This window comes from Streptomyces sp. NPDC033178 (genome assembly GCF_055577685.1).
The window spans coordinates 308-115,650 of the sequence record NZ_JBVIPT010000028.1 but is presented as its reverse complement, the minus strand read 5'-3'; the positions used below and the strand labels follow the sequence as shown (position 1 = coordinate 115,650).

Below are 115,343 nucleotides of genomic sequence, written 5' to 3'. Positions count from 1 at the left end.
CGAACGGGCCCGGCGACTGCGGCCCTTCCGCCGTACACGTCACGGTGATGAATCCGAAGATCACCATCTGCAGGGAGCCGCCGTTCGCCTCCAGGCTGTCGCCGGGCGCCACGGTGCCGGTCAGCGGGCCGACCGAGACGCCGTCACCCGCGTCCATCGCGGGGTTCCTGGTGCCCGTGAAGGCGGTCGTGCCACCGCTCGCCTTCACCATGGTGAGTGTGGAGACGATCGAGTCCGCGTCGAGGGCGAGCGGGGAAGTGATCTCGGAGGAGCTGAGAGTGATGGTGGCGGAGGTGCCGGTCTGGGTGGCCGTGAGGGTGGCCTCACCGCCGCCGTAGGAGCCGCAGTCGGCGATGATCGTGGCGGTCTGGGGGACGACGGCCGCGGCACCCGGAGCGAGGGCCAGGCCGGCGGCGAGGGTGCCGGCGGCTAACGCCGCACCGATTCCGAGTCGCTTGCATCTCATTGGGGGATTCCCTTCCCTTGTACGGGAATTGCCATGTGGGGACGTTCGACGGGCGCGCCGTCGTGCGGGCACGCGTGCTTGCCACCGGTGCCTGTTCGCGGCCGGCGACGGTGCGGGGATTCACGTGCGCACGGACCAGTCACCGCGAGCGGTGTGCGGGCACGCTGCGCGGCGACGAATCTGACGGTCCGTCGGAAGAGCTGTCGTCCATTGAGACGCGAGCGGCTCGGGATTGCAAGAGAAGCGGTGGGGAATCTTCCGCCGGCCGGAGATGTGGCCGAAGTCGACCGGTGGGGTTTTCGGGGGCCGGCCCCCGAACCCCCGCTCCTCAAACGCCGGAGGGGCTGATTTTCAGCGGGGGCCGGGGGCGGCAGCCCCCAGTTTCGGGAAGGGGTGGGGCTGGGGAAAGGAAACCGCCCGGGCCTCAGCCCGCAGCCACCCGCACCCGAACCTCCCCGTCGAGCCCGGCGACCAGCACAGCGGTCCCCGGCCCACCAAGATCCCGCACAGCCGCCAGATCGCCGTCCGCCAAGGACTCCGCCGCGGTCACCACGGCCCCCGCCTCCAACGCCTTCGCCCCGGAAGCCACGGCCATGGCCACCGCGGTCCGCAGCGCACTCAGCCGCAGAGAAGGCAGGTCAACGGTCCCCGCAACATACGTACGGCCGGTTTCGTCACGCACGGCCGCCCCCTCGGGCACACCATTACGAGCCCGTACGGAACGGGCCAGGGTGACGATCTTGCGGTCCTCGGGATCGAGCGCGGTGCTGTCGGTCATGCCCAGAGCATACGAAGCCCGACCGGCCCCCCGCACGGCGGTACGCGACACCGCCCAGCCGTAGACCCGGCACATCTGCAAAGCCCGCACACTCATCCCGGCAGCCCCGGGCCTTCGTCGGCCCCCGCCAACCCGGCCACCCCGCTACCCGGCAACCGGATACATCGTCCCGCGCCGCCCCTCCGCACAGGCCAGCCACTCCAGCTTCGTCGAGGTGTTCGCCTCGGGCAGCGGCGTGTGCAGCACGATCGTGAGGTCGGGCCGCGCCGGCACCTTCATCGCGGTCGCTTCCAGAACCAGCACCCCGACCAGCGGATGGTCGAGCAGTCTCGCCACAGGCCTGGTGACCTCCACCCAGCAGGTCGGCCTCACCATCGGCATCCCCCTCCTCGGCATCCTGGCAACCACATCCCCGAACCTCCTCTCCGGCGTCCACACGGTGGTGGCACTGGACGCGGCGATCGTGCTGGGGGCGGCGATGCTGGTCGCGGTCGGACTCGGGCGACGGACGTCAGGGGCGGTCGAGTCGCAGCCGCTCGGCCTTCGGTAGACCGGCGACCACCAGGTCGTACGAGTCCTCGATGAGCTCCCTGACCAGCCGGTCGGGGAGTTCTCCGTCGGCCGTCACCGTGTTCCAGTGGCGCTTGTTCATGTGGTAGCCGGGGATGATCAGGCCCTCGTACTCGCCGCGCAGGCGCACCGCGTCGTCGGGGTCGCACTTCAGGTTCACCGTGAGCGGCCGGGCGTCCAGACGGGTCAGGGCGAACAGCTTTCCCAGCACCTTGAAGACCGAGAACTCGGGGGTGAAGGGGAAGTCCTCGACGGTCGCGTTGAAGGACAGGCAGAACGTGCGCAGCTCCTGCGGGGTCACTCCGGCTTCTCCTCCTCGGGGGAACCGGCCGGGCCGACGGGCTCGACCAGCACCGTGACGATCTTGTTGCGGCGGCCGGCCGAGGCCTCCGCCGTCAGCCGCAGCTCGCGCCCGTCGGGCAGTTCGACCACCGACGAGGCACTGGCGATGGGCACGCGCCCGAGTGCCTTCGCGAGGAGGCCGCCCACCGTCTCGACGTCCTCGTCGTCGTACGCCTCGAAGCCGTACAGCTCGCCGAGGTCGCCGATGTCGAGCCGTGCGGTCACCCGGTAGCGGTCGTCGCCGAGGTCCTCCACGGGCGGCAGCTCACGGTCGTACTCGTCGGTGATCTCGCCGACGATCTCCTCAAGGATGTCCTCGATGGTGACGATGCCGGCCGTGCCGCCGTACTCGTCGATGACGACGGCCACGTGGTTGCGGTCCTGCTGCATCTCACGCAGCAGATCGCCGGCGTTCTTCGTGTCCGGGACGAAGGCCGCCGGCCTCATCGCCGTCGACACGAGCTCGCTCTCGGCGTCCCGGCTGATGTGCGTCTTTCTGGCCAGGTCCTTCAGATACACGATCCCGACGACGTCGTCCTCGCTCTCCCCGGTGACGGGGACGCGGGAGAAACCGGACCGCAGGGCCAGCGTCAGCGCCTGCCGGATCGTCTTGTAGCGCTCGATGACCACCAGGTCCGTACGCGGGACCATGACCTCCCGTACGAGCGTGTCGCCCAGCTCGAAGACGGAGTGCACCATGCGGCGCTCCTCGTCCTCGATGAGCGACTCCTTCTCCGCGAGGTCGACCATCGCCCGCAGCTCGGCCTCGGAGGCGAACGGACCGCGCCTGAAGCCCTTGCCGGGCGTGAGGGCGTTGCCGATGAGGATCAGGAGCGGCGGGATCGGGCCCATGATCCTGGCGAGCGGAAGCAGTACGTACGCGGCCGCCGTGGCCGTGTTCAGCGGGTGCTGGCGGCCGATGGTGCGCGGGGAGACGCCGACCGCCACGTACGAGACGAGGACCATCACGCCGATGGCGACGGCCAGCGCCTCCCACGTCTCGGCGAACTCCTGCAGACAGGCGTACGTGATGAGCGCGGCGGACGCCATCTCGCAGGCGACGCGCACCAGCAGCGCCACGTTCAGATAGCGGGTCGGGTCGGCGGCGACCTGGGCGAGCTTGGCGCTGCCGCGGCGGCCGGACCTGACGGCCTCCTCGGCGCGGAAGCTGGAGACGCGGGCGAGACCGGCCTCCGCGCAGGCGGCGAGCCAGGCGATCACGACAAGGGTGATGGCGCCTACGACGAGTTGCGGGCTCATGAGACGGTCGGGGCCGGGGACGGGCCGGTCAGGCCCTTCTCCGCACGCCAGCCGTCCACGATGGCCGCCTGGAGGCCGAACATCTCGGCCTTCTCGTCCGGCTCCTCGTGGTCGTAGCCGAGCAGATGCAGCACTCCATGGACGGTGAGGAGCTGGAGCTCCTCGTCCATGGAGTGCTGCGTGTCGGCTTCCTTGCCCTGCCGCTCGGCGACCTCGGGGCAGAGCACGATGTCACCGAGCAGTCCCTGGGGCGGCTGCTCGTCGTCGTCCTTCGACGGCGGCCGCAGCTCGTCCATCGGGAACGACATGACATCCGTCGGACCTGGCAGGTCCATCCACTGAATGTGCAGCTGCTCCATGGCGTCGGCGTCCACGACGATCACCGAGAGCTCGGAGAGCGGGTGGATCCGCATCCGCGCGAGGGCATAGCGGGCGATGTCGAGGATCGCCTGCTCGTCGACCTCGGTTCCGGACTCGTTGTTGACGTCGATCGACATGGTCGCGCTGGTCTACTTCCGCTTGTTACGGGCGCCCTTGTGGGTGCCGTTCTCCGTACCATTCTGGCTGTCGTACTTCTCGTACGCGTCGACGATACGGCCGACCAGCTTGTGCCGTACGACGTCGTGGGACGTGAGGCGGGAGAAGTGGACGTCGTCGAGGCCCTCCAGGATGTCCTGGACCTGACGCAGACCGGACTTCGTGCCGCTCGGCAGGTCGACCTGGGTCACGTCACCCGTGATCACGATCTTCGACTCGAAGCCGAGACGGGTGAGGAACATCTTCATCTGTTCGGGGCTCGTGTTCTGGGCCTCGTCCAGGATGATGAAGGCGTCGTTGAGCGTACGACCACGCATGTACGCCAGCGGGGCCACCTCGATGGTCCCGGCCGCCATCAGCCGGGGGATCGAGTCCGGGTCGAGCATGTCGTGCAGCGCGTCGTACAGCGGGCGCAGGTAGGGGTCGATCTTCTCGTAGAGCGTGCCGGGCAGGAAGCCGAGCCGCTCTCCCGCCTCCACCGCGGGGCGGGTGAGGATGATGCGGTTGACCTGCTTGGACTGCAGCGCCTGCACGGCCTTGGCCATGGCGAGGTAGGTCTTGCCCGTACCGGCGGGGCCGATGCCGAAGACGATGGTGTGCTTGTCGATGGCGTCGACGTACCGCTTCTGGTTGAGCGTCTTGGGGCGGATGGTGCGGCCGCGCGAGGACAGGATGTTCTGTGTGAGCACTTCGGCCGGGGTCTCCTGGCCGTCGCCCTCCCCGTTCTCGCTCGCCCTCAGCATGGCGATCGAGCGTTCCACTGCGTCCTCCGTCATCGGCTGTCCGGTGCGGAGCACCAGCATCATCTCGTCGAACAGGCGCTGGACGAGGGCCACTTCACGGGCATCGCCGACGGCGCTGATCTCATTGCCCCGGACATGGATGTCGGCCGCCGGGAAGGCCTTCTCGATCACGCGCAGAAGGGCGTCTCCCGATCCCAGCACGGTCACCATGGGGTGTTTGGCCGGGACGGTGAACTGCGCTCGTGACTGCCCCTGCGCGGGGGTGTGAGCTGTGGGTGTCTGCGTCATGGGCCGGCTCTGTAGGCCTGCTCATCCTCCTCGGTGAGGCACGCTTGCCGGTACGGCAGCCTTGTGCTTCCAAGAGTACGACGGGGCACCGACAACGCCGTAGGACTTTTCGCCCGCACCGGTGGCCTCACGTGAATCCGCCCGTGCCCACGGGCGAATCCGCCGGTGCCCCCGCACGGATCCACACCCGACCGCACCCGGATCCACCTGCGGCCTCACCCGGATCCGCCGACGGCGTCACGCCGATCTGCCGAATCCGATCGTCGGTACCGCCCGTCGCAGTGGCCACGCCCGGCTCGGCTCCGGAAGGAGGGGTTCCAGGAAGGCGTACCGGCCGAGCGCCGCCGGATCCTGGTGGTCGTACGACTGCACACGCCGCCACCACCCGGCGATCTCCGACCAGCCGGGGGCGGACAGGGACCCCCCGAACTCCTGGACCGACAGGGCGGCGGTGAGGCCCGCGAAGGCGAGCCGGTCGGCCAGCGGCCACCCGGCCAGCGTGCCCATGACGAAACCGGCCACGAACACGTCCCCCGCGCCGGTGGGATCCATGGCCTCGACCTCGATGGCCGGAACCTCGGCGGTCTCGCCGGTCCGTCCGTCCACGGCGTACGCGCCCTCGGCACCGAGAGTGACGACGGCGAGCGGCACGTGCTCGGTGAGCGCGTGGGCGGCGGCGCGGGGGCACGAGGCGCCCGTGTACCGCATGGCCTCCTGGGCGTTGGGCAGGAACGCCTCGCAGTGCGCCAGGTCGGGGAGCCCCGCGAGGTCCCAGCGGCCCGTGTCGTCCCAGCCGACGTCGGCGAAGATCCTGGTCCCCTTGCCCGCGGCCCCGGCGATCCAGGGGGCGCGGATGCCGGGCGTGAGCGAGGCGACGGCCGCGCGTGCGCGGGGCGGGCAGTCCGGGGCGGGCTCCTCCGGGGGCGGCTCGTGTCCGTGGCTGACCATCGTCCGCTCGCCCTCGTACGCCATCGAGACGGTCACCGGGGAGTGCCAGCCCGGTACCGTGCGTGACGTCGAGAGGTCGATGCGCTCGCCCTGCTCCAGGGCGTCCCAGCAGTACTCGCCGTAGTGGTCGTCGCCGAAGGCCGCCGCCAGGGACGTCCTCAGGCCGAGCCGGGCCAGTGCGGTCGCCATGTTCGCGACGCCGCCGGGGCTCGAACCCATGCCGCGGGCCCAGGACTCGGTGCCGCGGACCGGGGCGGAGTCGAGTCCGGTGAAGATGATGTCGAGGAAGACCGTGCCGGTGAGGTAGACGTCCCAGGGCGGGTCGTCGTGAGCGCGCAGCCCTGCGAGGGGGTCGACCTGTGCGGCCCGGCTGTGCGGTCCCTCTCCGTTGGACGCGGTCACGGTGCGCTCCCATGAGGTGGTGCGGATTCAGGCCAGTGTGCACCAATCACTCCACTGACCGTGGAGTGTCACGCCGGGCCCGAACGGTTTTCGCCCCCGCCGCCCCTACCCATTCCCGTCTCTACTCGGGGGCCAGCCCCCGAACCCCCGCTCCTCAAACGCCGGAGAGGCTGAAGATTTCGCGGCCCGGGCCGACACACCCAGCCCGTCCGGCGTTTGAGGACGAGCGCGGCAGCGCGATACGGGGGTCTGGGGGCGGCAGCCCCCAGGGACGGGACGGGCAGGGGCGGCGGGGGCGAAGAAGCGTCCTGGTCCCCTACGGGAACTCGTACGCCTCCACCTCCGCGAGGTACCGCGCCCGCCGCGCCTCGTCGTGGTCGAGGAAGGACGCCACGAACGAGTTGCGGGCGAGGTCGCGCAAACGGTCGGAGGACAGCCCCAACGCCTCGCGGACGGCAAGGAAGTTGTCCCCGACGTACCCACCGAAGTACGCGGGATCATCGGAGTTGACCGTGCACAAAAGCCCCGCGTCGAGCATCGCGGGCAGCGGATGCTCCTCCAGAACATCCACGGCCCGGAGCCGCACGTTGGACAGCGGACACAACGTCAACGGCACCCGCTCCCGCACCAGCCGCGCCACCAGCTCAGGATCCTCCACACACCGCAGCCCGTGATCGATCCGCTCGACCCCGAGCACGTCGAGCGCCTCGGTGATGTAGGAGGGCGGCCCCTCCTCCCCCGCGTGGGCGACCCGTCGCAGCCCGAGCGCGGCAGCGGCCTCGTACACCTCACGGAACTTCACGGGCGGATGCCCGACCTCCGCGGAGTCGAGCCCGACACCGACGATCCGGCCGAGGTACGGCTTCGCGGCCTGGAGGGTCTCCATCGCGGACTCGGCGGACTCGTCCCGCAGGAAGCACATGATCAGCTGGGTGGAGACCCCGTGCACGGCCTCGCTCCGGTCGAGCGCCCGCCCGAGCCCCTCCACCACGGTCCCGATCCCGACGCCCCGGGAGATGTGCGCCTGCGGATCGAAGAAGATCTCCGCGTGCCGGACCCCCTGCGCGGCGGCCCGGGCGAGATACGCGTCGGCGAGGTCCGCGAAGTCGTCCTCGGTCCGGAGCACGGCCATGAGCTCGTAGTACAGGTTCAGGAACGACTGCAGGTCCGAGAACTGATACGCCTTGCGGAGATCGTCGGTGTCCGCGTACGGGAGCGGGACACCGTTGCGCGCGGCGAGCGCGAAGGCCAGCTCGGGCTCCAGTGTGCCTTCGATGTGGAGGTGCAGTTCGGCTTTGGGGATGGGCATCAAGGCATCGTACGGCCGTTTCATCTGCGCTTCGGTACCGGCACCCGCAGCAGATCGTGCGCCACCGTCAGCTCCCCCTCGAAGCCGGCGGCCCGCGCCTGCCGCTCGAACTCGTCGGGATCGTCGTACCGCTGGCTGAAGTGCGTGAGCACGAGATGCCGTACGCCCGCGTCCCGGGCCACCGCCCCGGCCTGACCTGCCGTCAGGTGCCCGTGGTCGACGGCGAGTTGGATGTCCCCGTCGAGGAACGTCGACTCGATGACGAGCATGTCGCACCCCTCCGCGAGCGCGTACACCCCGTCGCACAGCCGGGTGTCCATGACGAAGGCGAACCGCTGCCCGCGCCGCACCTCGCTGACCTCGTCCAGCGACACGTCCCCCAGCACGCCCTCCCGCTGGATCCGCCCCACGTCCGCACCCTTGATCCCGTAGGAGGCGAGCCGCTCGGGCAGCATCCGCCGCCCGTCCGGCTCGACGAGCCGGTAGCCGTACGACTCGACGGGGTGGGAGAGCTTGCGGGCCTCCAGCACGTACGACTTCGTGGACGCGAGTACGCCGTCGGAGTCGACCGGCGCCTCGGTGAGCGGGACCGTCTCGCGGTAGGCGGTCGAGTACCGCAGCCGGTCGTAGAACCGCTGCCCGGAGCGCGGGAAGTGGGCGGTGACCTCGTGCGGCACCCGGTCGAGGTTGATCCGCTGGATCACGCCGGCAAGGCCGAGGGAGTGGTCGCCGTGGAAGTGCGTGACGCAGATCCGATGGAGGTCGTGCGCGGCGACCCGGGCGCGCAGCATCTGCCGCTGTGTGCCCTCGCCCGGGTCGAAGAGGATGCCCTCGCCGTCCCAGCGCAGCAGATAGCCGTTGTGGTTGCGGTGCCGGGTGGGCACCTGACTGGCGGTGCCGAGGACCACCAATTCGCGTACGGACACGTCGAGTTACCCGAGTTTCCCGAGCGCCGCGGCTAGCCCGGCGGCCACTGCATGCCGCGGCCGCCCAGCACATGGGCGTGCGCGTGGAAGACGGTCTGCCCGGCGCCACTCCCGGTGTTGAAGACGATGCGGTAGCTGTCGAGCTTCTCCTCGGCGGCGACCTCACCGGCCTCGCGCACGACGTCGGCCAGGATCGCCGGCTCGGCGATCGCGAGGGAGGAGGCGTCCGGGTGGTGGACCTTCGGGATCACCAGGACGTGGATGGGTGCCTGCGGGTTGATGTCCCGGAAGGCGACGGTCGTTTCGGTCTCTCGGACGACGGTCGCCGGGATCTTCCCACCGACGATCTTGCAGAACAGACAGTCGTCCTGCGCTTCCCCTGCCATGCGCGGCCTCCTCACGCTGGATGATCGATGCCCGGGCATGGTACCGAGCCCGGGCCTCGCAAGGGGCGCGGGGAACTGCGCGACCAGCCCCCACGCACCGCACCCGACGAACCCAAGTGCCCTAGGAACCCGAGTGCCCTGCGAACCCGAGTGCCTACGAACCCGGCAACAGCGGAGCGGCCTTCGCCGGGTTCTCCGTGAGCGCCGCCAGGGCGATACGGATCGCCTCGTCGAGCTGCACGTCACGCCCGGCCGCGTAGTCCTGCGGGGCCTGGACCACTTCGACGTCCGGGTCGACGCCGTGGTTCTCCACGCCCCACTCGTACCCCTCCAGCCAGAACGCGTACTTGGGCTGGGTGACGAGCGTTCCGTCGACGAGGCGGTAGCGGCTGTCGATCCCGACGACGCCACCCCACGTACGCGTACCGACGACGGGCCCGATACCGAGGGCCTTGATCGCGGCGTTGACGATGTCGCCGTCCGAGCCGGAGAACTCGTTGGCGACGGCGACGACGGGCCCGCGCGGCGCGTCCTCCGGATAGCTGGTGGGCCGCATGCCGCGCGCGAGGTCCCAGCCGACGATGCGCCGGGCGAGCTTCTCGACGACCAGCTGGGAGGTGTGGCCGCCGCGGTTCTCGCGGACGTCCACGACGAGGCCCTCGCGTGCGACCTCGATCCGCAGGTCGCGGTGGATCTGGGCCCAGCCGGGCGCCTGCATGTCGGGCACGTGCAGATAGCCGAGCCGGCCGCCGGACTTCTCGTGGACGTAGGCGCGCCGGTCGGCGACCCACGCGTGGTAGCGCAGCGGTTCCTCGTCGGAGATCGGCACGACGACGGCGTGCCGCGGATCGCCGCCGCCCGCCGGGGACACGGTGAGTTCGACGGCCTTGCCCGCCGTGCCGACGAGCAGCGGTCCGGGTCCGGTCACCGGGTCGACGGGCCGCCCGGAGACGGCCACGATCGCGTCCCCGGCGCGCACGGCGACCCCGGGCGCGGCGAGCGGCGACTGCGCGTCCGGGTCGGAGGTCTCCGACGGCAGGATGCGGTCGATACGCCACTGCGGCGAACCCTGGGGGCCGTCCTCGTGGCGGGAGATGTCGGCGCCGAGCAGCCCCTGCCGCTCGCCGCTGCCGTATCCGCCGCGCGGCATGACGTACGCGTGCGAGGTGCCGAGTTCGCCCTGCACCTCCCACAGCAGGTCGACGAGGTCGTCGTGGGTGGCGACCCGTTCGAGCACGGGCCGGTACCGGTCCAGTACGCCGTCCCAGTCGGTGCCGCCCAGGTCGGGGCGCCAGAAGTTGTCGCGCATGAGGCGGCCGGTCTCGTCGTACATCTGCCGCCACTCGGCGGCCGGGTCGACGGTCTGGCGGATGCGCGACAGGTCGACGGTGATGTTGGTGTCGCTCTCGTCGTCGTTCGAGGCGCGCCGGTCGCTCGGTACGACCTTGAGCTTGCTGTCGGTCCACAGCAGGATCCGCTTGCCGTCGCCGGTGACCATGAAGCCGTCGGCGTCCGAGGCGAGGTGCTCCATGCGCTGCTGGACGAGGTCGTAGCGCTCCAGGTCGGTCTTCGGGTCCGGGTCGTCCGGGGTGGCGCGGGAGGCGCCGAGCACGCCCCGCACGGGGTGCCGCAGCCACAGCAGCCCGTCCTTGGCGGCCTTCAGCCCGGAGTAGCGGGCGGCTTCGACGGGGAACGGCACGATGCGGTCGCCGAGTCCGTCGAGGTCGATCCGGGTCGCCGGGGAGCCCTCGCTGTCGGGCGTCTCGTCCTTGTCCGGCGCCTCGAAGGGCCGGCCGTGCCGCTGCGGCCCGAACGGCGAGGGGGTGGTCGCGGCGAGGGTGATGAGATGCGGCCGCGCGCCGCCGACGAAGGCCAGGTCGAAGACGTGCTCGTCGTAGACGGGGTCGAAGGACCGCGCCGACAGGAAGGCCAGATGCTTCCCGTCGAGGGTGAACGCGGGCGCGTAGTCCCGGAATCGGAGCGGCGTCGCCTCGGTCACGGAGAGATCCGCGGTGTTGGCGAGCTTGAGCTGGCGCAGCGGGCGCGGGCCGGGGTGCGACCAGGCAAGCCAGGCCGAGTCGGGAGAGAAGGCGAGCCCGGAGACCTCGCCGTCCTCGCTGCGGTCGACCTCCCGTACCTCGCCGGTCTCCCGCTCGACGAGCAGTACGCGTCCGTCGTGCGAGGCGACCGCGGCACGGCTGCCGTCGGGCGCCACCGCGAGCCCGAGCACCCGCCCGAGCTGTCCGGCGGCGAGGCGTCGCGGGGTGGCTCCGGGCGCGACACCGGTGGCGGGCGCGAACTCGAGAGCGTCATCGCCCTCGGCGTCCGTCACCCACACCACGTGCTCCTCGCCGTCCGCGCGGAAGGTGCGCGGCAGCCGGGCCCGTACGCCCTGTTCGGCGGCGAGCGCGCGGGTCGGACCCGAACGGTGGGTGACCCAGTGGACGGCTCCGCGCACGGCGACGGCACTGCCGCGTCCGGTGTGGTCGGGCGCGGCGGCACCGAACCAGCGGGCCGCGCTCACGGGATGCGGCTGCAGATCGACGCGCTGTCCGCCGAGCCGGATGTCGAGCCGTCGCGGCTCGGCCCCGTCGAGGTCGTCGAGGATCCACAGCTCACCGGCGGAGGCGTAGACGACACGCGTGCCGTCGGTGGAGGCATGCCGGGCGTAGAACCCCTCAACTCCCGTGTGCCGCCGCAGATCCGACCCGTCGGCGAGGGAGGAGTACACGGCCCCCACACCTTCGTGATCGGACAGAAAGACGACCCGCTCCCCGACCCACGAGGGGTACTCCAGATTCCCGTCCAGGTCGGCATGCAGCCGTACGAACTCCCCGGCCTCCCCGTCGCCCTCCCGGTCGATCCACAGCTTCCCGGCCGTGCCGCCCCGGTACCGCTTCCACCAGGCGGCCTCACGGCCCATGGGCGCGGACAGCAGGAGCGTGCCCGGGCCGCCCCGGGCCACATCGCCGACAGGCCCGTACGGGAGGGTGGTTGCCGGGCCGCCGTCGAGCGGGACGGCCCGGGCCCAGCTGCGGCGCAGGCTCGCCTGGCCCTGCGTGCTGAGCGCGAGCACCTCGCCGTCCGGGGTCCAGCCGCGCACCTGGGTCTTCCAACTCCCCCAGTGCGTAAGGCGTTTGGTGGAACCACCGTCGACGGAGGCGATGTGCACCTCGGGTGCCCCGTCGCGGGTGGAGGTCCAGGCGACGGTCGTTCCGTCCGGGGAGATACGGGGATGGTTCACCGGGACGTTGTCGGCGCTGACCCGCCAGGCACGGCCGCCGTCGAGGGGCGCGACCCAGACGTCGTCCTCGGCGGTGAAGGCGATCAACTCGCCGTGCAGATGCGGGTACCGGAGATACGGGGCAGATGCGGCGGATGCGGTCTGTGTCACCCGATCACCCTATGCAGCGGTCCTGTCCTCGACCAGAGCTTTCGATCACTTGCCCTGGAAGCACGAGCAGGTGGGGTGCGGGTACTCGGTGACGGTCCTGGTGACGGTGATGGTCGCCCCGGGCCGCTCGGGCGGCGGGGTGGTCCTGTGGTCGACGGGCGGTGTCCATGGGTTGACGGTGCTCGGCGTACCCGCCCTGCAGTTCCCGAGCACGTCCACCCGGAACCACTCCTTGCCGCCCACCCTGGCGGTCAGGTCGCCCCGTACGCAGGTCCCGTTGATCTCCTGCGTCACCTTTCCCTTGATGGTGATCTCCCGCCCGTCCTTCTCCTCCCCGACACAGTCGACGGTCGCGACACTCCGCGCGCTGGGCGAACTCCCGGCGGTCGCCCCCTTGTCCCCGTACGAGGCGGTACAACTCAGCCACTGGACGTCGACGCCCTGCTTCTCCAGCTCGCGGGTTCCTGTCTGGTCGGTCGTGATCGCCACCGCCGCGGCGCTGATTCCATCACCGGGTTCACACGCCACCACACCGAACACGGCCACGACGGCGAGCCCGGCCACGACCGGCCCCCGCCGCCCGCCCGTACGACGCCGTATACGCCTCAATGCCCCCATAGACGGCAGCGTGCCACCCCCGAGCGAACCCGGATAGACCGCATACTGCCACGATTCCGCCCCCGCCGCCCCTACCCGTTCCCGTCACTTTTCAGGGGCTCCGCCCCCGAACCCCCGCTCCTCAAACGCCGGAGGGGCTGACTATTAGCCCGTCCGGCGTTTGAGGACGAGCGCGTTCAGCGCGATACGGGGGTCTGGGGGCGGAGCCCCCAGGGACGGGACGGGTAGGGGCGGCGGGGGCGAGGAACCGTTCGTCAGGACCAGCGGCCCGTGCGGGTCAGTAGCAGGGCCGTCGCGGCCGTGCCCGCGGTGGAGGTGCGCAGGACGGTGCGGCCCAGTCGGCAGGTCTTCGCGCCGGCCTGGGTGAAGGCCGCCAACTCCTCGGGGGACACGCCGCCTTCGGGGCCGACGACGAGCACGATCCGCCCGGAGGAGGGGAGTTCGGCGGAAGCCAGCGGCTCACTCCCGTACGCCCGGTCCTCGTGCAACACCACCCCGAGGTCCGCTTCGGCGAGAAACGCGGCAACCTGCTTGGTCGTCATCGCGTCCGCGACCCGAGGGAACCGCACCCGTCGCGACTGCTTGCCCGCCTCACGCGCGGTGGCCCGCCACTTCCCGAGCGCCTTGAGCCCCCGCTCGCCCTTCCACTGCGTGATGCAGCGGGACGCGGCCCACGGGACGATCTCGTCGACACCGGTCTCCGTCATGGTCTCGACGGCGAGTTCACCGCGGTCGCCCTTGGGCAGCGCCTGGACGACGGTGATACGGAGCGCCGGCTCGGGCTCCTCACGCACCTCGGCGATATCCGTGACCACGAGCCGGTCCTTGCCCTCGGCCGCCTTGACGACGCCCTCGGCCCAGCGCCCGAGCCCGTCGGTGAGGACGACGTCCTCGCCCGCCCGCAGCCGCTTCACGGACACGGCGTGCCGCCCCTCGGGGCCGTCGAGAACGAACTCGGGCCCGCCCGGCACCACGTCCACCACGAACACCGGCGCGGTCAACGGACCGGGCCCCCGCCCGAGTTGGAAGACAACGCTGTCTTGGCGGCGGCGAGTTCGGCCGTGAGCACCTCGACCAGCTGCCCGGCGGGCAGCTCGCGCGCGAGCCGGTGGCCCTGTCCCGCCCACAGCGCCATCCCCTGCGCGTCCCCCGCCTTGGCCGCCGCCTTGCGGAGCGCGGAGGTGAGGTGGTGGACATCCGGGTAGGCGGCGGGCGCGTACGGCCCGTGCTCGCGCATGAAGCGGTTCATCAGACCGCGCGCGGGCCTGCCGGAGAAGGCGCGCGTCAACTGCGTACGTACGAAGAGGGGGTTGGTCAGTGCCTGCTTGTGCACGGCGTTGGCGCCGGACTCGGGGGTGGCGAGGAACGCCGTGCCGAGCTGGGCGGCGCTCGCTCCCGCGGCGAGCGCGGCGGCGATCTGGCTGCCGCGCATGATGCCGCCGGCGGCGACGATCGGGATCTGCACGGTCTCGCGGACCTGCGCGATCAGCGAGAGCAGTCCTATGCCGGAGCCGTCGGTCTCCGGGTTGTCGCGGTGGGTGCCCTGGTGGCCGCCGGCCTCGACGCCCTGCACGATCACGGCGTCGGCGCCCGCCCACTGCACGGCCTGCGCCTCCTCGGCGGTGGTCGCCGTGACCAGGGTCAGCGTGCCGGCCCGGCTCAGCGAGTCCAGGACGTCACGCGTGGGGCAGCCGAAGTGGAAGGAGACGACCGGCACCGGGTTGTCGAGGAGTACGGCGAGCTTGGCGTCGTATCCGTCGTCGCGTCCGCTGTCGGGGTCGCCCAGTTCGGTCTCGTACCAGGAGGCCTCGCCGGCGAGCTGGTGGGCGTAGACCTCGACCGCGGCCGGGTCGGCGTACTCGGGCTGCGGCATGAACAGGTTCACGCCGAACGGGCGGCTCGTGGCGCCCCGCAACTGCTTGATCTCCTGGTACATGCCGTCGGCCGTTTTGTAGCCGGCGGCGAGGAAACCGAGCCCCCCGGCCTCGGACACGGCCGCTGCGAGCTGCGGCACGGAGACGCCGCCCGCCATGGGGGCCTGCACGATCGGGAGTGGGAAGAGATCGGTCAGCGCGGAGGACATGACGGCATGTTGTCACGTCCTCCGTACAAGTCCGAATCCGGCCTTCCCCCGGGCATAAGCCACGGGAATCACCCGGCGGGGCCGAGGAAAAAACCCTCAGCGACCGTTGAACGCGTCCTTCAGCCTGGAGAACAGCCCCTGCTGCCCGGGTTGAAACTGACCCGTGGGCCGCTCCTCCCCCCGAAGCTGCGCGAGTTCGCGCAGCAGCCGTTCCTGCTCGGGATCAAGCTTGGTCGGCGTCATGACCTCGACATGCACGATGAGATCACCACGCCCGCCACCGCGAAGGTGGGTGATCCCCCGCCCGTGCAACGGAATCGACTGCCCCGACTGCGTGCCCGGGCGGATGTCGACCTCCTCCATCCCGTCGAGCGTCTCCAGCGGCACCTTGGTGCCGAGAGAGGCCGCGGTCATCGGGATGGTGACCGTGCAGTGCAGGTCGTCGCCGCGCCGCTGGAAGGTGGAGTGCGCGACCTCGTGGATCTCGACGTACAGGTCACCGGCGGGACCGCCACCGGGTCCGACCTCACCCTCGCCCGCGAGCTGGATCCGCGTGCCGTTGTCGACACCGGCGGGAATCTTCACGGTCAGGGTCCGACGCGAGCGGACCCGCCCGTCACCGGCGCACTCGGGGCACGGCGTCGGAACGACCGTCCCGAACCCCTGGCACTGCGGACACGGCCTGGACGTCATGACCTGGCCCAGGAAGGACCGCGTGACCTGGGACACCTCGCCGCGCCCGCGGCACATGTCACAGGTCTGCGCGGAGGTACCGGGCGCGGCGCCCTCGCCACTGCATGTCGTACACACGACGGCCGTGTCGACCTGGATGTCCTTCGTCGTACCGAAGGCCGCCTCGTCGAGGTCGATCTCCAGCCGGATCATCGCGTCCTGGCCGCGCCGTGTGCGCGACCGGGGGCCCCGCTGCGACGCCGTACCGAAGAAGGCGTCCATGATGTCCGAGAAGTTCCCGAACCCGCCGGCGCCGAAGCCGCCCGCGCCCTGGCCGCCCGCCTGGGACAGCGGGTCACCGCCGAGGTCGTAGACCTGCTTCTTCTGCGGGTCCGACAACACCTCGTAAGCGGCGTTGATCTCCTTGAAGCGCTCTTGCGTCTTCGGATCGGGATTGACGTCCGGGTGCAGCTCGCGTGCGAGCCGCCGGAATGCCTTCTTGATCTCGTCCTGGGACGCGTCGCGGCGCACGCCGAGTACGGCGTAGTAGTCCGTGGCCACTTACGACTCCGCCAGGATCTGTCCTACGTACCGTGCCACCGCTCGTACCGCTCCCATCGTTCCGGGGTAATCCATGCGCGTCGGTCCGACCACGCCAAGTTTCGCTACTGCCTCGACGCCCGAACCGTAGCCGACGGAGACGACGGACGTGGAGTTGAGTCCCTCATGGGCGTTCTCGTGACCGATCCGTACGGCCATGCCCGAATCATTGACCTCACCAAGGAGTTTGAGGAGAACGACCTGCTCCTCAAGGGCCTCCAGAACCGGACGGATGGTGAGGGGAAAGTCATGTCCGAAGCGGGTGAGATTGGCGGTGCCGCCGATCATCAGCCGCTCCTCGGTCTCCTCGACGAGGGTCTCCATGAGGGTGGAGAGCACGGTCGCGACCGTACCCCGGTCGTCCGACTCGAAGGCGTCGGGGAGATCCTGCACCAGCTGCGGGACGTCCGCGAAACGGCGGCCCGCGATCCGGCTGTTGAGCCGCGCGCGTAGATCCGCCACGGAGGCCTCCCCGAAGGGCGCCGGGCAGTCCACCATGCGCTGCTCGACCCGGCCGGTGTCCGTGATCAGTACGAGCATGACGCGGGCCGGGGCCAGCGCCAGCAGCTCCACATGACGCACGGTCGAGCGGGTCAGCGACGGGTACTGCACGACGGCGACCTGCCGGGTGAGCTGCGCGAGGAGCCGGACGGTCCGCCCCACGACGTCGTCGAGGTCGACGGCGTTGTCGAGGAAGCTGTGGATCGCCCGTCGCTCCGGCGCGGTCATCGGCTTGACGCCCGCGAGCCTGTCGACGAAGAGGCGGTAGCCCTTGTCCGTGGGGATGCGGCCGGCGCTGGTGTGCGGCTGGGCGATGTAGCCCTCGTCCTCAAGGACCGCCATGTCGTTACGGACGGTCGCCGGGGAGACGCCCAACCGGTGGCGCTCCGTGAGCGCCTTGGAACCGACCGGCTCCTCGGTGCCCACGTAGTCCTGGACGATGGCGCGCAGCACTTCGAGCCTGCGTTCACTGAGCATCGCGCACACCTCCAGCTGGTCTTCCCCGCGGTCTTCGATGCGGTCCTCGATCATCCTCGATCGCCTTGCCTGGCACTCAGCCCGCGCGAGTGCCAGCATCCCCGGGCCAAGTGTACGGCCGGTAGGCACGACCCGGGCAAGGCAGCCCTGCGATGTCACGACGACGTGTACGGGGCTGTCCTGCTCTGTCCCGACTACTGTCTGCGCACTTCATGGGGCGTAGGGCTAGCGTCGGCGTATGAGGGTGACTTGGGAAGAGGCCGGGTGGGAGGAACTGGGGCCGCGTGTGGGGCGCTGTCGGCTTCCGGGGTGGGACTGCACGGTCGGGCTCGTGGTGGGCGAGGGTGCGGCGCTCATGATCGACGCGGGGTCGGGGCTGCGGGAGGGCGCGCGGCTGCGTACGGAGGCGCGGCGGTTGCTCGGGGGCGGGCGGGTCACCCATCTCGCGCTCACCCACCCGCATTTCGACCATGTTTTCGGCGCGGCGGCGTTCTCGGGTGTCGAGGTCTTCGGGGCGGTGGGCCTTGAGCGGGTGCTCGTCGACGGACGGGACGAGCTGCTGGCGGACGCCGTGCGCAACGGCGCCGATCCGGACGAGGCGGCCGAGGCGGCGGACCTCCTCGTCCGCCCCCGGCACCTCGTCTCCGGCGAGTGGACGCTCGACCTGGGCGGCGGCGTACAGGTCCTGCTGGCGAACATCGGCCCCGGCCACACGGCCCACGACCTGGCGGTTCTCATCCCTGGAAGCCCTGGAGCCCCCGGCGGCTCGGACAGCCTCGACAACTCCGTCGGTCCCGGCGGTCCCGACAGCCTCGACGGTCCCGGCGGTCCCGGCGGCTCCCGCGGCCCTGGCGGCTCCGGCGGCTCCGGCGATCCTGGCGGCTCCCGCGGCCCTGGCGGTCCCGGCGGCTCCGGCGGCTCCGGCAGTCCCGGCGGTCCCGACGGCTCCCGCGGCTCCCGCGGCTCCCGCGGCTCCCGCGGCTCCCGCGGCTCCCGCGGCTCCCGCGGCTCCCGCGGCTCCCGCGGCTCCCGCGGCTCCGGCGGCTCCGGCGGCGGCGGCTCCGGCAGTCTCGGCGGGCCCAGCCGCCCCTGGACAGGCTTGCCGGAGGTCGTCTTCTGTGGTGACCTCGTCGAGGAGTCCGGCGAACCCCAGGCGGGCCCGGACGCCGTCCCCTCCCGCTGGCCCGCGGCCCTGGACCGGCTGCTGGACCTCGGGGGCGAGGACGCGGTGTACGTGCCCGGCCACGGGGCGGCGGTCGACGCCGGGTTCGTACGGGCCCAACGGGACGCGCTGGCACAGCGTTTCGGCGTGTCGTAGGGGGGGCTCGGTGCGCCGGACGGGGACCTTCTCCTATCGTCATCCGAATGCGCCAGTACTCAGCGGACCTGACCCCTCCGTGGAAGAAGCCCAAGGCCGTGCCCGAGGTGGCGGCGGAGCCGGGGCTCGTGGTCGAGGAGCCCGGGACCGGGTTCTGCGGTGCCGTGATCCGTTGCGAGGCGGGGACGGTCACGCTGGAGGACCGCTTCGGCAAGCACCGGGTGTTTCCGCTGGAGCCCCGGGGGTTCCTGCTGGAGGGGCGTGTGGTGACGCTGGTGCGCCCGTCGTCCGCCCCCGTACGCCCCACTCGTACGGCTTCCGGTTCGGTTGCCGTGCCCGGGGCTCGGGCCCGGGTCGCCCGGGCGGGGCGCATCTACGTCGAGGGGCGGCACGACGCGGAACTGGTCGAACGGGTGTGGGGTGACGACCTCCGGATCGAGGGTGTCGTCGTCGAGTACCTGGAGGGCATCGACGATCTGCCCGCCATCGTCGACGAGTTCGGTCCCGGGGCGGATGCGCGGCTGGGGGTGCTGGTCGACCACCTCGTCCCCGGCACGAAGGAGTCGCGGATCGCGGAGGCCGTGACGAGCGAGTACGCGCTTGTCGTGGGGCATCCGTACATCGACGTCTGGGAGGCCGTGAAGCCGGCGGCCGTCGGCATTCCCGGGTGGCCCCGTGTGCCGCGCGGGCAGGACTGGAAGACGGGGGTCTGCCGCGCCCTGGGCTGGCCCGACAACACGGGTGCCGCGTGGCAGCGCATCCTCGGCTCGGTCCACTCCTACCGAGACCTGGAGCCGGAACTACTGGGCCGCGTGGAAGAACTGATCGACTTCGTCACGGCACCGGAGTGAGCACGCGGCGCCATGGAGCTTTTCCTCGCCCCCGCCGCCCCTACCCGTCCCATCCCTGGGGGCTGCGCCCCCAGACCCCCCTATCGGCCTGAACGGCCTCGTCCTCAAACGCCGGACGGGCTAAAGATCAGCCTCTCCGGCGTTTGAGGAGCGGGGGTTCGGGGGCGGAGCCCCCGAGTAAGGGACGGGAATGGGTAGGGGCGGCGGGGGCGAGAAAAGGGCTCTCAGTCCACCAGGTCGCGCACCACCCCGTCGGCGAGCAACCGCCCCCGCAGGGTGAGCACCGCGCTCCCGGACTCGTACGGCCCGGCCTGGAGGAGACCGTCCGCGAGGGCACGACGGGACGCCGCAAGCCCGTCCGCGTGGAGCAGCCCCAGCGGAACCCCCTCAAGGAGCCGCAGCTCCAGCAGAATCCGCTCCACCCGCCGGTCCTCCTCGGACAGGAGCTCCCGCCCCGCCCCGGGCGACCGCCCCGCCGCCAGGGCCCCCGCATACGCCCCGGGATGCTTTACGTTCCACCAGCGAACACCCCCCACATGGGAGTGCGCCCCGGGCCCCGCCCCCCACCAGTCGGCCCCCCGCCAGTACAGCTCGTTGTGAAGGCAACGCCCGGCGTCGGACGTGGCCCAGTTGGAGACCTCGTACCAGGAGAAGCCCGCCGCGGAGAGGCGGTCCTCCGCGATGAGGTACCGGTCCGCGTGCACGTCGTCGTCGGTCATGGGCACCTCCCCGCGCCGGATGCGCCGCGCGAGCTGTGTCCCCTCCTCGACGATCAGGGCGTAGGCGGACACATGGTCGGGCCCGGCACCGATCGCCGCGTCGAGCGAGGCCCGCCAGTCGTCGTCGCTCTCACCGGGCGTGCCGTAGATGAGGTCGAGGTTGACGTGGTCGAACCCGGCCGCACGGGCCTCGGCGACACAGGCCTCGGGCCGGCCGGGGGTGTGGGTGCGGTCCAGGACCTTGAGCACGTGCTGCCGCGCGCTCTGCATACCGAACGAGACGCGGTTGAACCCGCCCTCCCGGAGCGCGGCCAGATAGGCAGGGTCCACCGACTCCGGGTTCGCCTCCGTCGTGATCTCCGCGTCCGCCGCGAGCCCGAACTCGTCCCGGATCGCCCCCAGCATCCGTACGAGATCGTCGGCGGGCAGCAGTGTGGGCGTACCGCCGCCGACGAAGACCGTGCGGACGGGCCGCGGGTCGTCGCCGAGGACCTTGCGGGCCAGGCGGATCTCGTCGATCAGGGTCGAGGCGTAGTTGTCGCGGGAGGCGAGCACGCCCCCCGAGCCGCGCAGCTCCGTCGCCGTGTACGTGTTGAAGTCGCAGTAGCCGCAGCGCGTCGCGCAGTACGGGACGTGGAGGTAGAACCCGAGCGGACGGTCGGCCGCGCCGGCCAGGGCGTGCGCGGGCAGCACCCCGTCGTCGGGGACGGGCTCGCCGTCGGGAAGTGCGGAAGGCATGTACTCCATTGTCCAGCACTTTCAGCACTCCCCACCCGGCCCTCGCCCGACCCCCTCCGGACCGCCCGCTCCGCCCGCTCCGCCCACTCCCTCTACTCCGCCTGCAGCACCAGCAGCGCCAGGTCGTCCTCCGGCGGCTTGCCGCCGAACTCGTGGACCAGGCGGCGGATCCGCTCGGCGATCAGCTCGGCGCTCAGGCCCGCGCACCCGGCGAGCGCGGCGGCGAGGCCGTCGTCGTCGTCGAACTGCCGGTGCCCGCTGCGGCGCTCGGTCACGCCGTCCGTGACGCACAGGAGGCTGTCGCCCGGGCGCAGCTCGAAGGTCCCGCAGAGGTAGCCGGCGTCCTCGAAGACGCCGAGGAGGGTCTGTGGCTGGGCCACCTCACCGACCTCCCCGGACGGTTGCAACAGCAAAGGCAAAGGGTGTCCGGCGGAGGCGACCGTGCAGTGCACTCCGCCGTCGAAGGGCACCAGCTCGCCGTAGAGGAGGGAGAGGAAGCGGGTCTGCGGCCCCTCGTCCGCGAGCCCGGTGCCGCCCGCGGACACCAGGGCCCGGGCGGCCGCGTCGGACGCCTCGGTCGCGTCGTCGAGGAGCAGCTGGTTGAGGCGGTCGAGGACGTCGGGCACCTCGTACCCCTCCCGGGCGAGGAGCCGCAGCCACGGCCGGGCGAGACCGATCACCACGGCCGCCTCGGGCCCCTTGCCCTGTACGTCGCCGAGGGCGAAGCACCAGCGGCCGTCCCCGGCGGGGAAGAGATCGTAGAAGTCCCCGCTGGGTCCGCCCTTGTCGCACGGCTCGTAGACGAGTGCGCTGCGTACGCCGGGGATCTCGGCGACCGCCCCGGGCAGCAGTCCGCGCTGCAGCACGCGGCTGATGGTGGCCTGGCGTGCGTACTGCCGGGCCGCGCCGATGGCGAGCGCGACGCGGCGGCTGAGGTCCTCGACGAGCCCCGTGATCTCGTCGGGGAAGCGGGTCTGCCCGGCCCGGCCGATGACCAGCGTGCCGAGCGGTCTGCCGCCCGCGATCAGCCGGAACGCGAGTGCCGATCCGCCGGTCGCCCGCGCTCCGAGCGCCTCGGCGGGCCACGGGACGGGCACGGGCCCGGCGCGGTCCGACTCGGGCAGCTCGGGCGGGTCCTTCTCCAGGAGCCGGCGCAGTTCCTCGATGCGGTTCTCGCTGCCGTGCCAGACGCGGGCGAGCCGTGGCCCGCCGACGACACCCCCGTCGGAGCGGCCCGGGGCCTCGTCCTCCAGCCACACCGCGCACCAGTCGGCGAGCCGCGGGACGAGCAGCTGCCCGGTGAGCGCGGCGACCAGGTCCTCGTCGAGCTGCCCGGCGAGCAGGTCGGAGGCCTCGGCGAGGAAGGAGAGGACGCCGCGGCTGCGCCAGTCCTGGTCCTGCGTTCCGCGCCGCGGTGCGGGGGCGAGGATCTCGGCGGCCCGCTGCCCGCGCCGCAGCGCGTGTTCGCCGTCGTACGCCTCCGCCTCCTCCTCGACGATCGCGGTCCCGTCGACGGGCAGGCCTGCCCACACGGTCTTGACGCCGGTGCGGTAGGTGATGCCCCAGGCGTCGGAGAGCGCGGAGACGAGGCGCAGGCCCCGGCCGTACTCGACGGTGTCGTACGGCCGCTCGGCCCCGTCGTCGCGCACCACGCGCGCGGGGTGGTGGTCGGACACCTCAATGACGAGGACGCCGGAATCGGGACCGGGCCCCGCCTCGGAGTCATGGCCCGAACCGTCGCCCGAACCCTCGTGCGAGGTGGCCGCTCGTGCGGTTTCGGCGGCCGCCGGGCAGTCCTCCGAGCAGCGGCCGAGCCGGCACAGCAGCTCCACGTCCGTGCCGGCGTGCACCACCGCGTTCGTGACGAGTTCGCTGACCACCACCATGGCGTCGGCGACGAGCAGGTCGGTGATGAACTCGGCACCTGGCAGGGCGAGTTCGGTCCATTCGGCGAGCGCTGTGCGGACGAACCGACGGGCGGCGCCCGGCGCGAGAGGGTTGCCCGGTAAGGACGTACGTGCCACCGCCCGCAGGCGCTCTGGCGCCTCAGAAGCACGGGACATGGACTCCCGTTGCGTCGGTATGGGCCCCACTGTGCGGCTCCCGGAGCAGTTCGGACGAATACGCCTCAGGCGATGCGGACAGAGTGACAGACTGACCACGCCCATAAGCGCCGAGTTACCGAAGTTGGGCCACCATGAGTGAGAACAGTGCTACGCATGTGCTCGAAGACGGACAGATTCGGGCATCAGACCTGCGTCCCCTGCTCGCCGCCATGACCGCCGCCCGAGACGGCGACTTCAGCAAGGTGCCCGAATCCGGCCACGGGCTGGTGGCCGAGCTGGTCACCGTGTTCAACCAGATCCTGGACCGCAGCCTGCACTTCAACTCCGAGGTGCAGCGCGTCCGCCGGGAGCTCGTACGTCACGGCAGGCTCGACGAGCGGCTCTCCGCGAGCCCGGGCCAGGGCCACTGGACGACCCGGGTCAACGACGTGAACCAGCTGTTGGACGCGCTGGTGGCACCGGCCGCCAACGCGACACGTGTGCTCGACGCGGTGGCGGGCGGCGACCTGACCCAGCGCGTCGACCTGCACGACGGAAACCGTCAACTGCGGGGCGATCTGCGCCGGTTGGGCCGGACGGTCAACAGGATGGTCGATCAGCTGTCCCTCTTCACCGGCGAAGTGACCCGGGTGGCCCGCGAGGTCGGCACGGAGGGGCGGCTGGGTGGTCGCGCCAAGGTGACGGGCCTGTCGGGCAGTTGGCGGGACGTGACCGAGGCCGTCAACACGATGGCGTCCCGGCTGACCGCCCAGGTCCGTGACATCGCCCTGGTCACCACGGCGGTGGCGCGCGGAGACCTGACCCGCACGGTGACGGTCGAGGCGACCGGTGAGCTGCTCGAACTGAAGCTGACCGTGAACACGATGGTCGACCAGCTCTCCGCCTTCGCCGACGAGGTCACGCGGGTGGCCCGCGAAGTGGGTACGGAGGGCCAGTTGGGCGGCCGGGCCCAGGTGCGCGGCGTGTCCGGGGTCTGGAAGGACCTCACCGACAACGTCAACTTCATGGCCTCGAACCTGACTTCGCAGGTGCGCAACATCGCCCAGGTCACCACGGCCGTCGCCAACGGCGACCTGAGCCAGAAGATCACGGTCGACGCGCAGGGCGAGATCCTGGAGCTCAAGTCGACGATCAACACGATGGTCGACCAGCTCTCCGCCTTCGCCGACGAGGTCACCCGCGTCGCCCGCGAGGTGGGTACGGAAGGAAACCTGGGCGGGCGTGCGCAGGTCCGGGGTGTGTCCGGCGTCTGGAAGGACCTCACCGACAACGTCAACTTCATGGCGGACAACCTGACTTCGCAGGTGCGCAACATCGCGCTCGTCTCCACGGCCGTGGCCCAGGGCGACCTCGGCAAGAAGATCACGGTGGAGGCCAAGGGCGAGATCCTGGAGCTCAAGTCCACCATCAACACGATGGTCGACCAGCTCTCCGCCTTCGCCGACGAGGTCACCCGCGTCGCCCGCGAGGTCGGCACCGAAGGAAACCTCGGCGGGCAGGCTCAAGTGCGCGGTGTGTCCGGGGTCTGGAAGGACCTCACCGACAACGTCAACTTCATGGCCCTGAACCTGACTTCGCAGGTGCGGAACATCGCCCAGGTCACCACCGCCGTCGCCAACGGCAACCTCAGCAAGAAGATCACGGTCGACGCGCGCGGCGAGATCCTGGAACTGAAGGACACCGTCAACACGATGGTGGAGCAGCTGCGCGCCTTCGCCGACGAGGTGACCCGGGTGGCCCGCGAGGTCGGCACCGACGGACGGCTCGGTGGCCGCGCCCAGGTCCTCGGTGTGTCCGGTGTCTGGCGGGACCTGACGGACAACGTCAACTACATGGCGGACAACCTGACTTCACAGGTACGGAACATCGCCCAGGTCACCACGGCCGTGGCCAACGGCGACCTCTCCAAGAAGATCGACGTCGACGCGCGCGGCGAGATCCTGGAACTGAAGACGGCGATCAACACGATGGTCGACACGCTCTCCTCCTTCTCCTCCGAGGTCACCCGCGTGGCCCGCGAGGTCGGATCCGAGGGCCAACTCGGCGGCCAGGCGCGGGTGGAGGGTGTGTACGGCACCTGGAAGCGCCTGACGACGAACGTGAACGAGCTGGCGTCCAACCTCACCACCCAGGTCCGCGCGATCGCCGAGGTGGCGTCCGCGGTGGCCCAGGGCGACATGTCCCGCTCGATCACCGTGGAGACACAGGGCGAGGTCGCCGAGCTGAAGGACAACATCAACCTGATGGTGTCCAACCTCCGCGAGACCACCCGGGCGAAGGACTGGCTGGAGTCCAACCTGGCCCGGCTGGCGGCGCTGATGCAGGGCCACCGCGACCTGATGGAGGTCGCCGACCTGCTCCTGCGCGAGCTGACACCGCTGGTGAACGCCCAGTACGGCGCGTTCTTCCTGGCCGACCCGGACGAGGAGAGCGCCTCCCTGCGCACAACCGTGCCCACGAAGGGACTGGCGTTCATCGCCGGGTACGGCTCGGCACAGGGCGCCACGGTCGAGACGGGCGGTCTCCCGGTGCACGGTCTGGTCCAGCAGGCGGCCCGCGAGAAGAAGCGGATCCTCGTCGAGGAGGCCCCGCCGGACTACATCAAGATCAACAGCGGGCTCGGCGAGGCGGCCCCCGCCAGCGTGGTCATCATCCCGATCCTCTTCGAGGACAAGCTCCTCGGAGTGATCGAGCTGGCCTCCTTCTCCCGCTTCTCCGACGTGCACCTGGCGTTCTTCGACCAGTTCGTGAACACCATCGCCGTCGCGATCAACACCATCATCGCCAACTCCCGTACGGAGTCCCTGCTCGGCGAGTCGCAGCGCCTGGCCATGCAGCTCCAGGAACGCTCGGACGAACTCCAGATGCAGCAGGCCGAGTTGCAGCGCTCCAACGCCGAACTGGAGGAGAAGGCAGCACTGTTGGCCACCAGCTCCCAGTACAAGTCCGAGTTCCTGGCGAACATGTCGCACGAGCTGCGCACCCCCCTCAACTCGCTGCTGATCCTGGCCCGGCTGCTCTCCGACAACCCGGACGGCCATCTCTCGGACCAGGAGGTGCAGTTCGCGACGACGATCCACCGCTCGGGCTCCGACCTCCTCCAGCTGATCAACGACATCCTCGACCTGTCGAAGATCGAGGCCGGCCGGATGGACGTACGCCCGAAGAAGCTGCCGCTGATCAAGCTGCTCGACTACGTCCACGCCACGTTCCGGCCGCTCACGCTGGACCGGGGGCTCGCCTTCGAGGTGTCGGTCGGCGAGGACGTACCGCGCGAGATGTACTCGGACGAGCAGCGGCTCCAGCAGATCCTGCGCAACCTGCTCTCGAACGCGATCAAGTTCACCGCGACGGGCCGGGTCGAGCTGCGCGTCAACCGCGTCAAGGACCCCGAGCACCGCTACACCCGCGAGAAGAGCGACAACGTGATCGCCTTCGCGGTCGCCGACACCGGCATCGGCATCGCCCCCGAGAAACTCCCGGTGATCTTCGAGGCGTTCCAGCAGGCCGACGGCACGACGAACCGCAAGTACGGCGGCACGGGCCTCGGCCTGTCCATCAGCCGCGAGATCGCGGGCCTGCTGGGCGGCCGCATCATCGCCGAGAGCATGCCCGGCAGGGGTTCCACCTTCACGCTCTACGTGCCGGTCGTCAGCCCCGGCCACTCGGCGACCGAGCCGGGCACCGAGGAGCACGCCCTGCCCGTGCCCGAGCAGCTGTCCTCGGAGCCCTACACCGTCCACGACCAGGACGACAGCTGGCCGGCACCCACCAAACTGGAGGCGTGGAAGTCCGGGCGGGCGGGTCAAGTCCTGCCGGGACGACGGGTGTTGATCGTGGACGACGACATCCGTAACGTCTTCGCGCTCACCCACGTACTGGGCCGGGTCGGGATGCCCGTCCTGTACGCGGAGAACGGGCGCGAGGGCATCGAGACACTGGAGCGCAACCCCGACGTCCAACTCGTACTGATGGACATCATGATGCCGGAGATGGACGGCTACGAGACCATCTCCGCCATCCGCCGCACCCCGCGATGGGCCGGACTTCCCATCGTCGCCCTCACCGCCAAGGCGATGCCGGGCGACCGCGAGAAGTCCATCGCGCGCGGTGCGAACGACTACGTACCCAAGCCGGTGGACGTCGATCAGCTGCTGACCGTCGTCTGTGCGCTCCTGGACCCCGAGGGCACGGATGCCGAGGAGCAGGGCCTGTCCGTCGCGACCGGCGCGTCGTCGGAACCCGTCGGTTCCGGTGCGCCCGAACCCGTCGCACCCGAGGAGCCCACCGTCCCGCCGGCGACCCAATGAGGCAGGCAGTCAATCACCATGAGCATTGAGGCATCGACCGACGAGCGCGCCAGCATCCTCCTCGTGGACGACATGGAGGACAACCTGATCGCGCTGGAGGCCGTCCTGGGGTCCCTCAACGAACCGCTCGTACGCGCCCGTTCGGGCGAGGAGGCGATGAAGGCGCTGCTGCGCCAACGGTTCGCCGTCGTTCTGCTCGACATTCGGATGCCGGGCATGGACGGTTTCGAGACGGCCGCGAACATCAAGCGGCTCGACCAGACCAAGGACGTACCGATCATCTTCCTGACGGGCACGGACTCCGACGCGGGTTACGCGTTCCGCGGGTACGCGACCGGCGCCGCCGACTATCTCACCAAGCCGTTCGATCCCTGGGTGCTGCGTGCCAAGGTGACCGTCTTCCTCGATCTGCACCGAAAGAACCGGCAGTTGGAGCGGATGCTCGCCCGCGAGCAGGCACAGTTCGACGAACTCGCCGACCGCCTGCGCGCGATCGAGACCCACCTGGCGACCAGCGACCTCAAGGACGTGGTCGAACTGCGCCACCACATACGCCACTTGGAGGACCAGCTGCGTGAGATGCGAAAGGGGCGGGGTCTGTGACCCCGCCCCCGACAACGCTCCGAGACACCTGCGCCTCGCGGAGAACCCTCTGCGGGGCTAGGCCTCGCGTGACCCCGCGTACATCTCGTCGATCAAGTGCTTGTACTCCCGCTCCACCACCGGGCGCTTCAGCTTCAGGCTCGGTGTCAGTTCGCCGTGTTCGATGTCGAGGTCGCGCGGGAGGAGCTTGAACTTCTTGATGGTCTGCCAGCGCTGGAGGCCCTCGTTGAGCGTCTTGACGTGGCCGTCGATGAGCTCGACCGTCGCGGGGGCGGCGACGACCTCGGCGTACGACTTGCCCGACAGGCCGTTGTCCGCGGCCCAGCCGAGGATCGACGGCTCGTCGAGGGCGATGAGCGCGGTGCAGAAGTTCCGGTCGGCGCCGTGCACGAGGATGTTGGACACGTACGGGCAGACGGCCTTGAACTGGCCCTCGACCTCGGCGGGCGCGATGTACTTGCCGCCCGAGGTCTTGATGAGGTCCTTCTTGCGGTCCGTGATGCGCAGATAGCCGTCGGGGGACAGCTCGCCGATGTCACCGGTGTGGAACCAGCCGTCGGACTCCAGCACCTCGGCCGTCTTCTCCGGCAGCCCGTGGTAGCCCTCCATGATGCCGGGGCCTCGCAGCAGGATCTCGCCGTCGTCCGCGATCCGCACCTCGGTGCCGGGCAGCGGCTTGCCGACCGTGCCCGTGCGGTACGCCTCGCCGGGGTTCACGAAGGAGGCGGCGGACGACTCCGTGAGCCCGTACCCCTCCAGGATGTGGATGCCGGCGCCCGCGAAGAAGAAGCCGATCTCGGGCGCGAGGGCCGCCGACCCGGAGACGCAGGCGCGCAGGTTGCCGCCGAAGGCCTCGCGGATCTTGGCGTAGACGAGCGCGTCGGCGACCTTGTGTTTGGCCGAGAGGCCGAAGGGCGCGGAGGCGGTGCCTGTGCGGCGGAAGTTGTCCTGCGTGGCCTTCGCGTACTCGCGGGAGACGCCGGCGGCCCACTGGAAGATCTTGTACTTGGCGCCGCCGCCCGCACGGGCCTTCGCGGCGACCCCGTTGTAGACCTTCTCGAAGATACGGGGCACGGCCGCCATGTACGTCGGCTGCACGACCGGCAGGTTCTCGATGATCTTGTCGACGCGGCCGTCGACGGCGGTGACGTGCCCGACCTCGATCTGGCCGGACGTGAGCACCTTGCCGAAGACGTGCGCGAGCGGCAGCCACAGGTACTGGACGTCCTCCTGGCCGACCAGACCGGTCGCGGCGATGGCCTTCGCCATGTACGACCAGTTGTCGTGCGGCAGCCGGACGCCCTTGGGGCGGCCCGTGGTGCCGGAGGTGTAGATGAGGGTGGCCAGCTGCTCCTTGGTGATCGCCCCGACCTTCTCCTTGACCAGGTCGGGGTTCTTCTCCAGGTACGCGGCGCCGCGGGTCTCCAGCTCGGCGAGGGTGAGGACCCACTCGCTGGACTCCACGCCGGCCGGGTCGATCACGACGACATGGGTCAGCTCGGGCAGGTCATCGCGCTTCTCCTGGGCCTTGGCGAGCTGCGCCGCGTCCTCCGCGATCAGCACCCTGCTCTCGGAGTCGGCCAGGATGAAGGCCGACTCCTCGGCGTTCGTCTGCGGGTACACGGTCGTCGTCGCCGCGCCCGCGCACATGATGCCGAGGTCGGCGAGGATCCACTCGACGCGGGTCGAGGAGGCGAGCGCGACGCGCTGCTCCGGCTGGACACCCAGCTCGATCAGACCGGCCGCGATCGCGTAGACCCGGTCGGCCGCCTGCGCCCAGCTCAGGGACTTCCAGTCGTCCGGGCCCTCGCCCGAGGCCGACGGCACCGGGTAGCGGTACGCCTCCGCGTCCGGCGTCGCCGCCACGCGCTCCAGGAAGAGGGCCGCCACGGACGGCGGACGGTTCTCGATCAGGGTCTGTGTGTCGCTCACGACATCCTCCGGGGCCCGCGACAGTGCGTGTGGCTGGCTGATTGCGGTTGGCTCTGACAGTTGGCTCAGGGGCAGATTGGTGCTGGTGACTCACTGGCGACTGGCTCAGCGCACCCGTTGTTTAACTCACGAGTAACCAACGAGTGGTGATCAGAGTAAAGCCCGTCCGCCCGGTGCGTAAGGGGCGGCGTGCTGTCACTTCCTACAGAGCGTGGGCGGAACGCGGCAGTCCGTTGACGCGGCGGGCCCGCCGCGCGAAAGCGCGACGGGCCCGTGATTGCGCGGCCGTCGGACGACCGGGCCGGTGGCTACTTCTTGCCCTTGCCCGAGCCGGCCGCGTCGTCGCTGGACAGAACGGCGATGAAGGCCTCTTGCGGAACCTCCACAGAGCCCACCATCTTCATCCGCTTCTTGCCTTCCTTCTGCTTCTCCAGCAGCTTCCGCTTACGGGAGATGTCACCGCCGTAGCACTTGGCGAGGACATCCTTTCGGATGGCGCGGATGGTCTCGCGAGCGATGACCCGGGACCCGATGGCCGCCTGGATGGGGATCTCGAAGGCCTGGCGCGGGATGAGCTCGCGCAGCTTGGCGACGAGCCGCACTCCGTACGCGTACGCCGCGTCCTTGTGCGTGACGGCGGAGAAGGCGTCGACGCGGTCGCCGTGCAGCAGGATGTCGACCTTCACCAGCGAGGCGTCCTGCTCACCGGTGGGCTCGTAGTCCAGGGAGGCGTACCCGCGGGTCTTGGACTTCAGGTTGTCGAAGAAGTCGAAGACGATCTCGGCGAGGGGAAGCGTGTAGCGGATCTCGACGCGATCCTCCGACAGATAGTCCATGCCCAGGAGGGTGCCGCGGCGGGTCTGGCAGAGCTCCATGATCGAGCCGATGAACTCGCTGGGAGCGAGGATCGTGGCCCGGACGACCGGCTCGAAGACCTTGTCGATCTTGCCCTCGGGGAACTCGCTCGGGTTGGTGACCGTGTGCTCCTTCCCGTCCTCCATGATCACGCGGTAGACCACGTTGGGCGCGGTGGCGATGAGTTCGAGGTTGAACTCGCGCTCCAGGCGCTCACGGATGACGTCGAGGTGCAGCAGGCCGAGGAAGCCGACACGGAAGCCGAAGCCGAGAGCCGCGGAGGTCTCCGGCTCGTAGACCAGGGCGGCGTCGTTGAGCTGGAGCTTGTCCAGCGCCTCGCGCAGGTCCGGGTAATCGGAACCGTCCAGCGGATACAGACCCGAGAAGACCATCGGCTTGGGATCCTTGTACCCGCCGAGGGCCTCGGTGGCGCCCTTGTCCTTGCTGGTGATCGTGTCACCGACCTTGGACTGACGGACGTCCTTCACGCCGGTGATGATGTAACCCACCTCGCCGACGCCGATGCCGTCGGCCGGCGTCATCTCGGGGGAGGAGACGCCGATCTCAAGGAGCTCGTGAGTGGCGCCGGTCGACATCATCTTGATGCGCTCGCGCTTATTGAGCTGCCCGTCGATGACACGGACGTACGTGACCACACCCCGGTACGAGTCGTAGACGGAGTCGAAGATCATCGCGCGGGCCGGCGCATCGGCGACCCCGACCGGGGCCGGGACGTCACGGACGACCCGGTCAAGGAGCGCGTCCACACCGATGCCGGTCTTCGCCGAGACCCTGAGCACGTCTTCGGGCTGGCAGCCGATGAGGTTGGCGAGCTCCTCGGAGAACTTCTCCGGCTGGGCGGCCGGCAGGTCGATCTTGTTCAGTACGGGGATGATCTTGAGGTCGTTCTCCATCGCCAGGTAGAGGTTGGCGAGAGTCTGCGCCTCGATGCCCTGAGCCGCGTCGACGAGAAGCACGGTCCCCTCGCAGGCCGCGAGCGACCGGGACACCTCATACGTGAAGTCCACGTGCCCGGGGGTGTCGATCATGTTGAGGATGTGGGTGTTGCCCGGGTCGTCGGTGGGCGCCCAGGGCAGTCGCACCGCCTGGGACTTGATCGTGATGCCGCGCTCGCGCTCGATGTCCATCCGGTCGAGGTACTGAGCGCGCATCTGCCGCTGCTCGACCACCCCGGTCAGCTGGAGCATCCGGTCGGCGAGCGTGGACTTGCCGTGGTCGATGTGCGCGATGATGCAGAAATTGCGGATCAGAGCCGGGGCGGTGCGGCTCGGCTCGGGCACATTGTTAGGGATCGCGGGCACGCAGGGTCCTGTCTCTTGAGGCGCCTGTCGCCTCGGGTCGGATCGATACGTAGGCTCCATGGTCCCACGGGCGGGGGCGTGCGACCGGTTTGGGCCACTCGTGCGGTGACTGGTAGCCTGAACAGCTGTGTCTCATGCCCTCTCTGCAGGAGGCACATCCTCAAGAAACCAAACGGTGCATGAGGCGAGCGCGTGAGGCGTATTTCCGTTTCCCGATTCTCGTTTCTCGCGTGCCAGAACCTGAGAAGGCTCATTCGTGGCGAACATCAAGTCCCAGATCAAGCGGATCAAGACCAACGAGAAGGCTCGGCTGCGCAACAAGGCCGTCAAGTCTTCGCTGAAGACCGCGATCCGCAAGGCCCGTGAGGCTGCTGCCGCGGGTGACGTCGAGAAGGCCACGGAGGCCGCGCGCGAGGCTTCGCGCAAGCTGGACAAGGCTGTCTCGAAGGGCGTCATCCACAAGAACCAGGCCGCCAACAAGAAGTCGGCGCTTGCTTCCAAGGTCTCTTCCCTCAAGGGCTGAACTCACTTGATTTGACCGCCGGAAGGACCTGAGCGGGCCCTCTCTCATCCGCTCCCGACCGGCACCCCGACTCGTACGCGATCTGCGTTCGCCACGCGGGTACGAGTCCCCCGCACAACCCGAGGCCCCGACCACTCGCCCTTCCCCAGGACGAGTGCCGGGGCCTTTGGCGTGGGTGGGGCTGGAGGGCTGGAGGGCTGGAGGGCTGGAGGGCTGGAGGGCTGGAGGGCTGGAGGGCTGGAGGGCTGGAGGGAGTGTGACGCACTCGGCCCGTCCGGCGCTTTTCAGCCGGTCCGGCGTTTGAGGACGAGGCCGTTCAGGCCGACTTCCCACCCACCCCGGTCACCCCACCCACCCACGTCCGCCCCCACCCAGCCCGTCCGGCGCTTGAGGACGAGACCGTTCAGGCCGACTTCCCACCCACCCCGGTCACCCCACCCACCCACGTCCGCCCCCACCCAGCCCGTCCGGCGTTTGAGGACGAGCGCGTTCAGCGCGATACGGGGGTTCGGGGGCGGAGCCCCTGAGGAAGGGACGGGAATGGGTAGGGGCGGCGGGGGCGAAAAACGCCTGGCGGCAGCTATCCGCGGCGCGCGCGAGCCGCCCGCGCAATGGCGACGACGGCCTTCTCAAGGGCGTACTCGGGATCATCGCCCCCACCCTTCACCCCGGCATCGGCCTCCGCGACCGCCCGAAGCGCAACGGAAACCCCGTCCGGAGTCCACCCCCGCATCTGCTGCCGCACCCGATCGATCTTCCACGGCGGCATCCCCAGCTCCCGAGCAAGATCAGCAGGCCGCCCCCCACGAGCGGACGACAGCTTCCCGATGGCCCGCACCCCCTGCGCCAACGCACTCGTGATCATCACAGGCGCGACCCCGGTCGCCAGAGACCACCGCAGAGCCTCCAACGCCTCCGCGGCCCGCCCCTCGACCGCCCGATCCGCCACCGTGAAGCTGGAAGCCTCGGCCCGGCCCGTGTAGTACCGGCCAACGACGGCCTCGTCGATCGTCCCCTCGATGTCCGACACAAGCTGTGTCACGGCGGACGCCAGCTCCCGCAGATCGCTCCCGATGGAGTCGACAAGGGCCTGGCAGGCCTCAGGCGTGGCGGACCGCCCCAGCGACCGGAACTCACTCCGCACGAAGGCCAGCCGATCCGCCGGCTTCGTCATCTTGGGGCAGGCGACCTCCCGCGCCCCCGCCTTGCGTGCCGCATCGAGCAGCCCCTTGCCCTTGGCCGCGCCCGCGTGCAACAGCACGAGCGTGATCTCCTCGGCGGGGGCGCCCAGATACGCCTTCACGTCCTTGATCGTGTCGGCCGACAGATCCTGGGCGTTGCGCACCACTACGACCTTGCGCTCCGCGAAGAGCGACGGACTGGTCAGCTCGGCGAGCGTGCCCGGCTGCAACTGGTCCGACGTGAGGTCCCGTACATCCGTGTCCGCGTCGGCGGCCCGCGCGGCGACCACCACCTCCCGCACGGCGCGGTCGAGCAGGAGGTCCTCCTGCCCGACGGCGATCGTGACGGGGGCGAGCGGGTTGTCCTGTGCAGAGTTCCTGGCCATCGCGCCCAAGCATCCCACGCACCACTGACAACGGACTCCGCCCATGAACCGGGGGGCGACCCGGAGCCCGTAGGGGCACCGGCGGCTGGGCGGGCAAGCGACGGCGGTAGGAGGCACCAGCGCTTCGACAGGCGAGCGACGGCCGTCCGGTAGACCTACGGCCGCACGGAGAGCCACCGACCGCGCGGAGGGGCCACCAGCCACGCGAAGGGCCACCGACAGTACGGAAACCCACGAGCCATGCGAAGCGCCACCGACCGCGCGGAAAGCCACCACCCACGCGCAGGGCCACCGACCGCGCGGAGGGCCACCAGCCACGCGCAGGGCTATCGACCATGGGGCAAGCCAACGGTCATGCAGTGACCGACGCCCGCCGGGGACAAGCCAACGATCACGCGGTGACCGTCAGCCGTGGAACAGGCCGACCTTCACGAGTGGCCGACACCCACGCGGTGGGCCCACACCGCGCAAGTGGGCTTCACCCGCGACGACGGCCTACGGCTCCTCACGCCACCCGTCCCACTCCCCCGCGAACTCGTCCAGTTCCCCCGCATCGAGCCGCCCCTCCGAATCCCGCAGGACCAGCAGCCACTGCGCGTCCTCGGCGTCGTCCTCGCCGGCCAGGGCGTCCCGTACGAGCTGCGGCTCCTCGTCGAGTGCGAACCGCTCCCCGAGCGCCTCCGCCGCCTCGTGCGCGGCATCGCGGTCGGGCAGGACCAGTACATGTCTCACATCGCTCACCCGGCTATTTTCCGGTACTCGGGCAAGGCTCCGCCCCGAGGGCGGTCGATCAGCAGAACACCAGGTCAGGCCTGTCGGACGAGGCAGACCTGCCAGACAGGGCAGTTCCGTCAGCCCGTCAACCCCGCCGGCCCCGTCAACCCTTGGGCACGATCTGTACGTCCAGATCGACCGTGATGCTCGGGCCGACCACGGCGATCCCCCGGGCGAGCATCGTCTGCCAGCTCACCGTGAAGTCGTCGCGGCGCAGTTCGGTACTGGCCCTGCAGGCCGCCCGCACCTCGCCCTCCATGCCGTTGCCGACGCCGAGATACTCCGTGTCGAGCGTGACCGTCCGCGTCACCCCGTGCAGCGACAGCGCCCCGGTGACCGCCCACCGGCTGCCGCCCCGGTGCGCGAACCGATCACTGTAGAACTCCAGCGTCGGAAACCGGTCGACGTCAAGAAAGTCCGCGGACCTCAGATGGTCGTCCCGCATCTTCACGTTGGTGTCGATGGACGACGCGTCGATCACCACATGCATGGCCGACTGCTCGGCACGATCGGCCAGCCGTATCACCCCCGCGAAGGTGTTGAACCTGCCACGCACCTTGGCCAGCCCGATGTGCCGGGCGGTGAACCCGATCGTGGAGTGCGTCGGCTCGATCTCCCAGTCCCCCGGCCGGGGCAGTGCGGGTGGCCGGGCGACCTGCAACGTCACTTCGCCGAGCGAGGCCAGCGCGTTCTCCTCCACCGTGGCGTTCGCCCGGAACGGGGCGTACCCCTCGGCCGACACCGCGAGCCGGTACTCGCCCGCCGGCACCGTCACTGTGAACGACCCGAACGGATCCAGCCCCCCGCCGACCACTTTTCGCCCCGACGTGTCCGTGACCACGAACTCGGCATGCGGCACCGGCTGGTTGACCGGATCCAACACCCGGCAGCTCAGCACTCCGGCCCCGTCCGGCATCGGCACCGCGGCGACACGATCCGCCCGTTGCGTTCGGTTTGAACGGTTCGAACGGTTCCCCAGCCAGCTGCCGACCATCTGCGACCCACCCTCGCGCGACACGAACGTTGTGAAATCACCGTTGCCGAGGAGGTATTCGACCACTGATGCGACTTTCGAGGCAACAGACGACTACATCGCAGGAATCCAGCACATGTGCTGGTACTACGCACGAGTAGCCCGAATTAGCGGCCCCGTTCATGTTCTTCCCTCAGGATTAGCCATTCCTGACAACAGGGACGCGCTCCAGCTCGATCCCGAACCGCTCCCGATACGCCGTCAACACCTCCTCGTCCGTGGCCAGATCCGACCCTTCCTTCCCGCCGTCGGGGTCCGTGACCGTGAGCGTGCGTCCGCTGAGCGTGATGCGCCCGCCGTCCTCGGTGAGCCGCGAGCAGACGAGCGACTGAGTGAAGTGCGAGGCCGGCGAGGTGCTGTGCCACCAGGCTCCGGCCACGCAGTCCCCGAGCACCCGCGGCCGGGTCTCCAGCCGGTACTGCGACCTGCCGTCCCGCACGACGTCCAGGTCCCCGAACCGCCTGTCGTTCCCTCGCACCCCCGCCGGATCCGCCCCTGCCACGATCACCCGGAACGCGCCGCCCGGATCCGTCTGCTCGCCCCTCTCCCCGAACGCCAGCGGATAGTGGCTGTTCGCCCCGAAGCCGACGTCGACGAGCCAGTCGCCCCCGTCCACCGTCCGCACCCGCAGCGCGAGATGGTCGAACGGAACCCCCAGCCGCCCCTCCTCCCCGTACACGCGCGCCGCGAGCAATGTCACATCGAAGCCCAGCGCCCCGAGCAACATCCCGAACGCCCCGTTCAGTTCGTAACAGAAACCGCCCCTCCGGGAACCCACCAGTTTGTCCAGCAGCCGCTCCTCCTCCAGCACGATCTCCTCGCCGAGATGGATCGACAGGTTCTCGAACGGCACGGTCAACAGGTGCCGCAACTGGAGCTCACGCAGTACGTCGGCGGTGGGCCAGGCGGGGTGGGCGGCGCCGATACGGCGGAGGTAGGCATCAGCCTGTGCGGGTTTCATGCCCTCAGTCTCTCGCCACCAGCAGGCGCTCACCGCCTCCTGCCACGGCGACCGCCCCGTCCTCGTCCGTACGCAGCACCTCCGCACCCCCGGCCCGCAGCGCCGCCACCGTGCTCGGCGCCGGGTGCCCGTACGGGTTGTCGGCGCCGCAGGAGATCAGGGCGAGGCGCGGCGACACCCGGCGTATGAGGTCCGGGTCCTGGTAGGCCGACCCGTGGTGGGCGACCTTGAGCACGTCCACACTGCCCAGGCCGGCGCCCGCCGGTGATCTCAGCAGTGCCTGTTGTGCCGGTGGTTCGAGGTCTCCGAGCATCAACAGCGTCAGCCCCGCCGACCGTACGAGCAGGGTGACGCTCGCGTCGTTCGGCCCCTCGGGTCCCGGGGCGGCCCGCTCCGGTGGCGGCCACAGGACCTGCCAGTCGAGCCCACCCGTGCGACGCCGTTCCCCCGCCACCGCCCGCGTCACCGGGATCCGCCGGGCCGCCGCCTGCCGGTGGACGGACTCCGCCTGGTCCGGCGGCTCTTCGAAGCCCGTCGTCTCGATCGCGCCCACCGATCGCCCGCGCAGCACGCCCGGCAACCCGGCGACGTGGTCCGCGTGGAAGTGGGTCAGTACGACGAGCGGGATCCGTGTGATGCCGAGCGCGCGCAGGCACCGGTCGGCCAGCGTCGGGTCCGGTCCCGCGTCGACCACGACACCGCTGCCGTCGCCCGCCGCGAGCACCGTCGCGTCGCCCTGTCCCACATCACACATCGCGAACCGCCAGCCGGGCGGCGGCCACCCCGTGATCACTCTGGTGAGAGGAGGTGGCTGCACCATCACGAGCAGGAGCAGCACTCCACAGGCCGCGCTGAGCCAGGGGTGTCTCAGGAGCCTGCGGCCGACCAGCACCACAACGGCGATCACCAGGGCGAGCAGCAGCGCGCCCGTCCAACTGCCCGGCCAGTCCACGCCTCCGCCCGGCAACGCTGCCCCCGCGCGGGCGATGTCCGCGATCCACTCTGCGGGCCAACTCGCGCACCACGCCAACGCCTTGGCGACCGGCATCGCCCAGAGAGCCGTGGCCAGGGTCGCGAAGCCCAGCACCGTGGCCGGCGCGACCGCGAACTCGACCAGCAGATTGCACGGAACCGCGACCAGGCTCACCCGGGCCGAGAGAACGGCGACCACCGGCGCGCACACCGCCTGCGCGGCCCCCGCTGCCGCCAACGCCTCGGCCCACCGCGGTGGCACCCCACGTCTCCGCAGCGCGGAACTCCACCGCGGGGCCAGCGTGAGCAGGGCTCCGGTGGCGAGCACGGAGAGCAGGAAGCCGTAGCTGCGGGCGAGCCAGGGGTCGTACAGCACGAGCAGCAGAACCGCCGTGGCCAGCGCCGGGATCAGTGATCGGCGGCGGCCGGTCGCGATGGCCAGCAGTGCGATCGATCCGCAGGCCGCGGCTCGCAGCACACTCGGGTCCGGCCGGCACACGATGACGAAGCCGAGCGTGAGCGCCCCGCCGGCCAGGGCGGTCGCCCGCAGCGGGATGCCGAGCCTCGGTGCCAGCCCTCGGCGCTCCGCCTGCTGGGCACGACCTGGTGGCCCGATGAGCAGGGCGAGCAGGATCGTGAAGTTGGCGCCGCTCACCGCCAGGATGTGTGTGAGATCCGTCGCCTTGAACGCCTCGTCCAGCTCCGGCGTGATCCGTGAGGTGTCCCCCACCACCAGGCCCGGCAACAGCGCCCGTGCGTCCGGCTCCAGCTCGTCGGTCGCCGCCCTCAGCCCGCCTCGCAGTTCTCCGGCGAACCGCTGCGTGTCCGACGGCTGCCCGACGACTCGCGGCGGGCCACTGCCCCGTACGCGCAGCACCGCCGCGATCCGGTCACTGTCTCCGAGCGGGGGCACGACCCGCGCCGTCACACGCACCCTCGTGGAGGGCAGGAGGGAGAGCCAGGGCGAACCCTGTCGCTCACGGACCGCCCCCACACCCGCACCCGCACCCGCGTCCACGATCAGCAGCACCGGCGTTCGGGTTTCCGCCACCGTCCCGTCCGGCTTCTCGACCCGTCTGACCTCGGCGTTGAGCAGGATGGCGGTCGGAGCCGCGTGGTTGCCCTTGATCCGCGGGCGTGTCAGCCGTGGGTCCGAGGTGACCTCCGCCTCGGCGGTCACCTGGGCGTACTGTCGCGCCAGCTCCGGGACGGGTCCACGCCGCAGGTCCGCGCCGTGCAGACCGCCGGAGGCAGCCGCCGCCGCGACACAGAGCAACACGGCCGCGACAGAGACCTTCGGCCAGGAACGCCATCGGCCTCGCCGCATGCTGCCCCGCGGCCCACGCCCACCTCCTCGCTCCGGCTCCGGCTCCGGCTCCGGCTCCGGCTCCGGCTCCGGCTCCGGCTCCGGCTCCGGCTCCGGCTCCGGCTGATGATGCGGCTCCGGCCGATGATGCGGCCGCGGCTCACCGCTCGCGCGGCTTCGGCGGGTGGCCAACAACCCACCGGCCACGACCACGCAGACGATCACCACACCGATGACCCACCCCGGCGGCGCGTCCAGCGCCAACGCCGCCGTCGCCCACGCCGCCAGCGCCGGCGGCACCAACCGCAGATCCGTCGGCGCCTCTTGGCGAGGATGCGCGGCACCGAGCGGATTGCCGGACGTCGCGTGCACGCCCGGGCGGCGGTCGTCGGACCGCAGAGCGCCGTTGGGCACGCCGGGCGCCGGGGAGGCCTGCCGGGCGCCGGGCCCGGCCGGACCATGCCTCTCCGGGCCCCTCATGGCCGTACGAGATTCTGCAGATCGGCGAAACGGCGGTCACCGATTCCGTTCACCTCACGGAGTTCGTCGACCGAGCGGAAGCCGCCGTGCTGGGTGCGGTAGTCGATGATGTGCTGGGCCAGTACGGGGCCGACACCGGGCAAAGTGTCCAGCTGCTCCAGCGTGGCCGTGTTGAGGCCGATCGGAGCGGCGGCAGCCCCCGCGGCGGCTCCGCCGGAGCCCACGGCACCAGGACCGCCCGCCACACCGGGCCCGGCGACAGCCGGAGGTCCTCCGACCACCACCTGCTCACCGTCCACGAGCAGCCGCGCCCGGTTAAGTCCCTCGGTGTCCGTGCCGGGACGCACCCCGCCGGCCGCCCGGAGGGCATCGGCGACCCGGGAACCGGCAGGCAACCGCTGGATACCGGGCTCCCGCACCTTGCCACTGACGTCCACCACAACCACGGCACCGGCACCGGCAGCACCAGCCGTACCGGCCGCGCCTACCGGGTCCCGTGCGGCGGCGGACGACCCCGGCGCCGCCTCCTGCCCGCCCTTGCCCAGCCCCTCGTACGAACCCACCGCCCGTACCACTTCAGGTGCCCGCACCGGCTGGGTCCGCCCCGACCAGAAGTGCTGCGCGGCGAAGACAGCCGCGACCACGAGGACCACGGTGAGCGCGACCACGCTCCTCCGCTCCAGCCCGCACCTGGACTGCAGCCACAAGGGCATCCGCTCCCGGACGGCAAGCCCGGTCCGCTCCCGCCACACGGCCCCGGCCCCGGCTCGGGCCTCGGCACCCGCTCCAGCCCCAGTTTCAGCACCGCTCTCAACAGCAGTCTCAACACCGGTTTCAACATCGGTTTCAACACCGGCGACCACACCACCGCCGCCACGACTCCACCCCTCCCGCCCCGACACCACCGGCGGACCATGCCTCAACTCCCCGCGCACTCTCGTCCGTTCGGCGAAGAGTGTTTCCGCGCGCAGGCGCAGCGCCTCCGCGGAGGCTTCTCGGCGCCGGGACCTGCCGCGATGGCGGTGCCGACGGTGTCGCGTGCGACTGTCGGAGACCGGACCCCGGCCCGGCCCGCTGGTTACTGTCGCTGTCCGTGAAGATGATCGAAGTGCCATGCGACGAGAATCGGGCACAACCCCCGAACCGCGATGATCTTGCTCAATTCCCGGGGATTACCGCCCAGTTGTGGATAACTCCATCACCCACACGAGTCGGTCCGACCTCACGAGGAGATCGGCCCGACCTCACGGCGAGACCGGTCCAGCCTCACCGAGGAGAAACAACCGCCCCCAGCAACCCAGGCCCGGTGTGTGCCCCGATCACCGCCCCGACCTCGCTCACATGCAGATCGGACAGTCCCGGCACCCGAGCCCGCAACCGCTCCGCGAGCGCCGCAGCCCGCTCGGGCGCGGCGAGATGGTGGACCGCGATGTCGACCTGTGCGCTCCCCGCCCGTTCGGCCACGATCTCCTCCAGGCGGGCGATCGCCTTGCCGGCGGTCCGTACCTTCTCCAGGAGTTCGATGCGCCCGCCGTCCAGTTGCAGCAGGGGTTTCACGGCCAACGCCGACCCGAGCAGCGCCTGCGCCGCCCCGATCCGGCCGCCCCGCCGCAGATAGTCGAGGGTGTCCACGTAGAAGTACGCGTACGTACCCGCGGCCCGTTTCTCCGCCGCGGTGACCGCCTCGTCGACCGTGCCGCCCGCCTCGGCGGACTCGGCGGCGGCCAGCGCGCAGAAGCCGAGGGCCATGGCGACCATCCCGGTGTCCACCACCCGCACGGGCACCGGCGCCTCGCGCGCGGCGAGGACGGCGGCGTCGTACGTGCCCGAGAACTCCGAGGACAGATGCAGCGAGACGATGCCGGTCGCGCCGGACTCGGCGACCCTGCGATAGGTCTCGGCGAACACCTCGGGGCTGGGCCGGGAGGTGGTGACGGGCCGTCGTTTCTGCAGCGCCTGGGCCAGTGAACGGGCCGAGATCTCGGTGCCCTCTTCGAGTGCCTGGTCGCCGAGGACCACGGTCAGGGGCACCGCGGTGATGCCGTGGCGCTCCATCGTCCGTGGCGGCAGGTAGGCCGTTGAATCGGTGACGATCGCGACATGGCGGGACATGAGCTGGAGGTTACCTGTCAGTGGGCGTGGGCGGCAGTCCGCCCCCTCCCACCTGCGGTCGGGCAGACGGGATCAAGTCGTGCTCTCGGGGCGGGGCTTCTTCTCCCAAGGGTAGGCCTGTCGCTGCACGGGCGGGTCGATCGCGGCACGGGTGGGCTCCTCGGCCCTGCGCGATTCGGGGTTCTCCGGCCAGGTCTGCTGATCGGCGGGCACGGGCGGCGCCTCGGGCCACGGAGCCGGGGGCGGCGTCTGTGCCGCAGCCGGCTCCGGCGTCCGCGCAGAAGACGGACCAGGCATCCCTACGGACGGACCCGGCATGCCTGCGGACGGGCCCGGCGTCCCTGCAGAGGAACCGGGCGCCCCTGCGGACGGACCGGGCGAGCCCGCGGAAGACGGATCCGATGTCCCCGTGGAAGCCGGCTCCGTCGTCCAGTGCCGCAGCGCGCCCGCCTCCATGTCGATCTGGGTGCTCAGCGAGTCCAGGTCGTCGTTCCCGAAGCGCTGGGCACGGTCGCGGGCCGCCCAGCGCAGGGCGTCCGCCGACTTCGTTATCTGCTCAGTGCGCTCCCGCAGCGAGGGAAGGCGCTCGGTGAGGCGGGCCCTGTCCGGCTCGCGCTCCAGTCGCTTCAGGTCGCCGTCCAGCTCGTGGCCATGAGCGCTGAGCCGCTCGAAGAGTGCCAGGGACTCCTTCAGCGACTCGTCCTCGGTCACGCCCGCGTGCAGCGCGTCCTGGGTGGCACGCATCGACGTACGCAAGGAGAGGCGCAGTTGGGCGATCTCGCCCTGGGGTCCCGGCTGGGCGAAGGTCTTCGCCCTGAGCGTGGAGTCCTCCACCGTGCGGCGGGCCTGTGCGACGGTGCGGTCCACTCCGCGCTTGGCCGCGCCGACCACCTTCACCGTGGCATACGCGCCCAGTGCCACGAACAGCAAGAAGATCAGCGCCACGATTACGCCCACGGCTTCCATGACGATCCTCTCGCGTGCGGTCCAGTGCCGGCGGTGCCGGCCGGCTCTTCCACGGTAAACGGAAAAGGCAGGCCGAGGGTTCCAGCGGAACCCCCAACCTGCCCGTAGGGGACTACCCCGACCAGGGGAACTGCCCCACCCCTCTCGGGCCCTCCGTCCACCCGGAACCACCCGGGCACTACGCGGGCACTACGCGGGAACCGCGCGGAAGCTACGCGGGAACGATGTTCACCAGCTTCGGCGCCCGCACGATCACCTTGCGGATCCCCGCCCCGTCCAGCGCCGCGACCACCTTCTCGTCGCTCAGCGCCACCTTCTCCAGCTCCTCGTCCGAGATCGACGGGGAGACCTCCAGGCGCGCCTTGACCTTGCCCTTGATCTGCACGACGCAGGTCACGGTCTCGTCCACGACGTACGCCGGGTCGGCCACCGGGAAGTCCCGGTGCACGACGGAGTCCGTGTGGCCCAGCTTGCGCCACAGCTCCTCGGCGATGTGCGGGGCCAGCGGCGCGACCAGCAGCACCAGCGACTCGGCGACCGTGCGCGAGACCGGACCGCCCACCTTGGTCAGGTGGTTGTTCAGCTCGGTGACCTTGGCGATGGCGGTGTTGAAGCGCATGCCCTCCAGGTCCTGGCGTACGCCGTCGATGGCCTTGTGCAGGGCGCGCAGCGTCTGCTCGTCCGGCTCGGTGTCGACGACGGTGACCGCACCGGTCGCCTCGTCGACGACGTTGCGCCACAGCCGCTGCAGCAGCCGGAACTGGCCCACCACCGCGCGCGTGTCCCACGGCCGCGACACGTCCAGGGGGCCCATCGCCATCTCGTACAGACGCAGCGTGTCCGCCCCGTACTCGGCGCAGATCTCGTCCGGAGTGACCGCGTTCTTCAGGGACTTGCCCATCTTGCCCAGCAGCCGGGAGACCTTCTCGCCCTCGTAGAAGTAGGCGCCGTCGCGCTCCTCCACCTCGGCGGCCGGTACGGCGATGCCACGGCTGTCGCGGTACACGTAGGCCTGGATCATGCCCTGGTTGAACAGCTTGTGGAACGGCTCGACCGAGGAGACGTGCCCCAGGTCGAACAGCACCTTGGACCAGAAGCGCGCGTACAGCAGGTGCAGCACGGCGTGCTCGGCACCGCCGACGTACAGGTCGACGCCGCCGTGCGGCCGGCCCTCGCGCGGCCCCATCCAGTACTGCTCGATCTCCGGGTCGACCAGCTTCTCGGAGTTGTGCGGGTCCAGGTAGCGCAGCTCGTACCAGCAGGAACCGGCCCAGTTGGGCATGGTGTTGGTCTCGCGGCGGTACTTGCGCGGACCGCGGCCGTCGCCCAGGTCCAGCGTGACGTCGACCCAGGCCTCGTTGCGGGACAGCGGGGTCTCCGGGGACGTGTTCGCGTCGTCCGGGTCGAAGGTGCGCGGCGAGTAGTCCTCGACCTCGGGCAGTTCCAGGGGAAGCATCGACTCGGGCAGCGGGTGGGCGATGCCGTCCTCGTCGTAGACGATCGGGAAGGGCTCGCCCCAGTAGCGCTGGCGGCTGAACAGCCAGTCGCGCAGCCGGAAGTTGACGGTGCCGTGGCCGATGCCCTTGCGCTCCATCCACTCGGTGATGCGCGCCTTTGCGTCGGCAACGGCCATGCCGTCCAGCGAGAGGTCGTCGTTGGCGGAGTTGATGATCTTCGCGTCGTATGCCCCGAAGGCGTTCTCCCACGTGGACGTGTCGGTGCCGCGCCCGTCGGTCGGCTCGACGATGCAGTGGATCGGCAGCTCGAAGGCGCGCGCGAACTCGAAGTCGCGCTGGTCACCCGCCGGTACGGCCATGATCGCGCCGGTGCCGTAGCCCATCAGGACGTAGTCGGCGATGAAGACGGGGATCTGCTCGCCGTTGACCGGGTTGGTCGCGTACGCGCCGATGAAGACGCCGGTCTTGTCCTTGGCCTCGGCCTGCCGCTCCACGTCGGACTTGGAGGCGGCCTGCGCGCGGTAGGCGGCGACGGCCTCGGCGGGGGTGGCGTGCCCGCCCGTCCAGACGTCGTGGGTGCCCTCGGGCCAGGTGGCCGGGGTGAACTTCTCGACCAGCGGGTGTTCGGGCGCCAGGACCATGTAGCTGGCGCCGAACAGGGTGTCCGGGCGGGTGGTGAAGACCGTGATGGCCTCGCCGTCCACGGGGAAGTCGACGCGGGCGCCCTCGGAGCGGCCGATCCAGTTGCGCTGCTGCAGCTTGATGGCCTCGGGCCAGTCCAGTGCGTCCAGGTCGTCCAGCAGGCGGTCGGCGTAGGCGGTGATGCGCATGTTCCACTGGCGCAGTTTGGCCTTGAAGACGGGGAAGTTGCCGCGCTCGGAGCGGCCGTCGGCGGTGACCTCCTCGTTGGCCAGGACGGTGCCCAGGCCGGGACACCAGTTGACGGGCGCGTCGGAGGCGTAGGCCAGGCGGTACTCGCTCAGGATGTCGGCGCGCTCGACGTCGGTCAGCTCGCTCCAGGAACGTCCGCCGGGTACGGCGCGCTCACCGATCTGGAACTGTGCGACCAGGTCGGCGATCGGACGGGCCTTGTCCGCCTCGTCGTCGTACCAGGAGTTGAAGATCTGCAGGAAGATCCACTGGGTCCACTTGTAGTAGTCCGGGTCGATCGTCGCGAACGACCGGCGCCTGTCGTGCCCCAGGCCCAGCCGGCGCAGCTGGATCTTCATGTTCTCGATGTTGGCCTCGGTGGACACGCGCGGGTGCGTGCCGGTCTGCACGGCGTACTGCTCGGCGGGCAGGCCGAAGGCGTCGAAGCCCAGGGTGTGCAGGACGTTGTGGCCGGTCATGCGCTGATACCGGGCGAATACATCGGTGGCGATGTAGCCCAGGGGGTGACCGACGTGCAGGCCCGCACCGGAGGGGTACGGGAACATGTCCATGATGAACTTCTTGGGCTTGGCGACCAGCGAAGGCTCCCCGGCCAGGTCACCCTTCGGGTTGGGCGCCTCGTACGTGCCGTCGGCGTCCCAGAAGTCCTGCCAGCGTGCCTCGATCTGCTCGGCCATGGCGGCCGTGTAGCGGTGCGGCGCGGCCACCTCGGAGGCGGCAGCGTTGTTCGTCTCGCTCATGATCCTCAAAGCTCCATCGATCGTCTCTGCCAGCGGCTCAGGAAATGAAAAAACCCCTCGCACAGGAGGGGGCGCCGCGCCGATGCCGGTCGCGGTTTTCCGGCGACCGGGATTGATCAGCGCGGCTCGCTAAGCAGAAGGCGTACGGCACGCATGGCGTCAGGGTACCGCAGCGGCCGAGCGGACCGCGACGCGCTTTCGGCTACGCTGCGGCACTGCGTGTCACGTCCGCGCCAGGTCGGCAGAAGCTGAACGAAAGTCAAAAGTTACTTCGCGTAAGGGCCTCTAAGGGACATCACAACTCCCTCACTGCCCTTTGATAACAGCGCAATAACTCAAACCTCGTACCCCTCGGTATGGCTCGACCTAGAGTGCGGCAGCGGGACCGCTTTCCCGAACTGTTCGGAGTTGCCCCCATGAACTCTCGCCGCAACAACAGCACGCTCACCCAGCCGAGCCGATCGGTCCGGGGCGGAGTGACGGCTGCCGCTTTGCTGCTGATACCCCTCGTCGTCGTGCTCGGAGGTGACGGATTCCGCGACTTCCTCAACTTCGGCGCGGGCGTTCTGTCGCTCGTGTCCCTCACCCTCTCGGTGCTCTGGGGGCTCGTCGCGACCGACCGGGTCTTCCTCAACACGCGCCAGAGGCTGATAGCCCAGGCCGTGCACAGGAGCACGGCGGTGGCCTCGGTCGGCTTCCTGCTGCTGCACATCTCGGTCAAGCTCGTGCTCGACCACACCTCGGCGATCGCGGTCGTGATCCCCTTCGGCCTCGGTGTCACCGGCACCAACGGGCTCATCGGTTTCGGCACCCTGGCCGGTCTCCTGATGGTCGTCACGGCCCTCACCGGCGCGCTGCGCAGCGCCTTCTCGTCCCCCGTGCAGGTCGCCGGTCGCTGGCGCGCGGTGCACATGCTGGCCTACCCCGCCTGGTGCTCGGCCCTGATCCACGGCCTCTTCGCCGGGCGCGAGGCGCAGCCGATCTTCGTGATCCTGTACAGCCTGGCCCTGGTCGCCGTCATGGGCGCCCTGCTCCTGCGGTCGGCCCCCCTGTCGTTCAAGCGGAAGGTCGCCAGGCGCGTCCTGTCCCTGCTCGACAGCGACAACCGGAGCTACCGCGAAGAGCCCGGGGCACGCCGTGCCGCGGACGCCTCGCCGTCCGCCGGAGGCGGCCGGCCCGGCTTCCCGGACATGGCGGTTCCCTCGCAGCGGACGTCGTCCCCGTCCGGGTCGTACGCGTCCCCGCAGCGCTCCGCCCTCCAGGACTCGGCGTCCTTCACGGACACCGGATCCCTCACGGACACCGGCGGCTTCGCGGCCGCCTACCGGGCCGTCAACACCCCCCGCGCACAGGACCCGCTGACGCCCGACCCCACCCAGCGCATGCAGGTCCCGATGGACATGCAGGCCACGGAGGCGATGCCGCGCGTCGACGGCAACACCGGGCCCCGCTGGCCGGCCCCGTCCCCGCCGCTCTACGAGGCCCCGCCGCGCCCCGCCGGGACACCGACGTACGACACCGGGACCATCCCCACATACGACGCGAACGGCATGTACGACACCGGCGCCGTCCCCACGTACGGCACAAGTGATGTGTACGACACCGGTGAGACGAACGACCCCCTCGGTACGTACAACCCGAACGACACGTACAACAGCGGTCCCGCCACTGAGACGCTGCCCGGTTCCTTCGAGGCACCAAGCAACGGCGAACCCTGGAACGCGCCTTCCGGAGGCTATTAGTGAACGAGGCCCTTCCCGACGTCCCCGAAGTCCGAGTGGTGGGCCTTCCCCAGCTCACCTCCGGTTTCGATCTCGTCGAGAGACTCGACCTGCCCATGCACCTGAAGGTGCACGGGCCGCTCGAGCCGATGGGCGGTGAGCAGCTCGCGCAGCTCTCCGAGCGCATCAACCTGAAGGGCCGCGGCGGCGCGGGCTTCCCGTTCCACAAGAAACTGCGGTCGGTCGCCGAGGCCGCGATCCGCCGCGGTGTACGTCCCGTGGTCGTCGTCAACGGAAGCGAGGACGAACCCGCCTGCCGCAAGGACACGGTGATGATCAACCGTGCCCCGCACCTGATCCTGGACGGCGCCCTGCTGGTCGCCGAGGCTCTGGGCGCACGCACCCTGGTCGTCGGTGTGACCCGTGAGTCCACGCAGCGGTCGATGGAGGCCGCGCTCTCCGAGCGCGGGCTGACCAACCGCCGCGGAGCGACCATCCGCGCGCGCGTGCAGCGCAATCCGGTGCGCATGGTGACCGGAGCGGCGGCCTCGCTCGTCCGCTCCATCGACGGCGGTCCCGCGATCCCGCCGGGCCGCAAGACCAGCGCCTCGCAGAACGGTGTCGGCGGCGCGCCCACCCTGCTGTCGAACGCCGAGACGTTCGCCCAGCTGGCGATCGCCGCGCGCATCGGCGCCGAGCGCTACGGCAACACCGGTCTGTACGACGAGCCCGGCACGGTCATGCTCACCGTCTCGGGAGCGGTCGCCCGCCCGATGGTGATCGAGGCCCCCACGGGCGTACCGCTGCGGTACATCCTGCAGCTGGCCGGCGCCCCGCCGGTCCCGCAGGGCGTGCTGACCGGCGGATACCACGGCAAGTGGCTGGACTCCGCGACGGTCAACGAGGCGATCGTCTCGCGCAACTCCCTGGACGCGGTGGGCGGTGCGCTCGGCGCGGGCGCGATCCTGCCGATCAGCACGGCGACCTGCCCGCTGGGCGAGTCGCTGCGGGTGGCGCAGTGGCTGGCGGAGGAGAGCGCGGGACAGTGCGGTCCCTGCTACCTCGGGCTGCCCGCCGCGGCGCGCGGCATGGAGGACATCCTCAACGGCGGCGGCCCTGCCGCCCTGGAAGCCCTCAAGCAGGTCGCCAACGCCGTGAAGCGGCGCGGCGCGTGCTCACACCCGGACGGCTCTGCGATGTTCCTGGAGTCGACCATCAAGGCGTTCACGGACGACCTGGCCGCGCATGTCCTCGGCAACGGCTGCGGACGGCCCGTGGAGGGCGTTCTGCCGCTCTTCGAGGGCGGCCAGCAGCCCACCGGCATCCCGGGCGGCCAGGCGGAGCCTGAGCAGGGTCCCAGCCGCCAGAAGATCTACGTCGACTGGACGCTGTGCCGCGGGCACGGTCTGTGCGCGGACATCCTCCCGGAGGTCTTCCAGTTGGGCGCCGACGGGTTCCCGACCGTCGCGCAGGCGGGGGTGCCCCGGTACGCGGAGGCGAAGGCGCTGCGCGCCGTACGCCGCTGCCCGGCGCTCGCGCTGCGCCTGGAGGAGGACACCCGCGGAGCGGCTCCCCGCCAGAACCTCCCCGCCGTACGCGAGGGCGGTGGCGGCGGCCGCCGAGCCCTGGGCCGCGGCCGCTGACACACCGGCGGCCCGGGAGACCGGGCCGCCGAACCGCGCACAAGGGGCAGCGCAAGAGACAGGCACAGGAGACAACAAGAACGAGCCAACGCAAAAGGCGGGCCATCCTCATCGGATGACCCGCCTTCATCTGCTGTGGAGCTAAGGAGATTTGAACTCCTGACCCCCTGCATGCCATGCAGGTGCTCTACCAACTGAGCTATAGCCCCTTGCGGTGTTCCACCGGACTTCCCCGGCGGCGACGCCAACATTACCGGTCCCTCCGTGCACCGCCAAATCGTTTCCGGTACACGCGGACAGGCCGAACGGTCACGGCGGACAGCGCCGGCTTCCGGCCCTCGCCGCGCGGGTGCCCGCCTCGCTGCTGCACGCCCCGGAGCGGGCCTCTGCGGTCGTCTCAGCGACGCTCACCGTCGCAGTGGGGCCCGGCCGGTCCGTGGCCGCGGGACCGCGTGGAGAGCGCGCCAGCGGCGTCGGGTTGACGTTGTCGGCACTCTACGGAGAGGCCGCTTTCGCATTGCCGGCCATGACCGGGGTCACCATGTGGCGAAACCCCAGTCGGCGTCAGGCTGTGGCGAACGAATAGAACCGCTTGAGCGTGCAGTGCTCGTCGAGAAGGCGGCCGTAGATCGGCTCGCCCTCCAGCTCGCGGTACGTCTCGATCGGGTCGCCTTTTATGATCAGAGCCCGAGCGCACTCCTCGCACCAGTACTGGTAGTCGTGGTTGACCGGCTCCATGTCGCGCACGATGGGCGTACCACTGCCGCACCAATCGCACTTGCGCCTGTGTGCACCCATCGATCAGCTCCAGCTGTGGCCGCAGGCCGTGCACACGTAGGAAATTCCGCCGCAGTCGCCGACAAGCAGGGCGACATGGGCCGAAACGCGGGAAGGGCGGTCGAGGCGGGTGATCCGGTCCCGTATCACCTCGGATCCGGGAAGGTCGTCGACCTCCCCGAGGATGCTCGCAGGCATCGCCACTCCCTCCCGTCGGGCCGCCCCTTCCGGCCGTTTGATTCTGCCACGGCCGGGCCAATACGGTCAGCGACGCCTTCGTACCAGTCCGGACACGGCACCCGTCGCGGCGGTCGCGGCCAGCGCGAACATGCAGACGAGAAGCGCGTCCGAAGAGGTATACGCCCCCGAGGCCCCAAGTGACTCAAGCCGATTCAAGAAGAGTGTGCCGAACACCGCGACACCGATCAGCTGACCGAGCTGGGTGACCGTGGCGAGCAGGCCGCTGGCGTCCGCCGCGTCCTCGGGGCGCACGGTGGCGAGCGCCCGCGTGAGGGTGGGACTGAAGCCGAGCGCGAGCCCTGTGCCGACGCCGGCGAAGGCCACGTACAGCCAGAAGCCGGCCCCGTGGCCGTCCCGCAGTGCCAGGCCCACGCCCGCGACGGAGACCGCGGCGAGGGCGAACCCGGCCGGGATCAGGGCGCGTTGCCAGGATGCGGGCCACCCGCGCCAGGTCAGCCCGACCAGCCCGAAGACCACCGCGGTCGGCGCGAAGGTGAGTCCCGCGCGCAGCGCGCTGAAGCCGAGGCCGCCCTGGATGTGCAGGGTGAGCACGAACAGGAAGCCTCCGTTGACCGCCATCACGGCCATGATCCGGAAGACCGCGAGCCCCATGCCGGGGTGGCGCAGCACCCTGGGCGCGATCAGCGGGGTGCCGCCGCGCCGGGCGAGCCGGGACTCGTAGGCGCAGAACAGGGCGAAGGCGACCGCGGCGGCCGTGAGCGACAGCCAGGACCACAGGGGCCAGTCCTCCTCCTGCCCGAGCACCAGCGGAACCGTGAGCAGCGACACTGCCGCGCCCAGGAGCACCAGGCCCGGCAGGTCGAGCCGGTGCGCGCGCTCCGGGGCGCGTGCGTCGTCGCGCGGCAGGACCCGCGCGCCGAGCGCCAGCAGTACGAGGCCCACGGGCACGTTCACCAGGAACACCGGGCGCCAGCCCGTGCCGAACAGGTCCGCGCTGACCAGGACCCCGCCGAGCACCTGCCCGGCCGCGGCGCCGGTCGCGAGGACCGCCGCGTACAGGCCGAGGGCCCTGCCCCTGGCCTCACCGGTGAAGTTCCGCTGGATGAGGCTGAGAACCTGCGGGATCATCACGGCCGACCCGGCTCCCTGGATCAGCCGGAAGGCGATCAACTCGCCGGTGCCCTGGGCGAGTCCGCAGGCGAGCGAGGCCGCCGTGAACAGCGCGAGGCCGGCCAGGTAGACGCGGCGGTGGCCGAGCAGGTCGCCCAGGCGGGCGCCGGTGATCAGCAGGACGGAGTAGGTGATGGCGTATCCGGCGACCACCAGCTGCAGTTCGGCGCCCGAGGCGTGGAGTTCGGCGCCGATGGTGGGGACCGCGACATTGACGATGAAGACGTCGAGGAGCGCCATGAACTGGGCGGCGAGGACGATCGCGAGCAGTCGGCCGGGGCGATTGTCAGTGCCGGGAGTTTTACTTGGGGCAGGCCTTGGTCCGGGGCCGGATCCGGGTGCGGAGTCCGGGCCCGCGGGGGTTGTCGTCGTCATGGCATCGAGCGTGGGGGCGGGCGGGTACGGGTGCAGAGAGCCCGCCGATGCTGGTACTGACAGCACCTGGCAGGGGCGGGGTCCGGGGTCGACGATGGGGGATGTGACGACGATGGCCACGACACAGCGGCGGCGGCCGGAGCTGGCCGCCTTCCTGCGGAGCAGGCGGGCGCGGGTGACACCGGCCGATGTGGGGATGCCACCGGGTCTGCGCCGCCGCACGCCCGGGCTGCGGCGCGAGGAGGTGGCGCAGCTGTCGGGGGTCGGCGTCACCTGGTACACGTGGCTGGAGCAGGGCCGGCCGATCAACGCGTCACCACAGGTGCTGGACGCCGTGGCGCGCACGCTGCGGCTCGACCAGCCGGAGCGCGAGCATCTGTACGACCTGGCGGAGGTGCCGTACACCCACGGCTTCGGGTCGACGACGCCGGCCGTGGGTCCGGCGGTCCAGGAGATCGTCGACGCCCTCGACCCGAGCCCGGCGGTCGTCTACAACGCGCGGTACGACATCCTCGCGACCAACCCGGCCTACCGGGACGTGTTCTTCGTGCCGGAGACGCGCCCGGCCGGCGGTGGCGTCCGCAACGCGCTGTGGACGCTGTTCACGGCCTCGGAGGAGGACTGTCCGCTGGTGTTCCGGGAGAGCGAGCTGCCGGTGATGGTGGCGACGCTGCGGGCGGCGTACGGGAGACATGTCGGCGAGCCCGTGTGGGAGGACTTCATACGCAGGCTGTCGGAGGTCAGCGGGCACTTCGCCCGGCTGTGGCGGAACGGGGACGTGACGCCGCCGGGACCGCGCGTGAAGACGTTCCGGCACGTGGCGGTGGGCGAGTTGCGGATGACGTCGGTGTCGTTGTCGGTCGACGGGATGCCGGAGTGCCGGGTCGTCGTCTACCGGCCGGCCGACGAGGAGACGAGTGCGCGGGCCGCGCGGCTGAGGGAACTCCGGCGGCAGCGGAGGGCACGAAAAATCCCGCCCCCTGATGGGAACGGGATCATCGATCTGCGGTGCTGATCTGTGGAGCTAAGGAGAATTGAACTCCTGACCTCCTGCATGCCATGCAGGCGCTCTACCAACTGAGCTATAGCCCCTTGCGGGTGTCCGACCCGGCTTCCCGGCTGCGGAACAAGAAGAACTTTAGCCTGCGACCAGCCGGAAAGTGAAATCCGGTCCCGCGGGGCTTGGGGGGCCGGACGGAACGCCCGGCGACGTGCCCCAGGGGTGCCCCGCGACGGCCAGCGCCGGATGCCACGAGCACCTCGAAGGAGCGGCCCGGCCGGAAGCCCGAAAGGCTGCCGGCGGAGCGCCTAGTCGTCGTCTCCCAGTACGGGCTCCGGCAGTGTCCCCGCGTTGTGCTCCAGCAGTCGCCAGCCGCGGGCGCCCTCGCCGAGGACGGACCAGCAGCAGTTGGAGAGGCCGCCGAGGCTCTCCCAGTGCTGCGACTCCAGACCGAGGAGGCGGCCGATGGTGGTGCGGATCGTGCCGCCGTGGCTGACGACCACGAGCGTGCCGTCGTCCGGGAGCTTGTCGGCGTGCCGGAGGACCACGGGGGCCGCGCGGTCGGCGACCTCGGTCTCCAGTTCGCCGCCGCCCCGGCGCACCGGCTCGCCGCGCTTCCACGCCGTGTACTGGTCGCCGTACCGCGCGATGATCTCCTCGTGCGTCAGGCCCTGCCAGACGCCCGCGTAGGTCTCGCGCAGGCCCTCGTCGTGGGTGATGTCGAGGTCGGTGAGCACGGACAGCTCGGCGGCCGTGTTCGCGGCCCGCTTCAGGTCCGAGGCGACGATCGCGTCGGGCTTCAGGGACGCGAGCAGCCGGGCGGCACGGCGGGCCTGGCCCACGCCGGTCTCGGTGAGCTCGACGTCCGTCGTGCCCTGGAAGCGGCGCTCCACGTTCCACAACGTCTGGCCGTGGCGCCACAGGATGACGCGGCGCCCCCGGCCCGCCTTCTTCCCGGCCTCGGACAGCGGCCTGCCGTCCGGCACCGGATGCCCCGCACCGGCGGTCACCGAAGCTCTCCGCGCAGTTCGGCGGCGTCCTCCGCGTCCTGGAGCTCGGCGTGCTCGGCGCCCTTGCCGCGCGTGGCCTTCGCGTCCGCGGGCAGGTCGAGCTCGGGGCAGTCCTTCCAGAGCCGCTCCAGCGCGTAGAACACCCGCTCCTCGCTGTGCTGGACGTGCACCACGATGTCGACGTAGTCGAGCAGGATCCAGCGGGCGTCGCGGTCGCCCTCGCGGCGCACCGGCTTCGTGCCGAGCTCCTTGTTCAGCCGCTCCTCGATCTCGTCGACGATCGACTTGACCTGGCGGTCGTTGGGCGCGGAGGCCAGCAGGAAGGCGTCCGTGATCGACAGCACGTCGCTGACGTCGTACGCGATGATGTCGTGCGCGAGCTTGTCTGCGGCCGCCTGCGCGGCGGTGGTGATGAGCTCGATAGAGCGGTCAGTGGCGGTCACTACAAGGCTTTCCGTAGACGGTCAGGAGTCCCCCGAGGGGTTGGGGCCTGTGCGGCGGATCATGCCGGAGACGCGGGGTCTGGCACGCGCATCCGCGCTTGCCGGACGCCATCGCACTCCTCCGGCCTGCTCCGCCGGGCAGGCCCTACCCCAAGGGTCTCACGGACCGCCGACCGCACCCCACGTGATTGACCGATCATGCCGCGGGCCCGGGGGCCTCCGGAAAGCCTCCCGGAGGCCCCCGGGCCCGCCCCCGGACACGAACAGTGCCCGCACGGGGCCCGTACGGAGAGCTGTGCGGGGGCCTGTACGCAGTGCCCGGACCCAGTGTCCGTACCCGGTGTCCGTACCGGATGTCCGGATGTCCGCCGCCGGGTGCCCGACCCGCCGCGCGGCCCGGGCACCCCGAAGGCGCCGCCCGTCACGCGCCCGTCATCCGCCCGACGAACCCGCCGAGCCACCCACCTCGTAGTCCTGGCCCAGTACGACCGACACGTCCGCGTTCGACGTGGTCCTGCCCTTCTTCACCGAACTCGTCGGCAGGCCCAGCGTCTTGGCGACCTCCACCGCGTCCTCCTTCTTCGCGGCGTCGGCGTATGTGATCTGGGACACGGCCTGGGCGGCATCGGTCTCGCCGCCGTCGACGAAGGTGTAGCCGCCGTTCAGGAGGACGACCCGGGCCTGTTCGGTCGCGTCCTTGTCGCCCGTCGAGTTGCGGATGCCGACCTGGACGGCCGCGCCCTTCTCGGGGCTCTTCGCGGCGCCGCCGAGGACGTCCTTGACCACGCTGTCGCTCGCCTGAGCGCTGAGCCTGCCGTCCGTCTGGACCGGCAGCAGCGCCGTCTTGTAGTCGCCGCCCTTGGCGCGGTCGGCGAGCTTTGCCAGGAAGGCGCCCAGGTCCTTGTCGCTCAGCGAGGGGTCGAGGATCTGCGCGAGCGTCTGCACGGTGGTCGTCGCGGCCTGCGGGTCCGAGGACAGCTTGCGCAGCACTCCCTGCATGACCTGGCCGAACCGCTCCAGCTGAGCGTTCTGCGACTCCCCCGAGGCGCGGTACGTGGCGTACGCGACGGCCATCTTGCCGCTCAGCGTCTGCTCGTCGCCCTTCTTGACGAGGGGCGCCTCGCCCTTCTTCTTCGCGTCTGGGTCCGGCACGTCCGTGTTGGTGTCGATGTCGATGTTGCCGACGAGTTCGACGAGGTTGTTGAGGTACGGGGTGTCGAGACGCCAGGTGCCCTCGACGTCGGTCCCGAGCACGGTGTCGATCTCGTCGCGCGTCCCGGAGGACCCGTCGTCGTCGACCGACTTGGCGAGCGTGGTCGTGGTGCCGTTGTCGTCGGTCAGGGCAAGGGAGTTGGGCAGCAGGACGGTGGTGCCCTGCTTGGTGGTGGTGTTGTTGACGAGCAGCGCCGTCGCCGTGCCGCCGCCCTTGGTGTTGTGCAGGTGGACGATGATCACGTCGCGGTTCTGGGCGCCGCCGGCGGTGGTCGTGCCGGACGCCGACTCGGAGGACGTTCCCGGCAGCCTGCCGTCGTACCAGAGGTAGCCGACCCCGCCGACCGCGACCAGCGCGAGCGTCACGACCAGGGCGACGACACGGCCGCGCGCCCGGCGCTTGGCCTCCTCGCGCCGCTCGGTGCGGTTCTCCGTGAACTTCAGCCAGTCGATGACGTCTTCGGAGTTCTCCGGCTGCTCCTCCACGAAGGCGAACTGCTCGGTCCGGTACTCGCGTTCACCCTGCGGCCCGTCGCCCTGCCGCCCGCCCTCCGGGGACTCCAGGGACTCCGGCGGCTCCGGGGACTGAGCGGGGCGCGCCTGCTTCGGGATGTAGGCAGTCTGCTCCGCGACATGGGCCTGCTGCTGACCGGTGTCATAGGGCGCCACAGGTTGCTGCTGACCCGTGTCATACGACACCACGGGCGACGCCTGCTGCCCCTGCTGGCCCGTCGCGTACGGGTCGTACCCGTACCCCTGCCCGTATCCCTGATCCTGGTGACCCTGGTGACCCACGTGGTCCTGGTGGCCTTGCTGCCCCTGGTACGCCTGGTGTCCTTGCCCGTATCCCTGCGCCTGCCCCCCGTAGGGGTCGTACGAGCCGTACTCCTGCTGGGCCTGCTGGGCCTGCTGGGCCTGAGGTGTGTGCGGAGTCTGGGAAGGTGACGGCACCTGCCGGTACACAGGCTGCCCGAACTCGTCGTAGCCGACGAGCTCGTACTGGTCGCCCCCGTACCCAGCGTCGTATCGGTCGTTCACCGGTGCCCCTCTCGGCTCACTCGCCGCGGTACAGCTCTCGCTTGTCGATGTAGCGCACCACACCGTCCGGCACCAGGTACCAGACCGGGTCGCCCTTCGCGACCCTCACACGGCAGTCTGTGGACGAGATGGCGAGCGCGGGGACCTCGACGAGCGAGACACCGCCCTCCGGCAGACCGGTGTCGGTGAGTATGTGGCCGGGCCGGGTGACCCCGATGAAGTGCGCGAGGGAGAACAGTTCTTCGGCGTCGCGCCAGGTGAGGATCTGACCGAGCGCGTCGGCGCCGGTGATGAAGAAGAGATCCGTGTCGGGGTTGAGCACCCGAAGGTCGCGCAGGGTGTCCGTGGTGTAGGTCGGGCCGCCGCGGTCGATGTCGATGCGGCTCACGGAGAACTGCGGGTTCTCGGCGGTCGCGATGACCGTCATCAGGTAGCGGTCCTCGGCCGGGGAGACCTTGCGGTCGGTCTTCTGCCACGGCTGTCCGGTCGGCACGAACACCACCTCGTCGAGGTGGAACTGCGCGGCGACCTCACTGGCCGCCACGAGGTGCCCGTGGTGGATCGGGTCAAACGTTCCGCCCATGACGCCGAGGCGGCGCTTTCCCGGGTTCGACGGGCCGTTTCCCGGGCCGCGCCGCGCGCTCCGCGCCGTGCCGCCCGCCGGACCGGTAGGCATGTCCTGCTCTCCCATGCGTGCAGACCCTACCGGCCCCGACGACGGGTCCGGTCGCGCGGGCGTCAGCGGTCCCGGTTGAAGCGGGTGGTGATCCACAGCAGCAGCATCAGGATGAAGAAGGCCCCGCCGCCGGTCAGGTAGGGGCTGAGGCTCTCGTGGTTGCCGCCGTGCTCCTCGCCCTCGGCGGCAAGTGTGACCAACTGGGCAGCGGTGCTGTGGAAGCTCATCTTCGGCAGGACCTATCCGGTGGGCGGGATAAAGACTTCCACACATCGTAAGCGGGGGCTGTCGCCGGTATCACTCCGACTCCGCCGTCAGGACTGCCCGGCCTCCGGCACCCCGAACCATCGGTCTCAGCGGTGTGGGCACTCGGCGTCCGCCGGGCGATCCTTCCGGCCGTCTCAACCGTCCGGAACCTTCCGCGGGTCTAAGGGGTCGGGAACCTTCCGCCCGGCCTCACTCGTCCCGTTTGTAGCCGCGCAGAAGGAACCAGGCAGTCAGCACACAGCCGACGACCATCACGATCAGCACGACACGGAGGAGATTCCCCGCCCCTTGCTGCTGGGCGGCGCTCGCGGCCTCGGTGAGCCAGGGCTCGGGGAGATGCTCCATGACGTACGACTCCTTCGCTGTACTGCCCGTCCACGGTATATCCGCCTAGGCTGGACCCCGCCTTGGGGGCACAGAAGGCAATCAAACGCATGGGGGACCACATGCCAGAAGAAAGCCACGAGAACGTACCGAGCAGGCAGCGCCGGCGCTTCGAGGGGATCTCCTCCCGGGCGTACGAACACCCGGCGGACCGCTCGGCCCTGGTCGCCCTGCGCAAGCTCAGCGGCTTCGACACCGTTTTCAAGGCGCTCAGCGGCCTGCTCCCGGAGCGCAGTCTGAGGCTGCTGTTCCTGTCGGACTCCGTGCGCGTCTCGGACGCCCAGTTCACGCACCTGAACGTCATGCTGCGCGACGCCTGTTACATCCTGGACCTGGAGAAGGTCCCGCCGATGTACGTCAACCAGGACCCGCAGCCCAACGCGATGTGCATCGGCCTGGACGAGCCGATCATCGTCGTCACCACCGGCCTCGTGGAGCTGCTCGACGAGGAGGAGATGCGGGCGGTCATCGGCCACGAGGTGGGCCACGCCCTGTCCGGCCACTCCGTCTACCGCACGATCCTGCTCTTCCTGACCAGCCTCGCCCTGCGCGTGGCGTGGATCCCGCTGGGCAACCTCGCGATCATGGCGATCGTGACCGCCCTGCGCGAGTGGTTCCGCAAGTCCGAGCTGTCCGCGGACCGCGCCGGTCTCCTGGTCGGCCAGGACCTGAAGGCCTCGATGCGCGGCCTGATGAAGATCGCGGGCGGCAACCACCTGCACGAGATGAACGTGGACGCGTTCCTCGCCCAGGCCGAGGAGTACGAGGCCGGAGGCGACCTCCGTGACTCGGTGCTCAAGATCCTCAACGTCATGCCCCGCTCCCACCCCTTCACCACGGTCCGGGCGGCCGAGCTGAAGAAGTGGGCCGAGTCCCGCGACTACCAGCGGATCATGGACGGCCACTACCCGCGCCGGGACGAGGACGGGGACACCTCGGTCACGGACTCCTTCCGCCAGTCGGCCGCCAGCTACGCGACGGACGTCAAGAACTCGAAGGACCCGCTGATGAAGCTGGTCAGCGACATCGCGGGCGGCGCGGGCGACCTCGGCGGCCGGGTCCGGCGCGGCTTCGGCGGCTTCGCGACCGGCGGCGGAGGCTCAAGCAGCAGCTCCCCGCAGGACCAGCCGCCCACCGACGGCCCGGATGACGAGAGCCCGAACGGGAGCAACGGCAGGGCCTGAGCGCGGGGCGCCCTGAGCCCGGGCTCTCCACGGCCCCGGAAGACCGGGACCGGACCGGCCCGAGCCCGGGCGCGCCGCAATCCTGGCCGCCGGAAGACCCGGAGCCGGAAGCCGGGTCCGGAGCCAGAATGCGGGGCCGGAACCACAACTGACTGGAGCCAGAAGGCGGGTCCGGAGCCACAGCTCAGGGCCCGAAGCACGGCTCGGGGGCACGGCGGCCCGAGGAGCCAGTCGGGTCCGGCGCCTCCGCCAGGCTGGAGCCAGAAAGCGGGGCCGGAGCCATACAGCTCAGGACCCGAACCACGGCTCAGGGCACGGCGGCCCGAGGAGCCAGTCGGGGCACGGCAGCCCGGGGCGCCGGAGCCTGTCGGGACGCGGCAGCCCGGGGCGCCGGAGCCATCGGGACGCGGCGGCCCACAGAGCCAGTCCGGACACGTGGCGGCCCAGGCAGGCAGAAAGCCCTGAAGACCCAGGGGCCGGACTCGGACTACAGCTTCGGCTGGGCGCTCGCCGCCAGTGATCCGCACAGCGACGTGGCGCTGCCCGTCGCGTACGGGTCGGTGCCGGCCGGGCCGCCCGCCCTGGCCGTCTCGCCCGCGAGCAGCGGGCGCAGATGGTTCGTCGCGTCCTCGGCGCAGGCCAGCGGCCCGGCCTGGACGTACGAGACGACCAGCTCGGTCTGGTGCATGCGCAGGTCGTCGCGGTCGAAGCGGAAGTGCAGCTCGCGCCGCACGGTGAACAGCGAGGCCTTGGCCTTCTCGTCCGAGCCGGTCGGCCGCAGGGCGTAGACGAAGGTGTGGTCGGCGCTGACCTCAAGGGTGTCGGAGTCGGTCTCGGCGGCCGACAGCGTGCCCTGCACCCGGATCTTGCTGTCGGCCAGCTCCGCCTGGTTGGGGTCGAAGCGGACCAGCCAGCCGGTGGGCGCGTGCCGCCCGTCCGCGGTCGGCCGCTCGAAGCTCTGGTCGAACTGGTCGAGCTGCTGCGGGTCGAGCCGTATCCGCACGGACCGGGTGGCGCCGCCGGTGAGGACGTCCGGGTCGAGCGAGGACTCGACGAGGTAGTCCTTCGCCGTGGTCAGGGCGGTGACGACCTGGCTGTCGGAGAAGTGGGCGGTGCGCCGGGAGGCGGGCAGCGTGATGCCCTCGGCGCCGATGCGGAACTGGTCGGCCGGGCTGTGCGCGTACAGCGAATCGATGTCGGTGGAGCCGGGCACGGCGCTCTGCGGCGCGAGCGGTATCACGGTCATCCGCAGCGGCTCGGGGTGCTTGGCGGCGGGCGTCTGGTACGGATGGCGTACGCCCATGTAGATCGCGGTGCCGAAGGCCACGGCGATCAGCAGGACGAGGATCAGCGCCTGCCGGGACAGGCCCCGGCGCATCGGCGGGCGGCGGCGGACGGCCGGGGTGTGGTCGCCGATCCGCTCCTGTGCGGAGAACTCCTGGAGGCGGGCAGCGCGGACGAACGACTCGTCGAAGACGACGGATCGATACTCTTCCTCGCCACCACCAGGAGCACCCTCGGGGGTCCCCTCAGGTGGGTCTCCAGGTCCGCCCATACATTCAGAGTAGGTCGCAGGGACCTCAGGTAAACGCCCTGGTACACGACAAGTTCTGACAGGACCTCACGGAAGCCCTACGGCGTGCGCGGCACCGCCGAGACGGCTGGCTGGGAATAGTCGGCCGAAGCCGAGGGACCCACTCCGCTTCCCTGTTCGAGGCCTGTGGAGGCGGGCGGCGGAACCTGGTCCCGACTGCCCGAGGAAGCTCCCCGGTAGACCGCCGTGAAAGCGAGCGCGACCATGCCGATCCCCATCACGAGGGCGAGCATCCAGGCGACGGGACGGTGCCAGCGGGCCTGCTTCCCGTACGTCCCCGGGTTGCCGTAGCCGCCGTGCAGGACGTCTCGGTCGTCGAGGTCGTCCACATCGGGGTCGTGGCCGAAATCACCACGGCCGTCGGGTCCGAATCCGTCGTCGTAGAGCTCGTCGTCGCCGCGTACCCCCCGGGGGTGAGTCCGGCGGGCTTCGGCCTCGGAGGCCTCGGCTCTCGCCTGGGCGGCGGCCAGGAGGCGCTCGACGGCGGTCGGTTCGTGAACCGTGGCCGCCCGTACAAAGGCCTCGTCGAAGACCACGGAGGCGAACTCTTCGTCCGCACCCCCGCGGTCGCGGTCGTCGTCGGGCTCCCAGCCGTCAGGGAACGGCGTGCCCCCCACGTCCTCCGGCACGGATCCAGAGTAGACCGGGGTGGTCAATTTGGGCAGACGGTAAGGAAATTCATCCGCCTGGCGAGACGCTTTCCGGGCGAGGCCCCCAAACACTCCGTGCGGGGTTTTCTCGGCGAGTTCCCCGAGCGCCCCTCGCCACGTCCCCGAGAGCCCCCGGACACGCCCCGGGAAGCCCCTTCAGCGGGTCCTCGGAGAGCCGAAGGCCCCGCCCGGCCGCGGAGAGCCGACGGCCCCCTCAGCGGCGGATGTGCCCGTCACCCGTAACGATGTACTTCGTGCTCGTCAGCTCCGGCAGCCCCATCGGCCCCCGCGCGTGCAGCTTCTGCGTGGAGATCCCGATCTCCGCGCCGAAGCCGAACTGACCGCCGTCGGTGAAGCGCGTGGACGCGTTCACGGCGACCGTCGTGGAATCGACCAGCTGGGTGAACCGGCGGGCGGCCTGCTGCGAGGTGGTGACGATCGCCTCCGTGTGCCCGGAGCTCCAGAGCCGGATGTGCGCCACGGCCCTGTCGAGCGAGTCGACGACGGCGGCGGCGATGTCGTACGACAGGTACTCGGTGTCCCAGTCCTCGGTCGTGGCCTCGACGACGGTGGCCCTGGAGTCCTTGGCGTACGCGAGGACGCGCTCGTCGGCATGCACGGTGACCCCGGCGTCCGCGAGGGCGTCGAGGGCACGGGGCAGGAACTCGGGCGCGATGTCCTGGTGGACGAGGAGCGTCTCGGCGGCGTTGCAGACGCTGGGCCGCTGCGCCTTGGAGTTGATCAGGATGTCGATCGCCATGTCGAGGTCGGCCTGCGCGTCGACGTAGACGTGGCAGTTGCCGGTGCCGGTCTCGATGACCGGGACGATGGACTCCTGGACGACCGTCTGGATCAGGGAGGCCCCGCCGCGCGGGATGAGCACGTCGACGAGACCGCGGGCGCGCATCAGCTCCCGTACGGACTCCCGGCCCTCGCCGGGCACGAGCTGTACGGCGTCGGCGGGCAGGCCCGAGCCGCCCACCGCGTCGCGCAGGACCCGTACGAGGGCGGTGTTGGACTCGTAGGCGGAGGACGAGCCGCGCAGCAGCACCGCGTTGCCGGACTTCAGGCAGAGGGCGGCCGCGTCGACCGTCACGTTCGGGCGGGCCTCGTAGATGATCCCGACCACGCCGAGCGGGACGCGGACCTGGCGCAGGTCGATGCCGTTGGGCAGGGTCGAGCCGCGGACGACCTCGCCCACCGGGTCGGGCAGCGCCACCACGTCGCGTACGTCCGAGGCGATCGCGCGGATCCGCTCGGGGGTGAGCGTCAGCCGGTCGATGACCGACTCGCTGGTGCCGGCCTCACGGGCGCGCTCGACGTCCTTGGCGTTGGCCTCGACGATCTCGCTCGTACGGACCTCCAGCGCGTCCGCGATCGCGAGCAACGCGTCGTCCTTCTCGGCCCGCGGGAGCGGGGCGAGGTCGGCGGCGGCGCCCTTGGCACGGTAGGCGGCCTGGGTGACCGGGGACATCGAGTCGTACGGCGAGAGCGTGGTCATATCCCGCAGGGTAGTGCGCCCGCGAGAGCTGTTCAGCCGTTGTCCCACACCGCGAGACAGGTCCTGAAATGCCCCTAGAAAGGGTGTACGCCCACAGGTGTCGCCGGCAGCGGTCCGTATCCCTCAGCGATGCGCTGGTGGTAGGTCTCGCGGTCGATGACCTCCAGGCCGACGATCTCCCAGGGCGGCAGTTTCGCGGTCTGGCGGTGCTCGCCCCACAGGCGCAGCGCGACAGCGGCGGCGTCGTGCAGGTCGCGGGCCTCTTCCCAGTAGCGGATCTCCGCGTGGTCGTTGGCATAGCGGCTGGTCAGCAGAAAGGGATGGTCGTGGGCGAGCTGCTCCAGACCGCGCCTGACCTCCTTCAGCGGGGCCTCGGCACCCGAGACGCTCAGCGTGACGTGCCACAGCCTCGGCAGGTCCTGCGGCTCCTCGACCTCGTAGGTGTCGCCGGCCGCGACGCTGGTGAGGGCCCGCTCCTCGCCGGCCACCCGGGAGCCGACACCACCGCGGGACGCCGCCGCCCCAGGGCGCACTCGTCTCACGACGGCCTCCTTTACGCAATGGGTCCGCTCGGACTGAGGGGGTCTCCCTGAAACAAAGTTGAGCAGGTGGGAAGCCTCCGTGTGACGGTTTTACGGAACGTCCACCGGCGGGGGCCTTCCTTTCGGCCGTTTACGGGTGGAGCAGCACCAGATCGTCCCTGTGTACGACTTCGCGTTCGTACGCCGGACCCAGCTCGCGGGCCAGCTCGTGCGTGGAGCGGCCGATCAGCTGCGGGATCTCCTTGGCGTCGAAGTTCACCAGTCCCCGGGCGACCGCCCGGCCCGCGCTGTCGCGCAGTTCGACGGGATCGCCCGCGGCGAAGTCGCCCTCGACGCCCGCGATGCCGGCCGGCAGCAGGGACGTACGCCGCTCGACGACCGCGCGCACGGCCCCGTCGTCGAGAGTGAGGGCGCCCTGCGGGGTTGACGCGTGCTGGAGCCACAGGAGCCGGTCGGCGGAGCGGCGGCCCGTGGAGTGGAAGTAGGTGCCGGTGTCCCGGCCCGCGAGGGCGTCCGCGGCGTGCACCGCGCTCGTCAGCACCACGGGGATCCCGGCCGCGGCCGCGATGCGGGCCGCCTCGACCTTGGTGACCATGCCGCCGGTGCCGACGCCCGCCTTGCCCGCGCTGCCGATGTCCACGTGCGCGAGGTCCGCCGGGGTGCGCACTTCCGCTATCCGTGACGTGCCGGGCTTGCCGGGGTCGCCGTCGTACACCCCGTCCACGTCGGAGAGGAGGACCAGCAGGTCGGCGCGGACGAGGTGGGCGACGAGGGCGGCGAGCCGGTCGTTGTCGCCGAAGCGGATCTCGTCCGTGGCCACGGTGTCGTTCTCGTTGACGACCGGCAGGGCGCCCATCGCGAGGAGCTTGTCGAGGGTGCGCGAGGCGTTGCGGTGGTGGGCGCGGCGGCTCATGTCGTCGGAGGTGAGCAGCACCTGGCCGACCCGGACGCCGTAGCGGGCGCAGGAAGCGGTGTAGCGGGCGACCAGGAGGCCCTGGCCGACGCTGGCGGCGGCCTGCTGGCGGGCGAGGTCCCTGGGGCGGCGGCGCAGGCCCAGCGGGGCCAGGCCCGCGGCGATGGCACCGGACGAGACGAGGACGATCTCCCTCTCACCGCCGCTGCGCGCCTTGGCGAGGACGTCCACGAGGGCGTCCACCCGGTCGGCGTCGAGGCCTCCGGACGCGGTGGTCAGGGACGAGGAGCCCACCTTGACGACGATCCTGCGGGCCTCCGCCACGCCCGCCCGTCTCCCGCCACCGCCCTCAACCGAGGCCCTTCGGGCCGCCCCTTCGTCCCGACTCGCCGCCTGCCCTGCCGCCTGCCTTGCCGCTGACACGCTGTACCCCAATGTTCCGACCAGCCCGGTCTGTGCAATCTACGTGACCGAGGGTGGCCGGCGCCGCCGCGTTTCGAGTGGCGGACGGCAGGAGGGCCGCGGAGGCCCGAGTGAGGAAGACGAGAGAACCAGCTCACAGGTTCCAGTCTTTTTAGCCCGAAATACGGTGAATGACCTCACGCAAGATTGCTAGCGGGCCCGCCGAAGTCATACGGTCAGGGATCGGCTTCCCGCTGGCACGAGGATCCGCGAGAAATCGCGGGGATTCGCGAGGCATGACGAGGCCGACCCCCATGTTTCCCCCCATCCGTCGCATCCCTCGCAGGAGCCCATTCCGTGCCCTCCGCCGGACTCGCCCCCCGCCGCATCGTGCAGCTGTCGGCGCTGCTCTCGATGTTCGCGCTCTTCACGGCGCAGATCGTCTCCGCTCTGCTGCCGAACGTCCCGGTGTTCATCGCCGCGAGCGCCGCCGGGCTCGCCCTCGACGTGTTCCTGCAGTACCGGGACCCCGGTCTGCTCTCGCTCCTGGGCAAGGTCCGCTTCGACGTCACGGTCCGGCAGTTGCTGCGCGACATGCTGATCCTGGTGGGGCTGCTGCGGATCGAGGGCATCAACCCGACGCGCGAGCAGGCACCGCTGCTGGTCGCGATGTGCGTGTTCTACGCCCTGCACTTCGCCTGCCAGGCCGCCGCGGTCGTGGTCCGCCGCACCCGTACGCTGCCGATCGTCACCCGCAACATCGACGCGTCCGCGCTGCGTCTGAGCGCCGCGCCGCCGCGCATCCTGGCCCGCCGCCCGGGTCACCGCCTGCTCACCTTCTCGATCCCGACCACGGCCGGCCTGATGGTCACCGCGGCCACCACGGACGCGTACTGGGGCGCCATCGGCGTCGGCGTCGCGCTCGTCCTGATCGGCGGCGGCACGGCCTACCTCGCCACCTGGCTGCTGCCGAAGAAGCGCGCCAAGAGCGAGCAGAAGGTGATGGAGTGGCTGGACGAGTGGCTGGCCGACTACCGGCCGACCGTCGCCATGTACTTCTCGGGCGGTACGACCTCCGCGTACCAGGCGAATATGTGGCTCTCCACGCTCTCCTCGGTCAACGCCAAGCCGCTGATCGTGCTGCGTGAGCGCTTCATGGTCCAGAAGATCGACGCCACGGACGTCCCGGTCATCTGCTTCCCCAAGGTCACGACGATGTTCTCGCTGGAGAACTCGACGCTGAAGATGATGCTGCACCCGGCCAACGCCGCGAAGACCTCGCAGGTCCTGCGCATCCCCACGATCAAGCACGCCTTCATCAACCACGGCGAGTCCGACAAGCTGTCCTCCTGCAACCCGTACGCGAAGGCGTACGACGAGGTGTGGGTGGCCGGTCCCGCGGCGCGCGAGCGGTACGCGCTGGCCGAGGTCGGCGTCGAGGACAAGGACATCGTGGAGGTCGGCCGCCCGCAGCTGGCGCCGATCCGCCCCTACTCCGGGGCGCCGACGGGCACGTACACGACCGTGCTGTACGCCCCCACCTGGGAGGGCTGGGACGGCAACCCCGGCAACACCTCGGTGGTGCTGGCCGGCGAGAACATCGTGAAGCGGCTGCTCGCCGACGAGGGCGTGCGGCTCCTCTACAAGCCGCACCCGATGACGGGTTCCGTCGACCCGCGGGCGGGCGCCGCGAACCAGCGCATCATGGCGATGATCCGCGAAGCCAACACCAAGCGGTCGGGCGCGCGTCCGGACGCCGGTGCCGCCGCCGAACTGACGCGCCGCACGGCCGAGTTGGACAAGCTCACGTCCACCGACTTCCGTGAGAGCGCGGACGAGATGGAGCGGATGCTGCTCCAGGGCGCGCCGCGGGGCGACCGCGAGGCCGCCATCGTCGAGGCCACGCTGGCCTGGGAGAAGGCCTACTGGGCGTCCTTCCCGGAGTGGGAGCACCAGATCATCACGGACGCGCGGCCGGCCATCTTCGCCTGCTTCAACCAGGCGGACCTGCTGATCAGCGATGTCTCCTCGGTCGTCTCCGACTGGCTGTCGAGCGAGAAGCCGTACGCGGTCGCCAACACCTCGGGGATGTCCGAGGCGGCGTTCCGTGCGGGCTTCCCGACCGTGTCCGCGGGCGCCATCCTGACGCCCAAGGCGGGAGGCGTGCCCGCGCTCCTGGAGTCGGTCCGCCACCCGGAGAAGGACCACTTCACGGCGGCCCGTGCCGAGCTCAAGGAGCACCTGCTCGGCCCGTCCGACCCGCCGTCGCTCGCCCGCTTCGACGCGGCGATCGACGACCTCTGCACCAAGGCCGACGAGCGGCGCGTCCGCATGGAGTCCCGCCTCGCCGCGGAGATCCCCTCCCCGCGCTCCGCGAAGGAGGACGCGGCCGAGGAGGCCGCGCAGGACCCGAACGAGGCGGACGACTCCGTCAACGCGTAGCCGCTGCCGCGGGGAGCACGTGGGAAGAGGGCCCGGAGTTTCTCCGGGCCCTCTTCCTGTTTTGCTTGCGTACGTTTTCGGGTGCGGGTGAGTGGGGGCTTGGCTGCGCGGTTCCCCGCGCCCCTTAAAAGATAGAAGCCTGGGGCGAGGGAACCTCGCGAACGGCCCCCACCGGCCAGCAGTGTGCATACGGACCGTGGGGCCTGGGGACCGAGCCCCCGGTTGCGGTCCGGTCTAGAACGGGTCGAAGTCGTCGAACTCCTGGTCCGCCTCGTCGCGCTCCGCCTGCTTCTCGCGTCGCCGCGTGACGGCGGGCCGAGGCGCCTCGAACCGGTGGTCCTCGCCACGGCGACCGAGCATCTCGGCCCCCGCCATGACCGTCGGCTCCCAGTCGAAGACGACCGCGTTCTCCTCGGGGCCGATGGCGACCCCGTCGCCGTGCCGGGCCCCCGCCTTCATCAGCGAGTCCTCCACACCGAGGCGGTTGAGCCGGTCGGCGAGGTAGCCGACGGCCTCGTCGTTGCTGAAGTCGGTCTGACGGACCCAGCGCTCGGGCTTCTCGCCGCGTACGCGGAAGAGTCCGTCCTCCTCCTTGACCACCGTGAAGCCGGCGTCGTCGACCGCTTTCGGGCGGATGACGATACGGGTGGCCTCCTCCTCGGGCTTCGCCGCACGGGCCTGTGAGACCAGGCCGGCGAGGGCGAAGGAGAGCTCCTTGAGGCCCGTGTGGGCCACCGCCGAGACCTCGAAGACCTGGTAGCCGCGCGCCTCCAGCTCCGGGCGGACCATCTCGGCCAGGTCCTTGCCGTCCGGTACGTCGATCTTGTTGAGGACGACCAGCCGGGGCCGGTTGCCGAGGCCGCCGTACTGCTTCAGCTCCTCCTCGATGATGTCGAGGTCGGAGACCGGGTCGCGGTCGGACTCCAGGGTCGCCGTGTCGAGGACGTGGACGAGCACCTCGCAGCGCTCCACATGGCGCAGGAACTCCAGGCCGAGGCCCTTGCCCTGGCTCGCCCCGGGGATCAGTCCCGGCACGTCCGCGATCGTGTAGACGGTCGAACCCGCCGTCACCACACCGAGGTTGGGGACGAGGGTCGTGAACGGGTAGTCCGCGATCTTCGGCTTGGCGGCCGACAGGACCGAGATCAGCGAGGACTTGCCCGCGCTCGGGTAGCCGACGAGCGCGACGTCCGCGACCGTCTTCAGCTCAAGGACGATGTCCTGGAGGTCACCGGGCACGCCGAGCAGCGCGAAGCCGGGCGCCTTGCGGCGCGCCGAGGCCAGCGCCGCGTTGCCGAGGCCGCCCCGGCCGCCCTGTGCGGCGACGAAGGTCGTGCCCTGGCCGACCAGGTCCGCGAGTACGTTCCCCGCCTTGTCCTGGATCACCGTGCCGTCCGGCACCGGCAGGACCAGGTCCTGGCCGTCCTTGCCGGATCGGTTGCCGCCCTCGCCGGGCTTGCCGTTGGTGGCCTTGCGGTGCGGGGAGTGGTGGTAGTCGAGGAGCGTGGTGACGGACTGGTCGACGACCAGGATCACGTCACCGCCACGGCCGCCGTTGCCGCCGTCCGGGCCGCCGAGCGGCTTGAACTTCTCACGGTGGACGGAGGCACAGCCGTGACCTCCGCTACCCGCGGCGACATGCAGCTCGACGCGGTCCACGAAGGTGGTCATGGGATGTGCCTCCAGTTACGTACGGAAATCTCTCATCGATGATCACCCGGCGGTCTTCGCCGCTCAGTGATCACTACTCAGTTAAAACACGCGAAAGGCGGACCCGCTTCCCGTACGGGAAGTGAGGTCCGCCTCGCGAAAGATCCGGTCAGGCGACCGGAACGATGTTCACGACCTTGCGGCCACGGTGGGTACCGAACTCCACCGCACCGGCGGCGAGGGCGAACAGCGTGTCGTCCTTGCCGCGGCCGACGCTGGCGCCGGGGTGGAAGTGGGTGCCGCGCTGGCGGACCAGGATCTCACCGGCGTTGACGACCTGACCGCCGAAGCGCTTCACGCCGAGCCGCTGAGCATTGGAGTCGCGACCGTTCCGGGTGGACGATGCGCCCTTCTTGTGTGCCATCTCTCCTCAGTCCCTTACTTCGCAGCCGCGGGGATCTCAGTGACCTTGATCGCCGTGTACTGCTGGCGGTGGCCCTGACGACGGCGGTAGCCGGTCTTGTTCTTGTAGCGAAGGATGTCGATCTTCACACCCTTGTGGTGATCCACGATCTCGGCCTGGACCTTGATGCCGGCAAGGACCCACGGGTCACTCGTCACGGCGTCGCCGTCGACAACGAGCAGGGTCGAGAGCTCGACCGTGTCGCCAACCTTGGCAGTGGAAATCTTGTCAACCTCAACGATGTCGCCGACAGCAACCTTGTGCTGGCGACCACCGCTGCGCACGATGGCGTACACGCGGATCTCTCTCTCGCTCGAAATCGGAATCCCCGCAGTCCAGCCGCCGAGGAAAGCAGGCGGCCTCTCCCGGGGCGCGAACCACCGGGAGGAAGAGGTTTACGGGAATGCGGTGCGTCAGTAAACACACCGAGGGTCAAGGTTACGGGGCCCCGACCTGGGGGTCAAACCGGGTCGGGGGCGGCTCCTCACCAGGACCTGACCAGGACCTACGTGGTCGGCTTCTCACCGTCGTCGGGCAGCGGCTTCACGCCCTTGCACAGGTCCGTGGTGTCCGCGGTGCCCGGATAGGCCGCCTTGGTCACCCGGTCGAAGTGGACCTTGTACATGTCGTGCACGGCGTCGTCGTCGACCTTCACGATCGACTCGTCGTTCTCGCGCAGCGCCGGGCCCGTGTAGTTGCCGGAGCCGGTGAAACTGACCTTGTTCTTCACGCCGTCGTACATGCCGTCGATGAGGATGTACTTGGAGTGGATGATGTACGGCGTCGACAGCTTCTGGCCGGGGTTCAGCGGGTCCCGGTCGTCGTTGTAGCAGCGCACGGTCGGGCCGCCGGTGGTGTGCAGCTTCTCCCACGTGCCCGCGGTGCCACCGCTGCTCTTGGCGCTGTCCGACTCCGCGTAGACGATGCTCACGGAGCAGCCCGCCTTCTTCAGTGAGACCAGCTTCTCCGCGATGGCCAGCCGTGTGATCTTGAAGATCGCCACCCGGACCTTGGTCGACTGCGTGACGCCCGCGGTGTCCTTGTACTTGCAGGTCACGTTGTTGAGGATCGAGTACACCGTGTCGGTGGCCCGGGTGTTGCCGGCCCGCGGGAAGAAGTACGCCTTGTAGAGGCCGTTGCTCACCGTGCGGTAGTTCCAGGACTCCCAGTCCTGCGCGACCATCGTGTCGAAGTAGTCCGCGTAGGCGTCGTACATCGTCGGGTTGTTCGGCAGCAGCAACGCGTCGTTGAAGAACTTGGTGTGCGCCGACGGCGTGGAGTTCGAGGTGGTCTCGACGACCACGTTCGTGGCGCCCTTGACCGCCGAGAACAGCCAGAACTTGTTGTGCATGATCGACTGCCCGAACTTCGGGTCGCCGAGGCACGACTTGTTCTCCGGGCAGGTCGCGACGTACGAACCCTGCGTACGGTCCGTGCCGAGCCCCGAGGCCAGCGTGCCGTACGCGGTGTTGGTGGGGCGGTCGCTGATGCTGGACTCGTCGAGCAGCACCTGGACGTCGACGCCACGGTTCTTGGCCGCCACGAGCGCGTTGACGACCGAGGCCTCCCAGACGTGGTAGACCGCGACCTTGATCGTGGAGCCGGGCAGCGCGGCGTTCGTCAGCTCGATGAGCCTCGTACGGATCGCGGTCTGCTCGTCGGCCGTACCGAGCGGGTCGTTGAAGATCGGCCCCTCGGTCCACGCCGGGTTGTCCACGGCCTGTGCGGTACCCGCCGACATGACGGCCTGTCCACCCGCCGCGGACAGCACCGTGGCCAGCGCGACAGCCTGCCGCCCACCCTTGACCGGCTTTACGGCACGGTGTCGCCCAGTGCCCTTCAGGCGCACGCGCGCCATTCCAATCCCCTCCCCTGACACGTGTGAGCGTCTCCCCAACGCACACCCGTGTGTTCACGCCTATGACTGCATGAGTTTTACAGGTAGATGATCGCCTTCCAAGAGGCGGGGGGTGATTGTGATGACCGTGATGCTTCTGAAAACATGTCAGGAGCCCCCAAACCGGGCGGAAGTCACGGCGGTTCGGTTCCCCTGACGGAGCGTCGTCCGAGCAGCCGAACGCCCCCTGGCCTGCGGTCGGACCGCGGGCCAGGGGGCGTCTTCGGTTACGCGGGTGCTCAGCCCTCGTCGGTGGAGGCCGTGACGGTGGACGGAGTCTGCTGCTCCGCCGCCGCGGTCTTCTTCGACGTCGACTTCGTGGCCGTCTTGGCGGTCTTCGCCGTCTTCTTGGCCACGGTCTTCTTGGCGGCCGTCTTCTTGGCCGTCGTCGTCTTCTTCGCGGCGGCCTTCTTCGCGGGCGCCTTCTTGGCCGTCTTGCGGGCCGTCTTCTTGGCCGGGGCCTCTCCGTCGCCGGACGCCTCCGCGGGGGCCTCGGCGGCCTCCGTCCGGGCTTCCGCGGGAGCCTCCGCCGAGGCCGAGGGGACGACCATGACGGCCGTCTCCGCGGGCGCGGTGGGAGCGGTGGCCTTGCGGACCGCACGGCGGCGCGCCCGCGGCGGGGCGGCGCTGTCCGTGGCGGGCTCCGGCTGCGGCTCGGCGACCGGCTCGGCCTTGGGCTCGACGGGTGCGGCGACCGGCTCGGTGACGGTCACCACGGCCTCCTCCGCGGCCTTGGGCGAACCGGCGGGCGCGGTGGCCTTGCGGGTCGCCCGACGGCGCGTACGCCCCTTGGGCGCGGCGTCCTCGACGGCGGGGGCCGCGGCCGCCGGGGCCTCGACCACCGGGTCCTCGGCGGCGGCGGGCTCGGCCTGCGCGGTGGCGGCCTGCTCCGGCTGCACGGGACGCTCGACCTCGTCCTGCGACGTCACGGACTGGGCCGTCGGAGCCTCCGAGCGGCGCTCGGAGCGACGGCTCTCGGACCTCGGCGCGCCGGCCGGGGCCGACGCACGCCTGCCGGCACGGCGCCGCGAACGGCCCCGCGTGGCCGCGGCCTCCGCCTCGGCGGCGCTGCTGTAGAGGTCCTCGTCCGGTACGAACTCGGGCTCGGGCAGCGCGACCGGCTCGGCGGCCTCCGCGGCGACCTCGGCCGCCGTCTCGTCGGGCTCGGCCGTCTCCGCCTCGTGCGTGTGCTCGTGGTCGTGGTCGTGGGTCTGCTCGGCACCGCCACGGCCGCGCTTCTTGCGCTTGCCGCCGCCTCCGGCGGAGGTCGGCTGCTCCATGTGCACGATCACGCCACGGCCGTTGCAGTGGACGCAGGTCTCGGAGAACGACTCCAACAGGCCCTGGCCGACCCGCTTACGGGTCATCTGGACGAGGCCCAGCGAGGTCACCTCGGCGACCTGGTGCTTCGTACGGTCGCGTCCCAGGCACTCCAGGAGGCGGCGCAGCACCAGGTCGCGGTTGGACTCCAGGACCATGTCGATGAAGTCGATGACGACGATGCCGCCGAGGTCGCGCAGCCGCAGCTGGCGCACGATCTCCTCGGCCGCCTCCAGGTTGTTCCTGGTGACCGTCTCTTCGAGGTTGCCGCCCTGACCGGTGAACTTGCCGGTGTTGACGTCGATGACGATCATCGCTTCGGTCTTGTCGATGACCAGCGAACCACCGCTCGGCAGCCAGACCTTGCGGTCCAGCGCCTTGGCGAGCTGCTCGTCGATCCGGTACGTCGCGAAGACGTCGACCTCGGAGGTCCACCTCGACAGGCGGTCGGCCAGGTCGGGCGCGACATGGGCGACGTACCCGTGGATGGTCTCCCACGCCTCGTCGCCGCTCACGATGACCTTGGTGAAGTCCTCGTTGAAGATGTCGCGGACGACGCGGACGGTCATGTCCGGCTCGCCGTAGAGAAGCGTCGGTGCGTTGCCGCCCTTCGCCTTCTTCTGGATGTCCTCCCACTGCGCCTGGAGCCGCTCGACGTCACGGCGCAGCTCGTCCTCGCTCGCGCCCTCGGCGGCGGTGCGCACGATGACGCCCGCGTCCTCGGGGACGATCTTCTTGAGGATGGTCTTCAGACGCGCGCGCTCGGTGTCGGGCAGCTTGCGGCTGATGCCGGTCATCGAGCCCTCGGGCACGTAGACCAGGTAGCGGCCGGGGAGGGACACCTGGCTGGTGAGGCGGGCGCCCTTGTGGCCGATCGGGTCCTTGGTGACCTGCACGAGGACCGACTGGCCGGACTTGAGGGCACTCTCGATGCGGCGGGGGCCGTTGGCCATGCCCAGCGCCTCGAAGTTGACCTCACCGGCGTACAGCACGGCGTTGCGGCCCTTGCCGATGTCGATGAAGGCGGCCTCCATCGACGGCAGCACGTTCTGGACCTTGCCCAGGTAGACGTTGCCGACGTACGAGGTGGCCTGCTCCTTGTTGACGTAGTGCTCGACGAGCACGTTGTCTTCCAGGACGCCGATCTGGGTGCGCTCGCCGCTCTGGCGGACGACCATCACACGCTCGACGGCCTCACGACGGGCCAGGAACTCGGCCTCGGTGATGATCGGAACGCGGCGGCGGCCCTGCTCGCGCCCCTCGCGGCGGCGCTGCTTCTTGGCCTCCAGACGGGTCGAGCCCTTGATGGACTGCACCTCGTCCGAGGCGTCGGCCCGCTCTTGGTTCTTGCTGCGCGGCTCACGGACCTTGACGACCGTGCGCTCGGGGTCGTTGTCGCTCGTCTCGGCCTCGCCGGACGAGTCACCGGCGCGACGACGACGGCGCCGACGGCGACGGCTGCTGCTGGAGCCGCCCGCCTCCTCGCGCTCGTCCTCGGCGTCCTCTTCCGTCTGCTCGGCGGTGTCCTCGGCATCCTGGGCAGCCTGCTCGGACCGCTCGGCGGCGTAGTCGTCACCGTCTCCCGACTCGCCGTCCGCCTCGGCGGACTCGCCCCGGCGGCGGCGACGGCCGCCACGACGGCGCCGACGGCGTGAACCGGTCTCCTCGCCGTCGTCACCCTCGGCGGAGTCGTCGGCGGTGTCCTCCGCGGACTCCTCGTCGACGGGCTCCTCCTCGGGCTCGGGGGCCTCCGCCACGGGGGCGGCGGGCTCCTCGGCCTTCCTGCTGCGGCGGCGCCTGCGCGATCCGCCGGTCTCCTCCTCGGCGACGGGGGCGGCCTCCTGGACCGGCTCCACGATGTCCTCGGGGGCCCCGGGCTCCTCGGCGGCCTCGGCAGCCGCGGCGGCCGCGGCGCGCTCCGGCGTCTGGAACATCGGCTCGGTGAAGACAGGCGCCTGGAACACGGCGACCGAGGGACGCGCGGGGCGCCGCGAGGATTCCTTCTCGGTCTCCGCGCTCTTGTCCGGCGCGGGCGCGGCGAAGCCTCCGGCGGCCTTGCGCGTGGCACGGCGGCGGGCGCGGCGCGGGGCGCCGTCCTCGGTGTCGGTGGTGGTGTCGGCCTCGGGGGCCCGGTCGTTCTTGGCAGCGGCCACGGGGGCCTCCCTGCGCTCGTCGCGGACATCGGCCTCGACGGGCTCGGTCGCGGTGGGGGTCTCGGCGCGCTCCGCCTCGGGCGGGGTGGCGCGGCGGGCGGGCTCGGCGGCGGCCTCGGCGGGCGCCGTCGCGGGCACCTCGGCCTCGGCCTGCGGCGCACCGGTGGGCGCGGTGGCCCGACGGGTGGCCCTGCGGCGGGTACGGCCCTTGGGGGCGGCGTCCTCGGCCTCGACGGCCGGCGCCTCTTCGGCCTCGGCGGCGGCCGGGGCGGTGGTCGTGGCCACGGCGGCCTCGTCGGCCCCGGTGGTCACTACGGCCTCGGCGGCCTCGGTCTCCGTGGGCGCACCGGCGGGTGCGGTGGCACGGCGCGTGGCCCGACGGCGGGTACGCGGCGCCGGAGCGGCCTCCTCGGCCACGGGCTCGGCGGCGGGCGTCTCGGGCTCGGCCTGTACGGCAGGAGCGGCGGCGACGGCCTCTTCGGTCACGGCGGTCGCGGCGGGCCCTGCGCTCTCAGCCGCCTCGGCGGCCTGCGGCGCACCGGCGGGAGCGGACGCACGACGAGTGGCCCGACGGCGCGTACGCGGCGCCGGGGCAGCCTCCTCGGCTGCGGGCTCCGCCTGTACGGCAGGTTCGGCGGCGGCCTCGGCCGCCGGCTCGTCGGTGACAGACGTCTCAGTGACCGCCTTCTCTGGGGCCACCGCTTCAGCGGCCGCAGCCGCCTCTTCGGTCTCCTCCGGCTCCTCCGTCGCAAGATCGGTGGAGCTCACGGCCGGTATGGCCGGCGCGGTGGTCTCGGCCACACTCTCGCCCTCGGTGTTCCCGGCGGGCGGTCCCGCGGGGCGGGACGCGGCGCGACGACGCCTGCGCGGCGGCAGGGTGTCGCTGGGGGTGCTGTTCTCGGAGCCGTTGGAGGGCTCAGCGGGTTCGGTCGGTTCGAGCATGCGGGTGGATCTCCCGTCAGGCTCCCGGGCGCCGCGGATCCGGTGACGTCCGCGGCTCGCGCGATGCGCGGTGCCGCCGTCCGGGGCGCGGGCGCCGCACGGGAGCTCTCTGTGTCCTGTCTCGCCGGTTCCGTACGCCATGTGTGCGTACGGCCTGGCGAAAGTCTTCTGGTCGGTGCGCTGCCCGACCCAGGTGGCTCCCGGATACGAGGGCGGCGCTTCGACGTACGTCCTTACGCGGGACCTTCCTTACGCCGGTGCCTTCGCGGCGGCAGCGGTCGCGGCCGTGGGTGAGGCGGCAGCCACTGCCTCGCGGTCGGGCGCGAGCGGGTCGGTCACCGTGCCGGTCTCTTCATCGAAAAGCCCCTGCGCCAGCCTGATCACCCCTGCGGGGACCGGCGGCGCCAGGTCGGCCACAGCTCGGAGACCGGACAGGACGTCGTCAGGTCGAACGGCAGGCGTCACGTGCCGAACAACCAGCCGCAGTATCGCACAGGCCTGGTCGGTCGGCCTATCAGGCTGTGGACTGTGCGTCTCAGGCTGTGACGTTTGTGTCTCGGGTTGTGCTGTGCGCGCCTCCAGGCTCACGACTGCGCCGCGGGCGTCGAAGGTGCGCATGCCGTTCTTCATCTTGCGCTGGACCTCGACGGTCCCGGCCGACGTGAAAGCGTCGACCGCGCGCTCCGCGTCCTCGGGGGTCACGCCGTCGAGGCGCAGCTCCCATACAGACGCGGTGAGCCGGTCGGCGAGACCCGACGTACGGGCCTCCACGGCGTCGATGATGTCGAGCCCGACAGGCATCGACTCGTCGAGGAGAAGGCGCAGCTTCTCGGGGTCACGCGCGTCGGTGAGCGCGATCTCCAGGTACTCGGCCTCACTGCCCGTGCCGGTGGGTGCGGCATTGGCGTACGACACCTTCGGGTGTGGGGTGAACCCCGCCGAGTACGCCATGGGCACCTCGGCGCGGCGCAGCGCACGCTCGAAGGCACGCTGGAAGTCGCGGTGGCTGGTGAACCGGAGGCGGCCGCGCTTGGTGTAGCGCAGTCGAATGCGCTGCACCGCGGGTGCGGGCGGCGGGCCTTCGGGCTGTCGCTTGCCCAGTGTCGTTCAGTCCTTCGTGAGAGCGGTCGTACTGCTACCTAGAGTACGTGCCTCGGCGCCCACAGGTTCCCCTCGGGAGCGGTCCGGCCCGGACTACAGGCCTCCACCGGGCTTGGCCAGGCACACCGGCTCGGGCTCGTTCCGGGGCTTGGCCAGGGCGACCGGCTCGGGTTCGCGCGGCGCTCCGAACACCATGCGCCGGATGTCGGCCCGGGTCTGCCGTGCCGTCTCACGGGCGCCCGCCAGGGCCTGCCGGGTGGTACGGCCCACACTCCGGGCGGCCTCCGCCGCGGGCCGCCAGACGGCGTCCCGTACGAGGTGTCCGACGGGGGTGAGCACGCTCCTGTACACCCATCGCACCGGCTCCACGAAGATCCACCGGAAGAGTCGCCCGAGGAAGCGTCCGACGGCGAGCGAGATGTACCCGGCGACGCGCCACGCGTGTCCCAGGGCTTCGCCGACCTCCCGCGCCACGACGGCGAGGCCCCGCCCGACGGGTGCGAGCACCCAGCGCCACAGGGCGACCGCGGGCACGACGAAGATCCACCGCAGAAGCGTCCCGACGACCATGGCGATCCAGGTCGCCCCCGCCCAGATCCCACGCCCCAGCCATGTCATGGCGGCCCACAGACCTCCGCCGATCCATGTGATGCCGGCCCACAGGCCACGGGAGACCCATACGACGCCGACCCACACGCCACTCGCGACCCATACGACGCCGCTCCAGAGGCCCCGGGCAGCCCATGTCACGCCCGCCCACACACCGCGGCCGACCCATGTGATGGCGCCCCACAGCCCCAGCGCGGCCCAGGCGAAACCCCGCCCGGTCGGTGCGAGCAGCGCCCGGTACAGCCAGACGGCGGGAGCGACGACCGACACCCGCCACAGCCAGGCGCACCCGGCCCCGATCCCCCGCAGCGCCCACACCACTCCGTGTCCGAAGGGCGTCAGCACGCGCTCGTACAGCCAGACGGCGGGGACGACGAGCAGCACGTTCCCGAGCCAGGCCAGGGCGCGGCCCAGCGGCACGGCCACGTACCGCCAGAGCCCCACCCACGGCCAGACGAACAGCAGCTTGCCCAGCCACGCCAGGGCGTTCCCGAGGCCGGTCAGCAGCCACGCGACGACGGTCGCGATCCCCTCGACCACCCACGCGACGGCCCGCCCCACGGGCGCGAGCACCCACATGAACGCTCGCCCCAGGGGCCGGAACAGCGTGTCCTTGAGGAAACGCCCGCCGACGACCAACGCGTCCCACACCATCCGTACCGGCACGACCAGCACCAGCACCACGATCCGCACCGGAATACGGATCGCGACGGCGAGGCAGCCCTCGGGAGCGGCGTCCTCCCGCCGCGCGGGCACACCATGCGCACCGGACGCCATGGGCGACTCGGGCGTCACGGGCTGCGTGGGCGTCCCACGCGGCACAGGCGACTCACGCGGCGCGGGCGGCGACGACTTCTCCAGGTCCATATCAACGAGGACGCATCAATGGCCCGTACGGATCCAGAACCGCAGCTTTCCGCCCCGTTCGTCCTCGAACTCTCCACCATTGGCCTCGATCACCTTGCGGGAGCCGATGTTGGTGGTGTCACAGGTGACGAGGACCCGGTCAAGCCCGAGGTCACGCGCGTGCGGCAGGACGTCCCGGAGCATGGCCGTGGCGTACCCCTGTCTGCGCGCCGTCGGCCGTACGCCGTAGCCGATGTGACCGCCGAAGTCCCGCAGATGCGGGGTCAGCCGGTGCCGTATCTGGATCCGGCCCAGGTAGTCGGCCCCGTCCACATACCAGAACCAGCTGCCCGGCACGAAGCCCTCGGGCCGCCGCCCCTCCTCCAGCTCCTCCTCACGGACCGCCGCGACATAGCGCGCGAAGCCGTCCGGCTCCTGCCAGTTGTCGCCGTACACGGCGAGCTCCCGCTTGAGGGTGTCGCCGAAGTACTCCCCCTCGGCCACGTCTTCGCGCACGGCGTCGAGGAAGGAGACCCGGAACCGGGGGTCGGGGCTGATGAGCTGCGGCATCGCCTCATTGTGGCGGGCCCGGGCGAGACGCGGCCACGGCTTTTCCACCGTGGACCGGCCGTGTACCGGAGCGTTCGCCCGGCGCGTTCGCCCGGCGCGGCAAGGACGCTAGTCCACGTCGATCCCGTACTCCCGGATCAGTTCCTCCAGGCCGCCCCGGTACCCCTTGCCGCCGAGCACGAAGTCCCAGTCGCCGCCCGCCCGACGGCGGAAGGAGCCCAGGACCAACGCTGTCTCGTCGGCCCGGCCGTCGGACACCTCAAGGCGGCCCAGCTCGGTTCCCGAGGCGTCCGACAGCCGGATGCCCGCCTCGGTGAAGCCGGAGAGATCCGCCTCGGGGTTGATCTCGGGGTCGACGGCGGCGACGAGGACGAGCCGGTCGGCCAGCTCGGGCAACGCGTCGAAGGACACCCGGATCGCCGCCTTGTCCGGTGCGGCGGCGGCGAGCGCGCGGACCGTACCGTCCGGTGTCCGGGGGTTGTTGAAAAAGACGAAGTGCTCGTCGCTCAGCACCCGGTTGCCGTGGCAGACGAGCGCGCAGACGTCCAGAGCGACCTGGCCGGTCCAGAACATGCCGAGCCTGTTGTGCTCGTCCGTCCCGTCGTCGGCGCCCGGTGTACGTCCCTCCGGTGTGCGCTGGGCGGGAATCGGACTGCCGGAGTTCCCGAGGCGCCCGCGCAGCCCGTGCCGGTGCAGGAGGTCGACGAGTTCGTTGCCCGCGACCAGTTCCAGGGGCTTGCCGTTGGCGAAGGTGTGCGAGCCGGGGCCGAAGCCGGAGGTGGTGACGAGGACGCCCTTGTTGGCGCCTGCGTCCTGGACCGTGCCGAACAGGTCGCGGACGGCGGTCGGCGGGACGGTGTTGCGATAGCGCTTCACCTGCACGACGATCTTGCCGCCCCGGATCGGCGTCGGGTCCAGCGCGTCGACGTCCACACCGCCGTCGTTCGACCGCTGGGTCGTCACGGCCTGCATGCCCATGGCCCGGAACAGCTCCGCGACCAGCGCCTCGAAGGCGACCGGGTCCATCTCGTACAGATCCGGCTCCTCGTCGCCCCCGTGGGTGACGACGCCGTTGCCGACGTCCTCGGGCCGTCGGCCGGGCCGTACGACCGCACGCTGGTCGGGCCGTGCCGACAGCTGCCCCCGTAAGCCGTCCACCAGGCAGTCGACGGCGCTGACCTGCTCCAGACGGAGCCCCGTGAAGACGGAACGGGACGCCATGACCGTGGCCAGGAAGATCCGCGCCTGCCTGCCCGTCGCCGGGTCGTGGTCGTCGACGAACCCGTTGAGCGCCACCGACTCCAGCGCCCCGAACTCGTCCGCCGCGAAGAGATCGTGCAGGACGAGGAGCACGCACTGCGCGAGCACGTCCCGGTACAGCGCGCGGCGCTGGGTCGCCGGACGAGGGGCCTCCTTGTCCTGGTCGGCTCCGGGCATGTACCGCACGAGCTTCACCTCGGGTACGACGTCGTACCCGGGCAGCTCCCAGTTGAGCACCAGCTGTCGCGCGGGCGAGTCGTACGCGGCCGTCACCTGGCGCGGCAGGTCCTCGGGCCACGCGGAGGAGGCGTAGAGGGCCGCGGAGAAGTACTCCACCACGGCCTCGGGGTCACCGTCGCGGAGCCCGGCGGCCATCTCGGCGACACCGGCGTTGTGTTGACGGATCTCACGCAACCGGTCGTCGGCCCACTGCTCGTACTGCCGCTGGTAGGCGGCCAGTTGCTGCAGACGCTGCCCCTCCGCGGCCTGCGCGGCCTGCCAGTCTCGCTCGAACCGGGCGCGCGCCTCGCCCTGCGCCTGGGCCCGCCGGCCCGCACCGAGCCCCCAACCGCCCTGCGCCTGGTACTGATTCGGATCGGGCATCGGCCTCGGATACGCCAGCGGCCCGGGCGCGAAGGGCTCCACCTGCTCGGCACGGGCGAGTTGGGCGGTCCCGAAAGTCGGCGCCCGGCACCCCGCGGCCAGCAACCCCTGCAGGGACTCGACCCGCGCGTCCAACTCCTCGGTACGCCGCCTCGCGTCGGCCTCCCGCTGCTGCCGGTACGCGGCCTGATGCTCACGCCGACTGCGCGCCAACTCCCTCTGCTGGTAACGCTGTTGCCTGTCGAACTCCCGCTGCTGCCGCGCCTGCTCCTCCACCTGACGCTGCTGCTGCCGCTGGACCTCGGCCCAGATCCCGACCAACCCATTGGAGCGACGACTCATGCTCTACAGGCCCTCCCCCACAACTCCGAGGCCCTGCCACCGGGCCCCGAACCCACAACTGACCGTAACCAGACGACTCTAGTGTGCGATCGACCGCATCTCCCCCCACTTCGCGGAGGCGCACGGAGTGCATGCGGGGCGGCTCAGCCCGCGATCCGGTTCACCTTCGTCACCTTGCACGTCACTTTCTGCGCGACCTAGTCCTTGCCGGCAGCCGTGGTCGTCACCTTCTGACCGGACGCGACCGTCAGGGACAGGGCCGCCCCCTCGGACACACGCGTTCCGTCCGGAGCCCTGAACTCGACGGTCACGCCGTACGTCGAGGTCTTCGAGCTGTGGTTGTGGATCTCAAGTCCGGCCGAGGGCAGCCGTGTTGCCGCATCGACGGTGCAGGACGTGACCCGCACATCGGCCGACGGCGGATTCTCGGGGTTATCGATGGAACCCGCCAGTGCGATCACCAGCACAACCACGACGACAACGACGACGACCACCGCGGCCAGAACCCCGACACAACCCCACAGACACGAACGGCTCCGCGGCTGCTTCCCCGGAGGCCCGGCCGGCGTCGCCCACTGTCCGGCAGCAGGAGGGGCGGGGCCGTCGCCGGAGCCACCCCACCGAGGACCGCTCGCCCGTGGTCCGCCCTCAGGCGGCTCACTCGCCGGCATGTCTGCCTCCTCCGTAGCGGATATCGCCACGCTAGGAAGCCGAAAGACACCGCGCGAACCAAGAGCGGCCACCCAGGCGACGCCGACCGCCCCGCCAGGCCCACGTCACTCACACATCAGTGAGCGTGCCCGCTCGTCGCAGGATCCTTCTCCCTCTACATGAAGGAACTGGAGCCTGGGGGGCGGTACACGAGGACCCGGTTCGCGAAGGAACAGGCAGAGGCAACGCTCGACAAGCTCGTCGGGGAGTTGGAAACCATCGACCCCGAGACGGCGCAGGATCGATGGGTCAACGTCCACGGCGGGACGACCTTCCGCGAGCGCTGGCAGGAGGGCGGCATGGAAGCCATGGCCGCAGACCTGTACCGAGTCGGCATCCGGTGCGAGGTCACCCGCACGAAGGTGCCGAAGGTACGGGCCCCGAAGGTGCACCTGCGCCTACTGATCCCCAAGGACGTACGCGAGCGGCTTGTGATCCGGGAAGACGACTTCACGGAGCCCTCTGACAGGTTCAGCCCACAGACGAACACAGCCGCCTTCCCTATCAGGAGGGAAGGCGGCTGAGCATCTCACTCGACCACGACACGGCGTCGAACGGTTCTTCTGTGCCGTCCTCATCAACAATTACGATCTCGCTTTCGATCAGGCCCGCAGTATCGTCGTCCCTCGTCTCACGTTCGGGCAGAGGAGTTATCGGCTCCACCCCCCTCACCCCTTGCGTCCGCTCCGAGCCGCCGGGACTCCGCCAGGTCATCGGCGACTCCGGCCGCGATGAGAGCAGCGCCGGGGGTGTGGCCAGAGCCGACGTAGCGCCAGTGCGCGTCGGTTTCCGTGCCGGGCGCGGCTCCTGCCCCACGTGGTCCGCTCGGTCGGCGCGCAGAGCCGCGTACGTGGTCGAGTAGGCGCGGGACTTGGTCAGGATGTGGCCGCGATAGCCGAGCGCGTGGGCCCAGCTCCGCAGACGTAGGGGCGCGTACTCGGGTAGGCAGCCGAGGCGCCAGCACGTAGATATGAGCGCCCGGACATGGCCGGACACACGAGCCGCCTCAACGTCGTCCCAGGTAGTGAGCCGGTAGTCGGTGCCGGCGCCTGTCTCGCTCGCTCCCTTGGTGACGTCGTGGACGGCGCCGCATCCTCGGGGACGACCGTGCTCGCAGTGGTCAGCGACACGGCGCGGTCGGCACAGCTCCCCGGCACGGTGCACGGGCCCAAAGGATGGAGCAGTCAGAGTGACGAAGAGCCGAGGTCGATGGCGGACGGTGGCGGGAACGTTCTTGCCGCCGAGGAGGCCCGCTCGAACGAGCTGGAAGGTGTCGCCCGCGTGGAGGCGGGAGCACGGGACGCAGACTGTCGCGCGTCTGTTGCGGCAGCGGACGGAGAGCCGTTCACCGGGTTCATCACGAGTGTCGTACTGGTGCAGGATCTGGCCGGTAGCCGCGTCCAGGGTGGTCGTCGAGCCGGACAGGTGCACAGGGTGAGCGCACCCACCCGTAGCCGTGATCTGTTCCAGCCAGCGCGCGAACTTGGGATCTTGGGCGATGCGTATCGCGTCACGGTCTACTTCGGGGAGAGTCCACTGGCACGCCCCGCACGGGCGAGTGGCCCATGCAGTACATCGGTTCGCGCGTGGTCTCCGCCACTGGTCGCGGCGAGGGTGTTCCCGGTGCGCCGGAGATCGTGGCGTCGGTAGGACGTGCAGGTTGAGGACGCCCGCATTGCGTTGCCCGGAACGGCCCGCTTGAGCCGGTCGGCGTGGCCTTGATGCGGCCGGTGACCCGACTTCCCGAGAACAAGCCGATGGCTCGGAATCAAGCACCGACACGACCGACAAGGTGAATAACGCACCTCCTCTACCTCCGTCGGCCCACTACCGGTATGTGACTTATATGGATATTGCTAATTTTTGAGCAGTAAGCGATATGTCATCACCCCACCCGCAGGCGCTCGCCCTGCGGGCCTCTGCTTACGGCTGATGCCGCAGGGCCTCGACACGAGACGCGGCTTTTGGTCTGACCGGAACTCATTACGGGAGTTCGGAATGCCCTTTGCCGGGGCGACTGAACTCAACGGCGGCAAGAAAGGTCACTCCTATGGCAGTGGTTGCCAACTCGTCCCGTTCACCAGGCAGAATCCGTGTACGTCATCGGCTCAAGCCGCGTCTCGCACTCCTGTCCGGAGTGGTGCTGCTGGCCACGGCCACGGTCGCGCTGGCTTCGGGCGCCGCGCAGGCCGCAGAAGCCCCCGTTGAACTGGGGACCGCCAAGAGCTACGCGGTCCTGGCGGGTTCTACGATCACCAACACCGGCCCCACCGTCATCAACGGCGACGTGGGACTCAGTCCGGGCTCTTCGGTGACGGGCTTCTCATCGTCGACGCCCTCCGGCCCCGGGCAGATCTTCGGCGACCTGCACGTGGCCGACGCCGAGGCCGCTCAGGCAAAGACGGATCTGACCACTGCCTACAACGATGCGGCCGGCCGGGGGCCCGGAGCCGCCGTTACGGCCGATCTCGGCGGACAGGTACTGGTGCCCGGCGTCTACACGGCCACGACGTCAATGGGACTCACCGGAGCCCTCACGCTCAACGCCAAGGGTGATCCCAACGCCGTCTTCATCTTCCAGGCGGGATCGACCCTGACCACCGCTTCGGCCAGCAGCGTCATCCTCGTCAACGGTGCACAGCCCTGCAACGTGTTCTGGCAGGTGGGCAGTTCCGCCACGCTCGGGACCAATTCCACCTTCGTCGGCACCATCATGGCCGACCAGTCCATCACAGTAACCACGGGCACCGAGATCCAAGGCCGTGCCCTTGCAAGGATCGGTGCGGTAACGCTGGACGACAACGTCATCACGACGCCGATCTGCGCGACTGGCCCCACCGGTCCTCCTGGCCCCACAGGCCCCCCCGGACCCACGGGTCCCACCGGACCTGAAGGACCTGAAGGACCTGAAGGACCCGAGGGACCCGAAGGACCCGAGGGACCTGAAGGACCTGCCGGACCCACTGGTCCCACTGGTCCCACCGGGCCTGAAGGTCCTACCGGTCCTGAGGGACCCGAAGGACCTGAAGGTCCCACCGGTCCTGAGGGACCCGAAGGACCTGCCGGACCCACTGGTCCCACCGGACCTGAAGGACCCGAGGGACCCGAGGGACCCGAGGGACCTGAAGGACCCACCGGTCCTGAGGGGCCTGAAGGACCTGCCGGACCCACCGGTCCCACCGGCACCACCGGACCTGAGGGACCCGAAGGGCCTGAAGGACCTCAAGGGCCTGAAGGCCCCCAGGGCCCTGCGGGACCTGGCGGTGGAGGTGATCACGGGCACCACCAGGATCACGACGGCAATGGCGGCCACGAAGGCCATGAAGGCAACGGCGGCCACGAAGGCAATGGCGGTCACGAAGGCCATGAAGGCAACGGCGGCCATGAAGGCAATGGCGGTCACGGCGGACACAAGCCCGACTGCCAGAAGCACGAGGGCCCTCCGCCCTGGGCGCAGCCCGGGAGGGGCGTGTTGTTGAAGCCCTTGGTGCAGCACGAGAAGGGCTTCTCGCTGAAGCCCCTGACGGAATGCGAGGACTAAGAGAAACCTCGCCCGTATCTCCCTGAGGTGAGAACTGGGATACGTAAGGGGCGCCTTCGAAAGAAGGTGCCCCTTACCGGCGCTGACAAGCACCTGACCGCAGTCCCTACCTCGCCGGGAGACAACGAGCCCGCAGCTCAGCCCTCGTAACGGCGTCGTGGCGAATCGTTCCTGACTCCACACGCAAAGTCGTCCGTACGCCTTCCGCCGACGTGTCACCTGCGTCAGCTCCCCATGGAGCCGCCGAAAGACACGAGCCGAAGCAATGCCCGATCCGTGCCCGTCAGCGGCCTGCGTACCTCAACACCTTCATGGACCCGGCCGCCTCGCCTCGGTCGCGGCGCGGCGCGGCCAACGGACGTACGAACGGCCATCTCGGCATAGCTGGCCCGAACACCAGCACGTCGAGCCTCTTCCAACCACCCGTCAGGTTGGAAGAGGCTCACTTGTGCGGCCGAACGGAGCAGCCGGAGCCGCTGTAGGCGAGCGACCTTGACTTCTGCATCTGCTCAGCGCTTGCGGGTCGTCTGTCGCCGGTCACAGCTGCTACGGGAACGATGGCCGCCGGTGCGGTCGTCGGCTGAACGGCCCCGGCCTCGGGCCCTGGCTGGAGCACGGCCGCTAAGCAAGAGACCCCATTGGGCCATACGCCCTGTACGGTCGCCTCCCTGACTGCGAGCCCTTCAGACCCACTCCACGGATATGACGGTCATGGAGCCTCCAGGCGGCGGCAGCGGCGTTCCAGGTGCGTCCCGTCCAACCCCATCTCGCCCACTCTGTACACCAAGCGCCCGCAGGACGGCGGCAACCTCTTCCTCGCCGCCGTCCCCCAGCGCCTCCACGACGCGCCGCAACGCCTCACTCACGTCAGTGGCTGTGTCCGCTGGCCGCAGCATCCTTCTTGACCGTCAGCGGAAGCAGCTTCTTGCCCGTGGGGCCGATCTGGATGGAAGTGTCCATCTGCGGCCAAGGCAATACTGACACTGGGTACGGATCACCCGATGGGCCATGCTGCTCACAGACCGTCGACTGCACGGGGGATGCAGTGTTTCTGGATCAACTGGCCACGCTTTTGAGCGTGGCGGTCGGTGCGGCCGGCTCGTACGCAGCGACGACTCTGACCGAGCGGGCACGATGGCGGCGGACACAGGCCGAGCGCTGGCATGAGAAGAAATTCGATGTGTACGCGCAGTACGGCAACGCCCTGAAGGAACAGATCTGGATCACTCAACGTATCGGCGCTGCACTGGGGTACGCCCACGTCGTGGATCCATTGGAACCCACCGAAGGGTTGCCCCTACTCGCCGAAGCCGAAGCCCGCCGGTCAACACGATGGGAATCGGTGCTCCTCGTCGGCGACGCCGAGACCGTCGCAGCCGCGCGCTCGTGGCACGAGGCAATCTGGACGCTGGAACTGCATGTACGAGAGCAGAGGCAAGACCCGGAGGGGTGGATCCGCGACTCACAGCGAGTCAGTCAGAACCGCGACGCGTTCTACGCCTCTGCCCGGCGCGACTTGGGGGTGACTGGGCCTCCACCGCCATCTGGGAACTGGCCTCGTGAATGGCAGCAGCAGGACCGAGCAGCCGACTGAGGGCATGGAGCGGGCCGAACTTCAGCCATGCAGCGCCTCAAATCTCAGGCTAAGGGCTTCGCGGACCTCAGACCCACTCCACCTCGGACTGGACAGTAGCCCAGCCTCCAGGCGGCGGCAGGGGCGTTCTCGGCGCCTCCCGCACGATCTCCTGCCGCCTACTCTGAGCGCCGAGTGTCCTGAGGACGGCAGCCGCATCTTCCTCGCTGCCGTCCTCCAGGGCCTCCAAGATGCGCCCCAACGCCTCACTCACGTCAGTGCGTGTGACCGCTGGTCGCGGCATCCTTCTTGACCGTCAGCGGCAGCAACTTCTTGCCGCTGTTGCTTACTTGTGGCCAAGTATCCATCTGCGGGCACACCCCGCAGTCGAAGCAAGGCGTCCACCGGCAGTCCTCGACCTCTGTCTCGTCGAGGGAGTCCTGCCAGTCCTCCCAGAGCCAGTCCTTGTCGAGGCCGGAGTCCAGGTGGTCCCAGGGGAGGACCTCTTCGTAGGTGCGCTCGCGCGTCGTGTACCAGTCGACGTCGACGCCGAAGGCGGGGAGCGTCTTCTCGGCGCACTGCATCCAGCGGTCGTACGAGAAGTGCTCGCGCCAGCCGTCGAAGCGGCCGCCGTCCTCGTAGACCGCGCGGATGACGGAGCCGATCCGGCGGTCACCGCGGGACAGCAGGCCCTCCACGATGCCCGGCTTGCCGTCGTGGTAGCGGAAGCCGATGGAGCGGCCGTACTTCTTGTCGCCGCGGATCTTGTCGCGGAGCTTTCCGAGACGTACGTCCGTCTCCTCCGCCGACAGCTGCGGGGCCCACTGGAAGGGGGTGTGGGGCTTGGGGACGAAGCCGCCGATCGACACCGTGCAGCGGATGTCGTTCTGGCCGGAGACCTTGCGGCCCTCGGCGATCACGTTCATCGCCATGTCCGCGATCTGGAGGACGTCCTCGTCCGTCTCCGTCGGCAGGCCGCACATGAAGTAGAGCTTCACCTGGCGCCAGCCGTTGCCGTACGCCGTGGAGACCGTGCGGATCAGGTCCTCTTCCGAGACCATCTTGTTGATGACCTTGCGCATGCGCTCCGAGCCGCCCTCGGGGGCGAAGGTGAGGCCCGAGCGCCGGCCGTTCCTCGTCAGCTCGTTCGCCAGGTCCACGTTGAAGGCGTCCACGCGGGTCGACGGGAGGGACAGACCGATCTTGTCCTCCTCGTACCGGTCGGCCAGACCCTTCGCGATGTCACCGATCTCCGAGTGGTCGGCCGACGACAACGACAGCAGGCCCACCTCCTCGAAGCCCGTCGCCTTCAGGCCCTTCTCCACCATGTCGCCGATGCCCGTGATGGAGCGCTCGCGCACCGGGCGGGTGATCATGCCCGCCTGGCAGAAGCGGCAGCCGCGCGTGCAGCCGCGGAAGATCTCCACCGACATGCGCTCGTGGACCGTCTCGGCCAGGGGCACGAGCGGCTGCTTCGGATACGGCCACTCGTCCAGGTCCATGACCGTGTGCTTCGACACCCGCCACGGGACACCCGACTTGTTGGGGACCACACGGGCGATCCGGCCGTCGGCGAGGTACTCGACGTCGTAGAACGCCGGGATGTAGACGCTGCCCGTCTTCGCGAGGCGGAACAGGACCTCCTCGCGGCCGCCCGGCTGCCCCTCCGCCTTCCAGGCGCGGATGATGTCGGTCATGTCGAGCACGGCCTGCTCGCCGTCGCCGATGATCACCGCGTCGACGAAGTCGGCGATCGGCTCGGGGTTGAAGGCCGCGTGGCCGCCGGCCAGCACGATCGGGTCGTCGAGCGTACGGTCCTTGGACTCCAGCGGGATGCCCGCCAGGTCCAGCGCGGTCAGCATGTTCGTGTAGCCCAGCTCCGTGGAGAAGGACAGGCCGAACACGTCGAAGGCCTTCACCGGGCGGTGGCTGTCCACCGTGAACTGCGGGACCCGGTGCTCGCGCATCAGCTCCTCCAGGTCCGGCCACACGCTGTACGTGCGCTCGGCGAGGACGCCCTCACGCTCGTTCAGGACCTCGTAAAGGATCATGACACCCTGGTTGGGCAGTCCGACCTCGTACGCGTCCGGGTACATGAGTGCCCAGCGGACGTCAGTGGTCTCCCAGGGCTTGACTGTGGAGTTGAGCTCTCCGCCGACGTACTGGATCGGCTTCTGCACATGCGGGAGCAGAGCTTCGAGCTGCGGGAACACCGATGCAGCGACTTCGGCAGACATCTCGCAAACCTTTGGTGGGGTGAGATCCGACAGGGGTGACCATCCAGCCTAACGTGCCGGGAGCCACCCCCGTCCGCCGTGCGAAGCGGAGATCCCCGCCGACCGGAGCGGAGATCCTCAGAACACCGTCCCGCTCCGGATCGTCTGCCACGCCCCCGGCAGCTCCGCCTCGACGCCCTCCGCCGCGCGCTCCTCACGCCCGTACAGCACCCCGTACGTAAAGGCGTTCTCCCCCGCCGCGTGCGCCTGGGTCGCGACGCCGCGCAGGGCCTCACGGGCCATGACGCTGTCCTGGTGCTCGCCGAGCAGGTTCTGGAGGGACTTCATGTCGCTTGTCAGGCTCTTCGCGGGTTTGCCGAGTGCGGGGGTGGCCGCCTCCGCCGAGTACCGGGTGCGCTTGGCCTTCTTGCGGGCCTCATGGATCGCGAGGTCGCGGTCCGGGCCCGGCGGAGAGCCGATGGCTTCCGCGACCAGTCCGGACAGCTTGTCGAAGTCCTTGCGCACGGCCTTGGAGATGGCCTTCTCCGGGTCGCCCGAGGCGGCCCTGAGCAGCGGCGGAGTGGCGAGGAGCGTGTCGAGGGCGGTGAGCAGGTCCAGGTACCGCCTGCCGTCGAGGACCGCGATCAGCCGGCGCCGGGAGCCGGAGCGGCGGGCGTGCGACCAGGTGCGGATCCGGGTGCGGACGGGGCCGGTGAGCTGGGCGCGCGGGAGTGCGTCGAGGGCCGCGTTCAGCCGCTCGGTCAGGACCTCCTGGTCGCGGTCGACGCCCAGTTCCCCGGCCAGCCACTTCAGCTCGTCGCCGATCGGGTCGGTGACGGCCCGGTCCAGGATCTTCCCGTACGAGCGGAAGGCGCTGCGCATCCGGCGGGTGGCGACGCGCATGCTGTGCACGGAGTCGTACACGTCGCGTCGGACGGCGGGGTCCAGCTCGATGATCGCGTCGCGCTGGGCCCGGACATACGCGAGGACGTGGTCGCCCGAGGTGACAGGTGCCGCTTCCACGACGGCCTGCTTGCGGGGCGCCTGTCCCGTCTCCCCGAGGGCCCTGGCCAGCTTGGACGCCGACCTGGAGCGGGAGACGCCGGCCTTGCGGAGTTTCTTCTCGACCTTGTCGAGGAAGGCGGGGTCGCCGTCGTCGGCCAGCTCGACCTCGATCTCGGTCCATTCGGTGGTGCCGTCGCCGCCGCTGAGCCGCTCGGCGTGTACGCGGTCGACGCTGATCTCGGCGAGCAGGCCCCCGGAGGCGTCGACGAGGTGACGGACGTCCCGGGCCGACTGCAGCCGCACGACGGGGACCAGTTCGGCGTCGCGCACCCGGGAGCGGACGAGTCCGCTGAGCGTCCGGGGCACGGTGTCGGAGAGGGGGGCGTGGATCTCGTCCCGTACGCCCTCGGAGACCGGCAGTTTCAGGTGCCAGCCCGCGTCGTCGCCTCCGGTGCGACGGCGCAGGGTGAGGGACGCGGCGGCGAGCCGTTGATCGGGCGTGTCGTAGTAGGTCGCGTCGAGTTCGGCGACGCCCTTGTCGATGACGGCCGAGACGCCGGAAACCTTTGTCAGGTCCGGCAGATCCGACAGTCCGGCGCTCTCATCGGCTTCGTATTTACGCTCGATCTCCCGCTTTGTGTCCGCCATGAACCGAATCTAGTCGCGAATCCGATCCATGGGCAGACCCCGAAAGTTCGCTAGGCCGACATCGGTCTCTGGACCCGGATCGATTGCAGGAGCCCCACGGCAACCCAGACGGCGAACATCGACGAGCCTCCGTAGGACACGAAAGGCAGTGGTAGACCCGCCACCGGCATGATGCCGAGGGTCATGCCGACGTTCTCGAAGGACTGGAAGGCGAACCAGGCGATGATCCCGGCGGCGACGATCGTGCCGTACAGCTCGGTCGTCTCGCGGGCGATGCGGCAGGCCCGCCACAGCACGATGCCCAGCAGGACCAGGATCAGTCCGGCGCCGACGAAGCCGAGTTCCTCGCCCGCGACCGTGAAGACGAAGTCCGTCTGCTGTTCGGGGACGAACTGGCCAGTGGTCTGCGAGCCCTTGCCGAGGCCGGTGCCGAAGAGACCGCCGGAGCCGATCGCGATACGCGCCTGGTTGGTGTTGTAGCCGACGCCCGCCGGGTCGAGCTCGGGGTTGGCGAAGGCCGCGAAGCGGTTGATCTGGTACTCGTCGAGGATCTTGAGCTGCCACACCGCGATCGCGCCGAGGGCGCCGGCGCCGAGCAGCCCGAAGACCCAGCGGTTGGAGGCGCCGGAGGCGAGCAGCACGCCGAGCACGACGATCACCATGACCATGACCGAGCCGAGGTCGGGCATGAGCAGGACGATCAGTATCGGTACGGCGGCCAGGCCCAGGGACTGCAGGACCGTGCGGTGGTCGGGGTAGGGCTTGTCCCCGGCGTCCACCCGGGCCGCGAGCAGCATCGCCATGCCCAGGATGATCGTGATCTTCACGAACTCGGAGGGCTGGAGCGAGAAGCCGCCGCCGATGACGATCCACGCGTGCGCGCCGTTGATGGTCGCGCCGAGCGGGGTCAGCACGAGGAGGATCAGGAAGACGGAGATCCCGTACAGGATCGGTACGGCCGTGCGCAGGGTGCGGTGGCCGAGCCAGACCGTGCCGATCATCAGGGCGAAGCCGATGCCCGTGTTGAGCAGATGCCGGAGCAGGAAGTAGTACGGGTCGCCCTGGTTGAGCTCGGTGCGGTTGCGGGTCGCCGAGTAGACGAGGGCCGCGCCGATCAGGGAGAGCGCGATGGCCGAGAACAGTATCGGCCAGTCGAGCCTGCGGGCCAGCGAGTCGCGGGCGAACAGCCGCGACAGGCTGGAGCGTTCGGGTCCGTATCCGGAGACGGAGAATCCGTTCGCGCCGGTCATGTGAGCGTCCTCCGCCTCTTCTTCGGGCGGGCCGAGCGCCTTCGCGTGTCGCGGTTGTTGCCGGTGTTGGGGTTGGGCACGGTGGCGGCCGGGTCGTCACCCGTCACCGGCTGCTGTCCGCCCTCCTCGGAGGCCTGCTCCTTCTTGGCCGGGTACTTCTCGACCTTCGGGGAGTCGATCGAACCGTCGGCCTCGATCTTCGGGAGGCTCTTCTGCGGGTCGTAGAGCAGGGCCTTCTTCTTGTCGATCGCGCCGTCCTCGGAGACTCCGTACAGCGCGTTGTAGATGTTGCGCACGGCGGGACCCGAGGCGCCGGAACCCGTACCACCCTGGGAGATGGTCATGACGACCGAGTAGTCCTTGGTGTACGTCGTGAACCACGAGGTCGTCTGCTTGCCGTAGACCTCGGCCGTACCCGTCTTGGCGTGCATCGGGATCTTGTCCTGCGGCCAGCCGCCGAACCTCCAGGCGGCCGTACCGCGGGTCGCGACTCCCGCGAGGGCACCGTCTATCTCGTCGCGCGTCTTCTGCGTCATCGGCAGCTTGCCGTGCGACTTCGGCTTGATCTCCTGGACGGTCTTGCCGTCGGGGCTGATGATCGCCTTGCCGACGGTCGGGTCGTAAAGGGTGCCGCCGTTGGAGATCGCCGCGTAGATCGTCGCCATCTGGATCGGGGTGACGAGCGTGTCGCCCTGGCCGATGGAGTAGTTGACGGAGTCACCGGCACGCATCCGGTTGCCTTCGAGGCAGTTCTCGTACGCGATCTGCTGGGCGTACGTGCCGCCCTTCTTGCCGTACTTGCACCAGGCGTCCTTGTTGGCCTTCCAGTAGTCCAGCTTCCACTGGCGGTCGGGGACGCGGCCGGCGACCTCGTTCGGCAGGTCGATGCCGGTCTCCTTGCCGAGGCCGAACTGGTGGGCCGTCTTGTAGAACCAGTCCTCCGCCTTCTTCTTCGGCTTGATGCCGCCGTCCCGCTTCCACTCCTCGTGGGAGAGCCGGTAGAAGACGGTGTCGCAGGAGACCTCCAGGGCGCGGCCGAGGCTGATCGGGCCGTACCCCTTCGACTCGAAGTTCTTGAAGACCTGGCCGCCGATGGAGTACGAGCTGGAGCACTCGTAGGGGCCGTCGAAGGAGTAGCCCGCGTTGACCGCGGCGGCCGTCGGGATGACCTTGAAGACGGAGCCGGGGGCGGACTGGCCCTGGATCGCGCGGTTCAGGAGCGGGTAGTTGGAGCCCTTGCCGGTGAGCTTGGCGTAGTCCTTGCCGGAGATGCCGCCGACCCAGGCGTTCGGGTCGTACGACGGGTTGGACGCCATCGCGACGACGCGGCCGGTCTTGGCCTCCATGACGACGACCGCGCCGGAGTCGGCCTTGTAGTTCTCGCCGGTGTTGTCGTCGAATTCGTCGCGGGCGTCCTTCATCGCCTCGTTCAGCTCGTACTCTGCGACGCGCTGGACGCGGGAGTCGATGCTGGTGACGACGTTGGCGCCGGGCTCGGCCTCGTCGCTCTTGGCCTGGCCGATGACGCGGCCGAGGTTGTCGACCTCGTAGCGGGTGACGCCTGCCTTGCCGCGCAGTTCCTTGTCGTACTCGCGCTCGAGGCCCGAGCGGCCGACCTGGTCGGAGCGCAGATACGGCGAGTCGGTGTCCTTGGCCTTGGTGATCTCCTCGTCGGTGACGGGCGAGAGATAGCCGAGGACCTGCGCGGTGTTGGCCTCGCCGGGGGCGGCGTAGCGGCGGACGGCCATTGGTTCGGCGGTGATGCCGGGGAAGTCCTCGGCACGCTCGCGGATCTGCAGGGCCTGCTTGGCCGTGGCCTCGTCGGTGATGGGGATCGGCTGGTAGGGCGAGCCGTTCCAGCACGGCTGCGGCGTCTTCGAGTCGCACAGCCGGACCTTGTCCTTGACGTCCTTGGCCTTCATGCCGAGGACGCGCGAGAGCTTGGTGAGGACGGCGTCGCCGTCGTCCTTCATCTTCAGCAGGTCGGTGCGGGACGCGGAGACCACGAGCCGGGTCTCGTTGTCGGCGATCGGCACCCCGCGGGCGTCCAGGATCGAGCCGCGCACGGCGGGGCTGACGACCTGCTGGACGTGGTTGCCGGAGGCCTCCTTGGCGTACTCGTCGCCGTTGCGGATCTGGAGGTACCAGAGGCGCCCGCCGAGGGTGCCCAGGAGCGAGAGCACGAGGATCTGGATGACGACGAGCCGGATCTGGACCCTTGGGGTCCGGCCGGTCTCCGGGATGTTGGTCACTGCTCCCCCTCCCTCAGGTCTTGCGGTGTGCCGGCCTCGTGGGAGCCCACACGGTGTGCAGTTGTCGTGAGCGCCGCTCTCACAGCCGCTTGACCCCCTTGATGCGTCCCGCACGCGCGACGCGCGCCCTGGCCGCCTTGACTCTCAGGCCGCCGCGCTGGCTGCCGATACTCAGACCCGTGCCAGAGGACAGCCAGCCCGCGGTGACGTCGGGTTTCTTGCCGGAACCACCGCCGCCGCCGGCTTCGGCGAGCGGGTCGTTCTCGGCGCGCCGGGCCAGGGCCATGATCCCGGGTACGACGAACGGGGCGAGCAGCAGGTCGTACAGGGCGGCCGTGAACAGCAGGCTGCTCAGGCCCACATGGCGGGCGGCGGTGTCGCCGACGAGGGCGCCCACTCCCGCGTACAGGAGCGTGGATCCGACGGCGGCGACGACGACCACGGCCATCGGGCCGGTCGCGGACTTGAGCTGGCCGTGATCGGGCTTGGCAAGTCCGGCGAGGTAGCCGATGACGCACAGCACGAGGGCGTAGCGCCCGGCGGCGTGGTCGGCGGGCGGGGCCAGGTCGGCGAGCAGGCCCGCGCCGAAGCCGACGAGGGCGCCGCCGACATGGCCGTAGACCAGGGCGAGGCCGAGGACGGTGAGCAGCAGCAGGTCGGGCACGGCGCCCGGCAGGTGGAGCCGGGCCAGGACGCTCACCTGGATCACCAGGGCGACGACCACGAGGGTGGTGGAGAGCAGCATTCGGTTGAAGCGCATGGGATTCAGCTCCTACTTCCTACTGCTCTTGCTGCAGACCGTCGGCGGGCGCGTTCGCCGAGGGCGTGACCGTCACGGTCACGGTCGGCGTGGGCGTTGGCTCCGGTTTGGGCGGCAGCACGTCGTCACGCGGGTCCTTGCGCGGGGCCTGGACGACGACGCCGACGATGTCGAGCTTGGTGAAGGACACGTACGGCGTGACGTAGAGCGTGCGGGTCAGGTCGCCGCCGGAGGGGTCGACGCGGGACACGATGCCGACCGGGACGCCGGGCACGAACGGCCTGTCGGCCTGGGATCCGAAGGTGACCAGCCGGTCGCCCTTCTTGATCTTGGCCTTGCCGTTGAGCAGCTCCACGCGCAGCGGGCGGTCCCCCTGGCCGGAGGCGAAGCCCAGCTCGTCGGTGGCCTCCATGCGCGTGCCGACCGTGAAGTCGGGGTCGTTGGCGAGCAGCACGGTGGCGGTGTTGGGCCCCACGGTGGTGACGCGCCCGACCAGCCCGTCTCCGTTCAGGACGGTCATGTCGCGCTTGATGCCGTCGTTCGCGCCGACGTCGATGGTCACGGTCCAGGAGAAGCCCTGGGCCGCTCCTATGGCGATGACCTCGGCGCCCTTGATCCCGTACTGCCCGGCGCCGGCCGTCTTGAGGACCTTGTCGAGCTGTTTGAGGCGGCTGCGGTTACGGTCGTCGCTGCCCAGCTTCGCCTTCAACGCGGCGTTGTCACGCTCCAGTTGGGCGATGCGGTCGTGACGGCCACCGGAGCCCTTCACGGCCTCGATCGCGTTGCCGACGGGGTCGACCGCGGAGGACACCCCGTTCTCGATCGGGCCGAAGACCGTGGCGGCGGCCTGCCGGGCACCGTCGACCGGCGAGTCCTTGCCACCGCGGATGTCCACCGTGATCAAAGCGAACGCGATGGCGATCAGCAGCACCAAGAGCAGCCGGCTCTCTCGTGTGTCCCTCACGTGCGGCGGCCGTGCCTTCCTCGTCGAATACGTGTGTCGAATACGTGTATGACTCACCCGGAAAATCCCCGGAGTGCGGACCCGGGAGTGCGGACCTGCGGGCGGCGTTATGGGGGAGCTTATGCCTGAATATCAACGATCCGCCGTACGAGAAGGGATCATCCCGTACGGCGGAATCGAAGAGTTACTTCATCTGCGCGGCTGGGCGTCCAGAACCTGCTGGAGCGCCTCGAACTCCTCGACGCACTTGCCGGAGCCGAGCGCCACGCTGTCGAGCGGGTCCTCCGCGATGTGGATCGGCATGCCGGTCTCGCGACGCAGCCGCTCGTCGAGACCGCGCAGCAGGGCTCCACCGCCGGTGAGCACGATCCCGCGGTCCATGACGTCGCCGGACAGCTCCGGCGGGCACTTGTCGAGGGTGGTCTTGACCGCGTCGACGATGGCGTTGACGGGCTCCTCGATCGCCTTGCGGACTTCGGCGGCCGAGATGACAACGGTCTTCGGGAGGCCGGAGACCAGGTCCCGGCCGCGGATTTCGGTGTGTTCGTCATTGTCGAGGTCGTACGCGGAACCGATCGTGATCTTGATCTGCTCGGCCGTCCGCTCACCGAGAAGGAGCGAGTACTCCTTCTTGATGTGCTGGATGATCGCGTTGTCCAGCTCGTCGCCGGCGACACGGATGGACTGTGCCGTGACGATTCCGCCGAGCGAGATGACCGCGACCTCCGTGGTGCCGCCGCCGATGTCCACCACCATGTTGCCCGTGGCCTCGTGGACCGGCAGGCCGGAGCCGATGGCCGCGGCCATGGGCTCCTCGATGATGTGCACCTGGCGGGCGCCGGCCTGGGACGACGCCTCGATGACGGCACGGCGCTCGACGCCCGTGATGCCCGAGGGCACACAGACGACGACGCGAGGACGGGCGAGATAGCGCCGCTTGTGGATCTTCAGGATGAAGTAGCGGAGCATGCGCTCGGTAATCTCGAAGTCGGCGATGACACCGTCCTTCAGCGGGCGCACGGCAACGATGTTGCCCGGCGTCCGCCCGATCATCTTCTTCGCTTCCGCGCCGACCGCGAGGATGCCACCGGTGTTGGTGTTGATCGCGACGACGGACGGCTCGTTGAGTACGATCCCGCGACCCCTGACGTACACCAGCGTGTTGGCGGTCCCGAGGTCGACAGCCATGTCACGGCCGATGAACGACATTGAGTTCCCCATCAGGATTCGTCTGGCCTTCCCAAGTGGAGCTTTTGATGGCTTTTTAGGTCGGCGAGGGTGAGCGCTGTGACGTGAAGGCTTCCATCGTAGTCTCGCCTGCACGAACACCGCGCGAGGGTCTTCGCCATTGTGACCAGATGACGTGCCGCCCCGCTTCTGGAGACGGTCCATCGGGGGAACGCGTTCCCTCGATCGCCACGCATATGCCAACCGACAGCAGCCATTGTGCGCCGCTCCCAGGTCAGAAGCCCAGGTGCCTGACATGACATCAGAAGATTCTTGGTGGGGCGGGGTCTCGGTGGGGCGAATGGGTGGGTGGGCGGTGAATAGGGGGTGACGGGGTGGGGTGGCTGGGGCCGGATTCCGGGCCTGGGTTCGATGGGGCCCGGATGCCGGGCGCAGGCTCGCTGGGCACAGGCTCGCTGCCCCCGGCGGCCCGGGCCTGGTGACCTGGGCCTGCCGGGTCTGCTGGGCGCGGAACCGGTTTCCCGGGCGCGGGCTCGCTGGGCACACGCTTGCTGCCCCCGGTGGCCCGGGCCTGCCGGGTCTGCTTGGCACAGAACCGGTTGCCCGGGCGCGTCCGCCTGGGCGGAGGAGCGGGCTCGGGGCTGCCAGGGGTTGGCCACGGGACCTGACCCTGGGGCCGCGGGCCCCTGGGTCCTGGGTCCTGGGTCCTGGGTCCTGGCAGGGTCTCCCGGTCTAGGCCGCCGTGTCCGGGCGCCCGTGTTCCGCGACCGGGCACCGTGCAGCGCGCCCAGTACGCCACCCGTCGGCCCGCGAGTAGCACGGGCCTCGGGGTCCGGCGGTCCGGCGATCCGTCCGGCAGGGGTCAGGCGAGGCCCGGGAAGAAGATCTTCAGCTCGCGCTCGGCGGACTCCTCGGAGTCGGAGGCGTGGATCAGGTTCTCCCGGACGATCACGCCGAAGTCACCACGGATGGAGCCGGGGGCGGCGGCGATCGGGTCGGTCGGGCCCGCGAGTGCCCGTACGCCCTCGATGACGCGCTCGCCCTCGACGACCAGCGCCACGACCGGGCCGGAGGCCATGAAGGCGACCAGGGGCTCGTAGAAGGGCTTGCCCTTGTGCTCGCCGTAGTGCTGCTCCAGCGTGTCCTGGTCCAGCGTGCGCAGCTCCAGCGCGGTGATCTCCCAGCCGGCCTTGCGCTCGATGCGGCTGATGATCTCGCCGGTCAGGCCGCGACGGACCGCATCGGGCTTGAGAAGGACGAGGGTGCGCTGGCTCACGGTGGTGGCTCCTTCGGGTCACAGATGTGCGGATGCCCGAGGCTACAGGGCGTGTCCGGGTGCGTGTTACGCAGCGTCAGGTGCTACGGGGTGGACCGGTCCGATACGGGCCACCCCGACTGTTTTCGCCCCCGCCGCCCCCACTGAAATTCAGCCCCTCCGGCGTTTGAGGAGCGGGGGTTCGGGGGCGGAGCCCCTGAGTAAGGGACGATGGGGGTCCCCCCGCTCGAGCGAAGCCGAGAGTGGGGGAGGGTAGGGGCGGCGAGGGCGAGAAAACGCCTACGCCGTGTTACCCCCGGCCCCGGCCTGCGCAGCGAACCGCGCCTTCGCCTCCTCCACCTTCCGCCCGTAATGGACCGAAGCCCACCACAGAGCGGCGAAAACGGCCCCGAGGAAGAACATGGTCGGCACGACGAACCCACTCGCGATCAGCAGAACCTGCAGCGCCCAGCCCAGCTGAACACCCCCCGGCCGCGTGATCATCCCGCAGAGCAGCAGACACAACACCATCGCGACCCCACTCACCGTCCAGACCGTGGCCATGGACAGATCGGGATCCTTCATCGCGACAAGCCCCGCGAAACCGATGACGAAGAACTCACCGATCAGCGTCGAAGCACAGAGCGTACGCACGGATCAGCCCCTCCCCAGCAGCAACCGGGCCTCGCCCACCGTGATCACGGAACCGGTCACCAGCACACCGGCCCCCGCGTACTCCGCCTCTTCCTCGGCCAACGTGATCGCGGCCTCCAGGGCGTCGTCCAGCCGGGACTCGACCTGCACCCGGTCGTCCCCGAACACCTCGACGGCGATCGCGGCGAGCGAGTCCACGTCCATGGCCCGCTGACTGGAGTTCTGTGTGACGACGACCTCGGTGAAGATCGGCTCGAAGGCCTCCAGCAACCCCCGTACGTTCTTGTCCCCGCTCGATCCCACGACACCGATCAGCCGGCTGAAGTCGAAGACCTCACGGACCCCCTCGGCGGTCGCCCGGGCCCCAGCCGGATTGTGCGCGGCGTCCAGCACGACCGTCGGCGACCGCCGCACGATCTCCAGCCGCCCGGGCGAGGAGACCGCCGCGAAGGCCTTGCGGACCGTGTCGATGTCGAGCGGCTCGGGCCGCTGGGACCCGACCCCGAAGAACGCCTCCACCGCGGCGAGCGCCACCGCCGCGTTGTGCGCCTGGTACGCCCCGTGCAGCGGGATGTACACCTCGTCGTACTCCCCGCCCAGACCCCGGAGGGTCAGCAGCTGCCCGCCGACGGCGACCTGGCGGCTCACGACGCCGAACTCGAGCCCCTCGCGGGCGACTGTGGCATCGACCTCGACGGCCTTCTTGAGCATCACCTGGGCGGCGTCGACGGGCTGCTGGGCCAGGATCACCGTCGCGTCCTGCTTGACGATCCCGGCCTTCTCCTTGGCGATCTCCCCGGGGGTGGTACCGAGCCGGTCGGTGTGGTCCAGATCGATCGGGGTCACGACGGCGACATCCCCGTCGATCACGTTCGTCGCGTCCCAGCTGCCTCCCATCCCCACCTCCACGACGGCCACGTCGACGGGCGCGTCCGCGAAGGCCGCGTACGCCATGCCCGTGAGGACCTCGAAGAAGGAGAGGCGGAACTCCTGCTGGGAGTCGACCATCTCGACGTACGGCTGGATGTCCCGATACGTCTCCACGAACCGCTCGGCGGAGATCGCGGCGCCGTCCAGGCTGATCCGCTCGGTGATCGACTGGACGTGCGGCGAGGTGTACCGCCCGGTGCGCAGGTCGAAGGCGCCGAGGAGGGCCTCGATCATGCGGGCGGTCGACGTCTTGCCGTTCGTCCCCGTGATGTGGATGGAGGGATACGCGCGCTGCGGCTCCCCCAGCACGTCCATGAGCGCGGCGATCCGGCTCACGGACGGTTCCAGCTTGGTCTCGCCCCAGCGCGTGGCGAGCTCGGCCTCGACCTCACGGAGCGCCTTGTCGGTCTCCTGGTCGGAGGGGCGCGTGGGAATGTCGGACTCCGGCGGCCCGCCCTGCGTGCGCAGGGTACGGCTACCGGCCTCGATCACGGCGAGATCGGGATCGCGCCCGGTCTCCGCCTCGACGATCTCGTCGAACGGGTCGGCCGGGTCTGACTCACTGCTGTCGTGCGGGAGCTCACTCACACCCCCAGTCTACGGAGCCGTACACCCGCCGCCGGGGCAGGGCGACCCCCGCTTGAGGAAGAGTGCGCAGCCCTCTTGGGGGCGCGGGGAACTGCGCGACCAGCTCCCACCCGCCGGCACCCCCGAACGGACCGTCGAAGACACCCGGACACGGGTACACCGAGGGCCCCGGAACCACCAGGTCCCGGGACCCTCGGCCACGTACACACTCACCCTCGCCGGAGGCGACTACGCCTGCGGCAACCCCTCCAGCTGAGCCTGGATACGGGCAATGTCCTCGTCGGCCTTGGCAAGCCGCACCCGGATCTTGTCCACGACATGATCCGGCGCCTTGGCGAGGAACGCCTCGTTGCCGAGCTTGGCGTTCGCCTGCGCCTTCTCCTTCTCCGCCGCGGCGAGATCCTTCGCGAGCCGCTTGCGCTCGGCGGCGACGTCGATCGTGCCGGAGAGGTCGAGCGCGACCTGGGCGCCCGCGACCGGCAGGGTCGCCGTCGCCGCGAAGTCGTCACCCTCCGGCTGGAGGCGCAGCAGCTGGCGGATGGCCGCCTCGTGCGGGGCGAAGGCGGTCCCGTCGAGGGTCAGCCGGGCCGGAACCCGCTGGCCGGGTTGCAGGCCCTGGTCGGCACGGAAGCGGCGGACCTCGGTGATGACCTGCTGAAGCGTCTCGATCTCCCGCTCGGCACCGGTGTCACGGAAGCCACTGTCCTTGGGCCAGTCCGCGATCACGACGGACTCACCACCGGTGAGGGTGGTCCAGAGCGTCTCCGTGACGAACGGGACGACCGGGTGCAGCAGCCGCAGCGTGACGTCCAGGACCTCGCCGAGGACCCGCTTGCTGACGTCGGCGGCGGCGCCGCCCGCCATGAACGTCGTCTTCGACAGCTCGACGTACCAGTCGAAGACCTCGTCCCAGGCGAAGTGGTACAGCGCGTCCGAGAGCTTCGCGAACTGGAAGTCCTCGTAGAACGCGTCGACTTCGGCGACGGTCTTGTTGAGCCGGGAGAGGATCCACCGGTCCGTCGCCGACATCTCGGACGCGTCCGGCAGCGGGCCCTCGACCGTCGCGCCGTTCATCAGCGCGAACCGCGTGGCGTTCCAGATCTTGTTGGCGAAGTTCCGGGACGCCTGGACCCAGTCCTCGCCGATCGGCACGTCCGTACCGGGGTTGGCACCACGGGCGAGGGTGAAGCGGACGGCGTCGGAGCCGTACGCGTCCATCCAGTCGAGCGGGTCGACGACGTTGCCGAACGACTTCGACATCTTCTTGCCGCGCTCGTCACGGACCAGACCGGTCAGGGCGATGGTCTTGAAGGGGACCTCGCCGTCCATCGCGTACAGACCGAACATCATCATCCGGGCGACCCAGAAGAAGATGATGTCGTGGCCGGTGAGCAGGACGTCGGTCGGGTAGAACTTCTTGAGGTCCGGGGTCTGTTCGGGCCAGCCGAGCGTGGAGAACGGCCACAGGCCGGACGAGAACCAGGTGTCGAGGACGTCGGTGTCCTGCCTCCAGCCCTCTGCCTCGGTGCCCGGCGGCTCCTCGTCGGGGCCGACACAGACCGTCTCGCCGTCCGGGCCGTACCAGATCGGGATGCGGTGGCCCCACCACAGCTGACGCGAGATGTTCCAGTCGTTGAGGTTGTCGACCCAGTCGAAGTACCGCTTCGACATGTCCTCGGGGTGGATCTTCACCCGGCCGTCGCGGACCGCGTCACCGGCGGCCTGCGCGAGCGGGCCGACCTTGACCCACCACTGCAGGGACTGCCGCGGCTCGATGGTGGTCCGGCAGCGCGAGCAGTGCCCGACGCTGTGGACGTACGGACGCTTCTCGGCGACGATCCGGCCCTGCGAGCGCAGTGCGCCGACGATGGCGGAACGCGCCTCGTAACGGTCGAGTCCCTCGAAGGGGCCGTGGACGGTGATGATCGCCCGCTCGTCCATGACCGTGATCGACTCCAGGCCGTGGCGCCGGCCGATCGCGAAGTCGTTCGGGTCGTGGGCGGGGGTGACCTTGACGGCACCCGTGCCGAACTCGGGGTCGACGTGCGTGTCCGCGACGACGGGGATGGTGCGGTCGGTCAGCGGCAACTTGATGCGCTTGCCGATGAGGTGACGGTAGCGCTCGTCGTCGGGGTGAACGGCGACGGCGGTGTCACCGAGCATGGTCTCGGCGCGGGTGGTGGCGACGACGAGCGTCTCGTCACCCTCGCCGTACTTGATGGAGACGAGCTCGCCGTCGTCCTCCTGGTACTCGACCTCGATGTCCGAAATGGCCGTCAGGCAGCGGGGACACCAGTTGATGATGCGCTCGGCGCGGTAGATCAGCTCGTCGTCGTACAGCTTCTTGAAGATGGTCTGGACGGCCTTGGACAGCCCCTCGTCCATGGTGAACCGCTCACGGTCCCAGTCCACACCGTCCCCGAGCCGGCGCATCTGCCCGAGGATCTTGCCGCCGTACTCCTCCTTCCACTGCCAGACGCGCTCGACGAACTCCTCGCGCCCGAGGTCGTGCCGCGACTTGCCCTCCTCGGCAAGCTGCTGCTCGACCTTGTTCTGCGTGGCGATACCGGCGTGGTCCATGCCGGGCAGCCACAGCGCCTCGTACCCCTGCATGCGCTTGCGCCTGGTCAGCGCGTCCATGAGCGTGTGCTGGAAGGCGTGCCCCAGGTGCAGCGACCCGGTGACGTTCGGCGGCGGAATGACGATGGTGTACGGCTGCTTCTCGCTCTTCGCGTCGGCGGCGAAGTAACCCCGCTCCACCCAGCGCTCGTACAGCTTCCCCTCTACCTCGGCCGGCGCGTACTGGGTCGGCAGTTCGGGGGCGTTGGCTGGCGTCTGCTGCTGAGCGTTCTCGGTCACGGGGTCAGTTTAGGGGTGTCACGGGCTCGCTCTGAAACTCGATTACTTGGTAACGGTGAGGGCCCCGATGCTCCGCCCGCCCTTCCGTTGGGTCAGGATGTTCGGAACACATAAGCATCTGGAGGGGAACCCAGAAATGAGCTACAACCAGCCGGGCCCGTACGGCGGGCAGCCTCAGCAGCCCGGACCGTACGGTCAGCCGGGTCCTTACGGCCAGCAGCCGCAGGCCCCCCAGCCCGGCTACGGCTACCCGCAGCAGGCGCCTCAGCAGCAGCCCGGCTACGGGTACCCCCAGCAGGCCCCTCCCGGGGTTCCGCCCCAGCAGCCGGGCTACGGCCAGCAGCCGCCGTACGGTCAGCAGCCCCCCGGCGCCCCCTACGGCGCGCCGGTGCCGCCCGCTCCCGGCGGCGGCAAGAAGAAGACGGGCCTCATCATCGGCGCGGTCGCGGTCGTGGCGGCGATCGCGGTCGGCGCGTACTTCGTCGTCGGAAGCGGCAGCAGCGGCTCCTCGGACGTCGCGGACGACGGCCCCCACAAGCTGACCGCTCCGGCGACTGTGCTCACGGAGTACAAGAAGGGCAACGGCGCCGACGACGGCATGTCCAAGTCGGATCTGAAGGACGCCGAGTCGTGGGGTGTGAAGAACCCCAAGGACGTCAGCGCCACCTACCAGTCGGGCGACGAGTCCAACCCGCTGGCCGGGAAGATGATCACCTTCGGCGGCGTCTACGGCGACATCGAGGACCCGGAGAAGGCGGTCGACGGATTCCTCGCCTTCATGAAGAAGGACTCCCAGGGCGAGGAGGGCGTCACCGTCGTCGGCAGCCCGAAGGAGTACAAGCCCGACTCCTTGGACGGCGCCGTCATGAAGTGCCAGAACGCCAAGGTGGACAACACCGACGGCGAGGCAAGCGAGCCGAAGTCGGTGACCATGACGTACTGCGTCTGGGGCGACCACAGCACGCTCGGTTTCGTCATGCCGATGGAGCTCTCGGACGTCGCGGCGGGCAAGAGTGCCGACCCCAATGAATCGGCCGAGACCGCCGCCAAGCTCCGCAAGGAAGTCCGCGTCAAGGCCTGACCGAACGTTCAGGCGGTCTCAGTAGCAGTCTCAACAGCGGTCTCAACGGCGAAGGGGCCCCGGTCGGTTGACCGGGGCCCCTTCGCCGTACCACGTACCTCGTATGTGCGTGCCGCCTACGCCGTCTTCTGCTCGCCCGGCCCCCGCCCCCGCGCGTCCCGCGGGATCAGGGTCGGGTTGACGTTCGAGCGGACGGCTTCCGCCGTGATGACCACGCGGGCCACGTCCTTGCGGGACGGGACCTCGTACATCACGGACTGGAGGACTTCCTCCATGATGGCGCGCAGGCCTCGGGCGCCGGTCTGGCGGAGGATGGCCTGGTCGGCGATGGCCTCCATGGCCTCGCGCTCGAAGTCCAGCTCCACGCCGTCGAGTTCGAAGAGGCGCTGGTACTGCTTCACCAGCGCGTTGCGGGGCTCGACGAGGATCTGGAGGAGGGCCTCGCGGTCGAGGTTGTGCACCGAAGTGATGACGGGCAGACGGCCGATGAACTCCGGGATCATGCCGAACTTGACCAGGTCCTCGGGCATGACGGCCTCGAACTGGTCCTTGGACTCCATCTCGCGCTTCGAGCGGATCGTCGCACCGAAGCCGATGCCCTTCGCGCCGGCCCGGGACTCGATCAGCTTCTCCAGGCCCGCGAAGGCGCCGCCCACGATGAACAGGACGTTCGTCGTGTCGATCTGGATGAACTCCTGGTGCGGGTGCTTGCGTCCGCCCTGGGGCGGGACCGAGGCCGTCGTGCCTTCGAGGATCTTCAACAGGGCCTGCTGGACGCCCTCGCCGCTCACATCCCGCGTGATCGACGGGTTTTCGCTCTTACGAGCCACCTTGTCGATCTCGTCGATGTAGATGATGCCCGTCTCGGCCTTCTTGACGTCGTAGTCAGCGGCCTGGATGAGCTTCAGCAGGATGTTCTCGACGTCCTCGCCCACATAGCCGGCCTCCGTCAGCGCCGTCGCGTCGGCGATGGCGAACGGGACGTTCAGCATGCGGGCCAGGGTCTGGGCGAGGAGCGTCTTGCCCGAGCCCGTCGGGCCGAGGAGCAGGATGTTGGACTTCGCCAACTCGATGGCGTCCTCGCGGTTCTGACCCGTGCTGTTCTCGCCGGCCTGGACCCGCTTGTAGTGGTTGTACACCGCGACCGAGAGGGCCTTCTTGGCGGACTCCTGGCCTACGACGTACCCCTCGAGGAACTCGTAGATCTCGCGAGGTTTGGGGAGTTCCTCCCAGCGGACCTCGCTCGTCTCCGCGAGCTCTTCCTCGATGATCTCGTTGCAGAGATCGATGCACTCGTCGCAGATGTACACACCAGGGCCTGCGATGAGCTTCTTGACCTGCTTCTGGCTCTTGCCACAGAACGAGCACTTGAGCAGATCGCCGCCGTCACCGATGCGTGCCACGGTGTGCTTCCCCTTCGCCTGGGAGACGCCTAGGTCCAGCGGCTCCTGGTGCTGCCTTATGTCCGACGGTACCTTGCCGAGCCCCTCGTTCGGGCCCCCCTTGGCGCGGTTCACTTTGTCGTGAACCGCGTCAAGGAGCGGCAGACGATACAGCGCTGCGTCACGCGACCGAGGCGTTGTTCATCTTCCGGGTCGAGATGATCTGGTCGATCAGGCCGTACGAGAGCGCGTCCTCGGCCGTGAGGATCTTGTCGCGCTCGATGTCCTCGCGGATCTTCTCGATCGGCGTCGTCGAGTGCTTGGCCAGCATGTCTTCCAGCTGGGCACGCATGCGCAGGATCTCGTTGGCCGCGATTTCGAGGTCCGAGACCTGGCCTCGGCCGGTCTCGCTGTACGGCTGGTGGATCAGCACGCGGGCGTTGGGAAGTGCCATGCGCTTGCCCGGCGTACCGGCGGCCAGCAGGATCGCGGCGGCCGAAGCCGCCTGGCCCATGCAGACCGTCTGGATGTCCGGCTTCACGAACTGCATCGTGTCGTAAATCGCAGTGAGTGCCGTGAAGGAGCCGCCGGGGCTGTTGATGTAGACCGAGATGTCCCGGTCGGGGTCCATCGACTCCAGGCACAGCAGCTGCGCCATGACGTCGTTGGCGGAGGCGTCGTCGATCTGCACGCCGAGGAAGATCACGCGCTCCTCGAAGAGCTTCGCGTACGGGTCGTACTCACGGACGCCCTGCGAGGTGCGCTCGACGAAGCGCGGGATGACGTAGCGGGACTCCGCGCGAGGGCCGGTGTATTCGGCCTCTGTGCGGGCGTAGAGGCCGCTGCCGGGGAAGTCGTTCACTGTGTCTCCTGGAGAGCCTGATAAGGGCTGAGGCGGTCGGCTGGGGGCTCGGAGGGGCTTGGTGCCGGTCTACGCCGGCACCGGGGTCGGCTGTGTGCCGACCTAGGCCGCTCCGGTGCCGCCGCCGCCAGGCATTCCGGCAGCGGTGGGCATGATGTCGTCGATGAGGCCGTACGCCTTGGCCTCGATCGGGTCGAACCAGCGGTCCCGGTCCGAGTCGCGGGTGATCTGTTCCACGGTCTGGCCGGTGTGGAAGGAGGTCAGCTCCGCCATCCGCTTCTTGGTGTGCAGCAGCCGCTCGGCGTGGATCTTGATGTCCGACGCGGAACCGGCGAGGCCGGCCGAGGGCTGGTGGATCAGGATCTCCGCGTTCGGCAGCGCGAAGCGCTTGCCCGGAGTACCCGCGCTCAGCAGGAACTGGCCCATGGAGGCCGCCATGCCCATCGCGATCGTCACCACGTCGTTCTTGATGTACTGCATGGTGTCGTAGATCGCCATGCCGGCGGTGATCGAGCCGCCGGGGCTGTTGATGTAGAGGTAGATGTCCTTCTCCGGGTCGGAGGCAAGGAGCAGCAGCTGCGCCGTGATCTTGTTGGCGATGTCGTCGTCGACCGCCTGGCCGAGGAAGATGATCCGCTCGCCGAGCAGCCGGTTGTAGACCTGGTCGCCGAGGCCACCACCGATGGGGTCGCCGGCGGCTGTGGGCATCAGATTCGTCACGTATCCACCTGCTCGTCTTACGACGGCGCCGGGCCGTCTCACGTCTTCTGCTGGGGGCGTGGGACCCCGTGTGCGCGCCGTGTCGGACGGCTCCGGGGACTCCCCTGCCCTCGTACTCATGGACCCTAACGCGCGGGTCCCTCCGGGGAATCCCGCAGAGGTGACTGTTCGCTGTGAGCGCATGCGCTCCGCTGGGTGAGCAGGGGGTTCGGCGGGCCCCGCCCCGGCCTTCGGGGGCGCGGGGGAACGGCGCACTCAGCCCCCCCTCGGGGGTGCGGTCGCGTCTGCCACGGATGGTGCATCGGCGGGTGCATCGGCGGGTGCGGGTTGCCGTGGGTTGCTCGCGCCCAGGGGCGCGAGACCGTGCGGGCCCCGCGCCCCTGGAAGGCCCTACGGGCCCCCGGAACATGTCCCGGGGGCCCGTAGTACGTACTGGTGAGGCGATCAGGCCTCGGTCTTCTCCTCGGAAGACTCGGCGGCGTCGGCCTTGGGGGCCTCGGTGGCCTCCTCGGCCGCTTCCTCCGTCGAGCCCTCGGCAGAGACCTCGTCCTCGTCCTCGTCGTCCAGGTCGACGAGCTCGCCGTTCGTGTCCTTCACCGTGGCGGCCTCGACCACGACGGCCAGGGCCTTGCCGCGGGCGACCTCGCCGACGAGCATCGGGACCTGGCCGCCCTCGACGACCGCCTGGGCGAACTGGTCGGGAGACATGTTGGAGGAAGCCGCACGCCGCATGAGGTGCTCGGTGAGCTCCTCCTGGTTGACGTTCAGCTTCTCCTTGTTGACGAGCTCGTCCAGGACGAACTGCGTCTTGATGCCCTTGACCGCGGCTTCCTTGGTCTCGGTGTCGAACTCCTCGGCCGTCTTGCCCTGGATCTCGAGGTACTTCTCGAGGTCGATGCCCATCTGGCCGAGCTGGTGGTGCTCCAGGTTGTGCTTGCGGGTGTTGATCTCGTCCTCGAGCAGCTTCTCGGGGACGGGCACCTCGACGAGCTCCAGCAGCTTCTCCAGGACGCGCTCCTGGGCCTGCGTGGCCTGGTCGTACTGCTTCATGTTCTCGAGGCGCTTGCGGCTGTCACCGCGCAGCTCCTCGAGGGTGTCGAACTCGGACGCGAGCTGCGCGAAGTCGTCGTCCAGCTCGGGCAGTTCGCGCTTGGCGACCTGGGTGACCTTGACGGTGACCTCGGCCTCCTTGCCGGCTGCCGAGCCGCCCTTGAGCTCGGAGGCGAAGGTGGCCTCGCCACCGGCCTCCACGCCCTTGACGGCGTCGTCGATGCCATCCAGCAGCTCACCAGAGCCGATGGTGTAGGAGACGCCGCTCGCGACGCCGTCCTCCAGGACCTCGCCGTCGACCTTGGCCTCCAGGTCGAGGGTGACGACGTCGCCGTCCTCGGCGGCACGCTCGACCGGGGCGGTCGAGGCGAAGCGCTCACGCAGCTCCTCGACGGCCTTGTCGACGTCCTCTTCGCTGACCTCGACGGCGTCGACCTCGACCTCGATGCCGGAGTAGTCCGGGATCTCGATGGTCGGGCGGACGTCGACCTCGGCGGTGAAGTTCAGCGTCTCGCCGTCCTTCAGCTCCGTGATGTCGACCTCGGGCTGGCCGAGGACGTTCAGCTCGGCCTCGTTGACCGCGTCGGTGTAGAACTTCGGAAGCGCGTCGTTGACCGCTTCCTCAAGAACCGCACCGCGGCCGAACCGCTGGTCGATGACGCGCGCCGGAATCTTGCCCTTCCGGAAGCCCTTCACCGTGACCTGCTGGTTGATCTTCTTGTACGCCGCGTCGAGGCTGTCCTTGAGCTCCTCGAAGGGCACCTCGATGCTGAGCCGAACCCGGGTCGGGTTCAGGGTCTCCACGGCGCTCTTCACGGTTCGGTCTCCTTGGGGGCTGACTTCTTTGGGTTCTGCTGACGTTCTCTGCCGGATACGGCGGAGCCTCAGCGGATTGGCGGCCCTTGAGGGACGTAACAATGCAGACACACGGGCGCGCAGTTTGCATACTAGCCGCAGGCGGGACACGCCCCAAAAGGTGATCTTGCCGGTGGTCCGGCACGATGGTCGGGGTGGCGGGATTTGAACCCACGGCCTTCCGCTCCCAAAGCGGACGCGCTACCAAGCTGCGCCACACCCCGTCTGGTGCGAGACGTAGGGTACATGCCCGCAGGCGGCGCGGCTCCCGCATTTCACGGGGCACTCGGGGCCTCCGGAACGGGGTGTGCGACGAGGGGGTGCGACCCGCTACGATACTTCCGTGCCGCGCGTCACTGACCTGCGGCGCATCCTGTGCGGGCGTAGCTCAATGGTAGAGCCCTAGTCTTCCAAACTAGCTACGCGGGTTCGATTCCCGTCGCCCGCTCTGTACAGCTCAGGACCAGGTCGGAGATTCACTCCCCGACCTGGCCCTGACGCGTTTCCGGGGCGGGTTCGGTTCCGGAGCCGTCCCGTTCAGTCCCGTTCACTCCCGTTCAGTTGCGGAGGAAGGCGATCAGTTCGCCCAGGAGGCGGGCCGGGGCGTCCAGGGGGACCAGGTGGCCCGCGTCCGGGATCGGGCGGAGGCGGGCGCCCGGGATCAGGGAGGCGAGTTCCTCGCCCTTGGCGGGTGGGATCCAGGTGTCCTCGGTGGCCCAGCAGACGGTGACGGGCAGGTTCAGCGTGGGATAGAGGGGTTGGATCTCGTCCGTGTAGCGCTGGTCGGCCTGGGCGATCTGGCGGTAGAACGCCGCCTGCCCCGCCGCGTCCGTCCAGGGGGTGACCAGTTCGTCCAGTACCCCGGGCAGCAGTCCCCGATGGCTCGCGGAGCTCACGTACTCGCGGACCAGTGCCTCGTGCAGCGGTGCGGGCAGTTGCCCGAAGACCGCCGCGTGCTCGGCGACCAGGCGGAAGAAGGGTGAGCCCCAGGGGGCGAGCGCGACGGGGTCGACCAGGGCGAGGCGCCGGTACTCGGCCTTGTGCAGCAGATGCGCCCGGAGTGCGACGCAGCCGCCGAAGTCGTGGGCGATCACCGACGGGTTCGCCAGTCCCCAGACCCCCAGGAGTTCGGCGAACACCTCGCCCTGCGCCTTGAGGGACACGTCCTGGCCGTCGCTCTTCTGGGAGCCGCCGTAGCCGGGCATGTCCCAGACGTGGACCCGGTGGCCGTCGGCGGCGAGCGCCGGGGCGATCTCGTGCCACACGTAGGACGAGAACGGGGTGCCGTGCAGCAGCACCACGGGCGGACCGTCCTGTGGCCCGAGCCGGTCCCACCGGAGGGTTCCGATCGGACTCTCCCAGCTCTCACGCAGCTGCCATGTGTTCTCGGGGCTCACTTCCTCGGGCTCCTTCGGTCGGGAGGACGGCTGAGAAGAAGGACAGAAGAAGGACAACCGAGAAGAAGACGGATCGACGGATGAGAAGTCGTACGTCGGCCAGAGGGCTCGGGCGTCCACCGCGTGGACCGAGTAGCTCCGCCGCACTGTCGGGCCGTGGCATGCCGCCGGAACCCGTCCGCTCCCCCGGTGTCCTTGTCCGCCGGGCGTCCCTGAGTCGTTCAGAGGCTCAGAGGCTCGGAAGCTCAGAACTGGATCGAGTTGATGGTCTCCGCTACCGAGTTGAGGAACCGTTGGATGTCGTCCGCCATACCTGTGGAGGCGAGGAAGAAACCGAAGAGCACGGCGACCACCGCCGGCCCGCCCTTGATCGATCCCCCTCGTATCAACACCACCAGGACGATCCCCAACAGAAGCACCACTGACAGCGAAATGGCCACAACTGATCACACCCTACGGTCGGTCCGCTCTCCCGGCCCGGAGGTGCAACCCCGCGCACCCCCGCCAGAACCATCGTGCCACCAACGAGCCCGGCGTATGCGGCGGGTGAGCCATCGTTCGGTCACAGACGCGAACGGCCGCACGTCGCACGGCAATTCGAGGTATCCCTCTCACGGGAAATTCAGGAAGATCGTTTCCATGTCCACACACTCGTCCACACAACCTGTTCGCAGCCAATTCGAATTGTTGCCACAGGCACAGCAACGAGACTGAAGACGGGTCACTAAAGACGACTCAACCGGACATTTCACCAGAGTCGCCCGCGGGCGTTATGCACCATTTAGTCGTGACGAATCAGGACGTAACACCCGCTTGCGGTATGACGATCGACACAGGTATCCGCATGACGACTTCGCCAAATACCGGGTACGCGTACAGCGATAAGCAGGATTCGCCTCAGAGGTTTTACGAAATCCCACAGACAACGCTAGGGTGCCTCAGATGTTCTACGCTGCCACGTCCCCCGCACGCGCAGCGAGGTCCAGGATCGTCTCCCCCAGCTCCTGGTGGGAGGGTCTGTGACGAACTCGCTCCGTCCGCACGGCCGTCAGAGCGCTCCGCTCCCGTCGGCCCAGACACCGGCGACGGGTGTACCGAGCCCGCGACCGGCACGGACCCCGGGATCCCCGCAACCGGGTGCCGCCATCAACGGGCCGGGCACCAAGCCCGCCAAGCAGCGCGACGCGTTCTTCGACAACGCCAAGTATCTGGCGATCGTGTTCGTCGCGATGGGTCACGCCTGGGAACCGCTGACCGACCACAGCCGCGCCGCCGAGGCGCTCTACATGGTCGTCTACACCTTCCACATGCCGGCCTTCATCCTCATCTCCGGCTACTTCTCCCGCAGTTTCGACATGCGCACCGACCGGCTCCAGCGGCTGGTCACGGGCATCGCCGTGCCGTACATCCTCTTCGAGGTCGCGTACTCCCTCTTCAAGAAGTGGGCGGACGACGACCCGAGCCACCCGATCAGCCTGCTCGACCCCTGGTACCTCACGTGGTTCCTGGTCGCGCTGTTCGTGTGGCGGATGACGGTCCCGCTGTGGAAGGTCGTGCGCTGGCCCGTGCCGCTCGCGCTCGCCATCGCGATGCTCGCCTCCGTGTCACCCGACATCGGCGACGACCTCGACCTCCAGCGGGTCCTGCAGTTCCTGCCGTTCTTCGTCGTGGGCCTGTTCATGAAGCCCGAGCACTTCCAGCTCATGCGGCGCCGCGAGGTGCGGATCCTGTCGGTTCCGGTTCTCCTGGGCGCGCTCGCCTTCGCCTACTGGGCGGGGCCGCGCATGAGCTCGGCGTGGTTCTACCACCGTGACAGCGCCCAGGAGTTGGGCTCCCCCTGGTGGGCCGGTGTCGTGATGACGCTCGCCATGTTCGGCTGCTCGATGGTGCTCACCTCGTGCTTCTTCGCCTGGGTGCCGCGCCGCAAGATGTGGTTCACCGTGCTCGGCGCGGGCACACTGTACGGCTATCTGCTGCACGGCTTCCTCGCCAAGGGCTCCCGCTTCTGGGGCTGGTACGCCGACTACGCGTGGCTGAACCAGCCGCTCGGCGAGATCTTCCTCACGGTTGTCGCCGCGGCGGTCATCACGGTGCTGTGTACTCCGCCTGTGCAGCGGGCGTTCCGCTTCGCGATGGAGCCGAAGATGGAGTGGGCGTTCAAGAGGGACGCGACGGAGTTGGCCCGGGAGCGGGCCAAGTCGTAGACCGCGCCCCCTTCAGGGGCGCGGCAGGCCCAGGAGTTTGCGCATCTTCGTGTACTTCTGGGTCAGGCGGGCCCGGGTGAACTCGTCCAGGGCCGCCAGGCGCGCCGGGTCCGCGTTGTGGGCCAGGTCGGACTCCTTCACCAGGAGGGCTCCCGGGGTGGCCAGGATGCGGTCGGCGTAGGCCTCAGGGGGCTCGCCCTGCCGTTTGGTGAGGGCCAGCACGATGTCCTTCGCGCGCCGGGACAGGGCGGCCTCGCGGAGCCACTCCTCGGAGAGCGCGTCGTCCTCGACGGAGTCGTGCAGCCAGGCGGCGGCGATCTGCTCCTCGTCGCCGCCGCGGGCCCGCACCCCGTCGGCCACGGCCCGCAGGTGCTCGGCGTACGGACGGCCCGCCTTGTCCGTCTGGGCGGCGTGCGCGTTACGGGCCAGGGCCTCGACCTCGGTGAGGGTCAGAAGCGGTCTCTCGGTCACTCGGCGCTCGTTCTCGGTCATGCGTCGAGTGTGCCCCGTATCGCGGCCCGCGCCGGTACGGTCGCCGCCGTCAGGCCGAGGATCACAGTGGCCGCCGCGAACGAGCCGTACACCAGCGGGGGTATGTACGGTGCCTGGCCCGTCAGGCCCTTCATCGTCGGGACGAGCGTGGCGAGCGCGATGGCCGTGCCCAGGACGATCCCGGCGAGTGCGACGAGCAGCGCCTCCCAGCGGATCATGCGCATCACCTGGCGGCGGGTGGAACCGATGAGCCGTAGTGTGCCCAGCTCGCGCCGGCGGTCGAGGACCGTCATCACCAGGGTGTTGGCGGCGGCGACGGCCGCGAATCCGCCGAGGACGGCCGCGCACTGCAGGAACGTGGACTTGCCCGAGCCGGACGGTCCCAACACGGCGGTGAAGCTGCCGCGCGGAGCGCGAAGTCGATGCGCGCAGGGCGTGCACGGCGGAGGCTCCGCGCCCGTACTGCCGCCGCACGCCCCGCAGTTCGACGGCCCAGCCCCCCGCCGGGCCGGTCGGGCCCTGTGCGACGACCGCCGGGCCGGTCGTGCTCCGTACGGCGTCCCCGTCCTCGTACCGCTTCCTGCGCAGCCCCATGGCCGGGTGCGCCTTCCCTCACTCGTCGCCCCGCTCGTCGCAGCACGCTCGCTGCCGATGTCTCGAAACTACGGATTCGGGACCAGTCGGGACCATGAGGGACGGCCGCCGAGTCCAGGTGGGGCAAACCCCACCGCTCCGCACGGCCCGGTCGGCACTCCAGATCGTTTGGTAAACTAATTACTGACGATTCCTTGACGCTTCCTTGACCAATCTCCGGACCAACCCCGACCAGCCCCTACCGCTCTCTCGACCAAGGAGGAACGGGCCCATCGGACACGCAGAGCTTCTGATCGCCATGGGCGGTGCCTTTCTGGCCGCCGCTGTTCTCGCCCGCTCGGGTGCCCGTATCGGGCTCCCCACGATTCCCCTCTTCATCCTGGCCGGAATACTGCTCGGCCCCCACACGCCCGGCATCGTGCTCGTCTCGGACCCGCACGACATGGAGATGCTCTCCGCACTCGGCCTGGTCCTGCTGCTCTTCTACCTCGGCCTCGAGTTCCACATGGACGACCTCAAGGCGGGCGGGCGCCGGATGGCTCTCGCCGGGGGGACCTACCTCGCGCTGAACGTCGGCGCCGGCCTGGGCTTCGGATTCGCACTCGGCTGGGGCACCTCCGAGGCGCTGGTCCTCGCCGGGGTGCTGGGCATCTCGTCGTCCGCGATCGTGACGAAGGTGCTCGTGGACACGGGGCGGCTCGGGAACCCCGAGACCAAGCCGATCCTCGGCATCATCGTCGTCGAGGACATCTTCCTCGCCCTCTATCTGGCGGCCCTCCAGCCGGTCCTGTCCGGCGCGAACTCCCTCGGCGCGGCCGTCCTCGACGGCGGCAAGGCCTTCGCCTTCCTGCTGCTGCTCGCCCTCGCGGCGCGGTTCGGTACGCGGGTGGTGGGGCGGCTCTTCGCCACCAAGGACGACGAGTTGCTGGTCATCTCCTTCCTCGGGGCGGCCGTGTTCATGGCGGGGGTCTCGGAGTGGTTCGGGGTGGCGGACGCGATCGGGGCGTTCATGGTCGGGCTGATGCTCGGCAGCACCTCCTCCGGGGAGCGGATACGGAAGCTGGTGCATCCGTTGCGGGACGCCTTCGGCGCGATGTTCTTCTTCGCGTTCGGGCTGTCCATCGACCCCGGTGACCTGCCCACCGTGCTCTGGCCCGTGCTGGCCGCGGTGGCGCTGACGCTCGTCATGAACGTGCTGGCCGGGCTCGGGGCGGCTCGTGTGTACGGGTTCGCGGCCGGGCCCGCTGCCAACATCTCCACGACGCTTCTTGCTCGGGGGGAGTTTGCGCTCATCCTTGCGACGATGGCTGCGGTGGCGGGGCTCGATGATCGGCTGTCGCCGTTCATCGCGGGGTATGTGTTGCTGCTGGCTGTTCTTGGGCCGTTGGCTGCGGGGCGGTCGGGGTGGCTGGCTCGGGTGTTGCCCGGGGGGCGGGCCGACGCGGACGTTGAGCGGGACGTGGCCCGGGTCGGCTGAGGCCGACCACGCTCGTCTTGCGTGCCTTTCCTTTTCCCCAGCCCCACCCACCCGGGGGCCTGGGGGCTCCGGTCCGTAGTGCACACGGGGGCGAAAACCGGTCGCGGACCACGTCAGCCGGCCCGCCGCCAGGGCATC

86 protein-coding genes, 4 tRNA genes and 6 pseudogenes (1 of these 96 cut by a window edge) are annotated in these 115,343 nt (G+C 70.0%); 19 read left to right on the top strand and 77 right to left on the bottom strand.

Annotation, left to right across the window (positions count from 1 at the left end):
• The 3 genes and pseudogenes from ACZ5VQ_RS44970 to ACZ5VQ_RS44960 form a co-directional block, all read right to left on the bottom strand.
• A protein-coding gene (locus tag ACZ5VQ_RS44970) for a hypothetical protein (RefSeq protein ID WP_469110044.1) crosses the window boundary here: on the bottom strand, window positions 1-466 show its 5' portion. 11 nt of this gene lie to the left of the window's left edge; only the first 466 of its 477 coding nucleotides appear in the window; its start codon is at window positions 464-466; the stop codon falls past the left edge of the window.
• Window positions 467-890: 424 nt separating this feature from the next.
• Window positions 891-1,244 (bottom strand): cytidine deaminase, encoded by a 354-nt coding sequence (locus tag ACZ5VQ_RS44965; RefSeq protein WP_469110043.1) that lies wholly within the window; start codon window positions 1,242-1,244, stop codon window positions 891-893.
• A gap of 144 nt (window positions 1,245-1,388) precedes the next feature.
• Window positions 1,389-1,571: pseudogene (locus ACZ5VQ_RS44960) on the bottom strand (XRE family transcriptional regulator); the annotation flags it as partial.
• On the opposite strand from ACZ5VQ_RS44960, the pseudogene ACZ5VQ_RS44955 reads away from it, so the two are divergent.
• Window positions 1,525-1,794: pseudogene (locus ACZ5VQ_RS44955) on the top strand (MFS transporter); the annotation flags it as partial. The pseudogenes ACZ5VQ_RS44960 and ACZ5VQ_RS44955 sit on opposite strands and share 47 nt — an antisense overlap.
• On the opposite strand, the gene ACZ5VQ_RS44950 reads toward ACZ5VQ_RS44955, so the two are convergent.
• From ACZ5VQ_RS44950 to hrcA, 14 genes are all read right to left on the bottom strand, one after another.
• Window positions 1,756-2,115 carry an MmcQ/YjbR family DNA-binding protein gene (locus tag ACZ5VQ_RS44950; RefSeq protein WP_469110042.1) on the bottom strand — a complete coding sequence of 120 codons (360 nt, stop codon included), beginning with the start codon at window positions 2,113-2,115 and terminating at the stop codon, window positions 1,756-1,758. The pseudogene ACZ5VQ_RS44955 and the gene ACZ5VQ_RS44950 overlap by 39 nt on opposite strands.
• Window positions 2,112-3,416, bottom strand: a complete 1,305-nt coding sequence (locus ACZ5VQ_RS44945) for a hemolysin family protein (protein ID WP_469110041.1) — start codon at window positions 3,414-3,416, stop codon at window positions 2,112-2,114. The genes ACZ5VQ_RS44950 and ACZ5VQ_RS44945 overlap by 4 nt, the downstream gene beginning before the upstream one ends.
• Entirely contained in the window at window positions 3,413-3,913 is a 501-nt protein-coding gene (ybeY, locus tag ACZ5VQ_RS44940; RefSeq protein WP_055612361.1) for an rRNA maturation RNase YbeY, read from the bottom strand. The genes ACZ5VQ_RS44945 and ybeY overlap by 4 nt, the downstream gene beginning before the upstream one ends.
• A 12-nt stretch (window positions 3,914-3,925) precedes the next feature.
• The gene (locus ACZ5VQ_RS44935) at window positions 3,926-4,984 is read right to left on the bottom strand and encodes a PhoH family protein (protein ID WP_362088371.1); all 1,059 of its coding nucleotides are present in this window, start codon (window positions 4,982-4,984) and stop codon (window positions 3,926-3,928) included.
• Between the two features lie 237 nt (window positions 4,985-5,221).
• A complete protein-coding gene (locus ACZ5VQ_RS44930) occupies window positions 5,222-6,334 on the bottom strand; it encodes a carbohydrate kinase family protein (RefSeq protein WP_362088370.1) in 1,113 nt (370 codons plus the stop codon).
• Between the two features lie 316 nt (window positions 6,335-6,650).
• Window positions 6,651-7,643 (bottom strand): adenosine deaminase, encoded by a 993-nt coding sequence (locus ACZ5VQ_RS44925; RefSeq protein ID WP_469110040.1) that lies wholly within the window; start codon window positions 7,641-7,643, stop codon window positions 6,651-6,653.
• A 20-nt stretch (window positions 7,644-7,663) separates the two neighbouring features.
• Window positions 7,664-8,569: a ribonuclease Z gene (locus tag ACZ5VQ_RS44920; RefSeq protein WP_469110039.1), complete on the bottom strand. Its 906-nt coding sequence runs from the start codon at window positions 8,567-8,569 to the stop codon at window positions 7,664-7,666.
• Window positions 8,570-8,601: 32 nt separating this feature from the next.
• Window positions 8,602-8,955: a histidine triad nucleotide-binding protein gene (locus tag ACZ5VQ_RS44915; protein WP_469110038.1), complete on the bottom strand. Its 354-nt coding sequence runs from the start codon at window positions 8,953-8,955 to the stop codon at window positions 8,602-8,604.
• 154 nt (window positions 8,956-9,109) lie between these two features.
• Window positions 9,110-12,349, bottom strand: a complete 3,240-nt coding sequence (locus tag ACZ5VQ_RS44910) for a S41 family peptidase (protein ID WP_469110037.1) — start codon at window positions 12,347-12,349, stop codon at window positions 9,110-9,112.
• A 45-nt stretch (window positions 12,350-12,394) separates the two neighbouring features.
• On the bottom strand, window positions 12,395-12,967 hold the full coding sequence (locus ACZ5VQ_RS44905; protein WP_469110036.1) for a hypothetical protein: 573 nt from the start codon (window positions 12,965-12,967) through the stop codon (window positions 12,395-12,397).
• A 254-nt stretch (window positions 12,968-13,221) separates the two neighbouring features.
• Window positions 13,222-13,968: a 16S rRNA (uracil(1498)-N(3))-methyltransferase gene (locus ACZ5VQ_RS44900; RefSeq protein WP_469110035.1), complete on the bottom strand. Its 747-nt coding sequence runs from the start codon at window positions 13,966-13,968 to the stop codon at window positions 13,222-13,224.
• Complete coding sequence (locus tag ACZ5VQ_RS44895; protein ID WP_383956088.1) at window positions 13,965-15,050, bottom strand: nitronate monooxygenase; 1,086 nt, start codon at window positions 15,048-15,050, stop codon at window positions 13,965-13,967. Before ACZ5VQ_RS44895 ends, ACZ5VQ_RS44900 begins: the two co-directional genes overlap by 4 nt.
• Window positions 15,051-15,146: 96 nt before the next feature.
• The gene (gene dnaJ, locus ACZ5VQ_RS44890) at window positions 15,147-16,283 is read right to left on the bottom strand and encodes a molecular chaperone DnaJ (RefSeq protein ID WP_189837901.1); all 1,137 of its coding nucleotides are present in this window, start codon (window positions 16,281-16,283) and stop codon (window positions 15,147-15,149) included.
• The gene (gene hrcA, locus ACZ5VQ_RS44885) at window positions 16,284-17,300 is read right to left on the bottom strand and encodes a heat-inducible transcriptional repressor HrcA (protein ID WP_361069665.1); all 1,017 of its coding nucleotides are present in this window, start codon (window positions 17,298-17,300) and stop codon (window positions 16,284-16,286) included.
• Between the two features lie 238 nt (window positions 17,301-17,538).
• Between hrcA and ACZ5VQ_RS44880 the strand changes: the two are divergent.
• The 3 genes and pseudogenes from ACZ5VQ_RS44880 to ACZ5VQ_RS44870 all read left to right on the top strand — a co-directional run.
• A pseudogene (locus ACZ5VQ_RS44880) lies at window positions 17,539-18,114 on the top strand (MBL fold metallo-hydrolase); the annotation flags it as partial.
• A gap of 288 nt (window positions 18,115-18,402) precedes the next feature.
• A pseudogene (locus ACZ5VQ_RS44875) lies at window positions 18,403-18,618 on the top strand (MBL fold metallo-hydrolase); the annotation flags it as partial.
• 47 nt (window positions 18,619-18,665) lie between these two features.
• Window positions 18,666-19,469: a DUF3097 domain-containing protein gene (locus ACZ5VQ_RS44870; protein ID WP_362088352.1), complete on the top strand. Its 804-nt coding sequence runs from the start codon at window positions 18,666-18,668 to the stop codon at window positions 19,467-19,469.
• Window positions 19,470-19,693: 224 nt separating this feature from the next.
• Here the strand turns inward: ACZ5VQ_RS44870 and hemW are convergent, their stop codons facing one another.
• Together hemW and ACZ5VQ_RS44860 are read right to left on the bottom strand one after the other, a co-directional pair.
• Window positions 19,694-20,926: a radical SAM family heme chaperone HemW gene (hemW, locus tag ACZ5VQ_RS44865; protein WP_469110034.1), complete on the bottom strand. Its 1,233-nt coding sequence runs from the start codon at window positions 20,924-20,926 to the stop codon at window positions 19,694-19,696.
• A 92-nt stretch (window positions 20,927-21,018) separates the two neighbouring features.
• Window positions 21,019-22,989 (bottom strand): SpoIIE family protein phosphatase, encoded by a 1,971-nt coding sequence (locus tag ACZ5VQ_RS44860; RefSeq protein WP_469110033.1) that lies wholly within the window; start codon window positions 22,987-22,989, stop codon window positions 21,019-21,021.
• Between the two features lie 212 nt (window positions 22,990-23,201).
• Between ACZ5VQ_RS44860 and ACZ5VQ_RS44855 the strand changes: the two genes are divergently transcribed.
• Window positions 23,202-27,302 (top strand): HAMP domain-containing protein, encoded by a 4,101-nt coding sequence (locus tag ACZ5VQ_RS44855; RefSeq protein ID WP_469110032.1) that lies wholly within the window; start codon window positions 23,202-23,204, stop codon window positions 27,300-27,302.
• Window positions 27,303-27,320: 18 nt separating this feature from the next.
• Entirely contained in the window at window positions 27,321-27,905 is a 585-nt protein-coding gene (locus ACZ5VQ_RS44850) for a response regulator (protein ID WP_469110031.1), read from the top strand.
• A gap of 57 nt (window positions 27,906-27,962) precedes the next feature.
• Here the strand turns inward: ACZ5VQ_RS44850 and ACZ5VQ_RS44845 are convergent, their stop codons facing one another.
• Together ACZ5VQ_RS44845 and lepA are read right to left on the bottom strand one after the other, a co-directional pair.
• The gene (locus ACZ5VQ_RS44845; RefSeq protein WP_469110030.1) at window positions 27,963-29,837 is read right to left on the bottom strand and encodes an AMP-dependent synthetase/ligase; all 1,875 of its coding nucleotides are present in this window, start codon (window positions 29,835-29,837) and stop codon (window positions 27,963-27,965) included.
• A gap of 308 nt (window positions 29,838-30,145) precedes the next feature.
• Window positions 30,146-32,014, bottom strand: a complete 1,869-nt coding sequence (gene lepA / locus ACZ5VQ_RS44840) for a translation elongation factor 4 (protein WP_307524494.1) — start codon at window positions 32,012-32,014, stop codon at window positions 30,146-30,148.
• A 256-nt stretch (window positions 32,015-32,270) separates the two neighbouring features.
• On the opposite strand from lepA, the gene rpsT reads away from it, so the two are divergent.
• A complete protein-coding gene (rpsT, locus tag ACZ5VQ_RS44835; protein WP_143632071.1) occupies window positions 32,271-32,537 on the top strand; it encodes a 30S ribosomal protein S20 in 267 nt (88 codons plus the stop codon).
• Between the two features lie 580 nt (window positions 32,538-33,117).
• Here rpsT and holA read toward each other — a convergent pair.
• The 9 genes from holA to leuS all read right to left on the bottom strand — a co-directional run bounded on the left by holA (window position 33,118) and on the right by leuS (window position 45,796).
• Window positions 33,118-34,104, bottom strand: a complete 987-nt coding sequence (gene holA / locus ACZ5VQ_RS44830; protein WP_469110029.1) for a DNA polymerase III subunit delta — start codon at window positions 34,102-34,104, stop codon at window positions 33,118-33,120.
• A 495-nt stretch (window positions 34,105-34,599) separates the two neighbouring features.
• Window positions 34,600-34,845 (bottom strand): hypothetical protein, encoded by a 246-nt coding sequence (locus ACZ5VQ_RS44825; RefSeq protein WP_189837892.1) that lies wholly within the window; start codon window positions 34,843-34,845, stop codon window positions 34,600-34,602.
• Between the two features lie 136 nt (window positions 34,846-34,981).
• Complete coding sequence (locus ACZ5VQ_RS44820) at window positions 34,982-35,872, bottom strand: YceI family protein (RefSeq protein ID WP_469110048.1); 891 nt, start codon at window positions 35,870-35,872, stop codon at window positions 34,982-34,984.
• A 178-nt stretch (window positions 35,873-36,050) separates the two neighbouring features.
• Window positions 36,051-36,872, bottom strand: a complete 822-nt coding sequence (locus ACZ5VQ_RS44815; RefSeq protein WP_469110028.1) for an arylamine N-acetyltransferase family protein — start codon at window positions 36,870-36,872, stop codon at window positions 36,051-36,053.
• A gap of 4 nt (window positions 36,873-36,876) precedes the next feature.
• Window positions 36,877-39,522 (bottom strand): ComEC/Rec2 family competence protein, encoded by a 2,646-nt coding sequence (locus tag ACZ5VQ_RS44810; protein WP_469110047.1) that lies wholly within the window; start codon window positions 39,520-39,522, stop codon window positions 36,877-36,879.
• A gap of 104 nt (window positions 39,523-39,626) precedes the next feature.
• Window positions 39,627-40,745, bottom strand: a complete 1,119-nt coding sequence (locus ACZ5VQ_RS44805; protein WP_469110027.1) for a ComEA family DNA-binding protein — start codon at window positions 40,743-40,745, stop codon at window positions 39,627-39,629.
• Between the two features lie 151 nt (window positions 40,746-40,896).
• Window positions 40,897-41,742: a DegV family protein gene (locus tag ACZ5VQ_RS44800; RefSeq protein ID WP_469110026.1), complete on the bottom strand. Its 846-nt coding sequence runs from the start codon at window positions 41,740-41,742 to the stop codon at window positions 40,897-40,899.
• Window positions 41,743-41,814: 72 nt separating this feature from the next.
• Window positions 41,815-42,708 carry a hypothetical protein gene (locus ACZ5VQ_RS44795; protein WP_469110025.1) on the bottom strand — a complete coding sequence of 298 codons (894 nt, stop codon included), beginning with the start codon at window positions 42,706-42,708 and terminating at the stop codon, window positions 41,815-41,817.
• 211 nt (window positions 42,709-42,919) lie between these two features.
• Complete coding sequence (gene leuS, locus ACZ5VQ_RS44790) at window positions 42,920-45,796, bottom strand: leucine--tRNA ligase (RefSeq protein ID WP_469110024.1); 2,877 nt, start codon at window positions 45,794-45,796, stop codon at window positions 42,920-42,922.
• A 416-nt stretch (window positions 45,797-46,212) separates the two neighbouring features.
• Here leuS and ACZ5VQ_RS44785 point away from each other — a divergent pair, with 416 nt between their 5' ends.
• Both ACZ5VQ_RS44785 and ACZ5VQ_RS44780 read left to right on the top strand, forming a co-directional pair.
• Complete coding sequence (locus ACZ5VQ_RS44785; protein WP_469110023.1) at window positions 46,213-47,538, top strand: cytochrome b/b6 domain-containing protein; 1,326 nt, start codon at window positions 46,213-46,215, stop codon at window positions 47,536-47,538.
• Window positions 47,538-49,160, top strand: coding sequence for an NADH-quinone oxidoreductase subunit NuoF family protein (locus ACZ5VQ_RS44780; RefSeq protein ID WP_189837885.1), 1,623 nt, complete (start codon window positions 47,538-47,540; stop codon window positions 49,158-49,160). The genes ACZ5VQ_RS44785 and ACZ5VQ_RS44780 overlap by 1 nt, the downstream gene beginning before the upstream one ends.
• Window positions 49,161-49,296: 136 nt before the next feature.
• On the opposite strand, the gene ACZ5VQ_RS44775 is transcribed toward ACZ5VQ_RS44780, so the two are convergent.
• From ACZ5VQ_RS44775 to ACZ5VQ_RS44760, 4 genes are all read right to left on the bottom strand, one after another.
• Window positions 49,297-49,369: transfer RNA gene (locus ACZ5VQ_RS44775), tRNA-Ala, on the bottom strand.
• Between the two features lie 355 nt (window positions 49,370-49,724).
• Window positions 49,725-49,958 (bottom strand): hypothetical protein, encoded by a 234-nt coding sequence (locus ACZ5VQ_RS44770; RefSeq protein WP_010986886.1) that lies wholly within the window; start codon window positions 49,956-49,958, stop codon window positions 49,725-49,727.
• A gap of 3 nt (window positions 49,959-49,961) precedes the next feature.
• On the bottom strand, window positions 49,962-50,135 hold the full coding sequence (locus tag ACZ5VQ_RS44765; protein ID WP_469110022.1) for a hypothetical protein: 174 nt from the start codon (window positions 50,133-50,135) through the stop codon (window positions 49,962-49,964).
• Window positions 50,136-50,201: 66 nt separating this feature from the next.
• On the bottom strand, window positions 50,202-51,683 hold the full coding sequence (locus ACZ5VQ_RS44760) for an MFS transporter (RefSeq protein WP_469110021.1): 1,482 nt from the start codon (window positions 51,681-51,683) through the stop codon (window positions 50,202-50,204).
• 94 nt (window positions 51,684-51,777) lie between these two features.
• Between ACZ5VQ_RS44760 and ACZ5VQ_RS44755 the strand changes: the two genes are divergently transcribed.
• Window positions 51,778-52,698, top strand: coding sequence for a helix-turn-helix transcriptional regulator (locus tag ACZ5VQ_RS44755; protein ID WP_469110020.1), 921 nt, complete (start codon window positions 51,778-51,780; stop codon window positions 52,696-52,698).
• A gap of 4 nt (window positions 52,699-52,702) precedes the next feature.
• Here ACZ5VQ_RS44755 and ACZ5VQ_RS44750 read toward each other — a convergent pair.
• The 7 genes from ACZ5VQ_RS44750 to ACZ5VQ_RS44720 form a co-directional block, all read right to left on the bottom strand.
• Window positions 52,703-52,775: transfer RNA gene (locus ACZ5VQ_RS44750), tRNA-Ala, on the bottom strand.
• Window positions 52,776-52,991: 216 nt separating this feature from the next.
• Window positions 52,992-53,651, bottom strand: coding sequence for a histidine phosphatase family protein (locus tag ACZ5VQ_RS44745; RefSeq protein ID WP_362083479.1), 660 nt, complete (start codon window positions 53,649-53,651; stop codon window positions 52,992-52,994).
• Window positions 53,652-53,689: 38 nt separating this feature from the next.
• Entirely contained in the window at window positions 53,690-54,136 is a 447-nt protein-coding gene (rsfS, locus tag ACZ5VQ_RS44740) for a ribosome silencing factor (protein WP_143632088.1), read from the bottom strand.
• Window positions 54,137-54,568: 432 nt separating this feature from the next.
• Window positions 54,569-56,386: an LCP family protein gene (locus ACZ5VQ_RS44735; protein WP_469110019.1), complete on the bottom strand. Its 1,818-nt coding sequence runs from the start codon at window positions 56,384-56,386 to the stop codon at window positions 54,569-54,571.
• A 16-nt stretch (window positions 56,387-56,402) separates the two neighbouring features.
• Window positions 56,403-57,077 carry a nicotinate-nucleotide adenylyltransferase gene (gene nadD / locus ACZ5VQ_RS44730; protein WP_200398202.1) on the bottom strand — a complete coding sequence of 225 codons (675 nt, stop codon included), beginning with the start codon at window positions 57,075-57,077 and terminating at the stop codon, window positions 56,403-56,405.
• 47 nt (window positions 57,078-57,124) lie between these two features.
• The gene (locus tag ACZ5VQ_RS44725) at window positions 57,125-57,289 is read right to left on the bottom strand and encodes a hypothetical protein (RefSeq protein WP_198655517.1); all 165 of its coding nucleotides are present in this window, start codon (window positions 57,287-57,289) and stop codon (window positions 57,125-57,127) included.
• Window positions 57,290-57,518: 229 nt separating this feature from the next.
• Window positions 57,519-57,674 (bottom strand): hypothetical protein, encoded by a 156-nt coding sequence (locus ACZ5VQ_RS44720; RefSeq protein WP_186000991.1) that lies wholly within the window; start codon window positions 57,672-57,674, stop codon window positions 57,519-57,521.
• Between the two features lie 101 nt (window positions 57,675-57,775).
• Here ACZ5VQ_RS44720 and ACZ5VQ_RS44715 point away from each other — a divergent pair, with 101 nt between their 5' ends.
• Window positions 57,776-58,897, top strand: a complete 1,122-nt coding sequence (locus ACZ5VQ_RS44715; RefSeq protein ID WP_362083394.1) for a M48 family metallopeptidase — start codon at window positions 57,776-57,778, stop codon at window positions 58,895-58,897.
• 487 nt (window positions 58,898-59,384) lie between these two features.
• On the opposite strand, the gene ACZ5VQ_RS44710 is transcribed toward ACZ5VQ_RS44715, so the two are convergent.
• The 5 genes from ACZ5VQ_RS44710 to proB form a co-directional block, all read right to left on the bottom strand.
• Window positions 59,385-60,452, bottom strand: a complete 1,068-nt coding sequence (locus tag ACZ5VQ_RS44710; protein WP_200398200.1) for an SCO2583 family membrane protein — start codon at window positions 60,450-60,452, stop codon at window positions 59,385-59,387.
• A gap of 77 nt (window positions 60,453-60,529) precedes the next feature.
• Window positions 60,530-61,120 (bottom strand): SCO2584 family spore wall biosynthesis protein, encoded by a 591-nt coding sequence (locus tag ACZ5VQ_RS44705; protein ID WP_469110018.1) that lies wholly within the window; start codon window positions 61,118-61,120, stop codon window positions 60,530-60,532.
• 235 nt (window positions 61,121-61,355) lie between these two features.
• Window positions 61,356-62,642, bottom strand: a complete 1,287-nt coding sequence (locus tag ACZ5VQ_RS44700; protein WP_362083401.1) for a glutamate-5-semialdehyde dehydrogenase — start codon at window positions 62,640-62,642, stop codon at window positions 61,356-61,358.
• Between the two features lie 74 nt (window positions 62,643-62,716).
• The gene (locus tag ACZ5VQ_RS44695; RefSeq protein WP_055610583.1) at window positions 62,717-63,175 is read right to left on the bottom strand and encodes a hypothetical protein; all 459 of its coding nucleotides are present in this window, start codon (window positions 63,173-63,175) and stop codon (window positions 62,717-62,719) included.
• Window positions 63,176-63,314: 139 nt separating this feature from the next.
• The gene (proB, locus tag ACZ5VQ_RS44690; RefSeq protein ID WP_469110017.1) at window positions 63,315-64,421 is read right to left on the bottom strand and encodes a glutamate 5-kinase; all 1,107 of its coding nucleotides are present in this window, start codon (window positions 64,419-64,421) and stop codon (window positions 63,315-63,317) included.
• Between the two features lie 435 nt (window positions 64,422-64,856).
• Here proB and ACZ5VQ_RS44685 point away from each other — a divergent pair, with 435 nt between their 5' ends.
• Window positions 64,857-66,941, top strand: coding sequence for a hypothetical protein (locus tag ACZ5VQ_RS44685; protein ID WP_469110016.1), 2,085 nt, complete (start codon window positions 64,857-64,859; stop codon window positions 66,939-66,941).
• Window positions 66,942-67,175: 234 nt separating this feature from the next.
• Here ACZ5VQ_RS44685 and obgE read toward each other — a convergent pair whose 3' ends face one another.
• The 10 genes from obgE to ACZ5VQ_RS44635 form a co-directional block, all read right to left on the bottom strand.
• Window positions 67,176-68,612 (bottom strand): GTPase ObgE, encoded by a 1,437-nt coding sequence (gene obgE / locus ACZ5VQ_RS44680; RefSeq protein ID WP_362083407.1) that lies wholly within the window; start codon window positions 68,610-68,612, stop codon window positions 67,176-67,178.
• 148 nt (window positions 68,613-68,760) lie between these two features.
• Window positions 68,761-69,015, bottom strand: a complete 255-nt coding sequence (rpmA, locus tag ACZ5VQ_RS44675; RefSeq protein ID WP_006374707.1) for a 50S ribosomal protein L27 — start codon at window positions 69,013-69,015, stop codon at window positions 68,761-68,763.
• Between the two features lie 14 nt (window positions 69,016-69,029).
• Window positions 69,030-69,350: a 50S ribosomal protein L21 gene (gene rplU, locus ACZ5VQ_RS44670; RefSeq protein ID WP_006374708.1), complete on the bottom strand. Its 321-nt coding sequence runs from the start codon at window positions 69,348-69,350 to the stop codon at window positions 69,030-69,032.
• Between the two features lie 209 nt (window positions 69,351-69,559).
• Window positions 69,560-70,912: a phospholipase D-like domain-containing protein gene (locus ACZ5VQ_RS44665; RefSeq protein ID WP_362083410.1), complete on the bottom strand. Its 1,353-nt coding sequence runs from the start codon at window positions 70,910-70,912 to the stop codon at window positions 69,560-69,562.
• A 278-nt stretch (window positions 70,913-71,190) separates the two neighbouring features.
• A complete protein-coding gene (locus ACZ5VQ_RS44660) occupies window positions 71,191-75,366 on the bottom strand; it encodes an Rne/Rng family ribonuclease (RefSeq protein ID WP_469110015.1) in 4,176 nt (1,391 codons plus the stop codon).
• Between the two features lie 249 nt (window positions 75,367-75,615).
• Window positions 75,616-76,425, bottom strand: a complete 810-nt coding sequence (locus ACZ5VQ_RS44655; protein WP_469110014.1) for a TIGR03936 family radical SAM-associated protein — start codon at window positions 76,423-76,425, stop codon at window positions 75,616-75,618.
• A 135-nt stretch (window positions 76,426-76,560) separates the two neighbouring features.
• Complete coding sequence (locus tag ACZ5VQ_RS44650) at window positions 76,561-77,853, bottom strand: hypothetical protein (protein WP_469110046.1); 1,293 nt, start codon at window positions 77,851-77,853, stop codon at window positions 76,561-76,563.
• Between the two features lie 105 nt (window positions 77,854-77,958).
• Window positions 77,959-78,492 (bottom strand): GNAT family N-acetyltransferase, encoded by a 534-nt coding sequence (locus ACZ5VQ_RS44645; RefSeq protein WP_469110013.1) that lies wholly within the window; start codon window positions 78,490-78,492, stop codon window positions 77,959-77,961.
• A gap of 108 nt (window positions 78,493-78,600) precedes the next feature.
• Complete coding sequence (locus tag ACZ5VQ_RS44640) at window positions 78,601-80,697, bottom strand: restriction endonuclease (RefSeq protein ID WP_469110012.1); 2,097 nt, start codon at window positions 80,695-80,697, stop codon at window positions 78,601-78,603.
• 197 nt (window positions 80,698-80,894) lie between these two features.
• On the bottom strand, window positions 80,895-81,191 hold the full coding sequence (locus ACZ5VQ_RS44635) for a hypothetical protein (protein ID WP_469110011.1): 297 nt from the start codon (window positions 81,189-81,191) through the stop codon (window positions 80,895-80,897).
• A 321-nt stretch (window positions 81,192-81,512) separates the two neighbouring features.
• On the opposite strand from ACZ5VQ_RS44635, the pseudogene ACZ5VQ_RS44630 reads away from it, so the two are divergent.
• A pseudogene (locus ACZ5VQ_RS44630) lies at window positions 81,513-81,932 on the top strand (hypothetical protein); the annotation flags it as partial.
• On the opposite strand, the gene ACZ5VQ_RS44625 reads toward ACZ5VQ_RS44630, so the two are convergent.
• The gene (locus tag ACZ5VQ_RS44625) at window positions 81,913-82,839 is read right to left on the bottom strand and encodes a replication initiator (protein WP_469110010.1); all 927 of its coding nucleotides are present in this window, start codon (window positions 82,837-82,839) and stop codon (window positions 81,913-81,915) included. The pseudogene ACZ5VQ_RS44630 and the gene ACZ5VQ_RS44625 overlap by 20 nt on opposite strands.
• A gap of 619 nt (window positions 82,840-83,458) precedes the next feature.
• Between ACZ5VQ_RS44625 and ACZ5VQ_RS44620 the strand changes: the two genes are divergently transcribed.
• Both ACZ5VQ_RS44620 and ACZ5VQ_RS44615 read left to right on the top strand, forming a co-directional pair.
• The gene (locus ACZ5VQ_RS44620; protein WP_469110009.1) at window positions 83,459-84,949 is read left to right on the top strand and encodes an ice-binding family protein; all 1,491 of its coding nucleotides are present in this window, start codon (window positions 83,459-83,461) and stop codon (window positions 84,947-84,949) included.
• 1,045 nt (window positions 84,950-85,994) lie between these two features.
• Window positions 85,995-86,543 carry a hypothetical protein gene (locus tag ACZ5VQ_RS44615; protein WP_469110008.1) on the top strand — a complete coding sequence of 183 codons (549 nt, stop codon included), beginning with the start codon at window positions 85,995-85,997 and terminating at the stop codon, window positions 86,541-86,543.
• A gap of 254 nt (window positions 86,544-86,797) precedes the next feature.
• Here the strand turns inward: ACZ5VQ_RS44615 and ACZ5VQ_RS44610 are convergent, their stop codons facing one another.
• From ACZ5VQ_RS44610 to ACZ5VQ_RS44560, 11 genes are all read right to left on the bottom strand, one after another.
• Complete coding sequence (locus ACZ5VQ_RS44610; protein ID WP_469110007.1) at window positions 86,798-88,759, bottom strand: TIGR03960 family B12-binding radical SAM protein; 1,962 nt, start codon at window positions 88,757-88,759, stop codon at window positions 86,798-86,800.
• A gap of 117 nt (window positions 88,760-88,876) precedes the next feature.
• Window positions 88,877-90,391 carry a CYTH and CHAD domain-containing protein gene (locus ACZ5VQ_RS44605; protein ID WP_469110006.1) on the bottom strand — a complete coding sequence of 505 codons (1,515 nt, stop codon included), beginning with the start codon at window positions 90,389-90,391 and terminating at the stop codon, window positions 88,877-88,879.
• Between the two features lie 50 nt (window positions 90,392-90,441).
• Entirely contained in the window at window positions 90,442-91,641 is a 1,200-nt protein-coding gene (rodA, locus tag ACZ5VQ_RS44600) for a rod shape-determining protein RodA (protein ID WP_362083430.1), read from the bottom strand.
• On the bottom strand, window positions 91,638-93,893 hold the full coding sequence (mrdA, locus tag ACZ5VQ_RS44595; protein WP_469110005.1) for a penicillin-binding protein 2: 2,256 nt from the start codon (window positions 93,891-93,893) through the stop codon (window positions 91,638-91,640). Before mrdA ends, rodA begins: the two co-directional genes overlap by 4 nt.
• A gap of 79 nt (window positions 93,894-93,972) precedes the next feature.
• The gene (gene mreD, locus ACZ5VQ_RS44590; protein ID WP_469110004.1) at window positions 93,973-94,653 is read right to left on the bottom strand and encodes a rod shape-determining protein MreD; all 681 of its coding nucleotides are present in this window, start codon (window positions 94,651-94,653) and stop codon (window positions 93,973-93,975) included.
• Window positions 94,654-94,672: 19 nt separating this feature from the next.
• Window positions 94,673-95,617 carry a rod shape-determining protein MreC gene (gene mreC, locus ACZ5VQ_RS44585; RefSeq protein ID WP_055610598.1) on the bottom strand — a complete coding sequence of 315 codons (945 nt, stop codon included), beginning with the start codon at window positions 95,615-95,617 and terminating at the stop codon, window positions 94,673-94,675.
• Window positions 95,618-95,806: 189 nt separating this feature from the next.
• Window positions 95,807-96,826, bottom strand: coding sequence for a rod shape-determining protein (locus tag ACZ5VQ_RS44580; RefSeq protein WP_037747701.1), 1,020 nt, complete (start codon window positions 96,824-96,826; stop codon window positions 95,807-95,809).
• Window positions 96,827-97,667: 841 nt separating this feature from the next.
• Window positions 97,668-98,081 carry a nucleoside-diphosphate kinase gene (ndk, locus tag ACZ5VQ_RS44575; protein WP_200398182.1) on the bottom strand — a complete coding sequence of 138 codons (414 nt, stop codon included), beginning with the start codon at window positions 98,079-98,081 and terminating at the stop codon, window positions 97,668-97,670.
• 279 nt (window positions 98,082-98,360) lie between these two features.
• On the bottom strand, window positions 98,361-98,714 hold the full coding sequence (locus tag ACZ5VQ_RS44570; RefSeq protein ID WP_469110003.1) for a DUF4233 domain-containing protein: 354 nt from the start codon (window positions 98,712-98,714) through the stop codon (window positions 98,361-98,363).
• A 3-nt stretch (window positions 98,715-98,717) separates the two neighbouring features.
• A complete protein-coding gene (gene folC / locus ACZ5VQ_RS44565) occupies window positions 98,718-100,232 on the bottom strand; it encodes a bifunctional tetrahydrofolate synthase/dihydrofolate synthase (protein WP_469110002.1) in 1,515 nt (504 codons plus the stop codon).
• A gap of 228 nt (window positions 100,233-100,460) precedes the next feature.
• Window positions 100,461-103,091, bottom strand: a complete 2,631-nt coding sequence (locus ACZ5VQ_RS44560; RefSeq protein WP_469110001.1) for a valine--tRNA ligase — start codon at window positions 103,089-103,091, stop codon at window positions 100,461-100,463.
• A gap of 136 nt (window positions 103,092-103,227) precedes the next feature.
• Between ACZ5VQ_RS44560 and ACZ5VQ_RS44555 the strand changes: the two genes are divergently transcribed.
• Window positions 103,228-104,172 carry a hypothetical protein gene (locus tag ACZ5VQ_RS44555; RefSeq protein ID WP_469110000.1) on the top strand — a complete coding sequence of 315 codons (945 nt, stop codon included), beginning with the start codon at window positions 103,228-103,230 and terminating at the stop codon, window positions 104,170-104,172.
• Between the two features lie 116 nt (window positions 104,173-104,288).
• Here ACZ5VQ_RS44555 and clpX read toward each other — a convergent pair whose 3' ends face one another.
• The 5 genes from clpX to ACZ5VQ_RS44530 form a co-directional block, all read right to left on the bottom strand.
• Entirely contained in the window at window positions 104,289-105,575 is a 1,287-nt protein-coding gene (gene clpX, locus ACZ5VQ_RS44550) for an ATP-dependent Clp protease ATP-binding subunit ClpX (RefSeq protein WP_055611895.1), read from the bottom strand.
• A 160-nt stretch (window positions 105,576-105,735) separates the two neighbouring features.
• Window positions 105,736-106,416: an ATP-dependent Clp protease proteolytic subunit gene (locus ACZ5VQ_RS44545; protein WP_143632144.1), complete on the bottom strand. Its 681-nt coding sequence runs from the start codon at window positions 106,414-106,416 to the stop codon at window positions 105,736-105,738.
• Between the two features lie 102 nt (window positions 106,417-106,518).
• Window positions 106,519-107,124, bottom strand: coding sequence for an ATP-dependent Clp protease proteolytic subunit (locus ACZ5VQ_RS44540; protein ID WP_186001018.1), 606 nt, complete (start codon window positions 107,122-107,124; stop codon window positions 106,519-106,521).
• A gap of 456 nt (window positions 107,125-107,580) precedes the next feature.
• Window positions 107,581-109,002: a trigger factor gene (gene tig / locus ACZ5VQ_RS44535; RefSeq protein ID WP_469109999.1), complete on the bottom strand. Its 1,422-nt coding sequence runs from the start codon at window positions 109,000-109,002 to the stop codon at window positions 107,581-107,583.
• Between the two features lie 186 nt (window positions 109,003-109,188).
• Window positions 109,189-109,265 (bottom strand) — tRNA-Pro (locus ACZ5VQ_RS44530).
• A 153-nt stretch (window positions 109,266-109,418) separates the two neighbouring features.
• On the opposite strand from ACZ5VQ_RS44530, the gene ACZ5VQ_RS44525 reads away from it, so the two are divergent.
• Window positions 109,419-109,489, top strand: a tRNA-Gly gene (locus tag ACZ5VQ_RS44525).
• A gap of 109 nt (window positions 109,490-109,598) precedes the next feature.
• Here ACZ5VQ_RS44525 and ACZ5VQ_RS44520 read toward each other — a convergent pair.
• Both ACZ5VQ_RS44520 and ACZ5VQ_RS44515 read right to left on the bottom strand, forming a co-directional pair.
• Entirely contained in the window at window positions 109,599-110,438 is an 840-nt protein-coding gene (locus tag ACZ5VQ_RS44520) for an alpha/beta fold hydrolase (protein WP_469109998.1), read from the bottom strand.
• Window positions 110,439-110,683: 245 nt separating this feature from the next.
• Window positions 110,684-110,878, bottom strand: coding sequence for a hypothetical protein (locus ACZ5VQ_RS44515; RefSeq protein WP_055611884.1), 195 nt, complete (start codon window positions 110,876-110,878; stop codon window positions 110,684-110,686).
• A 579-nt stretch (window positions 110,879-111,457) separates the two neighbouring features.
• Here ACZ5VQ_RS44515 and ACZ5VQ_RS44510 point away from each other — a divergent pair.
• Window positions 111,458-112,642, top strand: a complete 1,185-nt coding sequence (locus ACZ5VQ_RS44510; protein WP_469109997.1) for an acyltransferase family protein — start codon at window positions 111,458-111,460, stop codon at window positions 112,640-112,642.
• Window positions 112,643-112,654: 12 nt separating this feature from the next.
• Here the strand turns inward: ACZ5VQ_RS44510 and ACZ5VQ_RS44505 are convergent, their stop codons facing one another.
• Together ACZ5VQ_RS44505 and ACZ5VQ_RS44500 are read right to left on the bottom strand one after the other, a co-directional pair.
• Complete coding sequence (locus ACZ5VQ_RS44505; RefSeq protein WP_469109996.1) at window positions 112,655-113,134, bottom strand: HD domain-containing protein; 480 nt, start codon at window positions 113,132-113,134, stop codon at window positions 112,655-112,657.
• Window positions 113,131-113,478: pseudogene (locus ACZ5VQ_RS44500) on the bottom strand (ABC transporter permease); the annotation flags it as partial. The pseudogene ACZ5VQ_RS44500 and the gene ACZ5VQ_RS44505, both read right to left, overlap by 4 nt.
• 548 nt (window positions 113,479-114,026) lie before the next feature.
• On the opposite strand from ACZ5VQ_RS44500, the gene ACZ5VQ_RS44495 reads away from it, so the two are divergent.
• Window positions 114,027-115,205 (top strand): cation:proton antiporter, encoded by a 1,179-nt coding sequence (locus ACZ5VQ_RS44495; protein WP_469109995.1) that lies wholly within the window; start codon window positions 114,027-114,029, stop codon window positions 115,203-115,205.
• Window positions 115,206-115,343: the final 138 nt, after the last annotated feature.

Excerpts from the sequence above, each read along its gene's own strand:
- ACZ5VQ_RS44820 (WP_469110048.1), bottom strand. The coding sequence starts at position 35,872 with ATGGTCGGCAGCTGGCTGGGGAACCGTTCGAACCGTTCAAACCGAACG.
- ACZ5VQ_RS44855 (WP_469110032.1), top strand. The coding sequence starts at position 23,202 with ATGACCGCCGCCCGAGACGGCGACTTCAGCAAGGTGCCCGAATCCGGC.
- ACZ5VQ_RS44935 (WP_362088371.1), bottom strand. The coding sequence starts at position 4,984 with ATGACGCAGACACCCACAGCTCACACCCCCGCGCAGGGGCAGTCACGA.
- leuS (WP_469110024.1), bottom strand. The coding sequence starts at position 45,796 with ATGAGCGAGACGAACAACGCTGCCGCCTCCGAGGTGGCCGCGCCGCAC.
- ybeY (WP_055612361.1), bottom strand. The coding sequence starts at position 3,913 with ATGTCGATCGACGTCAACAACGAGTCCGGAACCGAGGTCGACGAGCAG.
- ACZ5VQ_RS44770 (WP_010986886.1), bottom strand. The coding sequence starts at position 49,958 with ATGGGTGCACACAGGCGCAAGTGCGATTGGTGCGGCAGTGGTACGCCC.
- ACZ5VQ_RS44715 (WP_362083394.1), top strand. The coding sequence starts at position 57,776 with ATGCCAGAAGAAAGCCACGAGAACGTACCGAGCAGGCAGCGCCGGCGC.
- ACZ5VQ_RS44540 (WP_186001018.1), bottom strand. The coding sequence starts at position 107,124 with ATGCCCACAGCCGCCGGCGACCCCATCGGTGGTGGCCTCGGCGACCAG.
- ACZ5VQ_RS44720 (WP_186000991.1), bottom strand. The coding sequence starts at position 57,674 with ATGGAGCATCTCCCCGAGCCCTGGCTCACCGAGGCCGCGAGCGCCGCC.
- ACZ5VQ_RS44645 (WP_469110013.1), bottom strand. The coding sequence starts at position 78,492 with ATGCCGCAGCTCATCAGCCCCGACCCCCGGTTCCGGGTCTCCTTCCTC.
- ACZ5VQ_RS44555 (WP_469110000.1), top strand. The coding sequence starts at position 103,228 with ATGAGCTACAACCAGCCGGGCCCGTACGGCGGGCAGCCTCAGCAGCCC.
- holA (WP_469110029.1), bottom strand. The coding sequence starts at position 34,104 with ATGGCCAGGAACTCTGCACAGGACAACCCGCTCGCCCCCGTCACGATC.
- ACZ5VQ_RS44620 (WP_469110009.1), top strand. The coding sequence starts at position 83,459 with ATGGCAGTGGTTGCCAACTCGTCCCGTTCACCAGGCAGAATCCGTGTA.
- ACZ5VQ_RS44610 (WP_469110007.1), bottom strand. The coding sequence starts at position 88,759 with ATGTCTGCCGAAGTCGCTGCATCGGTGTTCCCGCAGCTCGAAGCTCTG.
- ACZ5VQ_RS44660 (WP_469110015.1), bottom strand. The coding sequence starts at position 75,366 with ATGCTCGAACCGACCGAACCCGCTGAGCCCTCCAACGGCTCCGAGAAC.
- ACZ5VQ_RS44725 (WP_198655517.1), bottom strand. The coding sequence starts at position 57,289 with ATGAGCTTCCACAGCACCGCTGCCCAGTTGGTCACACTTGCCGCCGAG.
- hrcA (WP_361069665.1), bottom strand. The coding sequence starts at position 17,300 with ATGCTCAGTGAACGCAGGCTCGAAGTGCTGCGCGCCATCGTCCAGGAC.
- ACZ5VQ_RS44495 (WP_469109995.1), top strand. The coding sequence starts at position 114,027 with ATGGGCGGTGCCTTTCTGGCCGCCGCTGTTCTCGCCCGCTCGGGTGCC.
- rpmA (WP_006374707.1), bottom strand. The coding sequence starts at position 69,015 with ATGGCACACAAGAAGGGCGCATCGTCCACCCGGAACGGTCGCGACTCC.
- ACZ5VQ_RS44795 (WP_469110025.1), bottom strand. The coding sequence starts at position 42,708 with ATGGAAGCCGTGGGCGTAATCGTGGCGCTGATCTTCTTGCTGTTCGTG.
- hemW (WP_469110034.1), bottom strand. The coding sequence starts at position 20,926 with ATGCCTTCCGCACTTCCCGACGGCGAGCCCGTCCCCGACGACGGGGTG.
- ACZ5VQ_RS44765 (WP_469110022.1), bottom strand. The coding sequence starts at position 50,135 with ATGCCTGCGAGCATCCTCGGGGAGGTCGACGACCTTCCCGGATCCGAG.
- ACZ5VQ_RS44905 (WP_469110036.1), bottom strand. The coding sequence starts at position 12,967 with ATGGGGGCATTGAGGCGTATACGGCGTCGTACGGGCGGGCGGCGGGGG.
- ACZ5VQ_RS44605 (WP_469110006.1), bottom strand. The coding sequence starts at position 90,391 with ATGGCGGACACAAAGCGGGAGATCGAGCGTAAATACGAAGCCGATGAG.
- nadD (WP_200398202.1), bottom strand. The coding sequence starts at position 57,077 with ATGGGAGAGCAGGACATGCCTACCGGTCCGGCGGGCGGCACGGCGCGG.
- ACZ5VQ_RS44710 (WP_200398200.1), bottom strand. The coding sequence starts at position 60,452 with ATGGGCGGACCTGGAGACCCACCTGAGGGGACCCCCGAGGGTGCTCCT.
- ACZ5VQ_RS44915 (WP_469110038.1), bottom strand. The coding sequence starts at position 8,955 with ATGGCAGGGGAAGCGCAGGACGACTGTCTGTTCTGCAAGATCGTCGGT.
- obgE (WP_362083407.1), bottom strand. The coding sequence starts at position 68,612 with ATGACCACCTTCGTGGACCGCGTCGAGCTGCATGTCGCCGCGGGTAGC.
- ACZ5VQ_RS44870 (WP_362088352.1), top strand. The coding sequence starts at position 18,666 with ATGCGCCAGTACTCAGCGGACCTGACCCCTCCGTGGAAGAAGCCCAAG.
- ACZ5VQ_RS44860 (WP_469110033.1), bottom strand. The coding sequence starts at position 22,989 with ATGTCCCGTGCTTCTGAGGCGCCAGAGCGCCTGCGGGCGGTGGCACGT.
- ACZ5VQ_RS44580 (WP_037747701.1), bottom strand. The coding sequence starts at position 96,826 with ATGTCGTTCATCGGCCGTGACATGGCTGTCGACCTCGGGACCGCCAAC.
- ACZ5VQ_RS44800 (WP_469110026.1), bottom strand. The coding sequence starts at position 41,742 with ATGTCCCGCCATGTCGCGATCGTCACCGATTCAACGGCCTACCTGCCG.
- ACZ5VQ_RS44965 (WP_469110043.1), bottom strand. The coding sequence starts at position 1,244 with ATGACCGACAGCACCGCGCTCGATCCCGAGGACCGCAAGATCGTCACC.
- mreD (WP_469110004.1), bottom strand. The coding sequence starts at position 94,653 with ATGCGCTTCAACCGAATGCTGCTCTCCACCACCCTCGTGGTCGTCGCC.
- ACZ5VQ_RS44760 (WP_469110021.1), bottom strand. The coding sequence starts at position 51,683 with ATGACGACGACAACCCCCGCGGGCCCGGACTCCGCACCCGGATCCGGC.
- ACZ5VQ_RS44665 (WP_362083410.1), bottom strand. The coding sequence starts at position 70,912 with ATGGCGCGCGTGCGCCTGAAGGGCACTGGGCGACACCGTGCCGTAAAG.
- ACZ5VQ_RS44945 (WP_469110041.1), bottom strand. The coding sequence starts at position 3,416 with ATGAGCCCGCAACTCGTCGTAGGCGCCATCACCCTTGTCGTGATCGCC.
- ACZ5VQ_RS44895 (WP_383956088.1), bottom strand. The coding sequence starts at position 15,050 with ATGTCCTCCGCGCTGACCGATCTCTTCCCACTCCCGATCGTGCAGGCC.
- ACZ5VQ_RS44640 (WP_469110012.1), bottom strand. The coding sequence starts at position 80,697 with ATGAGTCGTCGCTCCAATGGGTTGGTCGGGATCTGGGCCGAGGTCCAG.
- ACZ5VQ_RS44805 (WP_469110027.1), bottom strand. The coding sequence starts at position 40,745 with ATGGCACTTCGATCATCTTCACGGACAGCGACAGTAACCAGCGGGCCG.
- rodA (WP_362083430.1), bottom strand. The coding sequence starts at position 91,641 with ATGACCGGCGCGAACGGATTCTCCGTCTCCGGATACGGACCCGAACGC.
- ACZ5VQ_RS44505 (WP_469109996.1), bottom strand. The coding sequence starts at position 113,134 with ATGACCGAGAACGAGCGCCGAGTGACCGAGAGACCGCTTCTGACCCTC.
- ACZ5VQ_RS44785 (WP_469110023.1), top strand. The coding sequence starts at position 46,213 with ATGAACTCTCGCCGCAACAACAGCACGCTCACCCAGCCGAGCCGATCG.
- ACZ5VQ_RS44650 (WP_469110046.1), bottom strand. The coding sequence starts at position 77,853 with ATGGCGTCCGGTGCGCATGGTGTGCCCGCGCGGCGGGAGGACGCCGCT.
- ACZ5VQ_RS44755 (WP_469110020.1), top strand. The coding sequence starts at position 51,778 with ATGGGGGATGTGACGACGATGGCCACGACACAGCGGCGGCGGCCGGAG.
- ACZ5VQ_RS44925 (WP_469110040.1), bottom strand. The coding sequence starts at position 7,643 with ATGCCCATCCCCAAAGCCGAACTGCACCTCCACATCGAAGGCACACTG.
- ACZ5VQ_RS44815 (WP_469110028.1), bottom strand. The coding sequence starts at position 36,872 with ATGAAACCCGCACAGGCTGATGCCTACCTCCGCCGTATCGGCGCCGCC.
- ACZ5VQ_RS44850 (WP_469110031.1), top strand. The coding sequence starts at position 27,321 with ATGAGCATTGAGGCATCGACCGACGAGCGCGCCAGCATCCTCCTCGTG.
- ACZ5VQ_RS44700 (WP_362083401.1), bottom strand. The coding sequence starts at position 62,642 with ATGACCACGCTCTCGCCGTACGACTCGATGTCCCCGGTCACCCAGGCC.